Source organism: Sorangium sp. So ce124 (assembly GCF_051525235.1).
Classification (GTDB): Bacteria; Myxococcota_A; Polyangia; order Polyangiales; family Polyangiaceae; genus Sorangium; species Sorangium atrum.
The window spans coordinates 2,072,579-2,187,921 of the sequence record NZ_CP150312.1 but is presented as its reverse complement, the minus strand read 5'-3'; the positions used below and the strand labels follow the sequence as shown (position 1 = coordinate 2,187,921).

The following is a 115,343-nucleotide window of genomic DNA, read 5'->3' as shown; positions in this document are numbered from 1 at the left end:
GTCAGCACGATCTCCACCAGCGGCGCGCCGGGCGACGCGGACGCCGCCGGAGGCCCCTCCTCCATGGCCGTGGCGCGCGCCGCGGAGAGCGCGATCGCCGCGGTGAACCCGAGCCAGATCGGCGCTCGCCCCGTGATCACCCTCCGAGCTCGGCGAGGCGGCGGCGGGCGTGCTCGACGTACGGCGAGCCCGGGTGCTCCCGGAGCAGGCGCCGCCAGGTCTGCGCCTCGTCGCCGGTGCGCCCGAGCGCCCGCAGGGCGCGCCCGCGGCCGTAGAGCGCCTCGACCGCGAGCGGGCGCGGGCCGGCGACGCCGAGGTACCGATCGAACTGCGCGAGCGCCGCGGCAGCCGAGCCGGTGCTCAGGAGCAGGCCGCCCAGCGACACGAGGGAGAGCGTGGCCTCGGGCGACGACGCGAACCCCTTCTGGAGCGCGCGGTAGAGCTCGATGGCGCGCCGGGAGCGGCCGGCGCGCCGCGCGCCGTTGGCCTCCCGGAAGAGCTGCTCCGCCGTCGAGGCGCTCGGAGAAGCGCTCGGAGAGGACGCCGCCGCGCTCGACCCGCGGGCGGCCTCGCGCGGCTTCGGAGCGGCCGGCGCGAGCTCCGACGGCGCCGCTCCGGTGGGCGCCGGCGCGGCCTCGCCCTCGGACGGAGCGGCCGCGGAGGGCGCGACCGCGCGCGGACGGGCCACCGCCGCGCGCAGCGAGGGCTCGAGCGGGCGGGCGGCCGGCCCTACCTGCGCCGCCGGGCGCGGCTGGACGAGCGCCGAGGTCGCGAGCGACACCCCGGCGACGAGGACGGCCGCCGCGGCGTAGAGCCAGGCGCTCCGCGTCCTTCCGGCCCAGCGCCGCCCCGGGAGGAGGGTCCCCGGCCGAGCGTCGTCGTCTCCGCGCCGGACGTCGTTGTCGGGCCGCACGGGCGCGCTCGCGAGCCGCACGGGCGCTCCTTCGCGCCGCCGCCGGGCCGGCGCTCCCTCGCACGGCAGGTCGATCACGGCCCCGCCGATCGCGGCGTTCGCGATGCGCGCGAGGAGCTCTGCGTCCCCGGGCTCCGCCGCGCCCGCGGCGTCGAAGTCCAGCGCGAGCACCCAGCTGATCCGGCACGACGCGCAGGTGCCGAGGTGGGCGTCGAGGGCGAGCCGGTCCGGCTCGGTCGCGACGCCGCGGCGCACCCGCGTGAGGAGCTCGCTCCGACAGTCGGCGGTCATGGCTCCCTCCCCCGGAAGAGCTCGGCCAGCTTCGCGTTGTTGGCGAGCGCGCGCCGCAGCGCCTCCTTGCCGAGGCGGAGCCGGCTCCAGACCGTGTTCGGAGAGACGCGGGCGAGCGCCGCGATCTCGTCGACCGTGTAGCCGAGCACGAAATGGAGGGCCAGCGCCTCCGCGGTCGCCTCGGGCATCCTGTCGAGCACCTCGAGCACCATCTTACGCCGCCGGCTCGAGACCGCCTCGGCAAACGGGGACGCGCCGCTCTCGTCCGGCGCCACGTCGATCGGCGCGTCCGGCTCGTCGAAGCGCGCGCGCACGCTGAGGCGCCGGCGCGCGCCGAGCGCGGTCATCACCGCGATCCGGTTGGCGAAGTGGAGCACGGTGCACTCCGCGCGAAAGGACGGCAGCGCCTGGAGCAGCGCGAGCACGGCTTCCTGGGTCACGTCCTCGACGTCGGGGTGATGGGGGCCGAGCACCTTCCGCACGCTGCGCAGCATGGCGCCGCCGAGCTCGGTGATGAGCGTGCGGATCGCCGCCGGATCGCGCGCCGCCGCGGCGCGCGCGAGCCCGAGCAGCTCGTCCGCCCGCGGAGGCGCTCCCTCCGGCGGCGCGTGGAGGTCAGTCACGGGGTTTCGCATTCTGGCGACGAGGGTTGAGGCCATGAGTCCCGATCATCAGGGCGCGCAGCGCGGAGCCCGGCGGCGGAGGCGCGACTAGGGCCCTCCGGAGCGCGGCCAGCCGTCGGTGTCCCACGCCAGCTCGGAGATCCGCAGCGTGGGGGCGCCGTTCGATTGCGCGTCGTAGGCGTGATAGACGTTGTAGGAGCGATCGCCGGAGAACAGCACGGCGTTGTGCCCGGGCCCTCGCCAGCGGGAGCCTCCTTCCACGACGATGCTGCCGCCGCCGGACATCATCGGTGTCCCCTTCTTGTCGACGTACGGGCCGGTGATGCTCGTCGAACGACCGACGGCGATCTTGTACGTGCTGTCCGCCCCACGGCAGCAGGCGTCGAACGAGACGAACAGGTAATAGAAGCCGCAGCGCCGGACGATGAAGGGCGCCTCGAGCGCCCCGCGGGCGTCGGGGCGGGAGGCGAGGGCGTGGAGCTCCTCGTCGGCCCGCTCCCCCGACGGGGCGAGCTTCACCATCTTGATACCGCTCCAGAAGCTCCCGAACACGAGCCACGGCGTCCCCTCCTCGTCCATCGCGACGTTGGGATCGATCGCGTTCCAGTCGTCCCGCGCCGCGCCGTCGTTGGAGCAGATGGCGGCGCCGCGGTCCGTCCAGGGACCTGCCGAGTCGAGCGATGCCTTCGTCGCGTGCCCGATGCACGATCGGTTGCTGCCGAACGTGGAGGCGGAGTAGTAGAGATGGTAGGTGTCCCCGAAGCGTGAGATATCGGGCGCCCACAGGTCGCTCACGCCCGGGACCTTCTCTTCCAGCCAGGCGGGCTTCTTGTCGAACACCCGACCGGCGGCCTGCCACGCGGTGAGGTTCGACGAGCTCTTCATCGGGAGCCTGTCCCCCGTCTGGAACAGGTAGTAGCGGTCGCCGTCCTGGATGATGGCCGGGTCGTGGGTCCCCAGGTTCCCGGACAGGGGCAGCGCCTCGGGCGGGCTCGCCGGGTCGTAGAGGGCATCGGCGCACCTGTCCGCGGCCCCTCCCGCGCCGCCGCTCCCGCCAGCGCCGCCGCTGCCTCCCGCGCCGCCGCTGCCTCCCGCGGCCTCGGCGCCACCCACCCCGGCCGTCGCGCTCGGATGGCCTCCCGCGCCGCTGCTCGCCGTGGTGGCCGACGTGGTGGTCGTGGCGCCGGCGCCGGTGGCGCCGCTGCCCTGGCCGCCTGAACCGGAGCCCTGCACCGAGGTCTCCGTGCTGCACGCGACAACGCCGAGCAGGAGGCTCCACGCGAGCGCGCACACCCTTCGTCGCCGTGACCTGCAAAGCGTGAGACGCATCTTGGACTCCTGAGGCTCCATGGGCGGATCGTCCGTCGAGGTGCTGGCCATGGGGTCGGCCCGATGTCCTCCGGACCGAGTCTTCCCGCTCTCCCACGTGGGCCGGAGCGCCCACGATCAATCACGGGTTGCTCGAGCTTCTCGTGGAGCGCCAAAAACCGTCTTCGAAGAAATTTTACACCGAGACGGCGTTGCCTCGAATCATCGTGCGACGCGCCGAGCTTCGTAGATGTCAGCCACCCCGCTCCGCGTCGACGCGAAGAACAGGACGGCGCCGTCGGGCGAGAGGTGTGGATCGGTGTCGCGCTCCGCGGGAAGGTTGAGCGGCTCACCGAGCGACTCCGCCTCTTCGAAGGCCGCGTCGGTCGACGGCCGTCGCGCCCAGAACAGGTCTCCTCCGCCCTCGCGGCTCGATCGGAACAGGATCTGGCGGCCCTCGTCGAACAGGAACGGAGCGTGCTCGTCGCCCGCGCCGTCCAGCCCGGCGAGCGGGGCGAGCGCGCCCCAGGGGTCCTCCGGGCGTTCGCGCGACGCGATGGCGATGTACGTCTCGGCGGCCGGGGGCTCGACGCCGACCACGACGCGGAGCTCGGAGGGATCGACGTGGGGCGACATCACCTCGCCGTCGCCGGCGACGAGCGAGTCCACGTGGGCCGGCGCGCCCCACGGGTCGTCCCGGCTGGCGCGCTCGGCGCGCCAGATGCCCTTCGGAGCGCGCTCGCTGAAGAACCAGATCCTCAGCCCGTCCTCGGAGACGCAGGGAGTGTCCTCGACGCTATCGGCGCCGTTGAGCGCCTCCACGGCGCGCGGCGCCTCCCAGGGCGAGCCAGGCGCCGCCCGCCGCGACGCCCAGATATCGCGGCTGCCGCCGCGATCGGACATGAAGTAGATCTCGAGGAGATCGCCTGTCAGCGTGGGGTCCTCTTCCCTGGAATCGCTGTTCAGCTCCGTCACCGCCGACGGCGCGTCGAACCTCGGCCGCTCCGGCGCGCCCGCCGCCCCCCCTCCCCCGCCCTGCCCGGGCGCGAGCACGCCGATCACGAAGCGCTGGTCCTCGCACCCGGCCCCGCCGAGCGCGAGCCAGAGCCCGCACGCCACCGTGATCCCCCGGGACCGGCACCTCATCCACCCCCGTTCATACGCGCCCATGTGCGCTGGATCGAGCCCCGTCCCTGCCGGCGCGGGCGGGTCGCCTCACCCGATGCCGGCCTCGCTGGGCGGCCCGACGGCCGCGTCTCCCCCGGCAGCCTCGATCGGCACGCGGGGGAACCACAGCGCCGCGATGAAGCCGGTGATGCCCATGGCCGCGATGATCCAGAACACCGTCGTGAGGCCGGACGTGAGCGCCTCCCCGAGGTGCTGGACGATCGACGGATCGAGGCCGCGCGCCCCCTCCGCCGTCAGGAGCCGGCTCGCCGCGTCCGCCGGGATCGACGGGTCCTTCGCGAGCTGGGCCGTCAGGACGCCGCCCATGATGCCCACCGCCACGACGCCGCCGAGCAGCCGGGAGAACATCGTGCTCGCGGTGGCGATCCCGCGCTGCTCCCACGCCACGCTGCTCTGCACCGCGATGAGCAGCGCGACGTTGGACAGCCCCATGCCCACGCCGAAGACCAGCGTCGTCGCGCGGAGCATCAGCGGCGTGTCGTGCGTCCCGCCGAGCGCGAGCGCGAGCCCCGCCGCCGCCGTGACGCCGAGGCCGATCCAGATGAGCGGGCGGAACCCGACCCGGGGGATGAGCCGCCCGCCGATCGCGCTCGCGATCGGCCAGCCGATGAGCATCGGCGCGATGGCGCTGCCGGCGTCCGTGGGGCTGCCGCGGAGCACGCCCTGCACGAAGAGCGGCACGAACGTGATCGTGCCCATCATCGCGCCGCCGAGGATCGCGCCGGCCACGTTGGAGATGAACATCACAGGCCGCCGGAAGAGCGGCAGCGGGATCATCGGCTCGGGGGCCCGGCGCTCGACCGCGAAGAACACGGCGAACAGCGCCGCCGACGCGACCGCCGCGAGCAGCGTCGTCTCCCCGCCCAGCCTCCCGGTGGCGAGCAGCAGCGCGACCACGCCGGCGGTCAGGAGCGCCGCGCCGAGGAAATCGAGCTCGTGAGGCCGCCTGTCGATGCGCTCGTGGAACGAGGTCGCCACGAGCGCGACGGACGCGGCGCCGAACGGGATGTTGATGTAGAAGACCCAGCGCCAGGAGAAGTAGTGCACGATGAGCCCGCCCACCATCGGACCGATGATGCCGAACAGCCCCCAGGCGGCCCCGAAGACGCCCTGGATCCGTGCGCGCTCCTTGAGATCGAAGATGTCGCCCGAGATGGTCATCGCCATCGGCTGCATCGCCCCGGCGCCGGCCCCCTGGAGGGCGCGGAAGGCGATGAGCTGCGGCATCGATCGCGCCGCGCCGCTCGCGATCGAGCCGAGCAGGAAGACGGCGATGCCGAAGAGCATGATCGGCTTGCGGCCGTAGATGTCCGACAGCTTGCCGCAGATGGGCACCAGCACCGACGAGGTGAGCAGGTAGGCGGTGGTGACCCAGGCGTACTGGTGAATCCCGCCGAGATCGCCGATCACGGTGGGCATCGCGGTGGCGACGACGGTAGATTCGAGGGCGGCCATGGCGAGGGCCAGGATCAGCCCGGCGACGGTGAGGGCGCGGTGGGTCGTGCGTTCTGAGGCCATGCGGGTCGTGGGGATGTGGTGTGGATGAGCCGGCGCGGCAAGCGGGACGCCACGCCGCGCGTCGGGGCGGCATGCCGCGTAGCCATGCCCCTGCCAGGGCTCGTCTCGGCGGCGGGTACGCGCTCTGCGCGATCTCGCTCCTCGGAGCCGCCTGCGGGAGCACCACCTGCAACCAGCCGGCCGGCGGCCCCGGGGAGATCGCGTCCGCGCCTGACGCGACGCCGGCCACCACCGCCGCGGGAGGCTCGCTCCTCGCCTTCGTGAGCGGCAAGGAGGGGAAGATCCGCGTCTACTCGGTCGACGAGCGCAGCGGCGGGTTGGCGCTCCTCCAGGCCAACGCCACGGACGGGCTGCCGTCTTTCCTGGCCGTGGATCCGGCGCGGGCCCTGCTGTTCGCCGTGGACGAGGACAACGCCCTGATCCGCTCGTTCGAGCTGGACGCGGAGAGCGGCGTCCTCACCCCGATCAACACGGTCAGCGCGCAGGGCGACGGCCCAGCCCACCTGTCGCTCTCCACGGCCGGGAACTGGCTGCTGGTCGCCAATTACGAGGGCGGCAGCGTATCGGTGATCCCTGTCGCGCGGAACGGGGCTCTGGGCAACGCCACCGACACCGAGAGTCCAGGCGCGAGGGCCCACATGGCGATCACCGATCAGAGCGGCGCCTATGCCTTCGTGCCCTGCCTGGGCGCAGACATGATCGCCCAGTATGCGTTCGACAGCACCCGGGGTCTGCTCGAGCCCAACGCGGTCCCGAGCGCGGACCTTCCGGCAAACTCCGGTCCGCGGCACCTCGTGTTTCATCCGCAGGGCGCGGTTGCCTTTGGAATCAACGAGACAGCGAGCACGATCACGTCGTTTCGATTCGATCAAGCCTCGGGCCGGCTGACACCCATCGCGACGGCCTCGACCCTGCCCGAGGGGTACTCGGGACGAAACACCGGGGCCGAGATCGCGGTGCACCCGACCGGCAGGTTCGTCTATGGCTCCAATCGCGGGCGCGATAGCATCGCGGTCTTCTCGGTCGACGCTTCGTCCGGGAAGCTCTCGCCGCTCGCCGAGGTGCCGTCAGGACGCGGCGACGGTCCGCACAATCCGCGCAGCTTCGCGCTATCGCCTGACGGCCACCTCCTTTATGCCGCCAACCAGAGCTCCGGTCAGCTCGTGGCATTCCGTATCGGGGCCGACGGCAAGCCCGTGCCGCTCGGCGTCGAGGCGCAGGCGCCGCGCATCACCTATGTCGGTTTGTTCCGCTTCCCGGCCCACCGCCAGCCGGCGCCACGGTAGAAATCGACCTCGGGGAGGAGCTACCTCATGATCGCGCCCCATCCGAGGGTTCAATGGCCTCGCCGTCTGCAGTGCTCCCTGCTGTGGGCCGCCGTGGTCCTGGCCAGCGCTTGCCGGCCACCAGCGGCCGCCGACCGGACCTCGCCCATGGACCGAGCGCCAGACGCGCAGGCGCCGACGCAAGATGCCATCGCGCGGTGCCTCGCCCCGGCCGCGCCCAGGACGGTCTTTCCGAGCTCGGCGGGCTACGACCACGACCGGCGTGGCTTCAACCTCCGTATCCAGATCCTTCCGGGCGTGATCGTCCACCCCGTGAACGTCCCGCAGGTCCAAGCTGCGGTCAGGTGCGCCCGTCGCCTCGGCTTGAACATCGCGGTTCGCTCCGGCGGCCACAGCTACGAGGGCTACTCGCTTGGCAAGGACAGCGGCATGATCATCGATCTTGCCGGCATGACCGACCTCGCCGTCGACAAGGACCGAAAGACGGCGACGGTGGGCGCCGGGTGGCGCCTGGGCCCGCTCTATTACGCCGTGTGGCAGCAGGCGCGCCTGGCGTTCGTGGCAGGCAGTTACCCGAGCGTCGGCCTGGCTGGCCAGAGCCTCGGCGGCGGCTATAACTTGATCTCCCGCAAGTTCGGCCTGGTCGCGGACAACGTCCTGAGCATGACGGTCGTGGACGCGGAAGGAGAGGTCCTGACGGCCGACAGCGCCAACAACCCGGATCTCTACTGGGCCCTGCGCGGCGGCGGCGGCTCGTTCGGCATCGTCGTATCCCTCACCCTTCAGCTACACCGGCTCCCCGATACGATCGCGGTGTTCCGCTACAAGTGGCCCCGCGAGGCGGTCAAGGCCGTCATGACGGCCTATCAGCGCTGGTCGCCGGCTCTCCCGCCGGAGGCGAACGCCATGATGGTGGTGAGCCCCAGCGGCGTATCCGTCAAAGGTTTGTACATCGGCGCCTCGTCGGCAGCCGCCGCGGCTGCCGCGCCCCTGCTCGCGATGGTGCCTGGCCCGAAAACGCTCTTTCTCGAAGAGATGCCCTTCATCGAGTCGGTGCTCTTCTTCGCCGGCCTCCCGACGGCCGACCCGAAGGTGCTCTCGCCCGAGCGCCTCGTGATCGAACCGGTCTGGTTCAAGGCGAAGTCGGTGTACCTGGACGCCCCGCTCTCCTCGGAAGGGGTCGATATGATCGTCGAGTCGCTGGCCGGGACGGGGCTCGGCCCCGACCTCATCTTCAACACCTACGGCGGCGCGATCGGCGCCGTGGCCCCGGACGCGACGGCGTTCGTCCACAGGAAGACGATGTTCAGCATGCAAATCTACCTCGAGGCCGACGCGAGCACGAATCATGACGACGCCATGGCCTGGATGACGGCGTTCGGTGACAAACTGCGGCCGTACGCGTCCAGGTTCGCCGTGCCGAACTACATCGACGCCGACCAGAAGGACTGGCCGACCGCCTACTACGGGAGCAACTTGGCGCGGCTCGTCGCCGTGAAGCAGAAATACGACCCGCAGAACGTCTTCCGCTTCGCCCAGAGCATCCCGACACACTCTCCCTGAGGGCCAGTCCACCGCCCGAGGTGGAGACGATGCTCGACGTGGCGTCAGCGCGCAGTCTCGTCCAGCAAGGCGCGGACGCGCCCCTCGACTGCCGCGAACTCGGGGGTGGCGGGCTCCAGCGAGCCCCCGAGGTGCACGTGCCGCACGAGCCCCGCTCGATCGAGGAGGAAGCTGACGCTCGTGTATTGTCGCTTGGGATGGCCATCCATCCACCAGCGCTTCAACGTGCGCCAGTCCGGGTCGATCGCGACCGGGAAGGTGTATTTGAAGTGCGCCAGGTAGCCTCTGACCGCCTCGGGGTCGAGGGGCTCGGGATCCTTGTGGTGGTACATCCCGACGACGACGAGCCCTCGTTCCCGATAGCGCTCGTCCAGCGCTTTGAGCGCCGGGGCGGTGGCGCTGCAGAACGGGCAGCTCGGCGACGTGAACCACCGGACCAGCACGACCTTGCCTCGCAGCGCCGCCAGCGTGAGCGGCGGCGAGTTGTACCAGGGCCCCACGTCCCACGCAGGCGGCGGCGCCCCGATGACGCCCGACACATCGTGGTCGAAGCCCGGGTCACCGCTCGACAGGAGAGCGGCGCTCCCGGGAGGCGGCGCAGGCGCAGCGGGCCCCGCAGGCGAGGCCGCGGGCGCTGGCTCCGGGGAGGCGCACGCGAGGGCGAGCGCGGCGAGGGGCAGCGAAAGCAAGCGAGTGAGCATGGCGATGTCTCCGCGCGAGACGATCGCAGGCCCGTACGTGCGAGTCAATCGTGGCTGGCCGGCGTCCCGCCTCCGCGCTGGCACGCCGTGCCCGTGAGATACGCGGGTGCCACGACGCCGGCGAGCTCACCGCGTGCGCGCATCGGACCGCGCGCGTCGTTGCGTCCGACATGCCGCGCGCGTCGGCCCGAGCTCGTCCGTGTCGCCGGTCGCTCGCGTGGACCCGCGCCGGAGCAGGGGCCAGCGCCGCGCACATCTACCGATCGGGCGACAGCGTCGTCATAACGACCCAATCCACCGTCCACCGCCGGCTCGCGCTTCTGCTGCCGAGCGCACGGTGTCGAGCGGATCACGGAGCGAGAAAACAGCATGTCCGGAAAGGAAGCCTCCTCGAAGGAAGGCAGGCTGATATCGACGCTCGAGCGCTTGCTCGAGCTGCCGGCGGCCAACCTGAGGCAGTCGCTCAACCAGGCGAGTGACCTCCTTGTCGACGCTCTCGGCGCCGACAAGATCGACATCTTCCTCTTCGAGGCCAGCAGGAACACGCTGTGTGCCCTGGGGACGAGCAAGACGCCCATGGGCCGGCTCCAGCGATCGATCGGGCTCGACATCCAGCCGGTCGCCAACGGCGGCTCGATCGCCCGCGTCTTCACGACCGGCGATCCTTACATCACCGGGCATTCGGACCAGGAGCCCGGCGAGCTGCCCGGCCTGATCCACGAGCTCGGCGTGCGGTCGCACATCGCGGTCCGGCTCGTCGTCGAGGGCGAGCGGCGCGGGGTCGTCTCTGCTCACTCCGCCGCGCCGGAGTTCTTCTCCGACGACGATCTCCGCTTCCTCGGCGCGGTCGCGCACTGGATCGGCGCCCTGACGCACCGGGCGGAGCTCGTCGAGCAGGTCACCTCCGCCGCGCTCGCGCAAGGCCGGCGCCAGGCCGCGGAGGAGCTCATCACCGTGCTGGCGCACGATCTGCGGAACTACCTGAGCCCGCTCATGGGCCGCCTTGGTATGCTCCACCATCGCGCGGAGCTCGACGGCCGAGTCGACGACATGCGCGACGCCGACCGGGCGATCAGCTCTGTCGCGCGGCTCGGCCAGCTCATCTCGGATCTGCTTGACGTGGGGCGCATCGAGCAGGGGCTCTTCGAGATCGCCCCTGCGCCCATGAACCTCGCCGCGCTGGCGCGGGACATCGCCGCTGCGCTCGGTACACCCAGCGTCGAGATCCGCGTCGAGAGCCCGCCGGAGCTCGTCGTCGTGGCGGACAGGGATCGCCTCCGCCAGGCCCAGGAGAACCTCGTCAGCAACGCGATCAAGCACTCGCCCCCGGGGACGTGGGTCCTCATCAAGCTCACCAGCGAGCTGATAAAGGGGATGGAGTACGCCCACGTCGACATCGTCGACCGCGGATCCGGCGTGCCGCCGGAGATCCTTCCCCGCATCTTCGACCGCTTCGTCACGAACGGCCATGCGTCGGGGATCGGCCTCGGGCTGTACCTGGCGAGCAGGATCGCCGCCGCCCACGGGGGCACGCTGGCTGTGAGCTCCCCTCCTGGAAACGGCGCGACGTTCCGACTGAGCTTGCCCGCGAGCGGACCGCCCGTTCGTCGGGACGAGCTGTGATCGCGCTGCGGCAGCGGCGCAAACGCCCTCCGCGCCTGCAAGCGCGGCGCTCCTCTGGACGACCCCAGGCTCACGCGTAAGATGGCGCGCATGCCGCGCCCCCCCGCCACGCCCGACGACCCCGGCCCGCCGAGCCTCGCGGCCTCCACGGAGCCCCGCATGACGAAGGGCGAGGTGCTGGCGGTGCCCCGGATCGAGCTGTGCGTCGAGCGCGAGGGGGGCAAGCCCGCGAGCCGGGTCATGGTGCTCGACGGCGATTTCATCCGCATCGGCTCCCACCAGAGCAACGACCTCGTGCTCGCCGACCGCGCCGTCTCCCGCTTCCACTGCATCCTCGAGCGCGTGAAGTCCACGTTCCGGCTGACGGACGTCGGCTCGCTCAACGGGACGACCATCGCCGGCGTCCGCGTGCGGGACGCCGACGCCATCCTGCCGGAGTGCCGCATCGAGCTCGGCGAGTCGGTCGTGCGCATCCGCGACGCCGACGCCGTCGCCGAGACCGAGCTCGCGCGCGCGGTCAGCTTCGGGGCGCTCCAGGGCGTGTCGGTCCCCATGCGGCGCCTCTTCCCCGTCCTCGAGCGCGTGGCGAAGAGCGCGCCCGACGTGCTGATCGAGGGCGAGAACGGCACGGGCAAGGAGGTCATCGCCACCGAGCTCGTCCAGCGCGGCGCCCGCGCCGACAAGCCGCTCGTCATCGTCGACTGCGGCGCGATCTCGCCGAGCCTCATCGAGAGCGAGCTGTTCGGCCACGTGCGCGGCTCCTTCACGGGCGCCACGCGCGACCGCGCCGGCGCCTTCGAGGAGGCCGACGGCGGCACCGTCTTCCTCGACGAGATCGGCGAGCTGCCGCTGGAGATGCAGCCGAAGCTCCTCCGCGCCCTCGCCTCGCGCGAGGTGCGCAGGCTCGGCGAGAGCCGGGTGCGCAAGGTCGATATCCGGGTGATCGCCGCCACGAACCGGCGCCTGGAGCGCGAAGTGAACAGCGGCCGGTTCCGCGAGGACCTCTATTACCGCCTCTCGGTGCTCACCGTGCGCGTCCCGCCGCTCCGGGAGCGCAAGGAGGACATCGGCCTCCTCGTCCACTGCTTCCTGAACGAGCTCGGCGCCATCGACAAGGTGCACCTCTTCCCCCCCGAGGTCATCGAGGACATGAAGCGCTACGACTGGCCCGGCAACGTGCGAGAGCTGAGGAACTACGTCGAGCGCCGCGTCGTGCTCGGCGAGGGCGCCGCCATGGGAGCGACAGCGCCGTCCGAGCGCAGCTCCGCGCCGCCCCCGGGCGCCGCGCCGCAGGGCGCCGCGCCCGGCGAGCCCGCCGCCAACATCGAGATGCCCTTCAAGGAGGCGAAGGACGCGATCATCGACCAGTTCGAGCGGCGCTACCTCGCGGCCCTGCTCGAGTGGTCGAACGGCAACGTGAGCCGCGCCGCGCGCAAGGCAGGGCTCGACCGGATGTACCTCCACCGCCTCCTCCAGCGCCACGGGCTGCGCCGCGCCGCCGCCCTCGACTGAACCGCGCGCGGGCGGCCACCACCCGCGCCAGCTGTAGCGGGGCCAACCGGAGGCCGCCGCTCTTGCGATAGAACAGGGCGCAGCGGTGCTGCACATGTCACAGTCGCGTCGCAATGGCGCGATCCGTCCGTGTGCGCAACCTCGCAAAATCTCTGAATATTTCAGAAACCGATCTGCTCCTCTGGCTCGCGGAGCATGCGCCAACGACGGAGCTCCGCCACCCCGCGGACTTCCTCCCGGCGGAGCTCGCGGGGCAGGCTCAGCAGGCGCTCGGCCGCGCCCCACCGTCGGCGCCGGCGGAGGAGCCGATCGAGCGCCGCTGCGCCGAGTGCGTGAAGCTCCCGGCGAAGGCCGGGCTCCGCGTTGTCGAGGTCGGCGCCGATGCCGTCTGCGACCTGTGCGGCAGCTCGGCGAACAAGCGGGCGGCGCTCGCGATGATCGGGGCGTTCCGCGCGCGCGGGCTGCGGAGGCTGCTCGTGGTCGGCGGCGGGCCAGGCACGTCCGAGGACCTGCGGCAGCTGCTCGCGGGCGAGGTCGACATCCGCATCGTGGACGGAGAGGGTCACCGCAATGCGGCGAAGGCCGACGCCGATCTCCGCTGGGCCGACGTGGTCGCGGTCTGGAGCTCGACGATCCTCTCGCACAAGGTGTCGAAGCTCTACACCGATCAGCGCGCCAGCTTCCGCGAGAAGCTCGTGACCGTCCCGAGGCGCGGCGTGGCCGCGCTGTGCATGGCCGTCACCGAGAAGGTGAGCGCGCCCGCGGGATGACCGGCGCCCGGCCTCCCCGCCTGCCCTCCGCGGGGCGGCGCTTCACCCTCGCTCGGGGCGGTCGGTCAGCAAGCGCAAGCGCTCACGCAGGGCGGCTGCTCAGCCGCACCCGGCGGAAGGTGCGCCGCGCGTGGGGCACCCAGCCGTGGAAGTGCCAGCGCGCGGCCATGACCAGCCCGCGGACCCACTCGTCGGCGGCGTAGGCGACCCAGACGCCGGCGAGCCCCCAGCCGAGGTGGACCCCGAGCAGCCAGGACAGCCCGACGGCCACGGCGAACATCGAGAAGACGCCGAACCCGACCGGGAAGCGGGCGTCGCCGGTGGCGCGGAGCCCGTTGATGACGACCAGGTTGAGCGTGCGGCCCGGCTCGACGAGGAGGGTCAGCCAGAGCAGCCGGGAACCGGTGGCGATCACCTCGGGATCGCGCGAGAAGAGGCCGAGCAGGTGGGGGCCGAGGAGCGCGGTGGCGATCACCAGGCTCACGCACACGCAGAACCCGATCGCCAGGCCGCCGCGCACCAGGCGATCGGCGCCCTGCAGATCGCCGGCGCCGATGCGGTGCCCGACAACGATCTCGGTCCCGAAGCCGATCGCCATGCCGAACAGGAGCAGGAAGTGCACGATCTGCATCGTGTACGTATGCGTGGTGAGCGCCGTTTGCCCCATGTTGGCGACCATCGCCAGGATGATCATGAAGCTGATGCGATAGACCACGTTCTCGCCCGCCCCCGGCAGGCCGATGTGCAGCATCTCGCGGAGGCGATCGGGGCGAATGCGCCAGAAATCCTCGAAGGTCGGGCGGATCCCGAGGCGCGAGATCCACAGCTGCCGGTGCATCCAGAACGAGAGCGCGCGTCCGACCACCGCGGCGAGCGCGAGCCCCATCATGCCGAGCCCAGGAGCCCCGCCGACACCGAACATGAGCGGCAGGCTGAGCGCGAGCTGCACGATGTACATGACGACGATGAGGCGCAGCGTGTCGCGGGTGTAGGTGTGCGCGCGCAGCACCGAGCCCATCGAGAAATTCACCGCGTCGAACGCCAGCATCACGCCGACCGCGATCAGGTAAGGCTCCGCGATCGGGAACAGGGACGGCGGCAGGCGCATCAGCTCGAGCAGCGGCCTCGCGCCGATCGCGATGACGGCGAAGCTGAAGACGCCGAGCCAGAGGTTGGCCGCGAGCGACGCGCGCGCGACCTGCTCCGCGCCGGCCCGGTCCCGCGCGCCGAGATACTGGGTGACCACGACGCTCGCGCCGACGCTGACGAAGCGAAAGGTGATCATGAAGGTCAACATGATCTGGTTGGACAGCCCGTACGCGGCGGCGGCCTCGTCCGACAGGCGGCTGACAAGCCATACGCCGAACACGCCGACGAGCATGTGCAGCAGGTTCTCGCTGAAGATGGGCCAGGTGATCTCCAGCAAACGCGGGCGAGGAAGAGCGGGGGCAGGTAGGACCGATTGCAAAGCGCCGCATCCTACTCTGCCGAGGGGCATCTCGCCACGACGGAGCATGACCACGCGAGCGCCGTCGCGCGCAGCGCGGCCGTGGCCGTACGCGTCGTACGCGTCGTACGCGTCGTACGCGGAACGAAGGGTGGTGCCGCTGTCGCCTATCTCCTCACGGCCCGCGCGATCGCACGGCAATCTGGCGAGACCGACCGAGACCGACCGAGACCGGGCGAGACGGAGCGAAGGACACCCGACTGCCCCGCGCCGCCCCCAGCGGCGCAGACGGAGAGGAGGGCTTCCGGCAACGCATGCACAAGAGCGTGTTCTCGCTCGCACCGTTGCATGCTTGTCCCTTCCCGTATCCTTGCGTATCGATTACTCTGGGAATGGGCGGAACAGGGCACACTCGTCCTTCTGCGCCTGGAGGATCAAATGGGGATATTGCACGGCAGCGCCCGATGGCTCCTGGCCGCGGCGGCCACGGCGCCGGCTGTCGCTGGCGGATGCTCCTGCGGCGATGCCAGCGGGACGATCGGCGCCACGTCCGGCGGAGCCGACCTGGGCGCAGGGGGTCAGAGCGCGGGGGGCGGCGGCTCCGGGGGAATCCCCTTCCTGGCGGGGAGCGGCAGGTCAGGGGTCGGGGGCGGCGGGTGCGAGGGGCTCGAGTGCCAGCAGATCGCCTGTCCCGGCGGCGGCAAGACCACCGTGAGCGGCACCGTGTACGAGCCCGGGGGCAAACTCCCGCTGTACAACGTCACGGTGTACGTCCCGAACAGGGCGCTCGAGCCCATCACCGACGGCGCGAGCTGCGATCGGTGCGATGTCACGCTCTCCGGCGATCCGATCGCGACCGCGCTGACCGACACGAACGGGCGTTTCGTGCTGGAGAACGTGCCGGTCGGGGAGGACATCCCGCTGGTCGTCCAGCTCGGCAAATGGCGGCGCCAGATCACGCTGCCGAAGGTCGAGGGGTGCGTCGACAACCCGACCGTGGACAGGACGGTCCGCCTGCCGCGCAGCAAGGCCGAGGGCCACCTCCCGAAGATCGCCTTGACGACCGGCGGCTCGGACGTGCTGGAGTGCCTTCTGTACAAGATGGGAATCGACGCGTCGGAGTTCACGCCGGAGGCGGGCGACGGGCGGGTGAACCTGTTCGTCGGGCGCGCCATCGAGGGCGACAGCGCGACGAGCAGGTACCGAGACGGCCTGAACGACGGCGCGCCCTTCTCGCCGGCGCGAGGGTTCTGGAGCTCGCTCGACAACCTGAGGCAATACGACATGGTGATCCTGTCGTGTGAAGGCTCCGAGTTCGGGGACGACAAGCCGGAGGCCGCGCGGCGCGCCATGTTCGACTACGCCTCCGCGGGAGGCCGCGTGTTCGCGTCGCACTGGCACAACACCTGGCTCCGGCTCGGCCCGGAGCGGTTCCCGGAGACGGCGACATGGGACGAGGAGAGCGATCCCGACGACGGGCTCCCCGTGCTCGTCGACACCACGTTCCCGAAGGGCCTGGCGCTCCGGGACTGGCTCGCCAACGTGGGAGCGTCGACCGTGCCCGGGCAGATCGAGATCAACGATCCGCAGCACTGGGTCGACTCGGTGAACGAGGAGATCGCGACGCGGTGGCTCTACAACGACGCCAACGCGGATTTCGACGCGCCCGCGGGGGTCAAGTACTTCACGTTCAACACGCCGATCGGCGCGCCGGAAGAGGAGCAGTGCGGAAGGTTCGTGTACACGGACATCCACGTGGCGGCGAGCGACGTCGCCGGGGCGCCGTTCCCGAGCGGCTGTCAAGACCGCGGCGGGGCGACGCATGAGCTGACCGCCCAGGAGAAGGCGCTGCTCTTCATGCTGTTCGACCTGTCGGCCTGCATCGCGCCGGACGACGAGCCGCCGCCGGTGCCCGTGCCGAGGTGACGAGCGCCTCGACGGCGCGGCGAGCTCCCTCTCCGGGCCCTGCGGTGGTCATGGTGGCTGTCGACGAAGAGGCGCCGGACGCCAGGCGAGCCGGACCACAGCGGCGGGCGCCGAGACGAGCCGGGCGCGGCGCTGGAGGCTCGACATTCCGGGGCGCTCGCTCGCGATTTCCTGAGCGATATTGACGCCCTGCGCATGGATACGCGGTTGCCCAGGGTGGTCACCCGACCACCAAGGGGAGCACCGTAGCCTGCGTGGACCCGCGCGGGACAGCCCTCCACACAGGCCAGAGACGCAGCGCAGCAGCGCCCGCTCCACGAGCTCCGCCAACTGGCATATTTTTTGCGGATTTTTTGCTGCCTGCACACCACAGCTCACTCGAATCGGCGCCCGTGAAGGCCTCGCCTCACGCTCCCGCCGGAGACCACCGGCCGCAGTTGGGCCCTGCACGCACTGACACTGTATTCCATCACACAAACAGCACGGAGTTTGTCTCTTATTCAGGGGCACGCAGAGGGCTTGCCATGGCGCGGAACTGCCCTTTTAATGCCGCGCCATCCGGATACTTTCCTTGGAGGACATGATGAAAAGTGTTTTGCTTCGCGGTGTGCTTGGCAGGTCGAGGTGGTCATTCGGCCTTGCGGTGGTTGCGTTGCAGGCCACCGTGCTGATCGGCTGCGGTGACGCGGCGACGGACGACGGCGTGGGCGGCGCGGGCGGCGCGGGCGTCGGCGGGGCGGCCTCCGCCAGCTCGACGACGGCGAGCGCCTCGACGACCTCCGCCAGCTCGACGACGGCGAGCGCCTCGACGACCTCCGCCAGCTCGACGACATCGGCCTCGACGACCTCGGCGACGACATCGACCTCGTCCACGACGAGCGCGAGCACCGGGGGGGTGCCCACGGACGGCACGCCGGTCGAGCGTCATGGCCGGCTCCGGGTCATGAACGGCAACATCGTCGGCGAGCACGGGTCCCCGGTCCAGCTCAAGGGCATGAGCCTGTTCTGGAGCCAGTGGAGCAACTACTACAACGGCAATGTCGTCAACTCGATCGCGGACAACTGGGATGCGACCGTCGTCCGCGCCGCCATGGGCATCGAGGGCGAGGATGGATACCTCCAGGACGCGGGCGCCCAGAAGGCCAAGGCGAAGACCATCGCCGACGCGGCGATCGCCAAGGGCATCTACGTCATCCTCGACTGGCACGATCACAACGCGCACCAGCACCTCGACCAGTCGAGGAACTACTTCCGCGAGGTGGCGCAGGCCTACAAGAACGTGCCCAATGTCATCTTCGAGGTCTTCAACGAGCCCCTCAACACCAACACCTGGCCCGCGGTGAAGTCCTACGCCGAGGCGGTGATCTCCGAGATCCGCGGCCAGGGCGCCAACAACCTGATCATCGTCGGCTCGCCGAACTGGTCGCAGGACGTCGACATCGCCGCGGACAATCCCCTCAGCGATCAGAACGTGGCGTACACCCTCCACTTCTACGCCAACACGCACAAGGCGTCGCTCCGCGAGAAGGCCCAGAAAGCCATCAACAAGAAGCTGGCGCTCTTCGTGACCGAGTGGGGGACCTGCTCCGCCGACGGCAACGGCCAGCTCAACCTCGGCGAGTCGCAGACCTGGCTCGACTTCCTGGACGCGCACAACATCAGCTGGGCCAACTGGTCGCTGGGCGACAAGGCCGAGGCGTGCTCCGCGCTCAGGCCCAACGCAAACCCGATGGGCAACTGGAGCGACAACGACCTCACCGAGTCGGGCAAGTGGGTGAAGGGGAAGATCGCAGAGTGATCCGCGCGCGGGTCGCCGGCCGCTCGCGCCGGTGACCCGCCCCCCGACCGAGGGCGCCGCTCACCCGTGCGCTCGTTTGCCCTCCACGGACAGGGGCCGCCCGGCACAGAAGGGGCATTGATCGTCCGGGCTCCAGTCGTCGTCCTCGAGGCCGAGCGCCCGTAGCTGCTCCAGCTCCCACGCGCGCGCCTCGGGCGAAAGCGGGGCGGGACAGATGGACTTGTGGTCTCTCAGGCTGCTCAACATGGACGGTCCCGTTCGGTTGTGCTCCGGAGAGCGATTCCGGGATCTATCGCGCACAGCCCTGCAGCGCCCGCGAAATCGGCCCTGCCGCGCCGCGTCTGTCCATGGTTGAGACGAACGGAAAACACCTTTAAAGGACGGTCCACCGGAAGCGCGTTAACCAAGCTTCGCGCCGCGTCCTCCTACATCCGAACGTTTACGTGGTCGTAATCGTAGTCGTTTACGTGGTCGTGGTCGTGGTCGTGGTCGTCAACGATAGGCCGTGAACGACCACGACCACGACCACGACCACGTAAACGTTCACGTTCACGTAAACGTTGGTGGCGGATGGTGGGGTAGCGGGGCCGGCGCGCTCTTCAGCGAAGCCCCCCCGCGCGCAGCCGCTCAGCGACCTCCCTCCGCCGCAGCTTGCCGCTCGTCGTCTTGGGCAGCTCGCCCGGCGGAACCAAAACGACCTGGTCGATCGTAACGCCGTTCGCCCGCAGCGCCTCCCGCACGCGCTCCGCGAGGCCGGCGTGCTCGGACGCCTCGGCGCGCGTCTCGGCCACGACATAGACCGACTCGGTCTGGCGCTCCTCGACGAACAGCCCGACCGCGACCACACACCCGGCCCGGATCCCGTCGACCCGGGAGGCGATCTCCTCGATCACGGCGGGGATCATCGTGTGACCGCCCTTGATGATCACCTCCTTTTTCCGGCCCGTGACGAACAGCGTCCCGCGATCGATGAACCCGAGATCGCCCGTGCGCAGCCACCCGCCCACGAGCGCCTCGGCTGTCGCCTCGGGCTCGTTGAAATACCCCTCCATCACCGTCTCCGAGCGCACCTCGATCTCCCCCACCGTGCGCTCCGGGACCGGGCTGCGCTGGGCGTCCACGATCCGGATCTCCGTGTGCGGGATCGGCCTGCCGACGCCGGTGAGCTCCAGCGAGAGGGGGCCAGGCGCGGCCTCCTCGACGCGGCCCTCGCGCTCCAGCAGGCCGCGATCCACCGTGAGGGCGCGCGGCTCGGCGTCGAGGTCCGGGAAGGTCACGGCGACCGTCGCCTCGGCAAGCCCGTAGACGGGGAAGAACGCCTCGACGCGGAAGCCGCAGGGCGCGAACGCCTCGGCGAAGCGGCGGAGCAAGGCGGGGGAGATCGGCTCGGCGCCGATCATCGCGCACCGCCACGCGCCGAGATCGAGGCCCGCCTCGACGGCGCGGCGGGCGAGGCCGATGCAGATCGCATAAGCGCTCGGCGGCCCGAGCGAGATGGCGCCCCGGATGCTCGACATGTCCGCGAGCCACGAGAACGGCCGCGTCCGGAACTCGAGCGGCGAGAGCATGTGAACGGGGAAGTCGTTGAAGAGCGGGAAGAGCAGCCCGCCGACGAGGCCCATGTCGTGGTGGAGCGGCAGCCACGAGACGCCCCCCGCGCCCTCGCCGCGCACCGGGAGCCGCTGGCTCATCGCGTCGAGGTGCAGCATCAGCCGCTCGTGCGGGATCACCACGCCGCGCGGGTGCCCGGTGCTGCCGCTCGTGAGCTGGATGAGCGCCGGCCCGGGCGCGCGCTCCGGATCGGGCAGCGAGCCCGCGAGGGGCGCGTCGATCAGCGGCTCGGCGGCGAGCTGGAGGAGGCCGTCCGCCCCCTCCTCGCCCTGCGCGAAGCCGAGCAGCGCGGACGAGACAACGAGCGCGCGCGCGCCGACGCGGGCGGCCGTCCGCCGGAGCTCGCCGAGGAACGCCGGCACGTCCGTGAGCCGATAGGGCACCCCGACCTGGATCGGCACCGCGCCGAGCACCCAGACGCCGAAGAGGCACGGCACCGCCACCTCCACGTCCGTGACGAGCAGGAGCACGCGATCGCCGGGGCGCACCCCCGCCGCGAGCAGGCCCGACGCCGCCGCGCACGCGCGGCGCCAGTACCCCGCCCACGACCAGCCGACGAACTCGCCCTGCTGCTTGTGATAGAACCCGAAACGATCCGGCGTCGCCTCGGCGCGCGCCCTGAGCAGGCCCGCGACCGTCCGCGCAGCGAGCCCGCGGCTCACGGCGCCTGCCTCGGCTCGGGCGAGGGCGCGACGCCGAGGCGCTCGCGGCCGCCGCCCTTCGTCGCCACGATCATGTACTCGAGCGCGGTGCGGCGCGCGAAGGAGAGCCGGCCCACGGTCATGTACGTCTGGAGCAGCCGCGAGAAGCCGGGCGCGCGGGCGTCGATCCGGGCGCGGTTCGCGCGCACGTTGTCGATCCACCGGGCGACCGTGTGCACGTACGAGCTCGTGAGATCCTCGACGCGCCGGACATCGAGGCCGGCCTGCTCGATCAGCCCGAGCTCCTCGGCCAGCGAGATCAGACGGCAATAGCCGAGCGCCTCGACGAAGATGTACTGCGTCGCGGCGCTCTCCCGGTCTCCGCGGGCGCGCGCCGGGAAATAGCAGTCGGAGATGAGCAGCCTGCCGCCCGGGCGCAGCGCGGCGGCGATCTTCTGGTGGATCCGCTCGCGGTTGTGCATGTGCACGATGCTGCCCACGAAGAGCACGGCGTCGAGGGACTCGGGCGCGAGGTCGATGTCCTCGATATGCGCGAGATCGATGCGGACCCGCGAGGCGACCCCCGCCCGATCGGCGCGGCGGAGCGCCTCCTGCCGCTGCTTGTCGCTCAGCGTGACGCCCTGGAAGCTCCCGCCGGTGCGCTCGGCGAGATAGATGAGGTTCGAGCCCCAGCCGCACCCCACGTCGAGCACGCGCTCTCCGGGGTGGATGTCGAGCTCGCGGCGGACCCAATCGTACTTCCGCTCTTGCGCCGCCTCGAGGCTCTCGGCGGGATCGAGGAAGATGCCCGTCGCGTAGGCCAGCCGGCTGTCGAGGACCATGGAGAATATCTCCGGGTCGTTCTGGTAATGCGCGGCGACCTCGCGCCGCTCGTGCTCCCGCTGCTCCTCGGGCGTCCGGACGGCGGCCTCGCGCTCGGCGCGCGTGCGCGGGGCGATCAAGGCGCCCCTCCCCGGCCGCCCCGCGCCGCGATCTGCGCCTCGACGAAGGCGATGACGTCACCGACCGTGCTGATCTGCGCCTGATCGGGCGCCGCGAAATCGGGCGCCACGATCTGGAATCGCTCCTCGAGCGCGACGTTGACCTCGATGAGCGCCAGTGAATCCACGCCGAGGCCGCTCTCGAGCGACAGGTCGGGAGTCACGGCATCGACGCTCATCCCACATCGCTCTGCAATGATGGTGCGGACCTCTCTGGCGATCTCCGGATCTCCCCCGCCCGCCGCCTGCGGCTGCTTCCGAAGCGCCGCCTCGCTCTTGTTCATCGCGCTCTCCAGTCCAGGGTTCGGCGCGCGCGACCTTCAGCACGCCAGCGCGATAGATGCTCATGCCAGCGCCGGTCACGGCCGTAGCGCGACGTACCATGATCGCCAGTCGTCGTCCATGGCCGGACGAGCCCGCTCGATCGCGAGGTCAGCGCGTCGCGGGCGCGCTGGCGTGCTGCGCGCCGGAACCTGCGCGCAACAGACGCGCGACGGACGCGCGAGGCCCTGCCGCGGCGCCTCGCCGCGGCCCGGCGCGAGCGGCTCAATCGCCGAAATCGCCGTCGATCCCGCCGCCGTCATCGAACCCGCCGCCATCATCGAACCCGCCGCCGTCATCGCCCCACGGCTCGTCGTCATCCGCCCCGTCCCCTTCGTCGCCGGCCGAGACGTCGTCGCCGCCGCGATCCGCGTCGTTCAAGAGGTCAGGATTCTCGGCGGCCTCCTGCGCTGTGCCGAGCATCGTTCCCGCCGGGTTCACGAGGAGGACGTGTGGCGGCGTGAGCATGTGCATGAACGAGGTGATGAGCATCACGTCCAGCATCATCCCGAGCGGGCTGGGTGGGTAATAGACGACGAACGGGTCATAACCCGGGTGCGTGGGGCTGACGGGAGGCCGCTCGGCGCCCGCGCCGTCGCCCGCGCCGTCGCCCGCCGGAGAGTGCACGACGCGCGCGTCGGCGTGGTGATGCTCCACGCGCGCCTCCGGCATCGTGGCCTTGAGGGCGCCCTCGACCCGACCGACGAAGGACTCGAACTGCAGCCGCGCCGCCTCGAACAGCGCCGGATCCTTCGCCAGGGGCTCGACGCGGCGGCGGTAGTCCTCCCCGGACTCGCCGGCTCTCGGCTCGAGATCCCGCAGGCGCCCGCCGATGGAGACGAGCCCCGCCGGCTCGTCGTCGGCGTGCTCGGTGCGCGCCCGCGTCTCGATGACGAGGTGCAGCCCTGCTTCCTCGTGCTCGGCGGCGAACCGGAGCTCGCTGAAGCCGCGCCCGAACACGGCGGAATGCTCGGACAGCGCGAGCACGAGATCGGGAAGATCGTCCGGCTTCCCGTCGGTGTCCTGGAAGATGACGGTGTCATCGATGACGAGCGAGAGGGCGTTCGTGACCCCGAGCTGGACGAGCGCCCGCCGCACCTGATCGACGACGGCGGTGGCCTCGAGCTCGACGCGCACGCGATCGGTGTCGAGATCCACCGTGGCCCCGAAGCTGCGCTTCAGCTTCTCCCAGACGGTGGGGTTGCGCTGGATGATGCTGCCCTTGAGCGAAACGTGGATCTGTCCGATGAGCCGCATACGCGCTACTTAGCACCGCGGCGGCGCGCGATCGCCGACGGCGCTCGCGAGCGTGGAGGGCAGCAGGGGCACGAGCGCCGGCTGAGCGTTCGACGACGCGCCGCGCGCCTCACGGCGTACGGCGGCGCAGGAGCCCGGCCGCCCCTGGCCGACGGAGCTAGCCGAACGTGAACCGCTGCGCCACGCGCTTGTACGCCTGCTCGACGACGCGGCGGGCGTGGTGGATCGGGTTGGAGTGGGGGAACTGCAGCGAGGGCGGCGCGACCTCGTCGACGCCGTGCGTGGAAGACGCCGCGTCCGAGAGCCGGCGCGCGAGGGCGCCCACGGTGTCGACCTCGAAGTCCTTCGAGTTCTCGTCGAGGAAGCGGCAGAGCCCGCGGAGCCGCTCGACGTTCAGCCGGTTCGGGAAGCCGCGGCGCGCCTCCGCCGAGTCGAGGAAATAGAACTCGAACGAGTGCGTCACCAGCGTGACCTCCTTCACCCCGAGGGCGCGGTAGCGGAGGAGGCAGTGCTTGATCTCGTCGAGCGTCACCGCCGTGATCTGAAGGTGCCTGAAGCGCTTCGTGGGCTCGATGAAGTTCGTGACCGGCAGCTCGTACACCCCGGGCTCGGGCGTCTCGAAGAGGCCGAGCCGCGCGCCCGGATACTGCATCTTGCAGTTCTTGCTGAAGTAGCAGGGGTTGTAGTTGCTGCTGAGCACGAGCCCCGCCCGCTTCATCGCCTGCCAGGTGTCGTTGTTCGCGCCGAAATTGCCGGCGCGGTAGCCGAGCAGCTCGCTCGCCGGGACGCCCGCGCGCACGAGCAGGTCGCGCCCCTCCAGGAGGAGCCGCGTCTGCTCCTCGACCGGGTAGTCGGCGATGTCGTCGGAGACCCGGGGCTCGCCCCGGGTGTGCCAGTCCGCGCGCCGCTGCACGGGGTGCACGTGCAGCTGCACATCGTGGCCGCGGCTGTGGAGCGCCTGGCACACGCTCGTCAGCCCGTCCATCCCGAAGCTGTACGAGCCGATGGCCTCGACGAAGAACGTCCCGCGCTGGCCGTACGCCTCGAGCTCGCGCATGATGAGCTCGATCCCGAGGGGCTCCCGCTGGTTGACGAAGCGGCCCCAGATCCGGAGATCGTAGCCCATCGCGGGAGACTTGGTATCGCCCAGGATGCGCTCCTCGGCGCACTCCACGTCCACGGTGATGTATACCCGCGTCCTCCCGTCAGCCATCGCCAGCTCCTCCCTCGCCACGCTTCTGAAGAACCATCGTGATCGTCGGGGACACGAAGCCCACGTGCATCCCGAGCGGGCCGAGCAGCCGGTTCGCTGCCGAGAAGGCCATGCGCCGCGGCCCCGACAGCCCCATCTTGGCCTTCAGGTCGACGATCAGCCGGCCCCGATCCTGCTGCGAGATGTCGACATAATCGCCGAACCCGCGCCTGAGCTGCCAGGGAAATACGCTGTAGACCGACCTGCCCGGGAACAGCGGGCGCAGCAGCCGAGGCACATAATTGATCAGGGCGCGGCCGCTGTGGCACTCGACCGGCCACAGGCGGTTGCTCGTGCCCAGGATGACGATGAACCCCCACGGCGCGAGCACCCGATCGATCTCGCGCTGGACGATCGGCAGGCGCTCAGGCGGGACGTACTCGAGCACGCTGTTGCAGGAGACGAGCTCGAACTCGCCGTCGGCGAACGGCATCGCGGTCGTGTCGGGGACGTGATGAACGCGGATCCTGTCCGACAGCCCGTGGCGCTCGGCGTTCAGCTGCGCCAGCTCGACGTACATGGGGTCGACATCGAGCGCGGTCACGTCGGCGCCAAGGGTGGCGAGCACGATCGCCGTCCCACCGAAGTGGCAGCCGAACTCGAGCACCTTCTTGCCGCGGACCGACGTGAAGAGGTCGTCGTAGGCGTGGCGGCTGCGCCGCCACTCCCACGTGGCATACCCCCCGACCCACGGGTCGTCGGGATCCCAGCCGTGGCGCCGCGCGCACTCGCGGAAGCGGCGATCGGCGTCTGCGTCTCGGACAGCCGGCGGGGTGGCGACGCTCTGGCTCGGCTCGCTCATCGGGGAAAGGATCAAGCGTCGGCTGTCCCTGCGGGCACCAGGGGCGCCCGGTAGATGGCGAACAGGAAGGGCGAGAACCAGGGGTTCGTCTCGCCGGGGACCACCCGGCGCGCGATCGCCTTGAGGGGCCCGACGAGCTTCCATACGGCGCGCCGCGCCAGGAGCGGCGCCTCATCGTCCAGCCAGAAATCGAAGTGGCCGCCGGTGTATCGGGCCTGGACGATCTCGGCGCCATTGCGGCGGGCGGCGGCCTCCAGGAACGGCAGATTCATGATGCGGGTGTTGTGGCCTTTCAGGTTCTTGCGATCGAGCAGCCAGTGGAGCGCCCTCTGCCCGCCGGCGAAGTTCGGCATGCCAACGACCACGGTGCCTCCCGGCTTCACCAGCTCGAAGTGCCGATCCATCACCGCCGCCGCGTCATCGAAGTGCTCGATGAACCCGAAGGAAGCGACGATATCGAACTTTTGCTGGGGCTTCCAGCTGAAGAAGTCCCCCTTCTCGATCTTGCCGACCTTGATGCCCCGCTTCCGGATCTCCTGCTCGACGACCTCCGGATCGCAGGCGTAATCCAGGCCGTACGCCGTGAACCCCAGGCGCCCACAGAAGTCGACCAGGATACGGCCTGGCGCGCAGCCGATCTCGAAGAACGACAACCCCTCCCCGCGCGGCAGGAAGGGAGCGACGTCGTCGTAGATCTCGCAGCCGCCACCCAGATCGTCGGTGCCGATGTAGCCCTTCCAGTGGTTCTCCCAGTACTCCTGTGACGTGAGCTTCAACGTCGCCTCCTCGATGCCATCGCGAAAAGGGCGGCTCCACGAGGAGCCTCCCGGAGAACCGCAGTCGACCACGCGCGGCGCGGGCGATCGAATGCTGCCCGAGATTCGTCCAGTTTGGCGAATCCTAGAGGACCGGGCGGCTCACATGCAAGCCGGCCCTCCGCCTTCTTCCCGCGCCTCCGCTCTTCAACGTTCTTCAGCGTTCTTCAACGTTCTTCAACGCAGGCGCACCCACGCGGCGCGGGGTCGCCGCGCCTGCGCGGGGCGCCCGGGCCCGCTCCCCGGAGCTCCACCCCGCGCGCGGCGGTCGCGCGTCACCAGCGCTAGGAGGCGGCCCCCTTCTGGAGGCGCTCGCGGAGCAGGACCTCGAGCGAGGCGAGCGCCTTCGCGAAGCCGTCGATGCCCTCGCTCAGCTTGTCGCTCGCCATCCGGTCGGCGGTGTGCATGGCGCGGAACGCCGCCTCATCCATCGGGATCTTCGCGATCTGCATGGCGCGCGCCGCGCCGGGGTCGAGCTTCCTCGGCAGGTCGCCGCGCGCGGAGGAGAGCTCCGAGAGCAGCTTCGGCGAGATCGTCAGGAGGTCGCAGCCGGCGAGCTCCTTGATCTCGTCGATGTTGCGGAAGCTCGCGCCCATCACCTCGGTCTTGTAGCCGTGCTTCTTGTAGTAGTTGTAGATCTTCGTGACCGAGACGACGCCGGGATCCTCGGCCGGCGCGTAGCTCGTGCGGCCGGTGTCCTTCAGGTACCAGTCGAGGATGCGCCCGACGAACGGCGAGATGAGCGTCACGCCGGCCTCGGCGCACGCGATCGCCTGGTGCAGCCCGAAGAGCAGCGTGAGGTTGCAGTGGATGCCCTCCTTCTCGAGGACCTCCGCCGCGCGGATGCCCTCCCACGTCGAGGCGATCTTGATGAGGACGCGCTCGCGCGAGATGCCGGCCTCCTCGTAGAGGCGCACGATGCTCCGGCCCTTCTCGATGGTCGCCTGGGTGTCGAAGGAGAGGCGCGCGTCGACCTCGGTCGAGACGCGGCCGGGGATGATCTTCAGGATGCGCAGGCCGAAGTCGACGGCGAGCCGGTCGAACGCGAGGCTCACGACGTCGCCCGGCTCCTTGCCCCGGCCGGCCTCCTTCTGGCCCCAGGCGAGCGCGCCGCTCACGATGTCGGCGTACTCGGGCATCTGGGCCGCCGCGGTGATGAGCGACGGGTTCGTCGTCGCGTCCTGGGGGCGGAATTTCTCGATCGAGTTGATGTCGCCGGTGTCCGCGACGACGACGGTGTACGCCTTGAGGCGCTCCAGCAGGTTCTGGTCCATGGGCGCCATTGTACGAGCAGCCAGCCAGGACGCTTCAAAGCTTTCGTGGCCTTCGTGTGAGGACCCCCCTCCGGCTGGATGCACGGCCGGCGGTGGCCTATGGAGAGGGCCCCGTGGAGCCGCCCCCCAACGCCGCCGCGCAGCGCGTCCTGTCCGCCTACGATGACCGCCTCTCGGTCCTGCGCGCCGAGGCCAGCGCGCTCGATCGCCGATCGAAGACGTTCTCGCTGCTGCGCGGGATCTCGTTCATGGCGGCGGCGGTGGCCGGGGGGTACGCGCTCTTCGGCGACGTGCCGCGGTGGGTCGCGTACGCCGCCGGGGCGGTGACCGCGGTGTTCCTCGGGCTGCTCGTGGCGCACGCGCGCCTCGTCACCCGGATGACGGAGCTCGAGCAGCGCATCGGCCTCTACGTGCGCGGGAAGCGGCGGGTCGCCGGCGATTTCGCCGATTTCCCGGAGCGCGGCGATCGCTTCGCCGCGCCGGACCACGATTATGCGGGCGATCTCGACGTGTTCGGGCAGGCGTCGCTGTTCCAGCTGCTCGACGTGGCCCAGACGGGCGAGGGTGAGGCCACGCTCGCGGCCTTCCTCGCGGAGCCCGCCCCGGCGCCCGCCGTGGCGGCGCGGCAGGAGGCGGTGCGCGAGCTCGCCGGCCTCGGGGCGTTCCGGGAGGATCTCGCGGTGGTGGGCATGCAGGCGGGGGCACGCGGGCGCGAGGCCGGCCCGCTCATCGCGTGGGCCGAGGCGCCCCCGACGCTGCTCGGCCCGGAGGCGCGCTCCGGCGGCCTGCCGGTGAGCGCGCTCCTGACCGCGGCGAAGGTGCTCGTGCCGCTGACGCTGGCGCTGCTCGCGGCGCCGCGGTTCATCCCCGCGGAGCAGCTCGGGCTGCTCCGCCACGCGTTCCTCCTGCCGCTGGCCGCGCAGGTCCTCGTGCTGGTCCTGCTGCGGCCGGCGTTCGAGCCCATTCTCGCCGCGGCCTCGTCGCGCGAGGCGCCGTTCGCGCGGTACCGGCCGCTGCTCGCCCGCATCGAGGAGCAGGCGTTCTCGTCGGCGCTGCTCCGCGAGCTCAAGGCCGAGCTCGCCGGGCCCTCGGGCGTGCTCGCCTCGCGGGAGATGACGGCGCTCGAGACCCGGGTCGGCTACTCGGACCTGCGCCACAGCGGGCTCATCCACATCCTCGCCGACCTCTTCCTGCTCTGGGACGTGTGGTGCGCGCTCGCGCTGGAGCGGTGGAAGCTGCGCGCGGGCCGGCACGTGAAGGCGTGGATGCGGACGCTCGGGCACATGGAGGCGCTCGCGAGCCTCGCGACGTTCGCGCACGAGAACCCCGACTACGCGTACCCCGACGTGAAGGACGGCGCGCCGCGCTTCACGGCGGCGGGGCTCGGCCACCCGCTCCTCCCGCGCGACCGGCGGGTGACGAACGACGTCTCGCTGGAGGGCGCGGGCGCCGCGCTGCTCGTGACGGGGTCCAACATGTCGGGCAAGAGCACGCTGCTGCGCGCCGTCGGGGTGAACGCCGCCCTCGCCCTCGCGGGCGCGCCGGTCTGCGCGTCGTCGCTGTCGCTCTCGCCGGTCCGCGTGCGGACGAGCATGCGGATCAAGGACTCGCTCGAGCACGGCGTCTCGCACTTCTACGCCGAGCTGACCCGCCTGAAGCGCGTCGTCGACGGCGCGAACGGCGGCGAGCGGGTGCTGTTCCTGCTCGACGAGATCCTCCACGGGACGAACGCGCGGGAGCGCCAGATCGGGGCGAGGGCGGTCGTGCGGCACCTCGTCGCGCGGGGGGCCATCGGCGCTGTGTCGTCCCACGACATGGGGCTCGCCGTGCTGGAGCAGGAGACCGCGGGACGGGTGCGCAACATGCACTTCGAGGAGCTCGTGGTCGAGGACAGGATGACCTTCGATTACAAGCTGAAGCCCGGCGTGGTGACGAGCGCGAACGCGCTGCGGCTCATGAAGATCGTCGGGATCGACGTCGACTTCTCGGAGGGGGAGCGGACGGCGGCGGCAGCGACCGCGGCGCCGGGAGCGAGCGCTCCGGCCGCGGCGGCGGCGCGGGAATGAGCGCGGCCCCCGCCCGCGTTGAGGACGCCATGCTTTCTCCGCTCCCCGGATGCCTCTCGCGCCGCGCCCTCGTCTCGGCGCGTCCCTTGCTCTCCTGCGCGCTCCTCGCGATCATCGCGGCAGCGAGCGCCTGCGCCACGGCGCCGCCACCGCCGCCACCTCCCCCGCCGGCGAGCGGCGGAGCGGCCCCGCCGGCAGCGACGCCGGCAGCGAGCGCGCCGGCAGCGAGCGCGCCGGTCGCGACGCGGACCGAGATCGACGAGGGCGGGGCGGCGCTCCTCCGCGCGGAGGGCGTGGACGGCGCGTTCGTCCTGTTCGACGCCGCGAGGGGCGTCACCCGCGTCGTGAACCCCGACCGCGCGGCGGCGCGGTACGTGCCCGCCTCGACCTTCAAGATCCCGAACACGATCATCGGCCTGGAGACCGGGGTCATCCCGGACGAGCGCTTCACGCTGCGGTGGGACGGGGTGCAGCGCCGCGTGCCCGACTGGAACCGCGATCACGATCTCGCGTCGGCGATGAAGCACTCGGTCGTCTGGTTCTACCAGGAGGTCGCGCGCCGGATCGGGGCCGAGCGCATGCAGGCGCACCTCGACGCGCTCGGCTACGGCAACCGCGACATCTCGGGGGGCATCGACCAGTTCTGGCTGACCGGGGGGCTCCGCATCTCCCCGCACGAGCAGATCGATTTCCTGCGGCGGCTCCACGCCGGCGCGCTGCCCTGCTCCGCGCGGAGCCTGGACATCGTGAAGCGGATCCTCGTGCTGGAGCAGACGCCGGCCTACACGCTGCGCGGCAAGACGGGGATGGAGATGGATGAGCGATCGAGCACCGGCTGGCTGGTCGGCTACGTCGAGCGCGGGGCAGACACCTACTTCTTCGCGACCGTGCTCCTCGGCACAGGCAGCGACGGCGAGCGCATCATGCCGCTGCGCCGCAGCCTGACCCGCGCCCTGCTCAAGCGGCACGGCGCGCTCCCCGAAGACGCCTGACGCCGGCGCCTCTCCCGGCGCCGGCGCCGCCCCCTATGCCGCCAGCGCCTCTTCCGGCGCCGGCGCCGTCCCCTATGCCGCCGGCGCTGCGCTCGGGGGCAGCGGCGCGACGCCAGGTGACGCCGTGGAGCGCACCGCCCACGCGAACGCCGCGATCCGCTCGGCGAAGCGGCGCGGATCGTCGACCTGCGGGCAGTGCCCGATGCCTTCGGGCTCCTCGATCTCCGCGTGCGGAGGGAGGTGCCGCCGGTAGTATTCGAGGTTGGCGCTCGGCATCAGGCGGTCCGAGCGGCCCCAGATCAGCAGGATCGGCATCGAGAGGGCACCCAGCTGCTCGGGCGTGAACGCGTGGTCGCACCGGGCCGAGCGCCTGAAGGAGAGGATGGTCTCGCGCGAGAACGTCCGCACGACGTCGCCTGCGATGAGCGGGGTGAACCACGGGACGCGGTGGTAGAGGCGCGCGAAGAACGCGTGGGCGTCGGCCCGCGACCGCAGGTTGAACACCGCGAGCAGCTCGGCGAGCTCAGCCTGCTCCATGCCGGCGCCGGCGGGCGACGCGAGCACCAGCGCGCGCACGCGGCCCGGCGAGCTCAGCGCGTAGCTCACCGCGACCGCGCCGCCGAGGGAGTTGCCGACGACGATCGCCGGCTCGTCGAGCTCGCGGTCGAGCAGCTCGTGCATCGCGGTGGCGAGGCACTCCGGCGTGAACGCCGACGCCGGCGCCGCGCTCCACCCGTGCCCCGGCGACTCCGCGGCGATGACGCGGCGGGCGCGCCGCCGGAGTCGTTGCAGCACCGGCGCATACGGGAGCGCCGAGGAGCCGATGCCGTGGAGCAGGACCACCGTCGGGAGCGGGCCCGTGCCCGGAGCATCGTAGAGGTGCAGCCGGCAGACCGACGTGTCGACCCAGCGGCTCTGCACTCCGGACCTGTTCAGCGCCTTCTTGGCGAGGCGTTCGGCGAGCGGGAGGATGCCCATGCGCCGGGCATAGCAGATCGAAAGGGTTCCCGCGGGGGCGGATGCACGGGCGCACGCGCGGGCTGTCGAGCGCTCGGCGGGCTGCGGACGAGGTCCGGGGGCGCGCCCGATTTCCGTTGAGCTCCATGGAGATCCGCGCCACATCTCCCGCCGTGCGATCGCCCCTCCTCGCCGCCGCCGTCACCCTGATCGCGTGCTCGCGCCCCGAGCCGCCGACGCTCAAGCCCGAGCTCGCGGCGGTGACCGCCGTCACCGCCCAGGGCATCGATCTGCGGGTCCAGATCCAGGCGTACAACCCGAACAGCATCGATCTCTCGACGCGCTCGATGAAGGCGAGCGTGCTGCTCGACGGCAAGTACGACGTCGGCACCGTCACCGCGCTCACGCCGCTCGATCTGCCCGCGAAGAAGTGGACCCGTATCGAGGCGCCGCTCTCGGTGAAGTGGAAGGACCTCACGAGCATCGCCGCGCTGGCAGCGCAGAGCCGCGGTATCCCGTACCAGGTGAGCGGCACCGTCGCGATCGGCGGGGAGACGCTCAATGTGGATGTGCCGTTCCGCCTCGCGGGGACGATCACGCACGAGCAGCTCGTCACGGCGATCGGCAACTCGCTCCCGGGCCTGCCTCTCCCCGGCCTGCGCTGAGGAGGGCGGCAGCGGGCTGCGCTGAGCGAGGTCCCCCATCATCGCCGAAGCCGCCCGATCGGACCGACCTCGCGTGAGTGGACCTCACGTGAGCGGTCCGAAGCGCTTCTCGTAAGCTGCGAGCTTCTCCGCAAGCGCCTGAGACCGCTCCTCCGCCGCTCGGGCCTGCTCTTCCGCCGTCGGAAGCACGCGTCCCTCGGCGTCGAGCCAACGGAGCCATCTCCCTTTGCTGCCCAGGTACAAGCCATCCCGCACGCCGAGGCGCAGACCGAGCTGCTGGCTTGCCAGCTCACCCTCCGCGTTCAAGGCCATCGGCTCGTAGGCCCGAGAGGCGATGTCGAGCAGATATCCTTCCAGGGGGTTCTTTATCTGTTTGCTCGGTTTGCGCGAGACGACGCGCCGCCGTGCCGGGATCGTGACGAGGGCCCGGCCCGCCCTGCGGTCTCCAGCGTTGTCTCGAGCCCACAAAGCTTGCAGAATCACGGCGGAGTAGACGTCCGTGCCCGTCCACGAGGAGCCCCCCGTTCGCGCGCGCCCGCGGTCATCGACGCGCTCGTCTCCGCGGCCGGAAGGCGCAGCCCCATGTCCGGCGACCTGATCTTCCACGACGGCGGCGGCGGGGCCGTCGCGCGCTGCACGCGCTGCGGCGCCGAGGCGGCGGGGCCGTGCGCGCGCTGCAGCGCGCCCGTGTGCGGCGACTGCTGCGTGCTCACGGAGGGCGGCGCGCGCGTCTGGGCGATCTGCCTCGCGTGCGAGGATCGCGGCGGCCGCTCCCTCCGCCGCGGCTGGGCGACGGTCCTCGGGTGGATCGCGCTGCCCATCGCGGCGCTCGCGCTGATCGTCGGGCTGCTCGAGTGGCTGCAAAGCAACTGAAGAGACCGGAGGTGTCATGTTCAGCGTGAAGCAAATCGAAGGCGCGATCCCCACGGTGGAGCTCGTCGACGGCGGCTCGGCGAGCCGCGCCGTGCTGGCGCCGGCGCGCGGCGGCATCCTGACGGAGCTGGCCCTCGGCGGGCGCGAGCTGCTCTACCTCGATCGCGCCACCTTCGAGGATCGCAGCGCCAACGTGCGCGGCGGCAACCCCGTGCTCTTCCCCTCCCCCGGCAAGCTCGCCGGCGACGCCTGGTCCGCCGCCGGAGCAGCGGGCCAGATGCGCCAGCACGGCTTCGCCCGCACCCTGCCGTGGTCGCTCGACGACCATGGCACCCTCGAGTCGGGCGGCGCATACGCGCGCCTCGTCCTCCGGTCGAGCGAGGCGACGCGCGCCCAGTACCCCTGGGATTTCCGCGCCGAGTTCACCTACACGCTGCGCGGCAGGGCGCTCCGCATCGATCTGCGCATCACCAACGAGACCGGCGACGGTGCGCCGCCGATGCCGTTCGGCGCCGGGTTTCACCCCTACTTTGCCGTCTCCCAGGCGGACAAGGCCCGCGCCTCGATCGAGACGCGGGCGACGCGCGCGTTCGACAACACCACGAAGCGGGAAGCGCCCTTCTCCGGCTTCGACCTGACCCGGCCCGAGGTCGACCTCCACCTGCTCGACCACGGCTCCACCGAGAGCTCGCTGTCGATCGAGGGCGACCCGGGGGTGCGCATCGCCGTCCGCGGCTCGCCCGAGTTCACCCACTGGGTCGTGTGGACCTTGCAGGGCAAGGACTTCGTCTGCCTCGAGCCCTGGACCTGCCCCGGCGACGCCCTCAACACCGGAGAGCGCCTAATCCACCTCCGGTCGCGCGAGACTCGGGCGCTCTGGATCGAGCTCTCCGCCTGAAGCGATGACGGCCGCGCTCCCCCCGCAACGGGCTGGAGGACGCCCTGGAGAGACCGAGGAGCCGCGCCGCGTCGGCGGCGACGCGCGGCTTCTCGGTTGACTGCCGGCCGGAAAACGCGTCGAATCCCGCCATGACTTCTACCGATCTCCTTACCGCACATCGATCCCTGCTTGCCCGCTCCCGAGCGCTCCTCGGGCGGCGACCTCGCCGCTCGCTCTCCACCCTGGCGGCCGCCGCGCTGGCGACGACGCTCACCGCGGGCGCCTCCGCGGCGCCGGTCTGGACCGGAGACTTCGAGACGGGCAATCTGAACCAGTGGAACACGACCCTGAACGGCGAGCACATCTCCGTGGTGACGTCGCCTGTCCTTCAGGGCACGAGGGCCGGGAAGGTCCAGCTCACCAACGACGCGAGGTGGTCGAACGGCATCAAGCGCGTCGAGCTGAACCACAAGCCGGCCGGCGGGCGCACGGCCGAGGGCGCCCAGACCTACTTCGCCTGGAGCTTCTATCTCCCCGAGGCGCTCGCGGCGGACCCGCCGACGCAGATCGGATACTGGGAGTCCGAAAATAGCTACAACCAGATGATGTCGTTCGAGGTCGTCGGACAGCACATCAGCTTCGCCACCCGCAAGCCCAACAACAAGGTGCACTGGGAGGCGGACGGCGCGGTGACGCCCGGCGTGTGGCACCGCATCGCGCTGCACATCCGGTGGTCGACGAATTCGAGCCAGGGCTCCGTCGACGTGTGGTTCGACGGCAAGCAGGTCGTCACCGGCGGGAAGGCGCAGACGCTCGCCGACAACAACGCGCACTTCACGCAGATCGGCCTGCTGCGCAACCCGTCCGAGTTCACCGACAGCCCCGTCATCGTCCTCGATGACGCCGTGGAGGGGGACACCCTCGAGGACGTCCGCCCCGCGCTGCCCTCCTCCGGGGAAGGCGGCGCCGGCGGCGCCGGCGGCTCCGGCGGCGCGGACGGCTCCGGCGGCGAAGGCGGCTCCGGCGGGACCGGGAGCACCGTGGGCGCGGGCGGCGACGCTGCGGGCGGCAGCGACGGCGCGGGCGGCGACGTGGCCCCCGGCCCCAGCGCTTCGAGTTCCTCCTCCGCCTCTTCCGGCGCCGGCTCCACCAGCGCGGGGACCGGCGGCACGGACGAGGTGGAGGCCGACGAGGGCGACGACGGCGGCTGCAGCTGCCGCGCCGCCGGCTCGCCCGCGGCCCCCGCGCCCATGGCCCTCACCGGCCTCGGCCTCATCGCGGCGCTCGCGTTCGCGCGGCGGCGCGAGCGGCGCTGAGCCGTCGCGAGCGGCGCTGAGCCGTCGCGAGCGGCGCGAGCCGCAGCGCCCCGGGCGGGCCAGAGCCGCGCCGAACACATGACAAGGGCGGCTCTTAAACAAAATTGATTTTCGGATCAATTTTCATCATCTCAACATTGACAATATTGACCGCGGCGAGGATATTAAGCTCATCCCGTGGCAAGATTTGTCGTCAGATGCCCTAGCTGTGATGGGGAGCTGCGCGCGACGCGGCTCGGCTGCCAGAGCTGCGGAACCAACCTGGACGGCCAGTTCGAGATCCCCGCGCTGCTCCAGCTGTCGCCGGACGATCTCGCCTTCGTGACCGCGTTCGTGCGCTCGTCAGGCAGCCTGAAGGCGATGGCTCAGGTCCTTCAGATCAGCTATCCGACCGTGCGAAATCGGCTCGACGAGATCATCGGCCGGCTCGATGCGCTGGAGCAGGGCGTCGCGCGGCGCCGGCACGAGATCCTGGATGCGCTCGAGAAGGGGCGGCTCTCCGCGAAGGAGGCCGAGGAGGCTCTGCGCAAGGTGGGATTATGATGATGACCACGCCCGACGAGAGAGTGCGCGCGCTCGTGCGCGACAACGTCATCAACCCCGCGGAAGGCGAGCGGCTGCTGGCCACGATGTCGCCGCGGCCTCCCCAGCGCGGATGGCGGCTCGCGCTGAATCCGTTCGAGCGCTTCGGCGGGGGAGCCGCCGCCGCGGCGGGGCTCGCCGTCGCCGCGCTGAACGTCGCCCTCACGAGGCTCGGAGTTCGCTTTGACGGCTTCCTCGACCTGCACGCGGCGCCTGCCGTCATCTCGTACCGGACGGCGCTCCTCGAGCAGGTCGTCGCGTGGCCGTTGCCCGCCCTGCTCTTCTGGACGTATGCGCGGCTCCTGCGGCGCCGCGTGCGGCTCATCGATTTTCTCGGCGTGATCGGCCTGTCGCGCGCGCCGATCGCGCTCGCCGCCGTCGCGCTCGGCCTGCTCGCCCCGCGGCTGCCGGCGGGCGTGCCCGCATTCACGCCCGAGCTGGCCGTCATCGCCATCGTCGGAACGGTGTGTCTCGTGTGGTCCTTGGCGCTCCTCGTTCGGGGCTTCAGGAACGCCTCCGGCCTGCGCGGCGCGCCTCTGATCGCGGGGCTCATCGGCCTCGTGCTCCTGTCGGAGATCCTCTCGAAGGTCGCGCTCGCGCACCTCGGCTGAGTCATCGATCTCCCCGGTGCGCCGCCCGGCTCGCGCGGCGCGCTCTGCGGTGCTCGCGCGACAGCGAGGGCGCATCGGTGCGCCCCGGGCGGCGCTGCACCTCTCTCTCATGCTCGGAGGGCTCGTCATGTCATTTCGATCGTGTCTCGTGGTCCCGGCGCGCCGCGCAGCGCTCGCCGTCTCGTGTGTCGCCGCGCTCGCGTGGTCGCCCCTCGGCGCGGGCTGCAGCGCCGGAGAGCGCGCTTCGTCCGCCGGCGGGAGCGACGCGCACCCTGATGACACGGTGCCGGCGACGCCGGACGCGCCGGAGTGTCCGGAGGCGGCCAGCGCCAAGATCACTGTCGAGAACGCGCGCGGCACGCTGTCTGGCACGCTCGTGGTGCCAGCCGGGTGCGGGCCGTTCCCTGCTGTCGTGATCATCCCCGGGTCGGGGCCGACCGACCGGGACGGCAATCAGCTCGCCGTGGACATCGAGCCGGACACGTACAGGCTCCTTGCGGATGGACTCCGGGACAGGGGCATCGCGTCGATTCGCTACGACAAGGCCGGCATCGGCGCGAGCGTCTCCGCGGCCCCCTCGACGGAGCAGGAGCTGCTCTTCGAGATGGGCGCCGACGACGCCGGCCTGTGGGTGAAGAAGCTCCGCGAGGACGGGCGCTTCGCGACGATCACGGTGGTGGGGCACAGCGAGGGCTCGCTGCTCGGGATGCTGCTCGCCCGGGAGACCGCGATCGACGGCTTCGTCTCGATCGCCGGCGCCGGCAGGCCCATCGGCGACGTCCTGCGCGAGCAGCTCGAAGGCCTTCCGGACGAGGATCGCGAGAAGGCAGACGCGATCCTCGGCCAGCTCGAGGCCGGAGAGCTCGTCGCGGACATCCCGCAAACCCGGCTGTTCATGAGCCTGTTCCGGCCGAGCGTGCAGCCGTTCATCATCTCCTGGATGAAGCACGACCCCGCGGTGGAGCTCGCGGCCGTGACGGCGCCGATCCTCCTCCTGCAAGGGACGACCGATCTCCAGACCAAGGTCGAGGACGCGGAGCGGCTCGCGGAGGCGCGGCCAGACGCGACGCTCGTCATCGTCGAGGGAATGAGCCACACGCTCAAGGAGGCGACGCTGTCGAACGAGTCGCAGGCCGCGGCGTACACCGATCCGGACCTGCCCGTCGTGCCGCGCGTCTTCGAGGCGATCGAGGCGCTGATCCGGGAGGAGTGACGCAGCCCCTGAGGCAGCGCTAGGGAGCCGGCGCCGCCGCGGCGAGGATCGCCTTGACCTCCCGCAGCATCTCGGTCGTCTCGGCGCGCTGCGCCCCCTCGGCGAAATACGCCGAGAGCTTCTCGGAGCCCGCCCGGATCGGGTCGCTCTCCTCGCGCACCACGACGCGGAAGATCGGCCGCTCGGCGGTGCCCGCGAGGTCAACGCTGCCGTCGGCGGGCAGCGCGTCGCTCCGGTAGATCGCGAGCAGCTCGTCCCGGAACAGCCCTCGAAGACCCGAGATCTGCTCGGCGCTGAGCTGTCCGCGGAGCGCCGCCTTCCCCTGGTGCCCCTCGAACGTGCCGCTCAGCTCGATCCAGACGACGGTCTCCTCGCCCGCGCCGCGGTTCACCTCGAGCTGCGCCCAGGGCGCCGGCGGGATGTCCGAGCCGGGGTGCCCGGCGCACCCCGCGAGGCACAGCGCGCCCCACAGGAAGGCGCCGAGCGCCGCCCTCCTAACACGTGATGATCTTGCTGCCATTGCTCGTGATGTTGAAGCAGGGATTGACGTCGAACATCGTGTTCAGGATCCGGTTCGCCTCGTCCCTCGCGAAGGCCTTCATCGTCGACGAGCTGTGCTGCGCGTCGGCCTCGAAAGCGTACCACCACAGCCACAGGACCTGGTAGCCGTCCGCGCCCCGCCCGCTGGGCGATCCGATCCCGGAGCACCCATCCAGGTACTTCTCGTCGCACGACTCGCTCTTGGCAGGGCACTTGTTGCTGCCGTCGTTGCCGCTGTGGCCGCACCAGTCCGCGTGCCGCGACTCGTGGATCAACGTCCCGGCGCGCTCCACGACGTTCTCGTTGTAGAAGAACGGGATGTAGAGCTCCGTGTAGTCATCGAACCCGCCCCAGGTCGTGTACGCCCGCTTCGACCCGTCCCCGCACCGCGCGTCCAGCTCGTCGAACTCACGAATGGTGTAGTTGCCGCCCCAGCGCAGGATGTTGCCGTTGAAGTCGTTCGTCTTGAGCGGCTCGTTCGGCGACGCATAGTTGAGGAGCTGGATCGCCTGGAACGTGCGCGCCAGCGGCCGCCTCCGGTCGCACGCGGCCTCCCAGCCGAAGCCGTCGTCCCAGTCCCCCTTGTCGAAGTCGTACGCATCCCAGTAGAAGTCGATCCACGGCTGCGTGCACCAGAAGCTCGTCATCACCCCGGGATCGGTCCCACGCACGGTGTCGCAGGTGTCGGCGCGGGCCTCGGAGGCGACGCCGAGGAGCAAACAAGACGCAAGAATGGCGCTGATCGTGCTTTTCATGATCGATCCCTCAACGAGTGATGGCAGGCGTGTCGGTCCGGGGAGCCACCTTGAACGCCCGTGATCCGGGCTTCTCCGGCTGCGCCGGTCGACCGTTGTTCGGGTTGTAATCCTTGGCGTCGGCGACGTCCTCCGCGAGCGCCTTGCGCGCGTCGATCAGCTGGATCCCGCCGACGTCGATCCCGAGGGCGTAGAGGCTCGCCGCCGCCGGGTTGCGCAGGAGGTCGCCGGCGGAGTAGATGGCCTTCAGCTCCTCCGCGGCGCCGAGCGCCTCGAGCCCGGCGATCGCGCGCAGGCGAACGCGGTATTCATCCGCGAAGAGCTGCTCGTCGACCTCGGGGTCGGGGAGCTTCGTCGTGGCGATCTCGTTCAGCGGCTTGATGCCGTCGCGCGAGCCGAGCAGGCCAAGGAGGTGAGCCGCCCGCCAGCGCATCTCGCCGGGCCTCGCCGACTCGGCCTTGTCCGGCGGGACCGACACCGACCACGCCTTGTAGACCTCGGCGACCACGGGGACGACCGCCGGGCCGACGGCCACGAGCTCCCGGAGCGCACGGACGAACTCCTCCTCGTTCCCGAACTCGCCCATCAGCGAGAGCTGCCTGTTCACCATCGCCAGGATGCACTCCTTGCTGCACTCGACCGCCTGCGACTCGACCGCCGTCTCCTCCGGCGCGTCCTTCTCGGCGGGCACGGCGCAGCCCGCGGCTGCGCCGATGAGAATGAAGATCATCGTTGTTCTGATGGAGACCGACGACATGGTTCACCTCGGGTTCGGTTCGTGCTCGGGCGCTCTCGCCCTCTCGACGGCGCACACGGTCGCAGCGCCTCCGCGTCGGCAGGCCTGCGCGCTGGTCTAACGCGAGCGCGACATGGATGCTGGGCAGGCGCTCTTCCCACCCCTCGACGTCATGGTGGGAATCGCCTGACCGACCGTGCGAGCTACGGATTAACGGTTCGACAGTTCTACGGAATTGCAATCGTCAGGCCATGGGCTGAAGGCACGCCTGGGCGGCCCGGCGCGGCGCCGCCGGACGCCGCGCGCTGGGCGGCATATCCCCGAGTTCGCAGCGCTTGGTCGTGGAGCGAGCGCAGGATTCGCGTGATGCCGGGGCCCCTGTTGGAATGGTCCGGGCCCCGCTCGGAGGCCATGCCCTGGAGGCCGGGGCCTCCATCTGTGGAGGCTGGCCCCTCCAGCGCGACGCGCCAAGGCGCGCAATGGCCGGCGCTGGCGTGGCAGGCGCGGCCCGGCCATTTCGGTCCTCCCGCCGCCGAGGCGTGCTAGAAGGCGACGATCATGAGCAGGCTCTCCGAACGCGCGTTTGCCGAGATGGTCGAGGCGGGGTGTCCCGCGTGCGGGGGACGACAGCTCAACCTACGCTCGTATGTCGACGGGCTCGTGCCGCTCATGGAGGGCGAGCCCGTCGGGCCGGTCAAGTGGGTCTACAAAGGCGAGATGTTCGTCGACGGGCTGTACGAGATCACGTGCGGCGCGTGCCAGCACCTCCTGTTCACCGACGACCGCTGCCCCCGGTGCCACGCCGGAGGCGGCCTCGCGCGCGGGCTCACGACGACCAACACGTACGCCGTGCCGGAGCGGTGCTCGCGGTGCGAGCACATCGAGGTGCGCTATATCGCGTTCGTGCCGATGCGCGTGAAGTACGAAGGAAAGCGCGCGGACAGGGCGCAGACGAGCGTCGAGCTGCACGACCCCGGCTTCCACGGCTATCGCGTCGACTGCAAGGATTGCGGCAAGATCGCCGAGCGCGCGGACGCGTGCCCGATCTGCGAGAGCCCGGCGCCGATCCGGGCGCGCTTCAGCTGATCGTCAGGCGTGGCTCGCGATGAAGCTGGCCGTCGCCTCGGGCGACGAGAGGATCGCCCACTGGCGCTCCGGGTACGAGAAGTTCGTGGCGAACGCGTCGGCCACCGGCTGGCTGCGCGCGGCCGCGGCGAGGAGGGCCAGCGCGTGGTCCGGCGGCGGCAGGAGGAAGGCGTTCGTCCACTCCGTGGCCGGCCGGAGCGCGTTCCAGAGGCGATCCTCCAGGTCCGCGCAGAACGCCTCGTCGAACGCGGCGCCGGCGGCCGCCTGCCCGGCGATCTGCTCGGCGGCGAGCGACGCCGCGAGCGTGGCCATGTTCGCGCCCTGGCCCGTGATCGGATCGTAAGTGATGTGGAGATCGCCCAGCGCGAGCGCGAACCTCTCGCCGCCGAGGGGCGCGTACGCGCGCCGCACCACCGGAGTCACGGCGCCGGTCAGGTAGTCGCGCGGGCCGGCCAGGCCGAAGCTCGCCCGATCGACGCGCTCGGCCGTGAGCGGCGCGTGCGCGAGCACCGCGTCGAGCAGCGCCGCGTCGAAGCGCGCCGGATCGTCCTCGTAGCGCATGCGCGTGATCGGCTCGAGCGCGCCGCCGGGGATCGCCTCGATGAGCAGCGAGGGCGCGATCCCGCCGAGCGTGATGTACTGGTTCTCGAAGATCTCGCCGTGCCCCGGGGAGAGCTGGAACATGAACTCCATCGGCCCGGGCGGCATGCGGAGCCCTCGGACGATGCCCGCGAAGAGCCGCCGCATGGGCGCGGCGTGCGGGCTTCGCTCGGGGACCTTCGAGAAGAGCTCCGTGAGGCCCGCCCGGCCCGTGGCGACGACCACGAGGTCATGTCCGGCGGCCAGGCCGCGGACGCCGGCCGCGTCGAGCGAGGCCCTCACCACGCGGCCGCCCCGCGCGACGAAGTCCTCGAGCAGCTGGGGCAGATAGACGCGCATGTCGATGAAGAGCGCTTGATCCGCGAGGCGACCGACGAAGTCGAGCGCCGGCGCGGCCGCCACGCGGATCCGGATGGTCCTGGTGGCATGTTCGGGCCCCTCCCAGTGCGCGACGCCGAGCGCCCGCTGGCGCGCCCGGGTCGGCGGGGAGAGCCCGACGGTGCTGGGCAGGCGCCCCGTCCGGATCTCGTCCGGCGTGCGCTCCTCGTAGAGGCTCACGTCGAGGCCCTCCTTCTGGAGGTGCAGCGCGAGGTGCAGGCCGGCCACGCCGGCGCCGACGATTGCAATGGTGGGCATCCTTGTCCTCCTCGTTCCTTCTCCGCTGTGCGTGCGAGCTTCACGGCATGTGAGGTCCGCCGGGCTCTCGGCGCCCTCGACCACGGCGACGTCGCGAGAGCGGATCGCGGCGGCAGGGGCCCCTCGCGCGGCGGCTCCGTCCGGCGGATCCATTGTCGCAACCGCCACCCCTCCGTGGCTCTGACCAGGGTAGTCGAAATACGAGAACGAGTGGCGGCTTCGAACGCAGGCCCGTGACCAGCTTCACCGCGACATCGACCGACTTCATCCCATGTCCCCCGCCGCCGGCCGCCGGCAGGTGCGCAGCGCCGACCGTCACGCCCTGCGCCGCGCAGCCGTCCTCAGCAGCTGGACCGGTCCGCGAGCATCGCGGCGGCATCGGCGGAGAGCTCCACGCCGTCGAGGCCCCCGACAAACTCGCTCCACGCCGCGGCGTCGCCCTGCGTCAGCTCGTACCGCGCTCGGGCTGAGCACGGCCGCGAGACGAACCGCTCGTCAGTCGTCGCTCGTGGGCGAGAAAGGCGTGACGGGCGCGGATTCCTCGATCTCTCGCCTGGGCGGGTTCTTGACGGAAAGCGTGCTGTCGATGAGGACGGCTCGACGCGGGCGCGGCGCGCTGACCTGAGCTCTGCAAAGCTCCTCGACGACGCGGCCGCGCAGCGCATCGTTCACTTCCTTGTTCTTGCCGGGCGGCACGCGCGCGCTGATACGCAGGACGATCGATCCCTCGTTGAGCTCCTCCACGCCGACTTCCACCTGCCCCGGAGCGCCCGTCTGCAGCTCGACCTCCTTTTCGGCGACCCTCGCGAGGAGCTCACGCACCCGCTGCACGTCCTCCTCGTAAGGCACGTGCACGTCGACCACCGCGTTCACGTAAGTTCGCGAATGGTTCGCGACCTTGCGAACCTCGCCGTTCGGGATCGAATGGAGCACGCCGATCTCGTCGCGGATCTTCGTGATACGAACGCCGATCTCCTCCACGCGCCCCTGGATGCCGCCGATCTCCACGAGATCCCCGACGAGGAGCAGGTTCTCGAAGAGGATGAAGAAGCCTGCCACGATATCCCCCACGAACGTCTGCGCGCCGAAGCCGATGGCCACGCCGATGACGCCGGCGCCGGCGAGCAGCGGCGTGGGATCGACGGAAGCCTCGCGCAGCCCCAGCACGAGAGCCGAGAAGTAAATCGCGTACCGCACGAAGCCCATGGCCACGGGGACCAGGGTCTTTCGTTGCTGGAGCGTCTGGGGGTTCTCCTCCGCCACCTTCCCGAGGAAGAGGTCGTTGATGAGGAGCACGCAGATCTCGACGAGGACCCGGCTCGCATAAACGATCGCGATGATCCGGAGCCCGACCCGCCCCGCCTGCGAGAGCCACGTGTCGGGCGTGAGCGCGTCCGCGACCCACGTCGCGGCCGTGATGTACACGCAATAATCGACGACGCGCTTCGTGATCCCGAGCAGGTGCGACAGGTTCCCGAGGTACCTGAGCGGGCTCTCGAGACGGGCGAGCCTCGTGGAGTTGTCGAAGATGACGTCGAGGAGGAGGTATCCGATCCCCGTCGCGAGGCGGCTCACGTAAAACGCGCCCAGCGTGTAGCTGGCGAGCAATACGGCGCGCTGGGTCCCCGGCGCGAGCGCGAGCTTCTCGGTGAGGAGGACCGCGGCGGCGCCGAGGACGATCACGCGGAGCGCCTTGCGCAGGCGTATCGTGACCTCTGCGACCGGCTCGCGCCGCTTCGCCAGCCAGTCCGAGCGCGCGACCGCCTTCCCCAGCGCATCGGCGAGCCCCCGGGCGAGGGCGTCGACGAAGAGCGCTCCGACGGCGATGCCGAGCGCGGTGAGCAACCGCATCTTGGCGAGCGCGGGCTCGTCTCCAACGAGCCCGACGAGCGCGCGCTTCACCACGTCGAGGGCGCGAATCCCGCGAACCACGGCGAACGCCGCGCCGCCCACGAGCACGGCCCCGACGAGCGCGACCCAGACGAGCGCGCGGCGACGCACGCGGCGCCGGAACGACTTGCGCTCGTCGGCCGTGACGTGCTCCAGCGTCGGCGAGCGCAAGACGAAGGCGTAGCCCCGGTGGATCAGCCTGACCACGAGCTCCGAGAGGAGCAGGAGCGCCACGATCGCGATGCACAGCGCGACGAGGTTGTGGAGGAGCAGGTCGAGATGCAGAGTCATCGATGCAGTCGAGACTACCGCCCGATCTGGACGTTCTCAAGGACGCCGAGAGCGTCGGGCACCAGCACCGCGGCGGAGTAATAGGTGCTCACAAGGTACGAGGTAATGGCCTTTCCGTCGGTCTCCATCCTGCGGGCCGAGACACCGGGCTCGATCTCCTCGGGGAGGCCCGTGCGGTGGAGGCCGATGACGCCCTGATGCTCCTGCCCCGTGCGCATGACGAGGATGGAGCTCGTCTTGTCCTCGTTGATGGGGATCTTGTCGCAAGGCAGGATCGGGACGCCGCGCCACGCCGCGACCTGCATGCCGGAGAGCTCGACGGTGGTCGGGTAGACGCCGCGGCGACTGCACTCCCGGTGGAAGGCGGCGATCGTGCGCGGGTGCGCCAGGAAAAACTGCGACTTGCGGCGCCGGCAGAGGATCTCGTCCATGTCGTCGGGCGTCGGGCGGCCGCTCCGGGGATGGAGGCGCTGCTTCAGGTCGGCGTTGTGCAGGAGGCCGAAATCGCGGTTGTTGATGAGCTCGTACTCCTGCCGCTCGCGCAGGGCCTGGACGGTCAGGCGGAGCTGCTCCTGGAGCTGATCCATCGGATCATTGAAGAGATCCGAGACGCGCGTGTGGAGCCGGAGGATCGACTGCGCGACGCTGAGCTCGTATTCACGCGGCGCGGTCTCATAATCGACGAACGTCCCCGGGAGCGCGTGCTCGCCCTTGTGACCGGCGGTGAGCGCGATCGCCGCCTGTCCGAGCTTGTCCTGCGGCTTCTTCAGCCGCTCCTTGAGCGACTCGACGTGCGCGTGGAGCGCCGGGGATCGCGAGATCAACTCCTCGAAGACGCGCTGCGGGAGCTCGAGCACGATGCACGGCGTGACGGCCCGGACCGAATAGGTCCATACGTCATTCGATTCGATGACGGACTGATCCCCGAAATGGTCCCCATCCGCGAGGACGTCGAGGATCGTGTCGGCGCCGTACTTGCCTACGCCGAGCTTCTGGGCCTTTCCGTGCGCGAGCAGGAAGATCGTCTCCGCCGGTTTTCCGCGCTCGGCGATCAGCGCGCCGGGCTTGTACTCCCGCTGGATGAACCGGCTCGCCAGGGTGTCGAGCACGGCGTCATCGGCGAAACCTTGCAAGAGCGGCAATTCGCCGAGCTCCTGCGGGACCACCTGCACCTTCGCCCCGACGTTGCTGAAGCTCAACCGCCCGTCGCCGACGGCATAACTCAGGCGGCGGTTCACGCGATACGTGCCGCCCGTGACCTCGATCCAGGGCAGGACATGCAAGAGCCACCGGGGCGTGATCCCCTGCATCTGCGGGTGCGACTTGGTCGTCGTCGCGAGCTTCCGCGCCCCCAGCGTCCCGAGGCTCGAACGCTCACCATCGTTCCCGATCCCAGGTGTTTCGGCGTTTGCCATGATGTACCTTTCCTTCTGCGCGCTTCGGAGAGCAGAGCGCTCCGCGTATCCCCCGCGCTTGCAGGGGCACACGCGGAGCGCCTACCGCTCGAGGTTCACTCGTGGGCGCGTCCGATCTCGACGCTCTCCAGGACGCCGAGCGCGTCGGGGACCAGCACGGCCGCCGAGTAATAGAGGCTGACGAGGTACGACATGATGGCCTTCTCGTTGATCCCCATGAAGCGCACGTTGAGGCTCGGCTCGACCTCGTCCGGAATGCCGGCGTGGTGCAGGCCGATGACACCCTGGTTCTTCTCACCCGCGCGCACGAGCAGGATCGAGGTCGTCCGCGTCTCCGAGACCGGGATCTTGTTGCACGGGAAGATGGGCACGCCGCGCCACGCCGGGACGCGATGGCCGTTCACCTCGATGCTCTGCGGATAGACGCCGACGCGGCTGCACTCCTGGCCGAACGCCGCAATGGCCCGCGGGGGCGCGAGGAAGAACGACGGCTCCCTCCAGACCGTGGCGAGGAGCTCGTCCATGTCGTCCGGCGTCGGGGGGCCGCTGTGGGTGTGGATCCGCTGCTTCAGGTCGGCGTTGTGCAGGAGACCGAACTCGCGGTTGTTGATGAGCTCGTGCTCCTGGGTCTCCTTCAGGGCCTCGATGGTCAGGCGGAGCTGCTGCTCTGTCTGGTTCATCGGCTCGTTGAACAGATCCGCGACGCGCGTGTGGATCTGGAGCACGGTCTGCGCCACGCTGAGCTCGTACTCGCGGGGCGAGGTCTCGTAATCGACGAACGTGCCGGGGAGGACAGGCTCGCCCGAGTGGCCCGCCGCGATCTCGATCGCCGCCTCGCCCGTGTTGTCCTGCTTCTTCGTGGCGAGCGCCTTGAAGTTGTCGAGGTGCTTCTTCAGCGACGGGTGCTGGGCGACGAGCTCCTCGAAGACGTTCTGCTGGAGCGTCAGCACCGTGACCGTCGTGACGGCCTTGGCCGTGAACGTCCAGTAATCCTGCGTCTCCAGGAGCGCCTGGTAGCTGTAATGGTCGCCGTCGGCGAGGACCGCGAGCACCGTCTCATCGCCGTACTTGCCCGCGCCGATCTTGTTGACCTTGCCGTGCGCGATGAGGCAGATGTGATCGGCCTCCTTGCCGCGCTCGGTGATGACGTCGCCCGGCTTGTATTCACGCTGCACGAAGCGGTTCGCCAGCGCGGTGAGGACCTCGACGTCATCGTAACCGCGGAGGAGCGGCAGCTCGCCGAGCTCCTGCGGGATGACCTGGATCTTCGCGCCGGTGTTGGTGAACGTCACCCGCCCGTCGCCGACCGCATAGCTCAGGCGGCGGTTCACGCGGTACACGCCGTTGACGTGCACCCACGGCAGGAGCTTGACCAGCCACCGCGACGAGATGCCCTGCATCTGCGGCGCCGACTTGGTCGTCGTCGCGAGCTGCCTCGCGGCCGCCGTCGCGAGGCTGGTCTGGTGCTGATCGATCGAACCCAGATTACCTGTGATAGACATGAGTCCCTCTTTCCCGGACGGCTAGCGCCGCCCGTGCTTCACCGGCACGGACCGCGCCGTACCCATTGAAAGATCCGCCTTCGCAGCAGGAGCCGCGGCGCCGGCTTTTCCGGCGCCGAAGAGACTGCTGATACGCGCCGCAGAGGCGCCAAACCCACGCGCGCCCTCGATCGCCCGCTCGATCGGGTGGCGCTCGAGCTCCGCGTCCACGTACCGGCTCGTCACGACGTGCCAGTTGAGGACGCCAGCCATGTACGATCGCTGCTTCTCGACGTATCCGAGCACGGCCTCGCGCGCCGCCTTGTCGAGGTCGAATTCGTCGAGGATGCGGGGCAGCTCGGTCGCGACGATGTGCTCGAACTCCAGCACGCGCGCCGTGATCAGGTCATTGACGACCTCCTTGGCCCGCTGCGCGTCGCATTCGAGGAACCGCTCGGCGACCAGCACGAGGTTATTGAGCTCGCCCTCGAACTCGATCTCCTTGCGGTACGAGTAGAGATCGTTGATCCACCCGCCCACGTCGGCCGTGGTGTTGTCGAGCCCTCGCATCGTCCGCGTGCGGAAGAGCTCGGCCGGGACCACATCGCCCAGCGTGAGCTTGGACAGGCTCATCGTGAGATCGGCGCCGAACGTCTTGCGGCGCATCTCGACGTAATCGACCGGATCCGGGATCCGGTTCTGGGTCTGGTTCAGGAGCTCCCAGAGCCAGCTCCCGGTCATGGTCTCGATGCTGCGGCGGAGCGATCGCCGCGAGTTCATCGACATGGCGGAGGCTGTACGGATCCAGAGATCCAGCAGGCTGCTCTCCACCGGGTTCTCGGGCACCGGGGCGCCCGCGCAGTCGAGGGGCATGAACATCGAGAGCCGGGCGTTGAACCGCTTCGCGCCCGCCATGTCCCGCGTCGCGCCGAACACGCGCGGGAAATAATCGTCGCCGTACGTCCCCCACGTCAGCCAAGCGGAGCTCAGGTCGAGCTCGTGCGGGGACGCGTCCGGGTGAATGCCTGCAGCGCAGATGGGGAAATCGAAGCCGATGAAGCTGCGCTCGTCCCAGATCCCGGACCCGAAGACGCCCGGCAACACGTCGAGCATCCCGAACTTGCGGGCCCACTCGAGGGTGTTCCGGCGCGCCGCGGGCAGGTGCGGGCTCAAGCGGAGCTCGAACGGCATGGTGATCTTCGGGAGCGGCGTCCTGCCCACAGGCTGAAACGGGGCGTGGGTGAGGGTCTTGATCCGCTGCAAACCCAGGGCGCCGGGCGTGAGCCTGAGCCGGAACGCCGAGGTGCCGAGCCCCGTCGGCGCCCCGACGAGATCGGGGACGCTCGCGGATTTGTCCGCGTTTTCGTTCATGTAGCGGCTCGACCGCATGTGCCATTCGTGGCCGCCGGACTGCCAATCCTGCAGCCCCTTCACGTACTTGGCGACGTCGAGGGCCTGCGCCGGCGTCAGCCCGTACTCCGCGCAGAGCGCCGGCACCTCGACGAGCGCCGTGTTCTCGAATTGCTGGAGCCGCGACGTCAGGATCTCGTTCGTCAGATCGGCCGCCCTTTGCGTGGGGACGCCGAGGAAACGCTCGAGGACGAGCACGCAGTTGGCGTTCTCCCCTTCGTCCTCGACCTCCCGCTGGTACGAGAACACGTCATTTCGCAGGTGGACGCCGTCCGAGAACGTGTCGCGCAGGACCTCGAGGGGGCGCGTTGCGGCGACGGCGGCCGGGACCTCGGCGCCCACGGCGATCTCGACGAGGCCAGCGGACCAGGGCGCGCCGCCGACCTTGCGGCGCATCTCGATGTATTCGACCGGGTTCGCGACGCGGTTCTCCTGGATATTGGCGAGCTCCCACATGCATTCGAGCAGCAGGTTCTTCGTCGCCACGAGGAAGCGCTCGCGCCATTGGACCGAGGTGAGCGGGACGGTCCGCGCCCAGAGGTCCGCGAGGGCGCGCTCGACCACGTTCGTCGGCTCCTGCGGCGCGCCCGTGCCCGCGACGGGCATGAAGAGCGGCAGGCGGTCGAGGTACGCCTTCGCGCCGCGCATGTCCTTGGTGCGCTTGTAGATCTCGAGGAAATGGTCGTCGAAGAAGAACACCCAGACATACCAATCCGTGATCAGATTGAGCTCGGGCGCGGGCGCGTCGGGGTGGGTGTACGCGCAGAGCAGCGCGTAGTCGTGCGCGTCGAGGTCGCGCTCGGTCCAGATGGGTTTTCCCTGCGGGTTCTCCTCCAGGATACCCATCTCGTAGGACCAGGCCTTGGTATGCGCGCGCGCACCTTCGAGGTGCGGATTGAGGCGCGCCGGATGCGGCATGTAGAAGTCGGGCAGCGTGAAAGGTTGCATGTTCGCTGACTTCTCGCGCGCGACGTCGAGTTGGGCGACGCGGGCGACCTGAATGTCTCGGCGGTCCGTATTCCGGACGCACCTCGGCCGCTCGCACGCAGACGTGCGACGACGCGTTGGTGGGGCTCGTCCCTACAGACCGAGCGGGATCGTTCCGACGGGGCGGATCTAGTTCAGCCCAACGCTGCCACCAAATTAATTGATGAGGAGCGCCAGACCGCAGGAACTCCAAGACGGTTGCTTGGTGCGAAATCGCTCGGGCGCCGCGGCGACCGCTCGAGGCTCGCGGGCGGGCTCAGTCATGTGACGCTCACCCGCCGGGTCGGCTCGGCAGCCTGTGAGCCTCCGACAGCGACCACGTTTCATCCCGCTCGTTTGCGCTCACCGCGCGGTGGTGTGGCGTGGTGCTTACCCCAGCCTGCCAGGATGCTGAGACACCAAAACGCCACAAAACGCCGAGATTTTTGTGTTCTTCTTGACGTCTTGTAGCGTGTCGGCGATCCTCGGCCGGATCTCTGACACATGAAGCTGGGCTATACCCGCGCCGTCTCCTCGAGCTCCTTGCCGCGCGTCTCCGGGAGGAGCCACAGGATGAGCGCGAGCGCGACCAGCGGAAAGAGCGCGGTCGCGGACACCGCCGGTCCCCAGCCGATCTCCTCCGCGGCGAAGCCGACGGCGATCGGAGAGAGCATGTAGCCGATCCGGCCGAGCAGGTTGTTCGACCAGGCGATCGCGTCGCTCCTGAGGTGCGTGGGGAAGAGCTCGGTCATGTAGGCGTTCAGCACGGGGAGCACCCCGCTCGCGCCGAAGATGGCGAAGACCAGCGCGGCCGTGAGCCCGCCCCGCGAGCCCAGCGAGTAAGCGCCGAGCACGCCGGCCGCCGCGAGCACATAGATGATCACCGCGCCCTTGCGGCGGCCCACCACGTCGAGCAGCTTGCCCGAGGCGAAGATGAGCGGCATCGAGACGAGCGCGGCGAACGTGATGCTGCCGCCCACCTCGCCGTCGCTGAGCCCGCGCTCCCGGAGCGCGAACGTCTTCCAGAACGTCACCGCGTTCTGGGTGCAAACGTACGTGAGCCCCCAGATCAAGGCGAGCTGCAGCATCCGCCCGCGGTACGGCGTGCGCAGGATGCGCGTGAAGGGCGGCGTCCCCTCCCCCTTTCGCTCGGCCGCCGCCTGCTCGAACCGCGCCGTCTCGCGCAGGCCGCGCCGCGCGACCGCGATGAGCAAGAGCGGGACGCCGCCGACGAGGTACACGCTGCGCCACCCGTACGGCGTCGCGAGGAGCAGCGGCACGACGCCCGCGCACACGATGGATCCCAGGCTCGAGAACGCCTGGATGACGCCGATCACCATCCCGCGCCGATCGCTCGGGTACTCCTCGGCCGCAATCACCATGCTGACCGCCCACTCGCCGAGGAGGAAGATGCGCGCGAGGAGCTGCAAGACGGCGAAGACATAGACGTTCGGCGAGAACGCCGTCAGCACGGAGAAGATCGTGTACCCCGCGATGGTGACCGATAGCACCCGCCGCCGCCCCCACTGGTCGGCCTTGCGCACGAGGAGGTACGCGATCATCGTCCCCGAGTTGATGACCCCGACGAGGAGCCCCTCGTGGCGGGGCGCGAGGCCCATCTGCGCGCCGAAGTTGGGCAATATCTGCGTGAGCGCCAGGAAGTCGTAGCCCTCGAAGAACGAGGCCACGCTCAGGAACCAGAACAGCCGCCGCTGGTACGGCGTGAACGGCGTCTTCTGGTGCGGGGCAGCTGTCGTCATATCACCTGTTCCCTCCGAGCGGGCGCTCGTAGACGCGATAACGCCGGTAAGGCACGCACCCGGCCGACTCCACGATATGGCGCATCGCCGCGTTGTCCTCGTGGATCAAGGAGGCCTCGAGCCGCTCGTACCCCGCCGCGAAGAGGCCGTCGACCACGTGCCGCACGAGGAGCGCGTGGAGGCCCGTCGACCGGAACGCCGGCACGACGCCGATCAGCTTGAAGCTCGCCGTCCTGACGCGGCGGAGCGCCCCGAGGACGCGCGCCCAGCCGAGCGGCAGGAGCCGCCCGCGCGCCGCGGCGAACGCCTCGTTCAGCTCGGGGAAACACGCAGCGAACGCGGCGGGCTCGCCGCGCACCGTCGCGATCTGCAAGAGGCGCGGGCTCGCCAGGGCGACGAACGCGCGCCCCAGGTTCACGAACTCCGCGCGCGACATCGGGACGACCTCCGGTACGCCGCGGTATGCCTCGGTGAAGACGGCGTGGGCGATCTCCATGTCGCGCGAGAGGCGGCGAACCGCGACGCGGCGCACCTCGAGGCCGGGGAGGCTCACCGCGGCGGCCTTCCGGCGCAGGGCCTCGGGGAGCTCGCGGCGGCGCCCCGCCGCGTCGACGAGCGGGGTGTCGTAAGCGAGCATGTCGTAACGCTTCGAGAACCCCTCGGCCTCGACGAGCTCGCGGTAATACGGAGGGTGATGGCCCGCGAGCATCGGCGGCCGGGAGCCATACCCCTCGACAAGGAGCCCGATGTCCTCTACCCGCGTCACGTTGCGCGGGCCCCGCAGCGACGTGGCGCCGAGCGCCCGCGCCCGCTCGCTCACCGCGCCGAAGAGCGCCCGCGCCGCCTCCGGGTCGCGCTCGCACTCGAAGAAGCCGAAGAACGCCGCGCGCTCGCCGCTGTGGCGATCGTGGCGCCCGTCGAGGAGGAGCGAGATCGTCCCGACCGTCTCGCGCCCGCGCCGCGCCCGGAACAGGCGCAGCTGCGCGTCGCGGAAGAAGGGGTTTCGCGGGTCGAGCCGCCGCAGCACGAGCGGGCGGAGGGGCGCGACATAGCCAGGATCGGCCGCGTGGAGGCGCAGCGGCAGGTCGAGGATCTCGGTGAGATCCGCGCCGCTCTTCGCCTCCTCGATGGTGATCGACATCGAGGCGCTCAGTACCCCGCGAGCCGCTTCAGCCGGAAATAGAGCGGCGTGGGGCTGCCCTCGTGCTTCTCCTTGAGCGGCCCGCTCATGAGCGGCAGGTACATCACGCGCCGCTGGCTGGCGTCGCCCGTGGCCGTGGCCTGCGCGACCCGGTGCCAGATGCGGCCGTCGTGGATCGTGAGGTCCCCCGCCGCGGCCTCGAGCGCGTACTCGTCCGGGTCGGGCCGGTGGTCGAGGAAATAGGCCTTGCGGGTCATCATCTCGAAGAGGCCTTGTCGGTGAGAGGACGGGATCAGCCGCACGCCGCCCTTCGAGAGGGGCGAGTCGTCGAGATAGAAGCCGACGTTCAGGTACCGGCGCGGCTTCTCGAGATAGAAGACGTCGCGCAGGCTGTCGGTGTGCCAGCCGAGGCGCTGGTACGTCGACCCCTCCTCGTGGCGGTAATGGTTGATGACGAGCCCGTCGCGCTCCCGCTCGCCGATCCTGTAGCCAGGCCCGGCCACATCGAGGACGGCGCCGAAGCGAGGGTCGCGCACGAAGGCGCGGAGGCGCTCGCCGAAGAGCGACGCGAACACCATGCGCTGGATGTAGCGGGAGCCGTCCTTCCGCGTGCCGAAGAGGAGCGGGACGCCGTTGATGTGCGCCCTGCCCTCCCCGACGAGCCGGCGGTCCATGGCCTCGACCTCGTCGACGAGCGAGCGCACCGCGCCGCGATCAGCGAACCCGCGGAAGCGGATGAACCCGTGCTCGTCGAGGAAGTCCCGCTGCTCGGCCGTGAGCGCGCCGCCGAGCTCGAAATCCGGCAGCCGGATACGGTGGTTCGCCGGAGGCAGGCCGGCGCTCGCGGGCGTGGCGGCGGCTGGCTGCGTGTCGCGCGGGGCGTTCACGTGACGTCTCCTGCCAGGTCCCTAGCGCAGACGGGCCGCGGCGGGAACAGCGGCCGCAGGGAGCGCCCGCCAGCGCGGAATCTGCACCGATGCGCACGCCTTGCAGCCGAGCGCGCCGGCCCGCCGCGGCGTCCCGCGGTCGCTCCTCGAGCCGAGTCGGCTCCCCCCGCCGCCAGGCCGCCGGTCGCCGGTCGCCGGTCCAGCCGAGACGTGGCGGCACCTGCCTTGCAAAGCAGTCTATCGAGGATCGATGAGCCGGTGAACCGGTGCGGCGACGAATGACACAAGAGCAAGATCCCATGACGGAAGGGCAACGGCGGGATGAACCGCCGGAGCCGCCGGTGCGCGGGCGAGCGCGCGGCGGGCGCGGCTCCACGGGGGCCTTGCTCCTCGCGCTCTGCGTCGCGCTCGGCGTGGCCGCCGGGCTCGGCGGGTACACCTTCGTTTATGCGAAGGGCGCCTCGTACCTGGGGAGCGATCCGTCGGCGTGCGCCAACTGCCACATCATGAACGAGCAGTTCGCCGGGTGGCAGCGCTCCAGCCACCGGGCGGTGGCAGGGTGCAACGACTGTCACGCGCCGCACACGTTCCTCGGAAAATATGCAACGAAGGCGTCGAACGGGTTCTGGCACTCCTTCGCCTTCACCTCGGGCCGCTTCCCGGACCCGATCCGGATCAAGCCCAGCAATCTACGCATCACGGAGGAGGCCTGTCGCGGGTGTCACGGCGACGTCGTGGACGCGATCGACAGCGAGCACCACGGCGCCGCGGGGCTCTCGTGCGTGCGCTGCCATGAATCGGTGGGCCACCTGCACTGAGGGGCGCCCGCTGCACGAGGGATGGAACCGATGACGGAGCCGAAGGACGAAGGATCCACGCAGAAGAGCGCGCGCACCGGCAGGCCGCCGGCGCGCTGGCGCTACCTGCCGCTCGCGGCGGTCGCCGCCGCGGCGGCGACCGCCGGGATCGCCGCGCTGCTCGTGAACATCTTCGAGCACAAACAGGAGGCGAAGAGCCCGTTCTATCGCGTCGTCGAGCTTGACGATACGATAGACGACCCGGCCGTCTGGGGGAAGAACTTCCCCCTCCAGTACGACGGCTACCGGCGCACGGTCGACCAGAAGCGCACGCGCTTCGGCGGGAGCGAGGCGGTGCCGCGCACGCCGACGGAGGCCGATCCGCGCAGCGTGGTCGCGCAATCGAAGCTCGAGGAGGACGGGCGGCTGAAGACGATGTGGGCCGGCTACGCCTTCGCGCGACTTCCGGGAGGAGCGCGGGCACGCCCACATGCTCGAGGATCAGGTGTACACCGAGCGGCAGATCGCGACGAAGCAGCCGGGCACCTGCATTCACTGCCACGCGTCCGTGTACGTGCCGTACAAGAAGCTCGGCGGCGGCGATCTGATGCGCGGCTGGGAGGCGATGAACCAGATGCCCTTCCCCGAGGCGCGCAAGCTGGTGACGCACCCGGTCTCGTGCATCGACTGCCACGATCCGGAGTCGATGCAGCTCCGGGTGACGCGGCCCGGGTTCATCGAGGGGATCCGCGCGCTCAAGGCGTCGACGGGCGAGGCCAATTACGACGTCAACACGATGGCAACGCGCCAGGAGATGCGCTCGTACGTCTGCGGGCAGTGCCACGTGGAGTATTACTTCAAGGGCCCGGAGAAGCGCCTCGTGTACCCGTGGGCGAAGGGCATCAAGGTCGACGAGATCTACGCCTATTACGAGGAGAACGGCCACTCGGACTGGACGCACGCGGAGTCGGGCGCGAAGGTGCTGAAGGCGCAGCACCCGGAGTTCGAGATGTGGAATCAGGGCATCCACGCCCGCTCCGGCGTGGCCTGCGCCGACTGCCACATGCCGTACCAGCGGGTCGGCGCGACGAAGATCAGCGATCACCACGTGCAGAGCCCGCTCCTCAACGTGAACCGCGCGTGCCAGACGTGCCACAAGTGGCCCGAGGACGAGCTCCGGCAGCGCGTGGAGACGATCCAGTCGCGCCATTTCGAGGCGCGCAACCGGGCGATGGACGCGGTGGTCGCGCTCATCAGCGACATCCGCCGGGCGAAGGAGGCCGGGATGGCCGATGAGGCGCTCGCGGGCCCGCGCGCGGCGCAGCGGAAATGCCAGTTCTTCGTCGACTTCGCCGAGGCCGAGAACTCGTCCGGCTTCCACGCGCCTCAGGAGGCGATGCGCATCCTCGCGTCCGCCATCGATACCTGCCGTCGAGGCCAGCTGTCGCTGCGCGATGGCTCTCCGCCCGAGTGATGCCAGCGCACCGCCCGCCTGCCCGAACATGCCGAGCGGCCTCGTCATCGCTCGCTCACGGCCTGACGAGCTGGGCCATGACTCCAGAGCTCCGATATGGAGCGCTCATGTGTTCCTGATTGCATTTGACGCGATTCATCCGAAGCTCGACTCCTCGCGAGATAGTGCTTGGATAATCCGTTTGAGATCCGTACGGTGTCGCCGAAAGGGGAAGACGCCATGGCAACCTGCCGCAATCGTTCGAGCGCCGTCACCGCGCTTTGTGCCGCCTTTGCGCTCGTCTCGACGTCGTGCGCCTCCGGCGATCCGGGCGCGCCGGCGGCCGAAGAGATCCACGTCTCGCACGTGGGCAAGGATACGGTCAGCACGTTCCTGAACCGGCTCGCGACGGAGACTGGCCAGGTCGTCGTGACCCGCGCCGGCGTCGAGGACGCCTGGCAGAGCGTCACTCTGAAAAAAGAGCGCGGGACCTCGCTCTACCTCGTGGAGGGGCCGCTTCCCAGCGCGGCGCTCCCGGGCGAGCGCGCGCGCGTCGGCGGGATCGCCGCCGTCGCCGTCCCGACGGGCCGCGACCCCCATGACTGGCTCGGCTCGCCTCGCCTTCACGCAGAGCCGATCGGAGAGCACGACGTGGTCCTGTCGCGCGCTCCGGAACGACAGGGGACCCGCGCTCCGGCCGGGACGCGCGCGCCGCGCGACGGCGGCGCCGCCGAGCGCCCCGAGCTCCACATCGACGCCGCGTTCCTCGAGGCGCGGCTCAAGGAGCTCTCCGGCGCCGCGCCGGTGACCGTCGATGGCCGCACGGCGGTCATCCGCGAGCGCGGGTCCGAGGACGGGCGCGCGCTGGCCCGCCGCTGGATGCGCCAGCAATACGAGGCGATCGGGTTCACCGTCGAGGAGCACGCTTATCAAAGCGGCTGGAGCCAGGGCGTCAACCTGACGGCCGACAAACCCGGCGCCGACCGATCGCGCGTCCTCATCCTCTCGGCGCACTACGACTCCATGAGCAACGCCGGCGCCGACGACGACGGCTCCGGCATCGTGTCGTCGCTCGCCATCGCCCGCGCGCTGAAGGACGCGAAGCTGAGCATCGGGCTGCGCGTCGTCGCCTTCGATCAAGAGGAGGACGGCCTCCTCGGCTCAAAGGCCTACGCGAGCAAGCTCTACCGGGACGGGCAGATGGATCAGGTGGTCGGCGTCCTGGATCTGGAGATGACGGGCTACGACTCCGACGACGACGGGCACTATCATGTCATCCACTGCAACGAGAACACGTCGTCCGATCTGGCCGCGCTGGTCGAGGAGGCCGCGTCGCACGGCGAGCTCGGCCTGACCCGGGTGGACGCCTGCACGAACCGCAGCGATCACTCGGCGTTCTGGCGCTACGGGGCGCCGGCCGTGGCCATATCGCAGAACTTCTTCGGCGATGACGGCAATCCCTGCTACCACCAGCGCTGCGACCGGGTCGATCGGCTCAACTGGGACTACATGCGGCGGCTGACCGAGGCCGCGGGGCGCGCGGCGGCCAAGCTCCTGATGAAGTGATTCGGGCGATCTCGGCGCGCCCTGCGGCGCTACTCGGGCCGCCTCGCCTTCCTCTTCTTTTCTGGCCTTGTCAGGTCGCTGATGGCGGCGGCCAGCGACTGGAAGATGGATATGTCGCGCAGCTCGATCCCGAGGCCGACCATGCCCTGCGCCATCCCGGGCCCGACGCCGACGAGGCTCACGCGCGCGCCGAGCAGCCGGGTCGCCTGCGCCGTCTGCACCAGCGACGCCGCGGTCGCCTCGTCGACGAACGGCACGCCGGTCACGTCGAGCAGCACCCACCGGGCCCCCTCTCGCGCGACGCCAGAGAGCGCGGCTTCCATGATCTGCTGCGCCCTCGCGGCGTCGATCGCGCCTATCAGCGAGATGAGCAGCACCCCGGGCAGCAGCGGGATGACCGGACAGCCGAGCTCCCGCACCGTGCTCGCCAGCGCGCGCTCGCGCTCGTAGGCGGCGGCCAGCATGTCGCGCTCCGCCTGCAGCGTGGCCTCCATGTCGTGGTGCTCGAACGCGGCGATCAGGAGCGACACCCACATGGCCAGCGGATGGAGGTTGCCCACGAAGCTCTCCAGGTGCAGCCCTCCCAGCACCAGAGTCCCCCAGTCGCGCCTCGCGCTCACGAGCGGGACCAGCAGGAGATAGCCGCCCGGCTCGTCCGGCAAGGCCGCCGCGCGCAAAGCGGGCGGCGGAAAGTCGCCGGCCGGATACCGTTGACCCACGAGCGTGGTCAAGTCCGTGTCGTACGGGTGCACGGAGTGGACGACGAACTCCGGCTCGGACGACCCCGACGCATCCGCCCAGAGCGCGATGCACCCCACACCGATGGAGGTCTGCGCCAGCCACTCCAGGCGCTCCTGGGTCCATGCGTGCTTCGAGGCGAGGAGCCTGCTCATGTGCACCTTGGCGCGGACCAGCCGCTCGAGGCTCTTCACGTTCCGCCGCTCCCACGCGGCGAGGGCCCGCTGCTGCGAGAGGCGCACGCGGTCGAGGAACGTCTCCAGCCGGCGCGCGGCCTCCGGCTCCGGCGCGACGGCGAGCCGCCGCGCCGCGGTCTGCTCGACGAGCTTCACCACCGCGAGCAGGACCTCGATCTTGTCGTTTCGCGTGACCCCGGCGGCGAAAGCGCGCTGGAGCGTCCCCACGTCCAGCGGCTCCTCCCCGTCGAGCGCCGCGCCGAGGCCCTGCGCGATCACCTCCGCCTCCGGCCAGCCGAGCGGCGCGTCGTCGGACAGCGGGAGCTCCCACCCATCCATGAGGAGGCTCATCTGCCGGGACAGCACGCGCTGCCAGTCGCCCTCGGGCGCCTCGATCGCCGGCGCGACAGGCGCGGTGTTCCACGCCGCGCGGCCGCTTCCGCACGAGCGACGCACAACCAGCTCGGCCGGGCCGCGGGTCACGAGCTCACGAGGGGGGAGGCCGTCGAGCAAATCGATGAGCCGCTCGACGGCCATGCTCCCGAGGAGCGCCGGGTCCTGCCGTACCGTGGTGAGCGGCGGATCGCAGTGCTGGGCGGCGTTGATGTCGTCGAACCCCACCACGGCGATGTCCTCGGGCACGCGGTAGCCGTGCGCCCGGATCGCGTTGATGGCGCCAATCGCCATCTCGTCGTTGCCCGCCACGAGCGCCGTACAGAACTTGCCGTTGCGCTCGAGCAGCTGATGGAAGCGTTGCTCGGTATATAAGATCGTACACTCGTGAAACTCGGAGAGCAGGTTGAGGTCGGCCTCGATCCCGCGCGCGCGCAGCGCCTGATCGAATACCCTGCTCCGCTCGTGGAAATCGTCCGACCCGGTCCTGCCGATGTAAGCGATCCGGCGATGTCCGAGCCGGATGAGGTGATCGACGAGCAGGTGAATCGAATCGTGGTTCTCCGCGCGGACGACCGGGCAGCGCGTCCCGAGCGGGGGCGCGCAGAAGATGACGCCAGGCTTCCCGTCGGAGAGCAGCTCCTCCAGCCCGTCGGTGTTGTACATCGCGATCCAGCCGGCCACGTGGCGAAGCGCCACGCCGCGCTCCAAGACGCGCCGAGGCGTCGCGTAGATGAGGAGGAGCTCGTAGCCCCGCGCTCGCGCGGCGCGGTGCATGCCACGAAAAGCCGTTGTGTTGAAGGAATTGTCGAGGAAGACCGACGCGACGCCGATCACCTTCGATGTGCGCTGATCGACAGGCCCAGTCTTCATCCCGGTCGCGTTCGCCCCCGCATCCCCCAGGCGAGCCTATCACCGTCCTCGATGGATCGACTCAAGAACTTCTGTGTGTCGACCGCCGCGCTCGATCTCCCGTGACCCGGCGTGACGCGACAGGTGCGCGCATGTAAACAATCCGAAGCGGCCGCTTCGGCCGAGGTTTACGCGCGGCGCAGGCTGCGCAGGGCGGCCGTGCATCGATGTTCGTGAGGAGCCCCACGCAGGAGGCGACGTCGGTGATGGGAGCGCTTCAGGGCGCGGCGGGCTCTCCCCGCGGAGCGCGCAGGGCGACCGCGCGAGCACCTTTGTCAGGGCGGCAGATCGTGGGCGCGGTCACTTGCCTTGACGAGCGTGCCCGACAGGGAGGTCCGAGCCGACGCAGCCGCAGCCGCACTCGTCGGAGAAGAGCGCCTCTCCCGGCGCGCAGATGAAGTCGACGAGGTGGCAGTACTCCGGGTCATGAGAGATGTAGCGGACATCCGGATCCGCGGCGTCGGGGCAGGTCTCCGGCGCGGGGCCGACGCAGCCACAGCCGCACTCGCCGCCGAAGAGCCTCTCGGGCGGCGAGCAAGCGAAGTCGATGAGCGCGCACTCGTTCTGATCGTGAGAGACGTAACGGACGCCCGGAGCGCCCGGGTCCGGGCACGCGGGAGGCGGCTCCTCGTCGATGCAGCCGCAGCCGCACCCTGGTTGGGTCATCAGCCGCTGTCCCTCCGCGCAGACGAAGTCGATGAGCGCGCACTCGTCCGGATCTTGAGAGACGTAGTGGACGCCAGGATCGCTCGGATCCGGGCACGCGGGAGGCGGCTCCTCGTCGATGCAGCCGCAGCCGCACCCCGGCGCGTTCATCAGCGTCTGTCCCTCCGCGCAGACGAAGTCGATGAGCGCGCACTCGTCCGGATCTTGAGAGACGTAGTGGACGCCAGGATCGCTCGGATCCGGGCACGCCCCGCCGCCGCCGCCCGTGGGAGGTTTACAGCCGAACATTCCTACGATCGAAGAGGCCGCAAGAAGCAACAAGGCACAGGCTCGCATGTTGGTCTCCGTATCTTTCTCGTGTGGGTTGGGAGATGCGCTCCCCCTCGAGGCCCGTCTCGAGCCTCCCGGAGGAGCAGAGAGCTGGAATCGACTCAGGGAGCGCCGGCCACGAAGAGCGTCACCGCCCGCCGGAAGACCTCCGGTGAAGACACCTCGATCAGCGCCACTTCCTCGCCGCGCGCGGCGGCCTCGGTCGGCCGGTACACCACGCGGAGCTCTCCGGCGCTCCCCGCCTCGAGGACCACGGGCGCCGCCGTTCCCTCGAGGCTGTACTCGGGGGCCGGGGCGCGCAGCGCGATCCTGTCGATCGCGAGCGGCGCGCCGCAGGAGTGCGCGAGCGCGATGGCGCTGCTGGACATCGCGCCGACGGCCGCCTCGGGCAGGGCGAGCTCCCGCTCGACCTCGAAGCAGCCTGCGAGCGGGCGAGGCGACGGCTCGAGGGCGCCGCGCCCGGCGATGAGGTCCACCGGCTCGGAGCGCAGCGCGCCGCGCCGCGCCTGGAGGCGCAGCTCGTCCCCCCGGAGGCCGTCGATGTCGAGCGCGAAGCTGCCGTCGGCCGCGACCGGCGCGACGACCGGAGGCGCGGTCCCATCGAGGTTCACCGCCCAGACCACGTCGGCGTCGGTCACGCTCCCGGGCGCGCCGGTGAGCTTCAGCGGGGCGCCGTCGCACTCGTCGCACACAGCGCCGACGACGTCGCCGGCGAGCGCCGGCGGCCGCTCGAAGGGCGGCTCAGGGATGGGGTTCACCCCGCACCCGGCGACGCAAGCGACGAGAAGGACCGCAAGCCAGCGCATCACGCCGTCCCTCTGTTCAAGAGTCGCGCCAATGCGGTCCGCGGCGTTCCGCGGAAATCGTGGCCCCTTGTTGTACCATTCTGTACCATATTGTACCGATGGTACACCACGGCATTGCGCCAGGGGCCGTGGTCGATGGCCGCTACGAGGTCGTGCGCGCGCTCGGGCGCGGCGGGCTCGCCTCGGTCTACGAGGCGCGCGACCGGCTCTTCGATCGCGACGTGGCGATGAAATCGCTGAGCTTCGGCTCCGCGGGCGCGCTCGAGGCGTTCCGGCGGGAGTTCTCGCTGCTCTCGGCCTGCGCTCACCCGCGCCTCCCGCGCGCATACGACTTCGCCCGGACGACGTCCGGCGGCGCGCCGGGGCAGCAGCTCACGTACGCCACGACGGAGCTCATCCGGGGCCGGACGCTGGCCGAGCACGCGCGGGGGCGCGCCTTCCGCGCGGCCCTGCCCGTCCTGCTCGACGCGCTCGACGCGCTCGGGTGGCTCCACGGCGCCGGCATCGTCCACGGCGACTTCAAGCCCGAGAACGTCCTCGTGCGGGACGACGGCGCGGGCGTGCTCATCGATCTCAGCGCGGCGCGGAGGATGCGCGCGGACGCGGGGGACCTCTCGGGGACGGCGCGGTTCTTCGCGCCCGAGCTCCTCCGGGGGGCCCCGCCGAGCGCGCGCACCGATCTCTTCGCCGTGGGGCGGACGCTCGAGGCCCTGTTCCCGCTCCTCTCCGGGGCGCCGCCCGCCGCCGTTCGCCGCCTCGCCGGGCGGCTCACCGCGGACGATCCGGCCAGCCGCCCCTCGGGGGTCGAGGAGGTCCTCGAGGCCCTCTCCGCCGGCGGCCTGCCGCGGCGCGCGCCCGCCGTCGTGAGCGAGCCGGGCGAGATCGTGGGGCGGGAGCGCGAGGTCGAGGCGTTCGGCGCGGCGCTCGAGGCGCTGCTCCGCGGCGAGCGCGGGCCGCGCGCGGTGATCGTCACGGGCGAGGAAGGCGCGGGCAAATCGCGGCTGTTCCGCGAGCTCAAGTGGCGCGCGCAGCTCAGCGCGCAGGTCGTCGAGGGCGCGCCCCGCGGCGACGATCCGCTGCGCGCGCTGCTGGTCCGGGCGCTCGGCGGCGCGCCGCTCCCCGCCGGCGTCGACGCGCTGCTCGGGGCCCGCGGCGAGCTCGCGGGGGCGCGCGGCGAGCTCGCGGGGGCGCGCGGGCGCGAGGGCGAGGCGGCGCGCGCCCCGCGTGATTCGCGTGATTCGCGCGATGTGCACGCGTTGCCCGCGCCGCGCCGGCCGCGCGTGCTCGCGATCGACGACGCGCACAGGCTGGGCGCGCACGACCGGGCGCTGCTCGAGGCGCTCGTTCGATCGGCCGAGCCGACCGACGCCGTCCTCTGGCTGATCGCCTCCGCGGAGCGGCTCGACGTGGGCGGCGGCGCGGTCGTCGAGCTCCCGCTGGGGCCGCTCGGGGAAGACGCCGTCCGGGTCTGGACCGCGCCCCTCGCCACGGCGGCGCGCACGTCGGACCTCTTGCGCGCGAGCGGCGGGCGCCCGCGCGCGCTCAAGGAGCTCTGCGCCGCGCTGGCGCAGCGCAGCCTGAGCGAGGCGGAGCTCGACAGGTTCGTCCACACGACGGGCACCCCGGAGCTCTGGCGCCGGCGCGTGGCGGCGCTCGACCGCGGCGAGGCGCGCGCCCTCGCGGCGCTCGCGGTCGCCGATCCGCTCGGGCCCGAGGCGGCCGCCGCGCTCGGCGTGGGGCGCGCGGCGCTCGACGCGCTCGAGGCCGCGGGGCTCGCGCGGCTCGACGGCGAGGGGTTCCGCCTCGGTCAGGCCGGGCAAGCGAGGGCGCTCCTGCCCTGGCTCGACGCGGGCGTCGTGCGCGAGGTCGCGGCCGCGATGGCGGCCCACCTCGCCGGCGCCGACGAGGCGGCCCTCGCCCCGGCGCTCCGCAGCCAGCGCGCGGCGGACCGGGCGAGGGCGCTCGTGCTCGCGGGCGACCACGAGGCGGCGCGGCGGGCGCTCGCCGCGTCCGGGCCGATGCTCGAGTGGGCGCCGCGCGCCTGGGTGCGCGCGGCGGACGCCGCCTGCGAGGTCCTGCCGGCGCCGAGGACGCTCGTGGCCGCGGCGTCCGCGATCGAGGCCGCCGGCGACCCGCGGCGCGCGCTCTCGCTGCTCGCGCGGGCGAGGCGCGCGGGGCCGCCCGCCGACGTCGGCGCGGAGCTCTCGTACCGGGCGGCGCGCTGCTACGAGAAGCTGGGGAAGGTCGAGCGGGCGCTCTGGCAGCTCGGGCGCGCGCGGGCCCTCGCGCCCGGTCCCTGGGGCGGGCGGCTCGCGAGCCTCTCCGCGCGCTGCCTGCTGCGCCTCGGCCGCTACGACGAGGCCCGGCGCGAGGCGGAGGGGGCGCTCGCGGCGCTCGCGGCGCCCGGATCGCGCGACGTCGCCCGCGCGCTCGCGGGCGGCGAGGCGCGCGAGGTCGACGGCGCGCTCGCGAGCGGCGAGGAGCGCGAAGCCGCCGCGGAGCTCGCCGAGACGCTGGGCCTCGCGCTCGGGTACCTGAGCGACCAGGCCGGGGCGCTCCAGAGCCTGGCGCGCGCCGTCGCGCTTCGGCCGGCGTCGGGCTCGCCCCGCGCCCGCGCCCGCACGCTCAGCTACCACGCGCTCCACGCCTACCGCGCCGGCGACGCGGCCCTCGCGGCGCGCGGGTTCCAGGAGGCGCTCGACCTGGCCGAGGCCGAGGGCCTGGGTGACCTGCTCGCGACGGCCGCGCTCAACCTGGGGACGGCGAGGCACCAGCTCGGCGACTGGGGCGCGGCGCTGCGCTGCTACGAGCGCGGCCTCCGGGCGGCGATCGCCTTCGCCAAGGAGCGGACCGAGGCGACCCTGCGCTTCAACCTCGCCAAGATCCACGCGGACGTCGGCCTCCTGGAGCGCGCCGAGCTCGCCGTCGCGCGGATGCGAGCGCCCGAGGGCCCGAGGGCCCCCGAGGAGATCGCCGTGGCGGCGCTCGGGCTCGCCGCGGAGATCGCCGCCGCGCGCGGCGCGCTCGGCGAGGCGGCGCGGCTGCTCGAAGAGGCCCGCGCCGGCCACGCGGCGCGCGGCTCGAAGCGCGAGGCGTGCGAGGCGGTGATCCACGCCGCGGAGGTCGCGCTCGCGGCGCGGGACAGGGCCGCGGCGGGCGCGCGGCTGGCCGAGGCCGCGGCGCTGCTCCGGGAGGCCGACGCGGCGGATCTCGCGCTGCGCCACGCGACGGCGGGCGCGGAGCTCGCGCTGGCCCGCGGCGACACGGACGCCGCCCTCGCGGAGGTGCAGCGGGGCGCGAGCCTCGTGGCGAGGGTCTCGCAGCTCGAGCTCCACGCGAAGCACGAGGAGGCGTCCGCCGAGGTGCTCCGCCTCCGGTCGGCGACGGCGCTGGCGGAGCGGCACCGCACGGCCGCGCTCGAGTGCTGGGAGCGCATCGGGAGCACGCTCCCCGCCGAGCTCGCCGAGGTCTTCTGGCGGCACCCCCGGCGGGCCGCGCTCCGCGGCGGGCCCGCGCCGCCGGGGGCCCGCATGGAGCTCGTGCTGAAGCTGCTCGAGGTGAACCGGCGCCTGAGCTCGACGCTCGACGCGGAGGAGGTGCTGCGCCTCGCCATGGACGCGGCCATCGAGCTGACCGGCGCCGAGCGGGGGTTCGTGATCCTGACGTCGCCGTCGCTGGGACCGGAAGGCTGCGCGAAGGGCAAGCTCGAGGTCGCGGTCGCGCGGAACCTCGATCGCGAGCGCGTCGGCAAGAGCCAGCTCAAGTTCAGCCACGGGATCGCGAAGCGGGTGGTCGAGCGCGGGGAGGCGGTGCTCACGGTCGACGCGCTGGCCGACGAGCGGTTCCACGGGAACGCGTCCGTGCACGGCCTGCGGCTCCGGTCGATCGTGTGCGTGCCGATCCGCGCGCACGGCGCGGTGCTCGGCGCCGTCTACCTCGACAACCGGTTCCAGCGCGGCAAGTTCGCGGAGGGCGACGCGGATCTGCTCGGCGCGTTCGCGGACCAGATCGCGGTCGCGCTGCACAACGGCAGGCTGATGGCCGAGCTCAGGGACCGCACGCGGGCCCTGGAGGAGGAGCAGCGGCGCGTCGCGGAGCTCATGCGCTCGCAGGCCGACGAGATCGAGCGGCTCTCGCACGAGCTCGAGCGGACGCGGGCGGACGCGCGCCGCGACTTCCCGGAGATCGCGGGGAGGAGCGCGCCGATGCGCGCGGTGCTCGCGCTCTGCGAGCGCGTCGCGGAGAGCGACGTGACCGTGACGGTGACCGGCGAGAGCGGCACCGGCAAGGAGCTCGTCGCGCGCGCGATCCACGCGGGCGGGCCCCGGCGGGACGGGCCGTTCGTGGCGGTCAACTGCGCCGCGCTGCCCGAGGCGCTGCTCGAGTCGGAGCTCTTCGGCCACGTGAAGGGCGCGTTCACGGGCGCGGTCCGCGATCACGGCGGGCTGTTCGTCTCGGCGCGGGGCGGGACGCTGTTCCTCGACGAGCTCGGGGAGGTGCCGCTCGGCGTGCAGGCGAAGCTGCTCCGCGCGCTGCAGGAGCGCTCGATCCGCCCGGTGGGGTCGGACCGGAGCGTCTCGGTGGCCGACGTGCGGGTCGTCTGCGCGACGAACCGGGATCTGCGGGAGGAGGTCGCCCGGGGGCGCTTCCGCGAGGATCTCTACTACCGGATCAGCGTCATCGAGATCCGCTTGCCGCCGCTGCGCGACCGGCCGGACGACATCCCGGCGATCGCACAGGCGATCGTCGAGAAGCTCGCGGCGCGCCAGGGCCGCCCGGCGTTCCGGCTGTCCCGGGGCGCGCTCCGGCGGCTCTCGTCGTACGGCTGGCCCGGCAACGTGCGGCAGCTCGAGAACGTGCTCTCGCGCGCGTGCGTGCTCTCACCGGGCCCGGAGATCGGCGCCGCCGACATCCAGCTGCCGGCGGCGGCGCCCGCGCCGCGTGGCCGGTCGCGCGCCGAGCACCAGGGCGCCGAGGAGGAGCGGATCCGCGCCGCGCTCGAGCTCTCCCGCTGGAACGTGTGCGAGGTGTCGAGGAGCCTCGGGATCCCGAGGATGACGCTGTACCGGAAGCTCGCCCGCTATGGGCTCTTGCGGAAGGAGTGAGGGTCAGGCCAGCGTGAGCAGGGCGCCAGCGACCAGACGTCCCACGCCGAGCGAGAGGGCTAATCCCAGACGCGCACGACCATGAGCCCCAGGTTCGACCGCTTCCCCGCGGCCACGATGCGGCCGTCGCGCTGGACGGTGACGGCGTAGAGGTAGTTCTGGTCCGGATGGTCGTCCAGCACGACGGCGCCCGAGGCGCCGAACCCGGTGTCCCTGGAGCCGTCCGGCAGGAGCCGCAGGATCGAAGCCGTGATGCCCGAGTTCACGGTGCCGCCCGCGACCACGCCGAGGATCTTGCCGTCGGCCTGGAGGGCGACACCATAGCCCCGCACATAGGGCTTCTCCTCGCCGCTCGCGTTCACCATGCCAGTCCCGCCGAACGTCGTGTCCGCGGAGCCGTCCGGGTTGAAGCGCGCGAAGGCATAATGGTTCACGCCATCGAGCGCGTATCCCACGAGGACCGGCTTGCCGTCGCTCCCGAGGGCGAGGTCGGAATCGTTGTAGGGCGTCTGCGAGAGATAGGCGATGCCGCCCGTTCCGAAGCCAGGATCGAGAACCCCGTCGCGATCGAGCCGCGCCGCAAGGAAGGTGGGGCCCGCGTCCCGCTCCGTCCCCCCGGCGATGATGCGGTCGTCTCCATCGATCGCGACGGAGTGCAGCGGCCGCTCGTCCATCGAGAAGAGACCCGAGCCGCCGAAGGCGCGATCGAGGTCGCCCGCGGAGGAGAACCGCACGATGATGCCGCGGTTGCCCGGCTTTCCGACGCCGGTGGCGATGATCCCGCCGTCGCTCTGCACGGCGACGCCGAAGCCGTCCGAGCCGCTGATCAAGGCGGGCTCGAGTCTCGCGACCCCGCTGGCGCCAAAGGCCTGATCGATCCCGCCGTTCGAGTGGAATCGGACGACCGCGAGCTGCGCGTCGCGTGACCCCACGGCCAGGATGCGCCCGTCCGGCTGTAGCGCCAGCGACTCGACGTCTCCCTTCTGGCCGACGACCAGACCCCCCGTGCCGAACTCCGGATCGAGCACGCCGCTCGGCAGAAAGCGCACGAGCCCCCAGGTGTCCCCATCGACCCCTGCAACGAGGATCCTGCCGTCCTCCTGGACGACGACAGCGCGCGCCTCGTGGGGCGTGCCGCTGGTGGCGATGCCCTCACCGTCGAACGACGCATCGAGCGTCCCCGGCGGATCGGCGACGAGCAGCGAGACCGGCAGTTCCCGATCCTCCAGCCCGGGCGCGCTGGCCACGAGCGAGGGCGCGGCACCGCCGACCGTCGCGAGCGGCTCCGCGGTCAGCGTGAGCACGCCGGTGGCCTCGCCGTCCGGGACCACGATCGGGCTCGCCGTGACGCCGCTCGGCAGGCCCGACAGCGAGAGCGCGACGTCGCCCGCGAAGTCGTCCGAGCGAGTGACGGCGACGGTGAGCGACGTCGAGCCGCCGCGCACCACGCGCGCCGCCGCCGGATCGAGCGCGATCGAGAAGCCCGCCTGGGGCGCCCCGCCGCCGCTGCCGTGCGCGGATGCGTCACCCCCACCGCCTCCGCCCGACGCGGCGCCGCCGGCACCAGCGCCGCCGTCACCGCCGGCCCCGTCGCGCGAGACGTCGTGAATGCCGAGAATTCCCTGGCAGCCGAGCGCAAGACAGGCCGCGGCCGCCCCGGCGAGGAAGGCCACGCGCGCGAGCCGGATACCCCGGGCCGGCCGGGGCAGCGTGCTCCTCTGCGCGAGCGGCACGAGCGGGAGGATCATGACGGCAGGCTACCACGTCAGCTCCGGGCCGGACGCGGCGCCGCCACGGCGCCGGGGGTCATGCGTTCGGAGACGAGGCGCTCTCCTCCACCTGCTGCGCGAGCTCATTCCACTCCGAGTACGCAAACCGGTACGGCTCGACGGACAGGCCCTTCAGGAATCGGACGATCGATCGCGCCACAGCGTCGACCTCATCGCGCGGCGCCATCGGGTGAGAACGCCATGCACGGAACCGCTCGACCACGTCCCGAGGCTCGAAGGGCAGACACCGCGAGTTCGGGCTCGGGTCGGGATCCGGATAGGAGGTCAACACCTCGATCTCCTGCCGCAGGAGGTCGAGCGCCCCGCAAGGATCTGCCTCCTGCAGGAGGCGCGCATAATCCCGATAAGGGGTGTGGTGTGACGGGCTCAGCCGCAGGGCCTTCTCGTAATAGAACCGCGCCCGATCCGGATTGCCCAGCCGATCGCGGTGCAGGTTCCCGAGCCTGCCGTACGCCTCGACCGTCCCCGGATAGGACCGCTTGACGTCGTAGTAATCCGGGTGGGAGGAGTACGAGTTCCTCGGGGAGAAATCGGGCTCGAGCTCGGCGAAGCGCGCGTAGTGCCGCGCGGCCTGCTCATGAGCGCCCCGGCGCTCGTAGAGCTCTCCCAGGTAGAAATGATTGACCACGTAGAGGCGCGGGTCGTGGTAGGCCCGCGAGACGTTGTCCAGATATCGCTCCTTCAGAGGCGCGCGCGGCATGACCTGAGCCGCTCCGCCCCGCCCCCGCGTCATGAGCGTCTCTGCCAGGTCGAAGGAGCGGAGGAGATGGCGCTCCGCCTGGTCCGATTCGTGATAATGCCACAGAAACTGGCTGCTGATGATGTAGGCCCCGAGCGGGTGGATGCCGTCCTCGTCCATGAACGGATCCGCGTGTCGATAAGGGGCCTCGGACTGGAACGAAGGCGCGATCTCGTCCCACCAGCGCTCGAGCTGGCGAAGCGACGCGAGCGCGCGCTCCAGTGACATGTTCAGGCTTCGCTCGGAGTACCAATGGTAGATATCGTACGGCATGCGCAGGAAGTCGACGGCCTGCGTGAGCGCCGCGCGCTCCTCGCTGGACAGCGATCGTCGCCTGGTCACGTCGTACTCGATGCGAGCGAGCCCCGGGTGCGCCCACCGGATCTGCTCCTCTTCCTCCTCCCGGAGCTCGGTCTGCAGAAGGTCGATCACGGTATCGATGTTCTCCCGGTTCGGCTCGTCGTCCTCGGCCTCGCGGGCGGCCTGCAGGACGGGGATGAACCGCTCCCAGCAAGCTCTGGTGTCGTAGACGCACCAGGCCGCATGGAACCTGACCAGCGGAGATGGAGACCGCAGCGCGCGCTCGTAGAGCGACGCGATCCGGTCATCGAGCGCGGCTTCACTTCGCGACGCCTCCGCGAGGAACACGAGCGGTTCCGCCGTGCGAGCCAGCTCGCGGTCAGCCAGGTCGATCAGCTCATCGCGGGTGTACTGCGAGAGCGCCTCCCTGCCGAGCGGCGTGACCGCATCCTGAGCCATGAACCAGGGATTCAACCACAGAGGACACGGCGTACACAGGCGTTTCCTTGGTACGCCATGCCCGGGCGTCCGCCGCTCCCGGACGGCCCACCGCGCCGCGAACACCAGCTACACCTGTACATCCGTTCAATGATCTGCTAGCCGATCGGCATGCGCTCCCGCAAGGCCGCCGCCGCCGTCGTCGTCGAAGAGCTGCCGTCCGCCGAGGAACCCATTGACGCGATCCCGCCCGACGACACCGCGGCGGACGAGCCGATCTCCGCCGTCCGGGAGCCGCTCGCGCTCGATCTCATCTGCATCGACTGCGGCAGCAGCGGCGGCGCCTACGACAGCTGCGCGCACCGCGAGCGCGCCCGCTTCCACGCGCCGCCGCGGGCAGCGCTGGAGCTCGTCGCGCGCCTGCGCCGGGCCGCCGCCGAGCACCGCGCCGCCGCCCGCGCCCTCCGCGCCCTGGTCACCGCCGAGCACGCGCGCGGTCGCGCCGAGATCGAGCGGGCGGATCCGGTCGAACCGCCGCAGCCCGAGGCGGCGCCGGACCCCCCCTCGCCTCCCCGGCTCGAGATCGCGGCGCCGGAGCCGCCCGCTCCGCCGCCGGCCGTCTGCCCGCGCTGCGCCGAGCGGACCGAGGGCGAGCCGACGGAGGCCGGGGCGCCGCCGCGCCGGCCAAAGCGCAAGGGGCGGGTGGTCCTCGAACAGCAGGCGTTTCTCTTTTCGAGCGATTCCGAGCAAGGGTCGCCGCACTCCGAGCAAGAGTCGCCTCACGGGACCTGAGCCACGACCAAGGCGCTGCCGAAGGAATCGGAGACCCGGGATCGGCGTTAGGCTGCGCCGATGTCCCCGAGCCCATCCCGAGCTCCTCGCTTGCGCGCCGGAGGCGGCGTCCTGGCCGCCGCGCGGCTCTGGCAACTCGCCTGCACGGGAGGAGCTCCACCCGGAACTCTGTCCGTGACCGGAGCGCGCCGGCCACTCGCGCCGCCTCGGCAGGAAGACTCAACACCACCGCGCCCGCTGCCCACGGAGCGCCAGAGGACGCCGGCGCCCCCGCCAGGGCAAGCGGCGCTTCCCGCCCCGGGTGCGCTTCCCGCCCCGGGTGAAGCGCCGGTTCCACCCGATGTCGTGGCCACGATGCAGGCGCTCGCCGCGCTCGACACAAGCGCGGAAGGCATCGGGCTGAGCGCGCCCCCCGCGAGAGCTCCCGCGCTGCTCCGCGCCTTGAAGGCCGAGCTCCGAGGCGTCGTCGGGCGCGCGCTCGACGCGGCCGAGGGCGCGCCTGCCGCCGCACGCGAGCGCGCGATGGCGGAGCTGGAGCGGCTCGGCGTCCGCCCCGCCGGCGAGGAACGGCGGTGGGGCAGCCTGCTCGACGTCCGCATCGAGCAGCCCGCGGCGCACCCCGAGCTCCGGGTCGCGCTCGTCACGCTCGCGGTCCCGTGCGGCGAGGACTCGTCTCTCTACGTCTTCGAGCGGGGCCGGGCGGGCTTTCGCCTCGCGCTCGCCCACGAGTGCGATCCGTCGGAGTGGACGTCCGAGGGAAACCGGCTGTCTTATGGCTTCCTCACGGACGCTGGTGGGACGAAGCTACGCCCCGGCCGATGCGCGAGTTCCTCGCGGCGCGCGAGGAGTCCCTGAGAGCAGCCGTCTCGGCGCTGGAGAAGCGCTTCATCGACGACGCCATCGACTGGGAAGGCACGACCGCGCTCCACGTCGAGGACGAGACGGCCACGCACCTCCACGTGTCCGTGCTCTCGTCCGACGGCCGCAAACGGCTCGCGCGCTTCCGCGTCGACAGGCGCACGCACGAGCTCTCGTGGACGACAACGGCGAGCTCCGCGGCTACGGGGCGTTCAAGGCGAGCTGGTACCGGGACCATCACCCGGCGGTCATCGCGCTCGGCCAGCTGCTCGAATGGAAGTGGTCCGGCGTCGATTCGCTCACGCTGGAGGCATCCCACGGCCACGTCTTCGATCTCATCGCGCGAGCCGACGAGACCTGCTCCCCGGCGAGCACCCTGTGCACGACGGAGCGATTCCGCGTCGATATGCGGCGCGGCGCGGCGATGTGGCACGACGGCAAGGCCTACGTGCCCATCGAGCGATTTCTCCAGGACCTGGAGCGGAAGGGGCAAAGGGCCGTCCTCCTGGCCAGGGCCTGGGCGCTGAAGCGACGAGGGCCCGCCGGCGCCTCCTGCATCGCCTTCCGGCCCGAGAGCGTCGACAGGGCGAGCGCGCACGTCCGGATGCACCTCGCCCCGCCGTGCAACACCTCCCCGATGCTGATGACGCTGGCCTGGTACTTCGTGGATCTCCGCACAGGCAAGGTGTGCTCGTACGAGGACGAGAAGTGCGCGTCGGAGGCCGGACAGGAGAGGCCATGACATCGTCCAGCAGGGCTCCGGCGCCATGAGGTCGCCCGCCGAGGTGCCCTCGCCGCCGCCCTCACCACCCGCCGAACGGTGCTGACAAGCGCAGCCGTCCGTCCGATACTCTCGCTGCTTGCCGCACAGCGCCGCTAGCCATCAGCAGACGACCGGGAGCCGGACGTGACGACGCGGATGCGCTCCCGCCGCGGGCGCGCCGCAGAAGCGGCATGGCCACACGGGTGCCCCGTGCTACCCATTTCCGCTTGGGATCGCGTCACGACGGAGCGCCGGCGCTGAGGACCACCGAGGATCCTGCCACCATGTCGCCCGATAGAGCCATCGGCATCATGTGCCCCGACATCTGGGGCAGCTATGTTTGCGAGCTTCTCGGCGGTATCCAGTCGGCCGCCGCGCGCGCCGGATATCGGGTGCTCGCCATCAGGGCGTCCCCGCGAGACGTTCACAGGCTGCGGCTCGCGCGAGACCAGGTCGACGGGTGGATCGCGCTCATCGACGCGGCGGAACTCGAGCCCTTCCTCGACGACGGCCGGCCCGTCGTGACCCTCAGCGCGCGCGCAAACGAGGACGCGCGCTGTCCCTACGTCCTGCCCGACAACCACGGTGGCGCCCTCTCGGCCGTACGCCACCTGCTCGACCACGGGCACGAGCGGATCGTCTTCGCGGGCCACATGGCGCACGAGGACATCCGGCAGCGCTTCCAGGCCTACCGGGACGCGCTCGAGGAGCGCGGCATCTCGTTCGACCCCGACCTCGTCTTCGATCTCCCGAACAACGAGCGGGCGAGCGGTCGGCTCGCCGTGCAGCGCCTGCTGGAAGAGGGCGTCACCTGCACCGCGATGTTCATGTCGGCCGACAAGGAGGCGCTCGGGGTCCTCGACGCGTTCGCCGAGGCTGGCATCCGCGTCCCCGAGGACATCGCGCTCGTCGGGTTCGACGACATCGAGGCGGCCCGGTACGCCTCGCCGCCGCTGACGACGGTCCGCCAGCGGTTCGACCGGCTCGGCGGGACGGCCGCCGAGCTGCTCATCGACCTCCTCGCCGGGCGGGAGCTCCCCTGCGCGGGGCACATCGCGCCGACGACCCTTGTGCTGCGCCGCTCCTGCGGCTGCTCGCCCGCCCCGGCGCTGCGCGACGCGCCCCCGTCGTCCCGCAGCGCCGCTGCGCCGGCCAGCGGGCCCCCGTCGTCCCGCAGCGCCGCCGCGCCGTCCGGCGCGCTCGCGCGGGAGCTCGCCGCGCTCGCGAGCGCCTCGACATCCCTCGATCCGAGCTCGCCGGCGGAAGAGGCCTGGCCCGGGGCGACGGAGGTGGTCCTCGGGCTCGAGGCAGCCGTCTGGGGCAGGCCCGGCCCCGCCGCCGCGGAGCTGGAGAGGGCCTGGCGGGAGGCCGCGGAGCAGATGCCCGACATCGACCAGCTCCTCGAGATGGTCGACCGGCTGGAGCGGGCCGGCCAGAAGATGCTCCGCGGCGCGGGGGACGCCGCCGCAGAGCGGCGCGTCGCGGCGTACATCCGGGCGGCCCGGCGCGCCATGATGGAGGGCCGGGTGGCCATCGAGGCGGCCCGCGCCGACTACCTGAACGGCCTGCTCGACATCAACCTCGTCATCCGGGAGACGCTCCTGGCGGACGCGGGCGGCAGCGGGAGCAAGCTGAGCTGGCTCTCCGCGGTGCAGATGAGCTGGGGCTGCCTCGCCGTGTGGGAAGCGCCCGGGGACACGGGTCGCGCGCTGCGGATCGTCGAGAGCTGCTCCCCCGGGGCGACGGCCGCCGCGCCCGAAGCGGGCGCGCGCGTCGCGGCCGAGGCGTTCCCGCGCCGCGAGTGGCTGCCTACCGCCGCCCAGCGCGACGACCACGTCCTCCGGCTCATCCCGCTCCGCGGCGAGGGTGAGGGTGAGGATCGCGGCATCCTCGCCGTCTGCGCCCCGGTGAGCAGCCCGCTCGGGCTGGATCACCGGGACATGGAGATGTGGGTGGCGATGCTCACCGCGGCGCTCGAGCGCGCGTCGCTGATCGAGTCGCTGATCGAGCAGGAGCAGCAGGCGCGCGCCGCCTACGAGCGCGAGCGCGCCCTCGCGGACAACGTGCGCCAGCTCGGGTGCCCGGTCATCCCGCTCGACAAGGGCGTGCTGCTCGTGCCGCTCGTCGGCGCCATCGATCTGGAGCGCGCGCGCCACGTGCTCGAGGTGGTGCTCGCGGAGCTCAGCCGCCAGGAAGCCGAGGTGCTGCTGATGGATATCACCGGCGTGCCCTTCGCCGACATGCAGGTCGCGGCGTCGCTGATGAAGACGACCCGCGCCGCCCTCCTGCTCGGCGCCGAGGTCATCGTCGTGGGGATGCGGCCGCAGGTCGCGCAGGGGTTCATCCGCCTCGGCATCGACCTCCAGGGCATGACGCTCCACCAGACCCTCGGCAGCGCGCTCTCGGCGCTGCGCGGCAGGCGACAGCCGATCACGGCGCCACGGGCGCCCCGTGCCTGAGCCGCGGCCGGCGGAGCCCGGCGCGGACCAGGGCTCCCCGGGCTGGCCGCCTGTAGAGCGGGCCGGCGCGACGACAGGAGAGGCGCCGCAGATCGCCGTCCTCGACGTCCACTACGAGGGCGACGGCGCCCGGGCCGCGTGCGTGATCGCCGCGCGGTGGGCCGACGCGACGCCCAGCGAGGAGCAGGTCGCCGCGCTCCCTCGGTCAGGCCCTATCGCCCCGGCGCCTTCTTCGAGCGCGAGCTGCCCTGCCTGCTCGAGGTCCTCGGGCGCGTGCGCGCCCGCCCCGCAGCGCTCGTCATCGACGGTTACGTCGAGCTCGACCAGGCCGGCGCGCCCGGCCTCGGATGGACGAGCCGGAGCACGCGCTGCCCAGGCCGGCGAAGCGGCTGAGCACGCGCTCGAGGATGAACCGACGGTGTGGCGTCGGGAGCCAGGGCGACGGAGGTGCACCGGCACGGCGGCTCTCATGGATTGAACGTGGCCACGAAGACATCGCGATGCGCCGCATAGGGTATCGGGCCGGTCCCGAAGTCCACCGGATCCATCATGCTGCCGGTGATGGCAATCGTGCCATTTGGAGAGAACACGACATCCTCCACGGAGGCATCGAAGCTGACCCACCAGAGCTCGTTCCCGCTCGCGTCGAGCCTGGCGAGCCCCCCTCCGGCGACGACCATGCCCCCGGCGGAATCGAGGGCGATCTTGTCGCCGAAGCGCACCGAGCGGCTGAAGACATGCTGGCCTGCAGCGTCCAGCTTGACGAGCACGGGTCCGGCGGGGAGCACGCCGCCGCCGAAGTCGACGATGCCATCCGTGAAGCCCGCCACAAGGATCTCGTCCGCCGCGTTGACCGCCACCGAAGAGGCGGCCGCCGTTCCGTCGGACTCGAACAGGCGCTGCCAGAGCAGCGCGCCCGACGGGTCGAACTTGGAGACGGTGAAATAGAACGGCCCCGGATAGTAGAAAATTGGTGGGTCCTCGTTCGCCACGATCACGTTGCCGGCGCTGTCGACTGCGAGACTTACCGCTCCGAAGCTGACGGCGGATGCCGGCACGTCCTGCGTCCAGAGGACGCCGGTGCCTCCGGCACCCAGCCTCGTCAGATAGGCATAATCGTCGAGGTTGTAGATCATGTACACGTTGTCGGAGGCATCCACGGCGACCTCCGCTACTCTCCACATCATCGAGGGGACCAAGACCGGGTATCCGGCGCTCCAGACGTGATCGCCGTTGGCGTCGAACTTGGCCACGAAGGCTCCCGTGTCGTCGGCGCCCGAGATCGGACCCCCACCGAAATCTGGACCTGGGAGGAGCCCCATCAGGCCGCCGTACATGCCGGCGAGGAAGATGTTGCCATTCCCGTCAACGGTCATGGTGCCGCTCTGATCGTCGAACTCGGTCCCGTAGCGCCTGCTCCAGATCACCGAGCCCGAGGGATCGAGCTTGAGAAAGAAGACGTCGGATTGCCCTGCGCTGGTGAGGGGGCCGGCGCCGAAATCGACCGTTCCCTCGAAATCACCCGAGACGTAGTAGTTGCCCGAGGCGTCGCTCACGATGGACAGGCCGTTGTCCCAGCCGGAGCCGCCGTATCCGCGCGCCCACGGTGGCCGCTGAGGGCAACTGGCCACGCCGTCGCAGCTCTCGTCCACCGGGGTGGCGCAGAGCTCTGCGGCGGGCGTTACCTCACCCGTACAGGGGCCGTAGCCAAGGCCGTCCGAGCGACAGGTCTGCGTCCCGGGAGCGCAGCGCCCGACGCCCGCGGTCCCGGCCGGGCCAGTGTAGCAGGCGGCGACCGAGCCCGGCGCGCACGTGCCTGGCATGCCGCTGCCGGTCGAGTTGCTGCCGCTATCGCCGCCGGTGCCACCCGCGGGCTGGCCGTCGCCCGTACCGCCCTCACCGAGCGCCCCGCGCGCGCTGGCGGTATGGCCGCTGTCCGCTGCAGCGTCGTCGCTGCGGCCGTCACCTGCTCCGCCGCCGCGCGCCGCCGGCTCACACGCCGTCGCGGCGACGACAGCTGCGATGGCCAATGCGGTCGCGGCGCCCATGCTGGTCCCGGTTGCTGAATCGACACGCTCGGAAGCGCTGTTCATGGTCGCTTCGTTGCTCGGCGTCGGCGCGGTATTCATCAGCGCCGCGCGATAGCTCGCAACATCTCCATCCTTCGGAGGAGGTGTCGACTGCCGCGAGCGCGCGGGGACGAGGCGGAGGCGCCATCTCGAATTCGGCCTCCCGGCGCGCGCGCCGCTCCTCTACTCCTCCACTACTCCTCCACGTCCGGCCCCGCCGGCCCCGGCGCCGGGCCGGTGGGGCCGGGAGCGCGGCGCGCGCGGCTTGCCTTTGCTGACGCCGACCCGCCGCACGAACGACAGGAACTGCCGGAGCGTGGGCGAGGCGTCGTCGGCGCGCCACGCGACGAGCAGGTCGGTCGACGGCGCGCCGACGATCGGCCGCAGCGCGAGCCCCTTGCGCCCGACATTCTTGATGGATTCCGGCAGGATAGAGACGCCGAACCCCGCGGCCACCAGGCTCAGGATGTCGAGGTGCAGCGCCTCCTGCGCGATGCGCGGGGAGAAGCCCGCCTCGCGGCAGAGCCCCATCACCAGGTCGAAGAAGGCCGACCCGCGCTGGCGCGGGAACACGACGAACGGCTCGCGCGACAGGAGCTCGAGCGGGATGCGCTTCCGCGCGGCGAGCGGGTGGTCGGCCGGCAGGGCGACGAGGAGCGGCTCGCGCCGGACGCACTCGGACGCGAGCCGGGCGTCGTGGAGCGGCGCCCTCACGAAGCCGACGTCGATGCGCCCGTCCTTGAGCGCCTCGATCTGCTCCTGCGGCGGCATCTCGCGCAGCGCGAGCTCCACCGCGGGCAGCTCCCCGCGAAAGGTGCGGACCAGCTCGGTGATGCCGCTGTACGCGAGCGACGAGAGGTAGCCGACCACGAGGCGCCCGGTCTCGCCCACGCTCGCGCGCCGGGCCTCGTGCACCGCGAGATCGAGCGCGTCGAAGACCCGCCGGACATGGGCGAGGAACATCGCGCCCGCGGGCGTCAGCTCGACGCGCCGCCGCGAGCGATCGAAGAGCGAGAACCCGAGCTCGGACTCGAGATCCTGGATCTGCCGGCTCAGCGGCGGCTGGGCGATGCCGAGCCGCTGCGCCGCGCGGCCGAAGTGCCGCTCCTCGGCGACGGCCGTGAAGTACCGGAGGTGGCGCAGATCCATACCTTGAAGGTATCGTGTGATACGAAAGAATAGATTGGACGAACGTCACGGGCACCCTAAATGCGGAGCCTGCCCTCAGGCGCCACCCCCGGCCGGGGCGCTCCGGAGGGGGACGGGAATTGGCCCATGTGGCTCGTCCGGATCGCGCTTCAACGCACGTACACGTTCATCGTGATGTCGATGCTGATCGTCATCCTGGGCGTGTTCACCGTCGCCCGGATGCCGACGGACATCTTCCCGGACATCGACATCCCGGTCCTGTCTGTAATTTTCAACTACGGCGGCCTCCCCCCCGAGGAGATGGAGAAGCGCATCGTCAACAATTACGAGCGCTTCCTCACCACGACCGTCAACGACATCGATCACATCGAGAGCCAGTCGCTCACCGGCATCTCGATCATCAAGATCTTCCTCCAGCCCGGGGCCAGCATCGAGGCCGCCACGGCGCAGGTCACGGCGATCTCGCAGACCGCCATCCGCCAGATGCCGCCCGGGATCAGCCCGCCGCTCATCATCCGTTACAGCGCCTCCAACGTGCCGATCCTCCAGGCCGCGCTGGAGAGCGAGTCGCTGAGCGAGCAGCAGCTCTTCGATTACGCGGTCAACTTCATCCGCGCCGACATCGCGACGATCCGGGGCACGCAGATCCCGTACCCCTACGGCGGCAAGCAGCGGCAGATCATGGTCGACATCGACCCCCAGCGCCTCTTCGCCTGGGGGCTGTCGCCGCGCGACGTGAACGCGGCGCTCGGGCTGCAGAACGTCATCCTGCCCTCCGGCACGGCGAAGATGGGGGAGAACGAGTACCCCGTCATCCTGAACAGCAGCCCCGCGGCCTTCGAGGAGCTCGGCAAGCTGCCGCTCAGGACCGTGAACGGCAGGACCGTGTACCTCCGCGACGTCGCGAGCGTGCGCGACGGGAGCGCGCCGCAGACGAACATGGTGCACGTCGAGGGCAAGCGCAGCGTGCTCCTGAGCATCCTCAAGAACGGGAGCGCGAGCACGCTCGACGTCGCCTCGCGCATCCACGCGATGCTGCCCGCCACGCTGGAGAAGCTCCCGAAGGAGCTCAAGGTCTCGCTGCTCTTCGATCAGTCCGTGTTCGTCCGCGCCGCGGTCTCCGGGGTCGTGCACGAGGCGCTGATCGCCGCGGGGCTCACGGCGCTCATGATCGTGCTGTTCCTCGGGAGCTGGCGCAGCACGCTCATCGTCGTCATCAGCATCCCGCTCTCGATCCTCGTCTCGATCATCGCCCTGAACGCCCTCGGCCACACGCTCAACGTGATGACGCTCGGCGGGATGGCGCTCGCGGTCGGCATCCTGGTCGACGACGCGACCGTGGCCATCGAGAACATCCACAGGAACCTCGGGCAGCGGAAGCCGTTCCTGCGCGCCATCGTCGACGGGGCGCAGGAGATCGCCGTCCCGGCGCTCGTCTCCACGCTCTGCATCTGCATCGTCTTCGTGCCGGTCGCCTTCATCACCGGCGCCGCGCGATCGCTCTTCGTGCCGATGGCCATGGCGGTCGTCTTCGCCATGCTCACGTCGTACTTCCTGTCGCGGACGCTCGTCCCGACGCTCGTGCGCCTGCTGCTCGAGCGCGAGGCGGCGGAGCACGCGCACGGCCACGCCGCTCCCCAAGGCCTCTTCGGGCGCGTCTTCGCCGCGTTCAACCGCGCCTTCGACCGGCTGCGGGCGGCGTACGGCGGGTGGCTCGCGTGGGCGCTCGCGCACCGCGCCCTGTTTGTCGGGGCGTTCCTTGCGCTCGTCGCCGCCTCGGTCGCGCTGATCCCGCTCCTCGGCCGCGACTTCTTCCCGACCGTCGACGCGGGGCTCATCAAGCTCCACGTGCGCGGCCCGCCGGGCACCCGCCTCGAGGAGAGCGAGCGGCGCTTCGCCCGGATCGAGGAGACCATCCGCGGCGCGCTCCCGCCGGGCGAGATCCGCACGATGCTCGACAGCATCGGGATCCCGGCGAGCGGCATCAACCTGTCGCTCAGCGAGGGCGCGCAGATCTCGTCGGCCGACGGCCAGATCTTCATCGCGCTCGCGGAGCACCACCGGCCCACCGCCGACCACGTCCGGGCGCTCCGCGCGAGGCTCAACGCGGCGTACCCCGACACGACGTTCTTCTTCCTCGCCCCCGACATCTCGACGCAGGTGCTGAACTTCGGCCTCGCGGCGCCGATCAACGTCCAGGTCGTCGGCCCGATCGGCAAGGAGGACGAGACCTACGCCGTCGCGCTGAAGATCGCCGATCGCATGGAGAGGATCCCCGGCGCCGTCGACGTCCACCTCGCGCAGGTGCCGGCGAGGCCGCAGCTCCGCATCGACGTCGACCGCACCATGGCGGACCAGCTGGGTCTCAGCCAGCGGGACGTGGCGAGCGACGTGCTGGTCTCGCTCTCGTCGAGCGGGCAGACGTCGCCGACCTACTGGCTGGACAAGCGCGGCGTGCAGTACCTCGTCGCCGTCCAGACGCCCCAGTACGCGATGGGGTCCATCGACGACGTGAACACCACGCCGCTGTCGACCGGCGACGGCCGCCCCCAGCTCCTGTCCAACGTCGCGTCGATGTCGCGCACGACCGGGCCGGCGAACATCACCCACTACAACGTCGCGAGGACGTTCGACGTCCAGGCGAACGTCGACGGCACCGACCTCGGCTCGGTCGCGGGCGCCGTCGCGCGCGTCGTGGACGAGCTCAGGCCCGAGCTGCCGCGCGGGACGAAGGTGACCATCAAGGGGCAGGCCGAGAGCATGGACACCTCGTTCACGGGGCTCGGCTACGGGCTCCTCTTCGCTGTCGTGCTCGTCTACCTGCTCATGGTCGTGAACTTCCAGTCGTGGCTCGACCCGCTCATCATCCTGATGGCGCTCCCGGGCGCGGTGGCCGGCATCGCGTGGGTGCTCTTCGTGACGCACACGACGCTGAGCGTGCCCGCGCTCATGGGCTCGATCATGTGCGTCGGCGTCGCCACGGCGAACAGCATCCTCGTCGTGACGTTCGCGAACGACCAGCGCAAGCTGGGCCGCGACGCGGGCACCGCGGCCCTCGCCGCGGGCATGACGCGCCTCAGGCCGGTGCTCATGACGGCGCTCGCGATGATCTTCGGCATGCTGCCCATGTCGCTCGGCCTGGGCGAGGGCGGCGAGCAGAACGCCCCGCTGGGGCGCGCGGTCATCGGCGGTCTCCTCGTCGCGACGCTGAGCACGCTCTTCTTCGTGCCCGTGATGTACAGCCTCCTCCGGAACAAGGCCCCGGCCAGAGACCTGCTCGCAGAGGACCTATGAGCTCGACCGCCCGCCGCGCCCCTGTCCCCCCGACGTCTGCTCCCCCGTCTCCGGGCAGCCCTGCCGACGATCTCGGGTTCGATCTGCCGCCGCCCGCCGTGCTGACGAGGACGCGCGGCCTCGCCCTCGGGGTGGGCCTCGTCGTCGTGCTCGGCGCGGCCTTCGCCGCGGCCTACCTGCCCCGCCGGAACGCCCGCGCCGCGCTCGAGCAGGGCGCGCGGGCCGCCGAGGGCGCGGCCCCGCGCGTGGGGGTCGTCGCGCCGCAGTCGGTGTCGAGCGACAGGGCGCTCGTCCTGCCCGGGAGCATCCAGCCCCTCGCCGAGACGGTCGTCTACCCGCGCGTGAGCGGCTACGTGCGGAAGTGGACCGCGGACATCGGCGACAAGGTCGAGGAGGGGCAGATCCTCGCCGAGATCGACACGCCCGAGCTCGACCAGGAGCTCGCGCAGGCCCGCGCGCAGCTCGTGCAGGCGAGCGCCGGCCTCGTGCAGGCCGAGGCCAACCGCGACCTGTCGAGGTCGAGCGTGAAGCGCTACGAGCAGCTCGTCCCCGCGGGCGTGGCGCCCCAGGAGGAGCTCGAGCAGCGGCAGGGGCAGGCGCACGTCGCCGAGGCGAGCGTCACGGTGGCGCGCGCGGCGATCACCGCGCAGCAGGCGAACGTCCAGCGCATCCTCGACCAGAAGAAGTTCGCGAAGGTCGCCGCGCCGTTCGCGGGGACGGTCACATCGCGCACGATCGAGCGCGGGGCGCTGGTCACGGCGGGCAACGGGACGCCGCTCTTCACCATCGCGGCGACCGACCCCGTGCGCGTCTTCGTCGGCGTCCCGCAGGACGTGGCGCCCAGCGTGCGGGTCGACGCGCCGGCGAAGGTCACGGTGCGCGAGTTCGCGGGTCAGCCGTTCCAGGGCACGATCGCGCGCACGGCCGGCGCGCTCGACGCGGCGACCCGGACGATGAACACGGAGGTGCGGGTGCCGAACCCCGACGGCCGGCTGCTCGCGGGCATGTACGCGGAGGTCGCGCTGACCTTGCCCACGCCGCACCGCGTCCTCGAGATCCCGGCGACGGCGCTCTACAACGACGCCAAGGGGCTCCGCGTGGCCGTCATCGACCCCGGGAGCAAGATCCGCTTCGCGCCGATCGTCGTCGAGCGCGACACGGGCGCGACGATCCATGTGTCGACCGGGCTCGACGGGAGCGAGCGCATCGTGAAGCTCGCGAGCGCGGAGCTGAGCGAGGGGATGGCCGTCGAGATCCTCCCTGAAGGGCCGCCGCCCCCGCCTCCGGGCGGACCTGCCCGCTGAGGTCAACCTCGTTCGCGTCGAGCTCCTGCGTAAGCAGCGCCCTGGAGAACGCCGGGTGGTGGGGTAGTTACCCCATCCTGCCGGAATGATGGGGCCGCCAAGACGCCATAAGACGCCATAAGACGCCAAGATTCTGATGTCACGCTGTGACAGTGTCACGATGTCACGCCTGACGATGTCACGATGTCACGCCTCCGCGAGCGTGCCTTCGTGCGGCGCGGCAGCGCGCAGAGCCACTCCCCTCCTCCTCGCGAGCGGCGCGATGCCGGGCGGAGGCGGCGTCCGGCGCGGCGCTGCCGGAGGCGTCAGGAGCTCGCAAGTGGCTGATATGCGATGCATTTCCGTGGGCTCCACGCGGCGCAACGGCCGCTCCTGAGGGGCGCCCGGCCGTCGTCGCGGCCACCAAGGCGCGCGCTCCGCGCGGGGTGCGCAGCTCGCCGGAGCGCCGTGCGGCCCGCTGGCACGAAGGGTGGATAAGCCCCTGACGGGGCGCGGGCGAAGAGGCGCTCCGAGACCGCAGTCGATGACCCCGATAACCCTTCGCCCCGCCCCGCGGCGCGCCGCGGCTGCACCACCGTTCAAGGAAGGAATCGCGAACATGAGAGCCAGTAGCTTGATCTTCTGTGGAGCCGCGGCCGCCGCCTTCGGCATGGCGCCGTCGGCGCACGCCCAAGACACGTACCCTCTGCAGGCGCCGGTAATCTACTCCCTCGGCACGGGCACACCGGCATCGGTGGGTCTGTCCAGCGTCCTCCTCGACCAGGCGGTCAACGAGCTGGAGGACGCGGTCGACGACGGCGATATCAACGGCGCGGTCCTCCTGGTCGCCCGCCGGGGCCGGATCGTGCTCCACACCGCCGTGGGGACGAGAGACGGGCTGAACGAGGACGATCCGGGCATGCCATCGGTGCCGATGCCGCTCGATGGGATCTTCGATCTCGAGTCCATGACCAAGCCGTTCACCGTCTTCCTCGCGATGAGGATGCAGGAGTCCGGGAATTTCCCTGGGTTCAACATCAACAACACGGTCGCGACGTATTTCTCGGAGTTCGCCGTCTCCTCGGTCAACAACAAGAGCTCTGTCACGATCAAGGATCTGATGAGCTATGTTTCGGGGGAGGATGTCGACTACTTCGACGAAAGCAACCCGAACGGCCTCTTCGACGACGCAGACCCCTGGCACTCGATGCTCGAGGCGCCGCTGGCGCGCCCGCGGGGGACGAAGGTCGTCTACAGCGATCTCGGCTTTCGGATCCTGGGCCACGTGCTGGAGACGGTCGGCGGCGACTCGCTCCAGAACCTGATGCAGACGTACATCTTCACCCCGCTGAACATGACGGACACGGGCTTTCAGCCGTGGCTCAACATGCCGGAGAAGGAGGACCGCTTCGTCGGCACGGCGTGGTCCGCGGCGCGCGAGCGTTATCTCCGGGGCGAGGTGCAGGACGAGACCGACTACTTCCTCGAAGGGGACGGCCTGGACCCGGCCGAGCACCTCACCGGGTGCGACGGCCTGTTCTCGACCGCGAGCGATCTGGCGAAGTTCTCCCAGATGCTGTTGAACCGGGGCAAGCACGTCTACAGCTGCAACCGTTGGCCTTTCAACACCTGCAGCAGCACCCTGCTCTCTGCCCAGGCCGTGCTCGACATGACCACGAACCAGACGGGCTCGCTCCATCTCAACAGGTCGGCTTGGACCTACTCCGAGAACCTGCTCTACTCGCGCAAGGGGTACGGCTGGGAGATGTGGGACGCAGGCATGTGGCCCGGCGGGGAGTCGGCATCGACCGTCGCCTACAGCAAGACAGGCGCCGCAGGGACGCTCATGGTGCTCGATCCCGAGCCGAGCCGCGGGATGTTCGCGATCCTGCTCACGAACCACGGGCTGCCGAAGTTCGACCACTTCACCATCGACCCTGAGACGGGCAAGATCTCCTGGGAGGACTTCGACTGGATGCTCAATGACATCCGGGCCAACGAGGTCATGACCAAGGTCCACGGGTCCCTCACCTGGTGACCCGGCCCGCGGAGACGACGCGCGAGCCGAGCCGCACCCCGACGCGCATCACCTGGGCCGGCGCCCTCGCGCGGCGCCGCGCGAGGACGGGCGCCGTCACTGCGCCTGAGTCGCCGCGAACGGGTTCAGCTCGTTCGTGAACAGGTCCTCGGCCTTGATCTGCCCCGGCTTGAGGTCGCCGTCCTTCACAAGCCAGTCGATCCAGATCTGGTATTCCCCGGCCGACAGGAGCCCCCCTTTGCCGGCGACGCCCAGGCTCGTCCAGTACTTGGCCAGCGACGCGTCCTCGTTGCGGCCCCGCCGCTCGATGATGCGCTGCAGGCGGGCCACCACCTCCTCGCGCGGCGTGCTCCGGGCCCACTCGATGGTGCGCGCCGCGGCCTCCACGAACTTGCGGGCGCTGTTCGGGCTCTCCTTCAGGAATCGCTTGCTCATCACGTAGCTGCCGGCGGTGAGCTCGCCGAAGAGCTCGTGGTCCGAGAACAGGGCCCGGACGCCGCCGCGCTCCAGCGCCTTGTCGCGCAGGATGTCGCCGAGGACGGAAACGTCCACCTGCTTCTGCCGAAGCGCCTGCTCCGCGCTCACCGGCGGCAGCACGACCAGCGTGACCTGCGCGATCTCGGCGCTCGTCAGCCCCTGGCGCGACAGGTACTCTTTCAGCATCAGCTCGTAGTGCGCGCCCAGCGTGTTCATCGCGACCTTCTTGCCGATCAGGTCCCGCGCCGCCTTGATGGGGCTGTCCTCGGTCACGTAGAAGCCGGCCCACCGCTTCGCGTCGATCCCGTAGCCGCCCACCACCGCCCGGAGCGGCGCCCCGGCGGCGATCAGCTTGATCACCGCGCCATTGAACGCCTGCCCCAGATCGGTGTCTCCGGTGACCACGGTCTGGATGTCCTGCGGCCCGCTGATCGTGTTGCCGACGTAGCTCAGCCGGATCGGGGCGAGGTACCCCAGGTCCTCCGCCAGCTCGGGCACCGAGACCACGCCCGAGAACCCCTGATAACGCAGCTCCAGCACCTCGTAGTCGCCGGCGGCGCTGTCGCCGTTGCCGTGGTCGGCCTTCGAGCAGGCCGCGAGCGCGAGCGCGGCGCAGAGGGCCGCTGCGAGCCTACGGCGGGTCGTGGCGATCGAAGATGACTTGTCGAGCTCTCGCATGGTGAATGTCTCTTTTCGGCCGTTACTCGGCGGCCGCGGGCTCGGCGGGCGTGGGGCTCACGGCCGCCGCGCTGGGCGTCCTGCGCGCCACGGCGAGGAGCACGCCGAAGAACACGGACAGGAGCAGGAACATCGATTGGAGCCCCAGGCTCCGGCCCATCAGGCCGCCCACGGTGCTGCCGAACAGGCCACCTGACGGCCCCACGAGGGCCTGCAGGCCGGCCACCTTGCCCCGCCCCGCCCGGGCGCCGATCCGGGCGATGCGGGTGAGGTTCGCGATCTGGAGGACGCCGAGCCCGAGGCCGAGCAGCAGGCCGCCGGCCCGCAGCGGCGTCAGATCGCGCGAGAGGCCGAGCAAGAGGAGCGCGCTCGGGACGAGGACCAGGCTCGCGAGGTAGACGCGCTCGTGCCCCACCCGGCCCACGAGGCCGCCCAGCGAGAACAGCGCGAAGATGAACGTCACGCCCTGCCAGGCCAGGAGCCCCGACGCCTCGGCCGGCGTCAGGTCGGCGACGGCGACGCCGATGGGGATGATGAAGAACATGAAGAACGAGTTGATCGACTGGGCCGCGAACTCGATCAGGCACACGCTGCGCAGCTCGACGTCCTGCGCGAGCAGGGCGAGGTCGGACCGGATGCCGGAGAGGCGCAGCGCTCCACGAGGTGAAGACCGCGCCGTGTAGCGGCCGAAGACGATCGGCGACATGAGCACGGTGATCAGGAACGAGACGCCGATGAGCCGGTACGTGCCAGAGAAGCCCAGCGCCTTCGTGAGGCCGGCCGCGAGCATGGGGCCGAGCAGGAACATGCCGACCATATGGGTGCCGCGGTACCAGCCGGCCTTGGCCTCCCCCACCGTCTCGAGCTGCTGCATGAACACGGTGCTCAGGGAGACGAAGCGCATCGGCATGAAGAAGCTGATCGCCGTCGTGCAGGCCAGGAGGAACACCGGAGACGGGACCGCCGGCAAGGCCATGTAGAGCGACCCGGCGACGAGGCTCCCCAGCACGAACAGCCGCGAGGGCCCGAGGTGATCGACGAGGAGCCCGATGGGGATGCTCATCAGGAGCACGCCGACGCTCTGCGAGCCAGAGATCAGCCCGAGCAGCGCCTCGTCCGCCCCGAGCTCCAGCGCATACAGCGTCGTGCTCACCTTGGCCACGCCGACGCTGAGGCCCATGACCGAGGACAGCGCCGCGAACATCAGCAGAAAGCGGTTCTTGTCGATGAAGGAGCGCAGTTGGACCTCGGGGCACCGCGCGGATCAAGCCTGTTGATCCGCGCCGGCGAACACCCGCGGTCAGCAACCCCCATGCCGCGCCGGAGCGGGCCGGAACGCGGGACCGAGAGCTTCCGCGCTGCTGCCGTGGCAGCAGCGGGTGGTGATCCGGTGCCCCGGCGCGAGCAGGCGCGCGCGCTCGAGCGACCACGCAGCGGTGGAACGCTACGACGCTGCGAAGCTACGACGCTGCGACCAAACCACCACGCGCCCGCCCGCCGCCGGTAGCAGGTTTTGCACGAAGCCGCCCGCGCTTTGTTGTTGCCCGCGCCATTTCGAGGGTGGTACTGGTGCAAGGCATGAAATTCCCTGCGATTCATGCACTGATCGCCGCGTGCGCGCTCTGTTCCACGGCCGCGTGCTCGTGGCAGCCGTATGGCGAGGTTCGCGTCGTGAGGCGGACGAAGGTCGGCGGCGAGCTCGCGATCCTGGGTGATCGCGAGGTGGCCATGCAGAAGGCGAGCCAGACGATGGCCACGACCTGCGGTGGACCCGAGAGCTACGAGATCGTCGAAGAGGGCGAGACCGTGGTCGGGGAAGACACCGTGTCCGAGGCCAGCGAGCGCCGCGAGAAGGATTTCTTCGGGCCGAAGAAGCGGAAGCAGGAGAGCACGCACACGGTGCAGAAGACCGAGTGGCGCGTGAAGTACGAGTGCAAGAAGGACGAGCCGGCGGCCGCCGCGGAGGGGGCGCCCGCGGGCGACGCCGCGCCCGCCGAGCCCACCGAGGGCAAGACCGAGGGGCGCCGCGTCCACGAGGTGATCATCCGGTTCTGACGCGCGGCTCCGCGCGCGGCGGTGACCTGTCCGCCTTGGAGCAGCAGAGCCGGCCACAGGGTCGCTCCCGGTCGCGCCGGCTTTGCCATCGTGCTCTCGGCCTGCCCAGTGGTAGATCTGGTGCAGCATGGACGTTCTTCAATGGGTCGAGCGTGCGGCGGCCGCGCCGTCATTGCTGCTCGCGACGGACTTCGACGGGACAATCTCCGAGATCACCGCGGTCTCGGGCGGGGCGGTGGCGGCGCCGGGCGCCCTCGGGGCGCTGGGGGCGCTCTCGCGGGCGCCGGGCACGACCGTGGCGATCGTCACGGGGAGGACGATCCACGACATCGCGGCGCGCACGGCGGCGATCGGCGCGGTGTGGCGCGTGGGCGAGCACGGGGCGGAGATCGCGGCGCCGGGCGGGGAGCTCGTGTACCTGGCGGAGGCGCCGACCGAGGCGCTCGACGCCCTGGAGCGCGAGGCGGAGGAGGCGGTGCGGCGGATCCCTGCGCTCGGGATCGAGCGCAAGCGCTGCTCGATCGCGCTCCACTGGCGGCGCGTCCCGGCGGAGGCTCGGCCGGCGGCGTTCGACGCGCTCGGGGCGTGGGAGGACGCGGCGGCGCGGCGGGGGTTCGTGGTCATGAGGGGGCGCAGCATCCACGAGGCCCGGGAAGCCGCGCATGACAAGGGCCGCGCCCTCGCGTTCCTGCTGGCGCGGCTGCCGCAGGGGACGCTGGTGGTCTATGCGGGCGACGACACGACGGACGAGCCGGCGATCGCCCATGCCCGCGCGATCGGCGGCGTGGGCGTCTACATCGCCTCGTCCGAGCGGCCGCACACCGCGGTCGAGCCCGACCTGACGCTCGATGGGCCCGAGGCGTGGATCGCGTTCCTCGAGGCGCTCGCGGCGCGGCGCGGCGGCGTGATCGGCGAGGCGCCGCGCCTGGCCTGAGGGCCTTCATCAAGCTCTCCGTTCTCGTACGTCAGAGAGAAGATCAGGAGAAGCGGTGTTGCGCGCGGCGCGCGCGTGTACGGCGGGCAGATGCGGTGAGGTGGTGAGCCGGACGGCGGTGTCTCGCCTCGAACGGAGCGTGAGTCCACCTGGGGTATCCGCCGCCAGCAAACCGAGCGCGCCGTTCGTCCATGGCCGTTCGAAAGATGAAGTCTGATTAGCGGGTGAGCTGGACCGACAGTAGAGTTCGGCGCATGTGGACATTTCACATCTCAGCATTTCCGCTCCGCCGCACGAGCCGCGTGCAGGCGACCTCGGTGCCGCTGTGCCTCGTCGTCGCGCTGGCGGGCTGTTCGCCCAAGGCCCGCAGCTTCCAGGGCTCGGGCGGCGCGGGCGCCGGCGGCGACGGGGATCAGGGGGTCGGGGCGGGTGACCCCGGCGCTGGCTGGGACGGAGAGGCCCCTGCGTGCGCGGCCGAGACGCAGGCGGCCGACTGCGACGATGGCAATCCATGCACCGCGGACGCGTGCACCGCAGGCGCATGCGTCAACGTCCCGCTCGACGGCGTACCGGCGCTGCCGTCCGGGCAGATCGCGGGCGACTGCCAGATCCTCACCTGCGCTGCGGGCCAGCCGTATCCTTCGCCGGACGACGCTGACGCCGAGGACGACGGCGACCCATGCACGAGCGACGCGTGTCGACGCGGGGTCGCCACGCACGTCGTGGCTGCAGGTTCGCCGTGCGGCCAGGGCCTCGTCTGCGATGCAGCGGGCGCGTGCAAGGGCGCGAACGGTCGGGCGTGCGCCGGTCCGGGGGACTGCGCGAGCAGGAAATGCGTCGACGGCGTCTGCTGCGACACGGCCTGCGACGAGACCTGCATGGCCTGCAACGTCGCGCGGTCGGTCGGCACGTGCTCGCCCCTCGGCCCCGGAGTCGAGGACGAGCCGGACTGCGTGCTTCAGCACGAGGTCTGTGACGGCATGGGCGCTTGCAAGCTGGCGCCCGGCCGGCGGTGTCATCGAGACGAGAGCTGCGCGAGCGGCGTCTGCCGCGGGAGCGGCCGCTGCGGCGAGTTCACGACGGAATGAACCGCTTCCGGCGCGGCGTTCCACAGGATGGAAGCTGCCAGAGCGGCCCTTCCTTGCTGCGCGCGCCGCTCGATAGGGAACACCTTTGACACAGGCGAGAGTTCTGGCATGGACTGACGCCCGATTGTCGACGCAAAGAAAAGGAGAGCGCCAACTCATGGATCGTACACGCGCGGCTCACCGCCCATTGCACCGATGGCCGGGGGCCCTCGCGATCACCGTCGTGACGCTGGCGGGCTGCTCGGGCGCGCCGCCCGCGACAGCGCCTCCGCCGCCGTCGGCTGCATCCCAGGAGGCCCGGCCGCCGGCGGCCCCGGCGATCGCGCAGGCGCCCACCGCGGCGCCGGGCCCGTCCGCCGCCGCCCCGGAGGAGCCGCCGCGCGCAGCGGCGCACGTCGCCGCGCAGCTCACGATCGACAAAGCGATCACCATCGGCAAGTGGCCTGAAGGGGTCGCCGTGGTCGGCGACACGGCGTGGGTCGCCGAGAGCGGTAACCGGCGCGTCGCGCGCGTCGACCTGAAGCGCGGAGAGGTGGTGTCGCGCGTGGCGGTCGGCCGGCTCCCGGTGCAGGTCGTCGCCTCCCCCGAGGGGGCGATCTACACGCTGGCGCACACCGATCGGACGATCTGGGCCATCGACGGGCAGACGGCGCGCGCCCGCGCGCTGGCGCGCTTGCCCGATTCCCCCGAGGACATGGTGCTTGCGGACGGCGCGCTCTGGGTGCTGCTCTGGAGCAAGGGGAGCTCCGCAAACTCCTCGGTCGTGCGGATCGATCCGGCCACGGGAGGTCAACGCCGCTCGCCAGCGCTCGGCCGGGACGCGTTCGCGCTCGCCGTCGGGCACGGCCGGATCTGGGTGGCGCACGGCAATGGCAAGGTGAGCGTCGTGGACCAGACCTCGCTGGAGCCGCGCGACGAGCTCCACATCGGCGACCTCCACCGGCGCATCGCCGCCGGCCCGGACGCGATCTTCACGGACGTGCGCTCCGGCGTCGCCCGCCTGGATCCGATGAGCGGCAGAGCCACGCACGAGGTCGCGCTGGGCGAGGCCGTCTCTGTGCTGCGGCAGATGGGCGATGACGTCATCGCCGTGGGTGAATCGGGCCGCACGTGGCTGCTCGACCCGGAGAACCTGACCATCCGCGCGATCCTCTCTCCCCCCGATGGGGTGCGGTCGCCGCACGACGCCTGGCGCCATGGAGAGACGCTGCTCCTCACCGAGTTCGACGACGCTGGCGCAGGTGGGAAGGAAGACGGCCGCCTGCTCATCCTGCGATCTTCGCCTCGCTGACGCGGAGCCACGCCGCAGCTCGGTTGACGGGAAGGGCCCGGGAGCGAGCGCGCGGCGGCGCGCTGGGCCTGCCGGGGGTTGCCAGCGAGCATCCATTATATATAGGGCGGCGGCACGCGTGCGAGCCCATCAAAGCGACGCTTGACCTCCCGGAGCCGCTGAGACCACATGGCATGCCATGATCAACGCCCCGGTCCGGCCCGGCGACGTCGTGGCGGGCAAGTACCGCGTCGAGCGTCTGCTCGGCGCGGGGGCCGTGGGGGTCGTCGTCGCGGCGGTCCACGTCGAGCTCGGCCAGCGCGTCGCCGTCAAGTTCATGCGCTCGGCCCACCACGTCTCCGCCGACGCACGCGAGCGCTTCTTGCGCGAGGCGCGCGCGGCGGTACGGCTGCGCAGCCAGCACGTCGCCCGCGCGTTCGACGTCGGCACCCTCGAAGGCGGCGCGCCGTACATCGTCATGGAATTCCTCGAAGGGCGCGATCTCGCCGCGTTGCTCAAGGAGAGTGGGTGTCTCTCGCTCGACGACGCCGTGGAGTACGTTCTCCAGACGTGTGAAGCCGTCGGCGAGGCGCACGCCGCCGGCATTGTGCACCGCGACCTGAAGCCGGCGAATCTCTTCGTCACGCAGGACGTCAGCGGCGCGCCGTGCATCAAGGTCCTCGACTTCGGGATCTCGAAGATGAGCGGCGCGGAGCTCGCCCTCACGGACGACGACCAGCAGCTTGGCACCCCCTTCTACATGTCGCCCGAGCAGATGAGCTCGCCGAAGGACGTCGACGCGCGCAGCGACCTCTGGGCGCTCGGCGTCCTCTTGTATGAGCTCATCGCCGGGCAGACGCCGTTTCACGCGGAGACCTTGGCGGAGTTCTATGGGCGCATGCTCGCGGCGAAGCCGACGCCGCTCCACGAGCGCCGGAGCGACGTCCCCCGGGAGATCGACGCGGTGATCCAGCGGTGCATGATGCACGATCGCGAGCAGCGCTGGAATGACGTGGCGGCGTTCGCCGGCGCCCTCGCGCCTCACGCGCCCGCGCGAGCGCGGGGCTATCCGGAGCGGGTTTGGCGGGTGCTCAACATGTCGCGCACGTCTTCGCCGGGAGCCAGAGACTCGTCGGAGCCGCGCCGCGCGGCGGCCTCCTCGCCGCCGGCCAGCGCCGGGGCAGCAGGGTCGATCGCGCCGCGCCCGCCGGACGCCATGGCGGACACGGCGCCCACCGCGTCCTGGCCCCATGGATCCCTATCGTCCTTCGGAGTGCTGCTGTCGAAGCCCCGCTATCGGGCTCCCCTTCTCCTCGGCGGTGCCTTCGTCGCGGGCGCTGCGCTGGCGGTGATCGCCTGGGGGGGGCAGGAGGGGGCGCGATCCCCGGCACCGACAGGCCCGGCGGCCTCCTTCGGGGCGCCGAGCACGGCCCCGTCCGCGCCCGTCGAACCCCGAGCTCCCCCCTCCGCGCCCGCCCCTCCCGACGCGAGCGCGAAAGCGCAGGCGGAGCCCACCTCGCCTTCGCCGGCGGCGACGGACACGCTGAAGGCGACGAAGCCCTCCCTGCGGGCAAAGCCTCCGGCCAAAAGCCTTCTCCCCCCGAAGCCTGAGCCGGCGTTCTCGTACGACGAGCGTCGCTAATCCTGGGACAACGGCGAGGGGTGCCATAGAATGGGATCGGTGCGTGGCCCAGGACCGATGCGTGGGAAGCGCAGCGTCGCCGCTGCGGGTGCGCTGATCCTGTCGTTATCGGTCGCGCCGCGCGTCCTCGCGGACCCGACCGCCGAGGACCGGGCGGCCGCCGATGTGCTCTTCCGCGAGGGGCGCGCGCTCGTCAAGCAGGGCAGCTACGCCCTGGGGTGCTCGAAGCTCGTCGCCAGCCAGAAGCTGGACCCGATGGCCGGGACGCTGCTCGCCCTGGCGGATTGCTATGAGCTCGATGGCGCGACGGCGAGCGCCTGGGCGACCTTCAACGACGCCGAGGCAACGGCGCGCAAAGCGGGCGATGGGCGGCGCTCGAAGGAAGCAGGGCGGCGGGCGGGCCTGCTCGAGCCGCAGCTCTCGAGGCTCGTCATCGAGGTGGCGCCGGAGGCCCGGGTCGAGGGGATCGAGGTGCGGCGCAACGCGAAGCCGCTCGATGCGGCGATGTTCGGCTCGGCGATCCCGGTCGATCCGGGCGAGCACACGATCGAGGCGGTGGCGCCTGGCAAAAAGGCATGGAGCACGAAGGTGGTCGTCGAGCCGAAGCCAGGGCAGACGACGGTGCGCGTCCCTCTGCTCGAGGACGCGCCCGCGCCAGGGCGGGCAGCGCGCGCGCCTGCGGCGGCGAGCGCCGCGCCCCCGGCGAGCTCGTGGAGCGCGCAGCGGACCGTTGGGCTGGTGCTGGGCGGGGTGAGCTTGGCCGGGATCGCGGTAGGCGCTGTGTTCGGTGTCGAGACGCTCTCGAAGATGAGCGAGGCGCGCAACCAGCACGGGTGTACCAACGACGACCCTCCCCGTTGTGACGCCGAGGGGGTCAAGCTCCATCAGGACGCGAACACGACCGCCAACATCTCGAATATCGCGTTCGCGGCGGGAGGCGCGGCGCTCGTCACAGGCCTTGTCGTGTTCCTGACCGCGCCGTCGAGCGACGCCGTGCCGTCGACGGTGCTGGAGGTGCGCCTGGAGCCTCCGGCCCGGGCGGGAGCAGCGGGGCTGTCGTTGCGAGGTAGCTTTTGACATGCACCCGATGCGACCATGGAAGCTCGTCATCGCCGGTGGCGCATTGCTCGTCTCCGGCTGCCAGATCATCGCGGGTGTGCGCGCCGACGCGGAGCTGAACCAAGGAGGCAACGGCGGCCAAGCGTGCAGCGCTTCTTCCGAGTGCCGGAGCGGCGTCTGTCAGGACGGCATCTGCAAGCCGGCCGAGGCGAAGTGCGCGCTCGATCTCGAGCCGTTCGACATCCTCACATCCGGAGACCTCGGCGGCCATGAGGTCGACACCTCCTCGCTCGTGCTGGCAAGCGGACCCGATCGCGTATTCGTCTCGGTCATCGACAAGGCTGCCAGCCGGCTCGTGATAGGGACGGTGCACGAGATCGGGGAGCCGGCCGGGTCGAAGACGGAGTTCCCCTTCACCGACGGCGCGGCCTTCGTCACGGGCCGCGAATCGGGAGGGCAAGTCATCCTCCAGGGCAGGGTGGGGTACGAGATCGGGCAGCTCGTCTTCCCCACGACCGCCGACGGCGTCTCGTCCAGGGGGACGTTCCAGCGGTTCCCCGCGCTCGCACCGGAGTGCTCGAGCCCCAGCGTGGCAGCGTCGATGGCGTTCGTCCAGGCGGGCGACAGCACCCTTTATGCCGCGACCTGCGCGGCGCCCGGCGGCTCGACGCGAGCTCTCGTCATCGGTGGATCGGCCGAGCCTGCGCCGACCCTGGTGGCCCAGGGCCCACGTACCGATGCCTCGCTCAACGTTCACTACTACACCGTCACGAACGGCCAGCACCTCCTCTTGTTGGATGACAACGCGACCGGAGAAGCGTTCTTCAGAGCGGGCGCCTCGCGCGCCGATCTCGGCGCGGCGCACCGGATCCAGTTCAGCCCGTCTCCCGACGAGGTGGAGTCCTTCTTCGGGGCGTTCCCGCTGCCCGAGGGGGATGGCGTCACGCTCTTGATGGTGCACCTCGTCCCTCCGCCGAGGCTCGCCCTCTCGGCGGAGGTGGGCGTCGTAAGGGACTTTCTGTCGCTCGGACAGGTTCCCCCGCCCGGCTTCACCCCTGTCTTCAAGCTCCAGAATGTGAGCGAGTACAACCCCCCGGGCCCCGTCGCGAGCGACGGCGAAAACGTGTATTTGGCGCTGGTGCCGCCGCCTGGAAAGAGCGTGAACCTGGGCTGGTTCACGCGGACAGGTGAGAACGTGCTCCCCAACCAGCTCATCTTCTCCCTTCCGGACGGCAGCAGCGCGCAGATCCTCGGCTCGACCGTCGCGCAGCTCGGCGTCAAGCTGCTCGTCGCCTGGATCGAGCAACGCGAGGGCGCCTACTCCGTGCGCGGTCAGCGGCTCATCTGCACGCTGCAATGACGCGCCGACCGGCGCGGCCAGCTGGGGCGACCCAGGTGCCCAGGCCGAGGCTCAGAGCGTCCTTCCGAGCCTCTCCAGCAGCTTGGGCCACCCGGGCTTCATGCCTTCGAAAGCGGTCTTGCCCATCGGCGAGTCGAGGTTGAAGCCCTCGTGCGTGAGCGTGAGGAGAGTCCCCGCCCCTTCGGGCGTGAGGCGCCAGGTGATGATGGTGTCGAGCTGGCCGATCGCGAAGCGGTACGAGAAGAGCCGCTCCGCTTCGACGGCGAGCACCTCGCAAGCCTGCTTGCCCCAGGGCCCCATGTCGAGCTCGAAGCGGTGTCCAACGACGGCTTTGACGTCACCCGGAGCCCACCAGCGCGCGTGCAGCTCCGGATCCGTGAGCGCCCGCCATACGGCGGACGGAGGCGCTGTGTAACGATGTTCGAGGTGGATGACTGCAGGGGCGTTCATTTTTTTCCTTCTTCGTTGAGGAGATCTTCGAGGGCGGTGAGCCGCGTCTTCCAGTACTGAGTGAACGTGTCGAGCCATTCGTCGACCTCGCTCAGCGGGCGCGGATCGAGGTGGTAATAGCGCTCGCGTCCGCGCGGCTCCTCGCGCACGAGGCGCGCTTTGCGGAGCACCTGCAGGTGCTCGGACACCGCGGGTCGGCCCAGGTCGAAGCCACGCGCGAGGTCGTTCACGGCGCGAGGTCCCATGCGGAGCTGCATCAGGATCTCGCGCCGAACCGGGTTGGCGAGCGCCGAGAACACGTCGACTTCAGCCATGTCCTTAATATGTCGGAAACCTCCGACGCGTCAACAAAATCCGACGCGTCGGCCGCGCGGCTCGGTTCCCGCGCAGCGCGGATCCAGCCCGCCGCAGGCGCCCGCGCGGCGGGGCGACGCGCCTGCGGGCGCGGGGCGGCCTGCTGTCACGTCCGCTTCAGCGCGTGCGCGATGCCGCTCCGCAGCGTCCCCGCCGTGACCAGGCCCCGCAGGTCGACGTCGAGCTCGATGAGCGTCTGCGCGATCGCCGGCTGGATGCCGGTGAGCACCACCTGCGCGCCGAGCAGCCCGACGGCGCGCGCGGCGTGCACGAGCATCTCGGCCACCTGGACGTCCACCGCCTTGACCCCGGTGATATCGATGATCGCGATGCGGGCCGAGTGCCTCGCCACGCCCTGCAGCAGCGTCTCGATGATCCGGCTCGCCCGCGCGCTGTCGAAGAAGCCGATGAGCGGCATCACCAGCACCCCGTCGGCGATCGGCAGCAGCGGCGTCACCAGCTCACGTATCGTGTCCTGCTGCGCCGCGATCAGCTCGTCCCGCGCCGCCTCCCGCTCGCGCTCCGCCGCCTTGACCCGCGTGATGTCGACCGAGATGCCGGCGACCGACCCCTCCGGGATGCCCTCGCCGTGGAGGGGGAACTTGATCGAGTAGAACGTCTTCTCGCCTCGGGCGTGAGGGACGGGATCCTCGGCCTCGAACGGGGCGCCGTTCTTGCGCACCAGGTCATCGACGTCATTGTAAATAGACGCAACTTCCGATGGAAAGAAGTCGCTGTCGGTCTTTCCGAGCATGCTGCCCGGGGTCGCCCCGACGAGCTCCTCCACCGAGCGGCTCACGAGGAGAAAGGCTCCTTCCCGGTCCTTTGCATACAGGAGGACCGGCGCGTGATCGCAGAACGTCGCGAGCAGCGCTTCGCTCCTGTGGAGGCGCTGCTCGCGGCGCTTTCGCTCCGTCACGTCCTCGGCTGACAGGAAGATCTCGCGCGCGGATCCATCCTCGCCTCGCGCGAAGACCTCCGCGCGCACCGCGAAGATGCGCTCGTCTCCCTCGCGACCTCGCGCCCGGAGCTCGCCCTCGATCACCTCGCCGTCCCGCGCCCCCTTCAGCCGCTCCGCGCTCGCGGTGAGGCCGGCCATGTCGCCCGGGTGGATGCGATCCGAGAGCGCCTCGACGCCGCGTGTCGAGAGCTCTTCGTCCGTACAGCCGAGCGCGCGGGCGAGGGCGGCGTTGTGTGCGATGAGCCGCCGCTCGTCGAGGCCCACGACACACAGGATCGTCGGCGCCGCGTCAAGCATCCTCCGGGCTCGCGCGCCGAGCGCGTCTTGCTGCTCCTTGGCCCTGGTCTCCTTCATCGCGGCAGGCCTCTCCTCCTGGCGGCTCCTTCCAGGCCCGGGCGGCGGACGCGCGGGCCAGAGCTCGATCCATGATACATACCCACGGCGCGCGCGCGGCGAAATCGAAGACGCGGCGTCGCCTCCCTGTCGCGGCCGCCCGGCGCTGCGCCGTGGTCTGGCCTACCCGCACAAGCGACGATCGCAGCGCGCGTCACGCAATGCGGCCTGCCAGGCTGAGCAACCCGGGCTCAGGGGAGCAAGCTGCACTTCGACAGAGGCGTCCGGTAGTCCATCGCCTGGGTGTTGCGCTCGAACTCCTCCAGGTTGTTCGGACAGACGACGTACCAGCCAGCGTCGGTGAAGGCGCTCACTTGCCGGTCGGTGGTGGCCAGATCGTACGCGAGCATGACGGTATCGTAGCCCCAGCCGAACAGCTTCTGACCGAGGAGCACGTCCACGTACCCCGCGCGCATGCGATCCATGTACTCCGGCAGCGTGTCGAACGCCACCGAGTGGATGGTCTTCTCCTTCGCTCTCGCGGTGAGCGTCGGCGCGTTGGCCGCGAGGTCGGGCTCGCCGAGGAGCTTGCTGTAGGAGAAGAAGAAGCCCGTGATCTCCGGGTCGTTCGCCAGGGCCTCCTCCGCGGTCTGCGCGCAGAAAGGGTTCTCGTAGTCGCAGCACACGCAAGGGAGGCTCACGGCGTTCGTCATGTCCGGGTACTTCTTCAGCGCCTCGGAGAAACCGGCGAGCCGGTCGATGAAGGTCCCCGCGGGGGTGGGGGTGTAGCCTCCGTTACCGTCCTCATCCATCATCGTCTGCAAGGCGATCTTGCCGGTCTTGCCGTTGATGGTCGCGAGCGCATCCATGAGGAAGGCGGCAGCGGCCTTGTTGTCCATGCCGTAGTAGGTGTGGCGCTTGCTGGCCGGAGCGTCGCCGCCGTACGTGACGACCTTGATGCCGGCGTCCACCGCCTTGTTGATGAGGTCGTTCTCGCAGTCCCCGCTGAAGACATCGACGGAGATCGCGTCCACCTTCATGTCGATGACCTCTTGCAGCACATCCATCTGCGGCCGGGCAAGGTAGCAGGCGTCGTCGGGGTCCAGGGGCTTGCCGTCTTCCGTGAGCTCCGGACATTCAGGGTCCAGGATCATCACGTTGACCGGCCGCGTGCTCGTCGTCGACAGCTCGCTCTGCGCCTGCGCGGCGCCCGCGCGACCCAGATCGTGGAACCGATTGCACTTGTTGTGCGTGATGTAAGCGATGGTCAGCGGCGCTTCCGTCGTGCTCTCGCTGGAGCTGCAGGCAAGCACGCTGGTCGCCAGAAGGATGCCCCCCAAGATGGCGCGATGGACCATGAATCCCCTCCTCTTCTCGAACTAGCTCGATCCGTTTCACCGTCCCCTGACGGTTCAGCGCGCCTGTGCGCGCGCCGACATCCGGGACCACCCTGCGATGGCGCGCGCTCGGCGCGCCTCGCCCTCATTCACGGCGCACGTGGCGCGGCTCCTGTCCACCGCGCGCTTGCCCGACCGGATACGCATACGCGATGCCGCTCCGCAGCGTCCCCGCCGTGACCAGGCCCCGCAGGTCGACGTCGAGCTCGATGAGCGTCTGCGCGATCGCCGGCTGGATGCCGGTGAGCACCACCTGCGCGCCGAGCAGCCCGACGGCGCGCGCGGCGTGCACGAGCATCTCGGCCACCTGGACGTCCACCGCCTTGACCCCGGTGATATCGATGATCGCGATGCGGGCCGCGTGCCTCTCCACGCCCTGCAGCAGCGTCTCGATGATCCGGCTCGCCCGCGCGCTGTCGAAGAAGCCGATGAGCGGCATCACCAGCACCCCCTCGGCGATCGGCAACAGCGGCGTCACCAGCTCACGTATCGTGTCCTGCTGCGCCGCGAGCAGCTCGTCCCGCGCCGCCTCCCGCTCGCGCTCCGCCGCCTTGACCCGCGTGATGTCGACCGAGATGCCGGCGACCGCGCCCTCCGGGACGCCCTCGCCGCGGAGGGGGAACTTGATCGTGTACAGGGTCCGATCGCCCTGGGCCTGCGGGACGATCTCCTCGGCCTCGAACGGGGCCCCGGTCCTGCGCACCAGGTGTTCGACATCTTTGTAAATAGAAGCAACCTCCGGCGGACAGAAGTCGCCATCGGTCTTTCCGAGCATGCTGCCCGGGGTCGCCCCGACGAGATCCTCCATCGAGCGGCTCGCCAGGAGGAAGGCGCCGTCACGGTCCTTCGCGAACATGATGACAGGGGCGCGGTCGCAGAGCGCCGCGAGCACCGCATCTCTCCTGGGACCGCCCTGCTCGCGGCGCTTTCGCGCTGTCACGTCCTCGGCGAAGACGACGACCTCGCGCACGGCGCCGTCGTCCCCTCGCGTGAAGACCTCCGCGCGCACGGCGAAGAGTCGCTCCTCTCGCCCTCCCTCGACGGTCCGCGCCCGCAGCTCGCCTTCGACGACCCCGCCGTCGCGCGCCGCGGCGAGCTCGGCCGCGCGCGCGGCGAGGCCGGCGAGATCGTCGGGGTGAATGCGCGCCGAGAGCGCCTCGACGCCCCGCGAGAGGAGCTCTTCACCCGTGCAGCCGAGCGCCCGGACGAGCGCGGCGTTGTGCCCGGTGAGCCGCGGTCCCGCGAGGTCCAGGACACACACCATCGCCGGCAAAGCGTCGAGTATCCGCTGGGCTCGCGAGATCGTCGCGCTCTGCGTCCGGCTGGCCTCGGTATCCTTCATCACGGGCTTCACAGGAACTTCCATCGAGCGCTTTCTGCCCGGTCAGGGCAAGAGGTCGCACTTCGTCAGAGGCGTCCGGTCGTCCTGAATGCCATCAGACGAATCTCGATAGAGCACGATCCCCCTCCATGATGGCGCTACAACGGTCTAGAGCGACAAACGGGTTGAAACCGCATGCAAAACGGCAAGAAATTGAACCGCCGAGGCGCCAAAAGACGCCAAGAAAAACATAAAATCTTGGCGTCTGTTGACGTCTTCTGGCGTCTTTTGGCGCCTTGGCACTTCTCTGGTTTCAGCCTGATCGGCGCTCCAGCTCGGCTTCATTATTACGACTAAGTGAAACAAAATGGGCTGTCAATGCCTTTTCCGTCCTCGTTCATGACGATGCCGACCGTGGCAGTTCCCGCAGGAGAGCATGCCAGTCACCAGTAGGATACCGTCGGAGATGACTCCACGGTGGACCATTCGGCCCCTCATCTGGCGGACGGGCTGACGCGATCGAGCGTCATGGAGCGAGAGAACGCCCGCGATCACAGCCCTGCGCCGCCCGCGCCGCCAGCGCCGCCTGAGCCCGCGGAGCCGCCGTCACCGCCTGCGCCGCCTCCGCCATCGGCGCTCGCGCCTGCGCCGCCTCCGGCATCGGCGCTCACGCCGCCTCCGCCGGTCGAGGAGGCTCCGCTCGCCTGCGAAGAGCTCGCGGAGACGCCCGTGTCGAAGCAGTTCGGGTTGTCGGCCTCGACGAAGCAGCCCACCTCGATCGGGTGGCCGACCTCGACGCAGCCCCCCGCCAGGACGCCTGTCGTGGCCGACAAGCGGAGGAGGAGCGCAGGGAAACGTGTGCTCTTCACGGTGAAGCTCCGTGGCTCGCGCGCCCGACGGTCGCGATGGAGGAGGACCTGGCCGCAGCGGCCGGGCTGCCCGCGGCGTCGTCGTCGTCGAGGTGGAGCTCGATCCCGGCGAAGAGCGTGAGGCGGTTTTTCAGCGCGAAATCCGCGGTCGGGCCGCTCTCGACGAGGTAGCGCGGCTGCCCCTGGTTGGGCCCGACGACGTAGGGCTCATGGCCCGAGAACGCGTATTGCCCGCCGAGCGTGTACCCGGCGCCCTTCACCCCGGGTATCGCGCCCGTCACCGCCGCGCGGAGCTCGAGCTGCGGCGGCACCTCGGGGCGAGGGGCGATGTTCGACGGATCGCCGCCATAGTACGCCTGGTCGGCGATCCGCCGGCCCATGTAAGCGGCCGCCAGGGACACGGCCCCTGAGCCGACCTCGTACGATACACGGGCGTTGCCGTACACCTGCGGCGCGACCGTGATGGGGACGTCGTCGCCGGTGCCGAACCGCGCGTTCCGGGTGATCTGCTGCTCGGACATGCGGCGTCGCGTCGCGGCGAACGTGGAGTTCACGCCGACGCGCAGCTTCCGCTCGAGGAAGCTCGTCTCGAAGCCGAGGTTCGCGCCGTAGTTCTCGATGCCTGGCACGTTGTTGTACCTCGAGACGCTGGGCGCCTTGGCCCTCAGGAGCTGGAGCTCGATGACGTCCCGCCAGTCCGAGTAGAAGCCGCCGGCCGTGAAGGAGTACGCGCCGCTCCTGAACGACGAGACCGCCTCCAGGGAGGAGACCTTCTCCGGCTTGAGGCCGTCCGGGTTCGGCAGGAGCCTGCCGCTCACGGTGTAGAGCTCGACGAAGCTGGGGGCGCGGAACGCGCTCGAGTAGATGAGCTTGAGCGACACGCGCTCATCCGGCGTGAGGATCAGCGCGGCGCGCGGCGAGATCGCGTTCGCCACGTACTCGAGCGGGATACGCGAGTCGAGGTCGACCCGGATCCCGGCGTTGAGCGAGAGGGGCCGGAACAGGCGGAGCGTCTGCTGCACGTAGGCCCCGAGGGCGGCCTCGTCCTCGAGGCGGTATCCGCCGCCGTGCCAGCGCGTGCGCGCCGGGTCGGAGCCATAACTCTTCCCCGTGAGCTCGTCGAACGCGACGAACTCGAAGGCCGAGGTGCGGAGGCGCCCATCGACGCCCGCCATGGTCGTGGAGGCGCCGTCGCCCGCCCAGTCGTACCGCGCCTGGAGCTCCAGCCCGACCCAGCGGGAGAGGAACAGCGCGTCCTTCCGGCAGGGCCCGGACGGGCCGCGCGGGCACTGCTCGGGATCGAGCACGTCGATCGGGACGTGCGGCACGAGCGGGTCGTGGCCCACCACGTAGCGCGAGCGCTCGATCCGGCTGAAGCCGAAGTACCCGCGCGCCACGCCCTCGAGCCGCTCGCTCAGGCGGGCGCGATAACGCACGCTGGTCAGGACGATCGTCTGCGTGTTGTCGTTGCGCGCGTCGTCGAAGGCCCCGACGCGGTTCTCGTGGAGATCCATGAAGGGCGCGGCCCACGACGAGCGCGTCGCCTGCGCGACGGCGCTCAGGTCGCCGGCGTCGAGGCGCACGAAGGCGCCCGCCTTGCGGCGGAACCACTGCTCTTCCACCGTGCCGCCCCAGAAGCCGGGCTCGGCGTGCGAGCCGAGATCCATGACGGACACGCCGTCCGCCAGGACCGGGAGCCGCTGCTTCGGGAAGCTCACCTCGGGCCCCTCGAAGCGGTGCATGTCGACAGCCGCCACCACGCCCGCGGGCTGTCCGAGCAGCGTGAAGCGGCGCCCGAAGCCGAGCGCCGCCGTGCCCTCGCCCCCGATGCCCTCGACGTCCGGCGCCCTGATGTTGCCCGATTCGTCGAGCGGCGGCGACGCCCCGAGCGTCAGGGAGGCGCGGAGGCCCTGGTGATCGGCGGCCTTCTTCGTGACGACGTTGATGACCCCCAGCATGGCCTGCGCGCCGTAGAGCACGGAGCCAGGGCCCAGGACCACCTCGATGTGGTCGACGATCTCGATCGGGATATCGTGCAGGAAGACGGCGCCGCCGCCCTGCTCGTTCACGACCATGCCGTCGAGCACGATCAGCACGTGGCTGTTCGAGTCCCGGGTCAGGGCGACGCCGCGCGCGCCGACCTCCGGGACCGACATGCGGTCGTGCGCGAAGACGCCGCTCGCGAGGAAGGTGAGCGCGTCGGCGAGGCGCCGTATGCCGAAGAGCTTGAGCTGCGCGCCCGTGATCACCGACGACATGGCGGGCGCGTCGCTCTCGCGCTCCGCGGAGCGCGAGGCGCCGGACACGACGTTCTCTTCGAGGATCTCGAGGAGCGAGCTGACGTCCTCGGCCCGCGCCTCCCGCGAGGAGGTGGTCGACCACGCGATCGACGCGGCGCAGAGCAGTGCGAGACGGGTCGAGCTCACGTCAATAGATCCTTGCCAGTTTGAGGATGGGAGCGGGGAAGTCGATGTGCTGGGCCCGCGCCTGCGCGAGGTTGATGCTCATGCGCGGCTTGCCGTCCGCGACGTCGACGCCGAGCACGGCCCCCTGCGAGACGTAGGGCTCCACGGCCGCGAAGCTCAGGATGCCAGTGTCCGTGAGCGCGCCGCGTATCGCGGCGACCTCCCTGCCGAGCCCCGAGGAGATGTACACGACGTTGATGTCGTGCGCGCGGCACGCCGCGGCGAGCTCGGACGCGCTCGAGTACTCGGCGCTCTCCACGCGGATCGGTTTGTCACGGACCTTGCCGATGTCGTTCAGCGCCCTCCTCATCTGGAGCGCGGCGCTCGCCGAGTCCGCGTCGCCCGCCCGGGAGAGCAAAAGGAAAGAGACCTGTCCTTTCACCCGCTCGGAAAAGCCCCTGTCGTACGGCAGGATGCGCGTGACGATCTCCGCTTGCACGGCGAAGGGCGCCGTCGCCGGCTCCGCCATGACATGGAATGGGACGAGGGCGGCGGCGACGAAGAGGCCGAGCACGAGGGCGCGCCGGCGAGGCGTCATGTCCTGCGTTCCTTGCCGCGCGACAGGCCGGCGAGCTTGCGGATGCGGAGCGCGGCTTGCACCTGCGGGGTGAGGGCGAGGAGATCGCCTTTCCTGCTGAAGACGCCGTCGAAGCCGAGCTCCGCGTACCGCGATCCGGCCTCGGCGTCCGTTGTGTAGAGGTAGAAGAGCGGCGGCTTCTCGCCCTCGGGCACCGCGGCCTTGAGCGAGCGGAGGACGGCGGCGCCGTCGAGGCCCGGCATGAAGAAGTCGACGATGACGAGATCGCAGCCGCGCAGGTGGCGGGCCGTGCCCACGAGCTGCGTCGTCGTGACCACCTCGTAGCCGGCGCTCGCCAGCTCGACGCGGATCCGCATCAGCACGATCTCGCTGTCATCGATCACCAGGATGCGTCCGCCTTGAGACATCGAGTCATTCTCCGTTGCTGAGAGGGGCAGCCTGGGGGCGGATCACGAACGCCGCGCCGGTCCGGCGCGACGCGTCCACCTCGATGAGCCAGCCGACCGAGAGGAGATCGGCGCGGACCGCGGAGAGGCCGACGCCGCGGCCCGCGAGGTCGCTCACGTCGCCCTTCGTGCTCACGCCGGGGGTAAACAGGAGCTCGCGAGTCCGGCGCAGATCCTTCGGATCGACGCCGGCGCGCGTGGCGAGGGCGTCGAAGTCGATGCCCTGGCCGTCGTCCTCGACGAGGAGGGTGGGCAGCGGCCGATCCTCGATGCAGCTGGCGCGGATCACGCCGACCTCGGGCTTGCCCACCCGGACGCGCGCGTCGGGGGTCTCGATGCCGTGGGCGATCGCGTTCCGCACGAGGTGGAGGAGCACGCCCGGCAGCAGGCGGGCGAGATCCGAGGGAATGGAGGCCTCGCGGCCGTCGATCTCGAGGCAGGCGCGCTTGCCCTCCCGCTCGGCCCAGCGGGGGACGCGCTCGACGAGCGGCGCGAGCACCTCGCCGAACGGCCGGGCCGCGAGGCGGCGGACGATCTCGGCGGCCTCGCCGCCCTGCGGGCCCACGAGCTCGCCGAGCCGGGCGACGTCGGTGCGGCGGACCGTGATCTGATCGAGGATCGCGCTGCCCACGGGCGAGGCGTCGACGAACGTCTCCTGCGCGCGCGTGAGCTCGTCCGCGACGCGGGTGAGCCGCGACCGCCACGACGCCGAGCGCCCCTCGACCGAGGGCCTGTCCTCCGAGCGCGCCCGCACCTGGACCATGGAGAGCTCGTCCTCGAGCGCCATGATCTCGTCCGCGAGGCGCTCCAGGTCGAACGACCGGGCCTCGCCCTTCATGGTGTGCAGCTGCTGCAGGAGCTCGTCGACGTCCGCGGGGCAGAGCTCCCCGCCGGGCTTCAGGATCTCGCTGCACCGGGCCACGCGCTCGCGCGAGATCTCGATGAAGCGGACGAAGACCTGGCCGCCGCCGGCGATGAGGCGGCGCATGGCGGCGATCTGGCGCGCGTGCTCCTCGTCCTTGGTCTTGACGCTCTCCGCGAGGCGCCTGAGCTCGGTCTGGTCGGTCGCGAGCAGCATGATGCGCGCGATCTTCTGGCCGGAGACGATGGGGCAGAGCTCGATCCGCAGGAACCTGCGGTCGCCCGGCGCGCGCTCGAACCACACCTCGCGCGGGGCGAGCTCGGCGATCTCCGGGAAGGCGTCGACCTCCGCGTCGAACGCCGCGTCGACCCACTGCCGGAGCGCCTGGCTCTCGACGCAGAGCGGGCCGCCGCGGTAGAGGAGCTCCGCGACGTGGTTGCCCTCCGCGGCGCGGTCGCCGAAGAGCTGCCTGGCCTCCTTCGAGGCCTCGCTGCCCAGGCGCCCGTCGGGGCCGAAGGCCACGATGGCCTCGCGCATGTTGTCGAAGAGCTCGCGGAGGCTCTTCGTGGCCATCTCGAGCTTGGCCTCGCGCTCGAGGATGGCCGAGCTCATCGCGTTGAAGACGTCGGCGAGCCGGCCGAGCTCGTCGTTCCTGCGGACGTTCACGCGGACGGCGCGATCCCCCTCCCCGACGCGCCGCGCGGCGTCGACGAGCCGCGACAGCGGATGCACGATCTGCCACCTCGCGAACGCGAGGAGCAGGAAGGCCGTCATCGCGCCGACGATCCCCGCGAACGCGAGGATGTTGCGGCGCGCCGCGGCGAACGCGGCGTTCTCGGGCTCGAGGGAGAAGACGAGGACGAGCGTCCCGAGGCGCCGCCCGTCGTCGCGCAAGATCGGGCGGGCGACGCGTATCTCGCGCTCCAGGACCTGGTTCTCGGCGCCCCGCGCGGTGAACGCCGACAGGCCGCCTTCCGGCTGACCGATCTTGGCGACGGGCTCGGCGTCGCTGCCCCACGCGACCGCGGCGATGAGCGCGCGGTTCGACCGGAGCTGGTCGAGGTCGCCTTGCGCCGTGTCGCGATCGCCGAAGTCGAGCGGCGCGGTCAGGGACCCTGAGAGCAGATCCGCCATCATCGATGCGACGCTCGCCTTCGCTGACACGAGGTCATCCCGTGTCTTCTGGATCACCTGATTGGCGACCAGCACGGTAACGCTGGTGAGGACGACCACGGTCGCTGCAGCGAGCTTGACGCCGATGCCGAGGTGAACGCCAGAGCGCGGCCGGTGAGCCGCTCGGGGCCGGGGACCAGGGGCAGAGACCAGCATCACGCGCTCGGCGCGGCAGGCCGTATCCGAGCCAAGAAATGGTCGAATCCAAGAGCGTGCGTCATCCGCGCCCCCTCCACGGCAGAAGCTTCGCCAGGCGCACCATCGGAGGCACCCGAGGGGGCGAGGACAGGCGCACGGCGATGCCCTTCCGACCTCGACGGTACGTAGTTCATTTCATTTCTGCAACAGGATTCTCCTCGCCCACCGCCGATGTGGCTGTCTGCTTGTTGTCGCGTCAACGGCAACGGGTCCATGCGTCAACAGGGCCACGCGTCAACGGGTGCACGCGTCGACGGGTCCACGCGCCGCGGCGCCATGACGTCGCGCGTCACTCCGGGGAGGGCGGCGCTGCGGGATCGTGTAGGCTCGCGGGCATGCCCATCACGCGACTCACGAAGCCTGATTCGAAGTTTCGCCTCGATGACGTCTCGACCGATCCGCCTCGGGACGCGACGAAGCAGGAGGCTGCGGAGCGGCTCAAGGAGCTCGGCGGCGAGCTGCTCGAGCTGCAGGAGCTCATGTGGGGAGCGAGGACGCACAGCGTCCTCATCGTCCTTCAGGGCCGCGACGCGGCCGGCAAGGACGGGGCGATCAAGAACGTCGTCGGCGCGCTGAACCCGCGCGGCGTCGCGGTGAGCTCGTTCGGCGTGCCGACGAAGGAGGAGCGGGAGCACGACTTCTTGTGGCGTATCCACCGGCAGGCGCCGCGCGCGGGGGAGTTTGCCATCTTCAACCGCTCTCACTACGAGGATGTGCTCGTCGTGCGCGTGCACGACCTCGCGCCCAAGTCGCTGTGGGGGGAGCGCTACGACCACATCAACGACTTCGAGGAGCTGCTCGCCGAGCACGGGACCATCGTGATCAAGTTCTTCCTGCACATCAGCAAGAAGGAGCAGGAGGAGCGGCTGCTGGAGCGCGAGGAGAACCCGTCGACCGCGTGGAAGCTCAACGTGAACGACTGGAAAGAGCGAGAGCGCTGGGACGAGTACACCGAGGCTTACGACGAGGTCTTCCGGCGCTGCTCGTCCAAGCACGCGCCCTGGTACATCGTGCCAGCCGACGCGAAGTGGTACCGCAACCTCGTCGTCGCCGAGACCGTGGCGGAGACGATGCGGGAATACCGCGACGGCTGGCTGAAGACGCTCGAGCGGAACGGGAAGGCGGGCCGCGAGGAGCTCGACGAGTACCGGAGGTCGCGGGGTGGGCGGAGCAAGGGGTGAGCGCGCCCGACCAATATCCGCCCTGGCAGGCGCAGAACGCAAGTCGCACGCAGCGACCCGCGTGGCGCTCCCGCTGCCGTGGCACGGAGTTCCACGCGAAGGACTCCGTGGTTGCATGAACCATTGAGTCTCCCCAGCCGGCGGGGCCGATCGACGCCTTCTGTACTCGTCGACGATCTCAGCACGTGATCCCACGCGGTGGAGTCAGCAGGTCGTGCACGGCAACCGCCGGAGGGACGGCCCTGGGCTCGCCGACGGTGCTCGTCTTTCAGGGAGGCCGTGGCCAGGCGCCGCCGCGCGTGCGCCGCGTGGGGCCGAGCGGCTCGGCCAATTGACGCGCTGTCGCCCGGGTGATGCAATTCCGGCGAGGAGCAGGGGGCATGCAGCTCGACGATCCCAGGCACGAGTACAACCCGTACGCTGCACCGACGACCGACGGCGCGCGCCCCCATGGCGAGGACGAGCCGGACGAGCACATCCTCGCCGAGCGCGTCAGCGATGACCGCCGCTGCCTGCACGATCGCATCGCCGGCACCAAGGTCGTCCTCGCCCCGCCCAAGGCGGGCTCCTGATCGCCCTCTCGCCGCATGATCCGCCGCGAGACGCTCCGCGAGCCGCTCGACACGAGCGCCGAGATCGAGACGCCGGAGCACGTGCGGTTCCGCCACCAGATCGCGGGCCCCGCGCGGCGCGCGCTCGCGTACCTCATCGATCTGGTGGTGCGCGGCATCATCGTCTTCGCGGTCGGGATGCTCGCCGCGATCGGCGGCATCGCCGTGGGGCCAGCGCTGCGCGGCGCGTCGACGGGCTTCGTGCTGCTGGTCCTCTTCGCGATCGAGTGGGGGTACTACGTCTTCTTCGAGACCCTCTGGAGCGGCCGCACGCCCGGCAAGCGCGCTCTCTCGCTGCGCGTCGTCACCGACGGCGGCCAGCCGCTCCGCTTCGGGGACAGCCTGCTGCGCAACCTGCTGCGCGCCGCGGATCTGCTCCCCCCGTTCATCGAGCCGCTCTCGTTCCTCGGCACGTACGCGGTCGGCCTCGCCGTCATGGGCCGTGACCCGCGCTTCCGCCGCCTCGGCGATCTCGTGGGCGGCACGCTCGTGATCGTCGAGGAGCGCCACACCGTCGCCGGCCGGTTCGCCCTCCGACCTGCGCCGAGCCCCGCGGAGCTCGCGAGCCTGCCCGCGCGCCTCCCGCTCTCCGGCGAGGAGCTCGACGCCATCGAGCTCTTCCTCCGCCGCCTCGATCGCCTCTCGCCCGCGCGCGCCAACGAGCTCGCCGAGATGACCGCGCCCGTGTTCGCGCGGCGCATGGGCGTTCGCTACAAGGACGCGACGCGCTTCCTCGGCGTCCTCCACTACCGCGCGCACGCGCACCGCGGTCAGGAGGGGGCCGCGAGCGGCCCCAGGCCCCGCCGCGAGAAGGAGGTGAGCGCGTGATCGGCGCCCGCTCCCAGGACGAGTTCGTCGCGGCCCGCAGGCAGGACTGGCAGGAGCTCGATCACATCCTCCTCGACGGCGGCGACTCGCTCGCGAAGAAGGACGGCGCCGCCATCTCGCGCCTGGCCGCGCTCTACCGCTCGCTCTGCACCGATCTGATGCGCGCGCGCGCGGCGCGCTACACGCCCGATCTCACCGCGTACCTCGACGCGCTCGCCGCGCGCGCGCACGCGACGCTCTACGGCGCGGAGCCCTTCCGCCTGCCGGACGTGGTCTCCTTCTTCACCCGCGATTTCCCGCGCGCGTTGCGCCAGAACGCCCGCTTCTTCGCGATCGCCTGCGCCCTCTTCTTCCTCCCCTCGCTCGTCGGCATCGCGGGCGCGCTCGCCTCCGACGAGTTCGCCGCCCACGTGCTCCCGAGCTCGGTGCTCCAGGGCATGGCCCAGATGTACAGCGAGGGCCCGAGCGGGCGCGACGCGGGCACCGACACGGGCATGGCTGGGTTCTATGTCTTCAACAACGTCGGCATCGCCTTCCGCTGCTTCGCCACCGGCGTGCTCTTCGGCGCGGGCAGCATCTTCTTCCTCATCTACAACGGCCTCTTCACCGGCACCGTCGTCGGCCACGTGATGAGCGTGGGCCACGGCGGCAACATCTGGACGTTCATGTGCAGCCACGCGCCCTTCGAGCTCACCGCGATCGTGATCGCCGGCGGCGCGGGGCTCGAGATGGGCTACGCGCTCGTCGAGACGCGCGGCCGCACGCGCGTCGGCTCGCTGCGCCGCGCGGCGCCTTCCATCGTGCGCCAGGTCCTCGGCGCGGCGGCGATGCTGCTGATCGCCGCGGGGATCGAGGGCTTCTGGTCCCCCTCGGGGCTCCCCCCGCCGGTGAAGTGGGCGGCCTCGGGCGTCTTCTCGCTGCTCATCGTCCTCTACCTCGCGCTCGCGGGTCGCTCCGCGGAGGAGGCGCCGCGATGAACCTCGACGCCTCCGCGATCGTGCTGCGCCCGCGCCCGCTCTCCGAGATCCTCGATCTCGCCTGCCGCCTCTGCATGTCGATCGCGTTCGGCCTCTACGCGCGGCTCTCGGCGATCCTCTTCCTCCCGATGCTCGCCGGCTGCCTCGCGCTGCGGTACGCGGCGGGCTGGTCGTGGCCCGAGGTGTGGGGCGCCGCGATCGCGCTCGGCGGCGTCGCGCAGGGCGTGTTCACCGTGGCGGTGGGGCGCCTCCTCTTCTCGGAGGAGCTCGGCGCGGGCCAGGTGCTCCGCCTTTTCGGAAAGCGCCTGGCGTCGTACCTGTGGATGCTCTTCTTGAGCCGCCTCCTGCTCATCGCGGCCGCGCTCCCGCTGCTCCTCGGCCTCCCCCTCGCCTGGCCGCGCCTCGTCTTCGTCCACGAGGCCAGCTTGCTCGAAGCCGCGCGCGCCGGCGACGCCATCCAGCGCAGCAGCCGCTTCGTCGCCGGCCGCGTCGCCGCGGTCCTCGGCGCGCTGATCGCGCTTCTCCTCGCGCAGGCCGGCATCGCGCTCGTGCTGGAGCTGCTCGGCCAGTCGATCGTCGACGCGATCCTCCAGCTCGGCCAGCCGTTCGGCGCGCTCCTCGACGACGGTGGCTCGCCCTTCGCGCTCGCGGGCTTCTTCGCCGGCATCCCGTACGTCGCGACCGCGCGCTTCCTCCACTACATCGACGCGCGCACGCGCGCCGACGGCTGGGACATCCAGCTCCGCTTCCTCGCGATCGCCGCGCGCGAAGGCGAGAGGAGGGCTGCCGCGTGAGCCGCCGCAGGCGCCTCTTCCTCGCCCTCTTCGCGCTCTCCGCGGGCGCGCCGCTCGCGCGGGACGCCCGGGCGGAGGACGCGCAAAAAAACGTCCACTGGAGCGTGCGCGAGGTCCTCGAGGACGATCGCTACCGCTTCTGCCACGAGGACGACTACCCGCTCACCCCCGAGGAGCACGCGTGGTGCCCGATCATCGCTGGATCGAGCGACGTGTGCCCGCAGCTCCCCGCCGCGTGCAAGCTGCCCGCCGTCGAGCTCTCGCGATCGGTCGTGTCCCGCCGCGGCGGCCGCGGCGGTCGCGACGCGTCCGGCAACCATCCCGCCAGCGGCAAGCCGTCCGATCGCGGCCCGAGCGAGGACGAGCGCCGCCGCCCCGGACCCGAAAGGCGCGTCGATCTCTCGGGGATGAGCGTCGTCGCGTCGGTGCTCTTCATCGGCCTGCTCGTGGTCTTCTTCGGAGGGGTGATCCACGCGCTGCTGAAGAACCTGCTCCGCGATCGCGCCCCCGCCGACGAGGCCAAGGAGGAGAAGGCGCCCGCGCGCGGCCCCACGCCCGAGGAGGCGGCGAAGCGCGAGGTCGAGACCGACGTGCAGCGCCTGCTCGCGCGCGCGCGCGGCCACGCGGCGCGCGGCGACCACGCTCGCGCGATCGACGACGCGTACGCCGCGCTCCTGCGTCGCCTCGACGGGGATGGTCTCATCGAGATCCACCCCTCTCGCACCAACGGCGATTACGTGCGCAGCCTGCGCGAACGGCCCGATCTCAAGGGCGCGATGCGGTCGATCGTGCGCGACGTGGAGGGCGTGCAGTTCGGCGTCACGCCGCCCTCCGAGCCGCTCTTCCGCGCGGTGATGGACCGCGTCGTCCCGCTCGTGAGCCGCGCGCTCGCGCTCGCGCTCGCCGCCTTCGGCCTCTCCGCCGCGCTCTCCTGCACGCCGCACGCGGGCGGCGACGAGGGCGGCGGCGACCGCTCGCCCTCGGGCACCCAGGCGGTGCTCGAGGTGCTCAAGGAGCAGGGCTTCAAGGCGCGGCGCCGGGGCGAGGCGCTCGCGGCGCCCGATCGCGCGCTCGCGCTGGTGGTCCTGCCGGGCGCGACGATCGACGACGCAACGTGGAAGGACCTCTTCGCGTGGGTGGACGACAAGGGCGGCACGCTCTTCCTCGCCGGGCTCCCGCGCCTGCCCGACGAGGTCGGGCTCGGCCTGCGCGTGGCCCAGGACGCCGAGACGTCGACGGCGCTCGCCGCGGACTGGTCGCGCGGGCTCCGCGCCTCGCTCCCGCCCGGCAAGCGCCTCGTCGACTTATACGGCGACGAGCCCGACGAATCCTTCATGATCCTCCGAGGCGAATCGTCCTCGACCGCGGGCATCGTCCGCCGCCTCGGCCAGGGCAAGGTCGTCGTCGTCGCGGACGATCGGCTCGTGTCGAACGTCTCGCTCGCGGCCCCCGACAACGCGCAGCTCTTCCTCGATCTGCTCCGGTTCACGCCCCCCGCGACCGAGGTCGAGATCGTCGACGAGTGGACCGGCGTCGGCGCCGAGACGCCCTTCGCGGCCGTGCGCGAGGCGTACCTCTGGCCCGTGATCGCGCAGCTCTTCCTGCTCCTCGCGCTGCTCTACCTCTGGAAGGGCAGCGCCTTCGCGCGCCTCCGCGATCCGCCCGCCGCGGGCCGCCGCGCCTTCGCCGATCACGCGCGCGCTCTCGGCCTCGCCTACCGGCGCGCGCGCGCCTCGCGCCACGCCGCGGGCCTCTACGCGAGCTGGGCGCTCGATCGCCTGCGCGAGCGCGTGCACCGGTCCGGCCGGCGGGGCCTCATCCCGCTCGCCGAGGCGATCGCCGCGCGCACCGGCCGCCCCGAGCCCGAGGTGATGCGCGTGCTGGTCGAGGCCTCCGGCGCCCGCGACGAGGCCGCGCCCGCCTCCTCGCTCCGCGCGCCGCAGAGCTCGCGCGGCGCGCGGCCCTCGCCTGGCCCGCGCGACGGCGCCGCCGCCGATCTCGAGCTCGTGCGCGAGCTCCAGGGCTTCCTCGACGCGACCGGTCAGCGAACCTCCGATCGAAAGACGACATGAACCCGATTGAATTCCGCGATCGCTTCGATCTCCTCCGCCGCGAGGCCGGCAAGGTGCTCCTCGGCCAGGACGATCTCATCCTGCACACGCTCGTCGCCGTCCTCGCCGGCGGTCACGTGCTCATCGAGGGCGTGCCCGGCCTCGGCAAGACGCTGCTCGTGCGCACCCTCGCGCACGTGCTCGGCGCCACCTTCAAGCGCATCCAGTTCACGCCCGATCTGATGCCGAGCGACGTCACCGGGGGCAACGTCTTCAACCAGAAGGAAGACCGCTTCGTCTTCCACGAGGGGCCGATCTTCACGCAGCTCCTCCTCGCCGACGAGATCAACCGCGCGCCCGCCAAGACGCAGAGCGCGCTGCTCGAGGCGATGCAGGATCTCGCGGTCACCTCCGACGGCATCACGCGCGCGCTGCCGGATCCGTTCTTCGTCATCGCCACGCAGAACCCCATCGAGTCGCAGGGGACCTACCCGCTCCCCGAGGCGCAGCTCGACCGCTTCTTGATCCAGGTCAACGTCAAGCACCCCTCGCAGGCGGTCGAGAGGCTCATCCTCAAGAACCACGTCAACGGCTTCCACGCGGCGCGCCTCGATCGCTTCGAGATCCAGCGCGTCGCCACCGCCGCCGAGCTCGTGGAGATGCGCGAGGGGCTCGCGCGGATCCGCGTGGACGACGGCATCATCGAGTACATCGCGGACATCGTCGGCCGGAGCCGCGTGCACCGCTCGGTGTACCTCGGCGCCTCGCCGCGCGCGTCGATCGGCCTGCTCGCGGTCGCGCGCGCCCTGGCCGCGAGCGAGGGCCGCGAGTACGTCATCCCCGACGACGTGAAGGCGCTCGCGCCCGCGGTCCTGCGCCACCGGCTCATCCTGCACCCCGACGCCGAGATCGAGGGCGTGAGCGCCGACGACTGCGTCGACGACATCCTCCGCGAGGCCAAGGTGCCGAAGACGGCGGCCTGAGCGCGATGATCCCCTCGCGCGCCCTCGTCCTGCTCGCGATCGTGCCCCTCGGGCTCGCGGTGGCGACGCTCGTCGATCGCACGCTGCTCCTGCCCATGCTCGCCGCGGACGCGGGCATCGCGCTCTGGGCCGCGATCGACGCGCTCCTCGCGCGGAGGCCGCTGGTCACGGTGAAGCGCCACGCGCCCGCGGTGCTCTCCATCGGGCGCCCCAACCTGATCACGCTCGAGATCCGGTCGCTCTCCCGCCGCAAGCTCTCGATCGAGGTCGCCGACGACCTCTTCGATCACGCCGAGAGCGACGACCTGCCGGTGAAGCTCGAGGTCCCGCCCAGGGAGCGCGCGACCGCCCGCTACCACGTGCGCCCCACCCGCCGCGGCGCGCACGCGATCGGCGATCACCACGTGCGCTACCTCTCCCCGTTCGGCCTCTGGATCCGGCAGGTCACGGTGCCGGCGGAGACGCCGGTCAAGGTGTACCCCGACGTGCAGGCGGTGCGCACCTTCGAGCTCATGGCGCGCCAGGATCGCGATCCGGCGGCGCTGCGCGCCTCGCGCAAGCGCGGCGGCGAGAGCGAGTTCGAGCGCCTGCGCGAGTACCGCCGCGGCGACGAGTTCCGCTCCATCGACTGGAGGGCGACCGCGCGGCAGAAGAAGATCATCAGCCGCGAGTACCAGCTCGAGAGCAACCAGAACCTCCTCTTCCTCCTCGACGCGGGCCGCCTGATGACCGCGCAGACGCAGGGGCTCTCGCTCTTCGATCACGCGCTCAACGCCAGCTTGATGCTCTCTCACGTCGCCGCGCGCGGCGGCGACCGCGTTGGCCTGCTCGCCTTCGCCGACGGCATCAAGAGCTACGCGCCCCCGGTGAGCGGCGCGGGCGCGGCCAAGCACGTGCTCTCCGCGGGGTATGACCTCTACCCCGAGCTCGTGGAGACCAACTACGGCTCGGCGTTCCAGCACGTGGGCCTGCGCGTGCGCAAGCGGAGCCTGATCGTGCTCTTCACGCAGGTCGTCGACGACGTCGCCGCGAGCGAGCTGCTCCGCCTGATGCGCGGGGTGATGCCGCGCCACCTGCCGCTCATGGTGCTGCTGCGGGACGTGGAGATCGACGCGCTTGTCGAGGGCGGCGACGTCGACCCCTACACGCGCGGCGCCGCCGCCGAGCTCTCGAGCTTCCGCGACCGGCTCGTGCGCGACCTCAAGAACCACGGCGCGCTGGTGCTCGACGTCGCGCCCGGCCAGCTCACCGGGCAGCTCATCAACCGGTATCTCGAGATCAAAGCGCGCCATTTGCTCTGATTGCGCTCCTGCGCGGGCCCCGACCTCCGCGGGGCGACGTGGAGCTGCTCCCGCCGCGCGCGCGGCCGGGCCGCGCCCATGCCGCCGGGCTGCGCTGGGCGCGACGCCAAGCGCGCCCTCGCAGCGGGCGCGCTCGGCGCTCGCGCGGCCGGGTCCGGCTGACGCATGCGCGCGCGCGGCCGCGTGATCACCCCGACGACGACGCTCAGCCGGCCTTGCAGAGCAACACGTTACCTTCCACCAGCGGGGTTTTGCCTTCCGGAGCAAGTCGTTGCGCTTCTCACGGGGCCCCAACGGGCGAGCGGGCCACAGCGACATTCGTCACCTCCGTCCCGCCGCCCGAGCGTCGCTCGTGCGCGCTCAGCCAGTGAAACCCGGCCGATCCAGCGGTTTCCCGGCCATTTCACCGCCGCCCCGCCGTGCGTGAGCCGCCGAGCAGGGCGGCGTCTTCGCGGCTCCGCGCGCACGCCTGGTATGCCGATCGCGTGAGCGGCACAGCCCTTGATTAGGCCTGTGCGCAGAGGACGGAACGGTGGGCGCGACGCGGCGGACATCACGCCGCATGAGACGCCCGCCGATCCGC

General features: G+C 71.1%; 92 protein-coding genes and 1 pseudogene (1 of these 93 cut by a window edge). 44 read left to right on the top strand and 49 right to left on the bottom strand.

Annotation, left to right across the window (positions count from 1 at the left end; genetic code table 11):
- From WMF19_RS08280 to WMF19_RS08255, 6 genes are all read right to left on the bottom strand, one after another.
- Positions 1–140, bottom strand: the beginning of a protein-coding gene (locus WMF19_RS08280; protein ID WP_437898588.1) for a hypothetical protein. Its footprint begins 1,039 nt before the window's first position; 140 of the gene's 1,179 nt are visible here — the first part of the coding sequence; its start codon is at positions 138–140; its stop codon lies off the left edge, out of view.
- The gene (locus WMF19_RS08275; protein WP_437898587.1) at positions 137–1,204 is read right to left on the bottom strand and encodes a tetratricopeptide repeat protein; all 1,068 of its coding nucleotides are present in this window, start codon (positions 1,202–1,204) and stop codon (positions 137–139) included. The genes WMF19_RS08280 and WMF19_RS08275 overlap by 4 nt, the downstream gene beginning before the upstream one ends.
- On the bottom strand, positions 1,201–1,827 hold the full coding sequence (locus WMF19_RS08270; RefSeq protein ID WP_437799853.1) for an RNA polymerase sigma factor: 627 nt from the start codon (positions 1,825–1,827) through the stop codon (positions 1,201–1,203). Before WMF19_RS08270 ends, WMF19_RS08275 begins: the two co-directional genes overlap by 4 nt.
- Before the next feature lie 87 nt (positions 1,828–1,914).
- Complete coding sequence (locus WMF19_RS08265; protein ID WP_437898586.1) at positions 1,915–3,156, bottom strand: arabinan endo-1,5-alpha-L-arabinosidase; 1,242 nt, start codon at positions 3,154–3,156, stop codon at positions 1,915–1,917.
- Between the two features lie 201 nt (positions 3,157–3,357).
- On the bottom strand, positions 3,358–4,281 hold the full coding sequence (locus tag WMF19_RS08260) for a hypothetical protein (RefSeq protein WP_437898585.1): 924 nt from the start codon (positions 4,279–4,281) through the stop codon (positions 3,358–3,360).
- A 69-nt stretch (positions 4,282–4,350) separates the two neighbouring features.
- Positions 4,351–5,841 (bottom strand): MDR family MFS transporter, encoded by a 1,491-nt coding sequence (locus WMF19_RS08255; RefSeq protein WP_272101153.1) that lies wholly within the window; start codon positions 5,839–5,841, stop codon positions 4,351–4,353.
- Positions 5,842–5,912: 71 nt separating this feature from the next.
- Here WMF19_RS08255 and WMF19_RS08250 point away from each other — a divergent pair, with 71 nt between their 5' ends.
- Both WMF19_RS08250 and WMF19_RS08245 read left to right on the top strand, forming a co-directional pair.
- Positions 5,913–7,127, top strand: a complete 1,215-nt coding sequence (locus WMF19_RS08250) for a lactonase family protein (RefSeq protein WP_437898584.1) — start codon at positions 5,913–5,915, stop codon at positions 7,125–7,127.
- A 147-nt stretch (positions 7,128–7,274) separates the two neighbouring features.
- Entirely contained in the window at positions 7,275–8,690 is a 1,416-nt protein-coding gene (locus WMF19_RS08245; RefSeq protein WP_437898582.1) for an FAD-binding oxidoreductase, read from the top strand.
- Between the two features lie 44 nt (positions 8,691–8,734).
- Here WMF19_RS08245 and WMF19_RS08240 read toward each other — a convergent pair whose 3' ends face one another.
- Positions 8,735–9,391: a redoxin family protein gene (locus WMF19_RS08240; RefSeq protein ID WP_437898580.1), complete on the bottom strand. Its 657-nt coding sequence runs from the start codon at positions 9,389–9,391 to the stop codon at positions 8,735–8,737.
- A 369-nt stretch (positions 9,392–9,760) separates the two neighbouring features.
- On the opposite strand from WMF19_RS08240, the gene WMF19_RS08235 reads away from it, so the two are divergent.
- From WMF19_RS08235 to WMF19_RS08225, 3 genes are all read left to right on the top strand, one after another.
- On the top strand, positions 9,761–11,014 hold the full coding sequence (locus WMF19_RS08235) for an ATP-binding protein (protein ID WP_437898579.1): 1,254 nt from the start codon (positions 9,761–9,763) through the stop codon (positions 11,012–11,014).
- Between the two features lie 90 nt (positions 11,015–11,104).
- Positions 11,105–12,526, top strand: a complete 1,422-nt coding sequence (locus WMF19_RS08230) for a sigma 54-interacting transcriptional regulator (RefSeq protein WP_437898578.1) — start codon at positions 11,105–11,107, stop codon at positions 12,524–12,526.
- A 131-nt stretch (positions 12,527–12,657) separates the two neighbouring features.
- Positions 12,658–13,296, top strand: a complete 639-nt coding sequence (locus WMF19_RS08225) for a hypothetical protein (protein WP_437328223.1) — start codon at positions 12,658–12,660, stop codon at positions 13,294–13,296.
- 82 nt (positions 13,297–13,378) lie between these two features.
- On the opposite strand, the gene WMF19_RS08220 is transcribed toward WMF19_RS08225, so the two are convergent.
- A complete protein-coding gene (locus WMF19_RS08220; RefSeq protein ID WP_437898577.1) occupies positions 13,379–14,764 on the bottom strand; it encodes an MATE family efflux transporter in 1,386 nt (461 codons plus the stop codon).
- Positions 14,765–15,181: 417 nt separating this feature from the next.
- On the opposite strand from WMF19_RS08220, the gene WMF19_RS08215 reads away from it, so the two are divergent.
- Positions 15,182–16,669 carry a carboxypeptidase regulatory-like domain-containing protein gene (locus WMF19_RS08215; protein WP_437898576.1) on the top strand — a complete coding sequence of 496 codons (1,488 nt, stop codon included), beginning with the start codon at positions 15,182–15,184 and terminating at the stop codon, positions 16,667–16,669.
- A 543-nt stretch (positions 16,670–17,212) separates the two neighbouring features.
- Here WMF19_RS08215 and WMF19_RS08210 read toward each other — a convergent pair.
- Positions 17,213–17,557 (bottom strand): hypothetical protein, encoded by a 345-nt coding sequence (locus tag WMF19_RS08210; protein WP_437898575.1) that lies wholly within the window; start codon positions 17,555–17,557, stop codon positions 17,213–17,215.
- A 7-nt stretch (positions 17,558–17,564) separates the two neighbouring features.
- Between WMF19_RS08210 and WMF19_RS08205 the strand changes: the two genes are divergently transcribed.
- Positions 17,565–18,467, top strand: a complete 903-nt coding sequence (locus tag WMF19_RS08205) for a glycoside hydrolase family 5 protein (protein WP_437799835.1) — start codon at positions 17,565–17,567, stop codon at positions 18,465–18,467.
- 60 nt (positions 18,468–18,527) lie between these two features.
- On the opposite strand, the gene WMF19_RS08200 is transcribed toward WMF19_RS08205, so the two are convergent.
- The 9 genes from WMF19_RS08200 to WMF19_RS08160 form a co-directional block, all read right to left on the bottom strand.
- Entirely contained in the window at positions 18,528–18,713 is a 186-nt protein-coding gene (locus WMF19_RS08200) for a hypothetical protein (protein ID WP_437799833.1), read from the bottom strand.
- A gap of 353 nt (positions 18,714–19,066) precedes the next feature.
- Positions 19,067–20,740: an AMP-binding protein gene (locus tag WMF19_RS08195; RefSeq protein WP_437898574.1), complete on the bottom strand. Its 1,674-nt coding sequence runs from the start codon at positions 20,738–20,740 to the stop codon at positions 19,067–19,069.
- Positions 20,737–21,681, bottom strand: a complete 945-nt coding sequence (locus WMF19_RS08190) for an SAM-dependent methyltransferase (RefSeq protein WP_272101139.1) — start codon at positions 21,679–21,681, stop codon at positions 20,737–20,739. Before WMF19_RS08190 ends, WMF19_RS08195 begins: the two co-directional genes overlap by 4 nt.
- Positions 21,678–22,004: an acyl carrier protein gene (locus WMF19_RS08185; protein WP_272101138.1), complete on the bottom strand. Its 327-nt coding sequence runs from the start codon at positions 22,002–22,004 to the stop codon at positions 21,678–21,680. The genes WMF19_RS08190 and WMF19_RS08185 overlap by 4 nt, the downstream gene beginning before the upstream one ends.
- A gap of 262 nt (positions 22,005–22,266) precedes the next feature.
- On the bottom strand, positions 22,267–23,298 hold the full coding sequence (locus WMF19_RS08180; RefSeq protein WP_437898573.1) for a hypothetical protein: 1,032 nt from the start codon (positions 23,296–23,298) through the stop codon (positions 22,267–22,269).
- A 157-nt stretch (positions 23,299–23,455) separates the two neighbouring features.
- Entirely contained in the window at positions 23,456–24,511 is a 1,056-nt protein-coding gene (locus WMF19_RS08175) for a polysaccharide deacetylase family protein (RefSeq protein WP_437328215.1), read from the bottom strand.
- Positions 24,504–25,352, bottom strand: a complete 849-nt coding sequence (locus tag WMF19_RS08170; RefSeq protein ID WP_437898572.1) for a class I SAM-dependent methyltransferase — start codon at positions 25,350–25,352, stop codon at positions 24,504–24,506. The genes WMF19_RS08175 and WMF19_RS08170 overlap by 8 nt, the downstream gene beginning before the upstream one ends.
- Before the next feature lie 11 nt (positions 25,353–25,363).
- Complete coding sequence (locus WMF19_RS08165; protein WP_437328213.1) at positions 25,364–26,128, bottom strand: class I SAM-dependent methyltransferase; 765 nt, start codon at positions 26,126–26,128, stop codon at positions 25,364–25,366.
- A 323-nt stretch (positions 26,129–26,451) separates the two neighbouring features.
- Positions 26,452–27,441, bottom strand: a complete 990-nt coding sequence (locus tag WMF19_RS08160; RefSeq protein ID WP_437898570.1) for a transaldolase — start codon at positions 27,439–27,441, stop codon at positions 26,452–26,454.
- Between the two features lie 113 nt (positions 27,442–27,554).
- Here WMF19_RS08160 and WMF19_RS08155 point away from each other — a divergent pair, with 113 nt between their 5' ends.
- Together WMF19_RS08155 and blaOXA are read left to right on the top strand one after the other, a co-directional pair.
- Positions 27,555–29,507 (top strand): MutS family DNA mismatch repair protein, encoded by a 1,953-nt coding sequence (locus WMF19_RS08155; RefSeq protein ID WP_437898569.1) that lies wholly within the window; start codon positions 27,555–27,557, stop codon positions 29,505–29,507.
- A gap of 29 nt (positions 29,508–29,536) precedes the next feature.
- Positions 29,537–30,499: a class D beta-lactamase gene (gene blaOXA / locus WMF19_RS08150; protein ID WP_437898568.1), complete on the top strand. Its 963-nt coding sequence runs from the start codon at positions 29,537–29,539 to the stop codon at positions 30,497–30,499.
- A 72-nt stretch (positions 30,500–30,571) separates the two neighbouring features.
- Here the strand turns inward: blaOXA and WMF19_RS08145 are convergent, their stop codons facing one another.
- Positions 30,572–31,477, bottom strand: coding sequence for an alpha/beta fold hydrolase (locus WMF19_RS08145; RefSeq protein WP_437898566.1), 906 nt, complete (start codon positions 31,475–31,477; stop codon positions 30,572–30,574).
- A 125-nt stretch (positions 31,478–31,602) separates the two neighbouring features.
- On the opposite strand from WMF19_RS08145, the gene WMF19_RS08140 reads away from it, so the two are divergent.
- The 7 genes from WMF19_RS08140 (at position 31,603) to WMF19_RS08110 (ending at position 37,596) form a co-directional block, all read left to right on the top strand.
- Complete coding sequence (locus WMF19_RS08140) at positions 31,603–32,121, top strand: LEA type 2 family protein (RefSeq protein ID WP_437898565.1); 519 nt, start codon at positions 31,603–31,605, stop codon at positions 32,119–32,121.
- Positions 32,122–32,703: 582 nt separating this feature from the next.
- Positions 32,704–32,994 (top strand): hypothetical protein, encoded by a 291-nt coding sequence (locus WMF19_RS08135; protein ID WP_437898564.1) that lies wholly within the window; start codon positions 32,704–32,706, stop codon positions 32,992–32,994.
- 16 nt (positions 32,995–33,010) lie between these two features.
- The gene (locus WMF19_RS08130; protein WP_437898563.1) at positions 33,011–33,892 is read left to right on the top strand and encodes a galactose mutarotase; all 882 of its coding nucleotides are present in this window, start codon (positions 33,011–33,013) and stop codon (positions 33,890–33,892) included.
- Positions 33,893–34,023: 131 nt separating this feature from the next.
- Entirely contained in the window at positions 34,024–35,190 is a 1,167-nt protein-coding gene (locus WMF19_RS08125; protein WP_437898562.1) for a polysaccharide lyase, read from the top strand.
- Between the two features lie 177 nt (positions 35,191–35,367).
- The gene (locus WMF19_RS08120; protein ID WP_272101125.1) at positions 35,368–35,733 is read left to right on the top strand and encodes a DUF2089 domain-containing protein; all 366 of its coding nucleotides are present in this window, start codon (positions 35,368–35,370) and stop codon (positions 35,731–35,733) included.
- Positions 35,730–36,383 carry a YIP1 family protein gene (locus WMF19_RS08115; RefSeq protein WP_437898560.1) on the top strand — a complete coding sequence of 218 codons (654 nt, stop codon included), beginning with the start codon at positions 35,730–35,732 and terminating at the stop codon, positions 36,381–36,383. The genes WMF19_RS08120 and WMF19_RS08115 overlap by 4 nt, the downstream gene beginning before the upstream one ends.
- Before the next feature lie 127 nt (positions 36,384–36,510).
- The gene (locus WMF19_RS08110) at positions 36,511–37,596 is read left to right on the top strand and encodes an alpha/beta hydrolase (RefSeq protein WP_437898559.1); all 1,086 of its coding nucleotides are present in this window, start codon (positions 36,511–36,513) and stop codon (positions 37,594–37,596) included.
- A 19-nt stretch (positions 37,597–37,615) separates the two neighbouring features.
- Here WMF19_RS08110 and WMF19_RS08105 read toward each other — a convergent pair whose 3' ends face one another.
- From WMF19_RS08105 to WMF19_RS08095, 3 genes are read right to left on the bottom strand one after another with little or no spacing between them, the layout of a single operon-like run.
- Complete coding sequence (locus WMF19_RS08105) at positions 37,616–38,116, bottom strand: hypothetical protein (RefSeq protein WP_437898558.1); 501 nt, start codon at positions 38,114–38,116, stop codon at positions 37,616–37,618.
- Positions 38,091–38,891: a hypothetical protein gene (locus WMF19_RS08100; protein ID WP_437328200.1), complete on the bottom strand. Its 801-nt coding sequence runs from the start codon at positions 38,889–38,891 to the stop codon at positions 38,091–38,093. The genes WMF19_RS08105 and WMF19_RS08100 overlap by 26 nt, the downstream gene beginning before the upstream one ends.
- A 10-nt stretch (positions 38,892–38,901) precedes the next feature.
- On the bottom strand, positions 38,902–39,621 hold the full coding sequence (locus tag WMF19_RS08095) for a hypothetical protein (protein WP_437898557.1): 720 nt from the start codon (positions 39,619–39,621) through the stop codon (positions 38,902–38,904).
- A 564-nt stretch (positions 39,622–40,185) separates the two neighbouring features.
- Between WMF19_RS08095 and WMF19_RS08090 the strand changes: the two genes are divergently transcribed.
- Complete coding sequence (locus tag WMF19_RS08090; RefSeq protein WP_437328198.1) at positions 40,186–40,713, top strand: hypothetical protein; 528 nt, start codon at positions 40,186–40,188, stop codon at positions 40,711–40,713.
- A 3-nt stretch (positions 40,714–40,716) separates the two neighbouring features.
- On the opposite strand, the gene WMF19_RS08085 is transcribed toward WMF19_RS08090, so the two are convergent.
- From WMF19_RS08085 to WMF19_RS08050, 8 genes are all read right to left on the bottom strand, one after another.
- Positions 40,717–41,949: a styrene monooxygenase/indole monooxygenase family protein gene (locus tag WMF19_RS08085; RefSeq protein WP_437898556.1), complete on the bottom strand. Its 1,233-nt coding sequence runs from the start codon at positions 41,947–41,949 to the stop codon at positions 40,717–40,719.
- A gap of 495 nt (positions 41,950–42,444) precedes the next feature.
- Positions 42,445–44,130 carry a mechanosensitive ion channel family protein gene (locus tag WMF19_RS08080; protein ID WP_437898555.1) on the bottom strand — a complete coding sequence of 562 codons (1,686 nt, stop codon included), beginning with the start codon at positions 44,128–44,130 and terminating at the stop codon, positions 42,445–42,447.
- Between the two features lie 14 nt (positions 44,131–44,144).
- Positions 44,145–45,545: a family 2B encapsulin nanocompartment shell protein gene (locus WMF19_RS08075; protein ID WP_437898553.1), complete on the bottom strand. Its 1,401-nt coding sequence runs from the start codon at positions 45,543–45,545 to the stop codon at positions 44,145–44,147.
- A gap of 95 nt (positions 45,546–45,640) precedes the next feature.
- On the bottom strand, positions 45,641–47,047 hold the full coding sequence (locus tag WMF19_RS08070) for a family 2B encapsulin nanocompartment shell protein (protein ID WP_437898552.1): 1,407 nt from the start codon (positions 47,045–47,047) through the stop codon (positions 45,641–45,643).
- Positions 47,048–47,068: 21 nt separating this feature from the next.
- On the bottom strand, positions 47,069–49,384 hold the full coding sequence (locus tag WMF19_RS08065) for a family 2 encapsulin nanocompartment cargo protein terpene cyclase (RefSeq protein ID WP_437898551.1): 2,316 nt from the start codon (positions 49,382–49,384) through the stop codon (positions 47,069–47,071).
- 533 nt (positions 49,385–49,917) lie between these two features.
- A complete protein-coding gene (locus WMF19_RS08060; RefSeq protein WP_437898550.1) occupies positions 49,918–51,162 on the bottom strand; it encodes an MFS transporter in 1,245 nt (414 codons plus the stop codon).
- Position 51,163: 1 nt separating this feature from the next.
- On the bottom strand, positions 51,164–52,303 hold the full coding sequence (locus WMF19_RS08055; protein WP_437898549.1) for a hypothetical protein: 1,140 nt from the start codon (positions 52,301–52,303) through the stop codon (positions 51,164–51,166).
- Between the two features lie 8 nt (positions 52,304–52,311).
- The gene (locus tag WMF19_RS08050) at positions 52,312–53,190 is read right to left on the bottom strand and encodes a phytanoyl-CoA dioxygenase family protein (RefSeq protein ID WP_437898548.1); all 879 of its coding nucleotides are present in this window, start codon (positions 53,188–53,190) and stop codon (positions 52,312–52,314) included.
- 299 nt (positions 53,191–53,489) lie between these two features.
- On the opposite strand from WMF19_RS08050, the gene nrfH reads away from it, so the two are divergent.
- The 3 genes and pseudogenes from nrfH (at position 53,490) to WMF19_RS08035 (ending at position 57,006) form a co-directional block, all read left to right on the top strand.
- Complete coding sequence (nrfH, locus tag WMF19_RS08045) at positions 53,490–54,008, top strand: cytochrome c nitrite reductase small subunit (protein ID WP_272101110.1); 519 nt, start codon at positions 53,490–53,492, stop codon at positions 54,006–54,008.
- Positions 54,009–54,038: 30 nt separating this feature from the next.
- Positions 54,039–55,461 (top strand): annotated as a pseudogene (locus WMF19_RS08040) (ammonia-forming cytochrome c nitrite reductase subunit c552).
- A 219-nt stretch (positions 55,462–55,680) separates the two neighbouring features.
- On the top strand, positions 55,681–57,006 hold the full coding sequence (locus WMF19_RS08035; RefSeq protein WP_437898547.1) for a M28 family metallopeptidase: 1,326 nt from the start codon (positions 55,681–55,683) through the stop codon (positions 57,004–57,006).
- A gap of 29 nt (positions 57,007–57,035) precedes the next feature.
- Here WMF19_RS08035 and WMF19_RS08030 read toward each other — a convergent pair whose 3' ends face one another.
- The 3 genes from WMF19_RS08030 to WMF19_RS08020 form a co-directional block, all read right to left on the bottom strand.
- Positions 57,036–59,186, bottom strand: coding sequence for a substrate-binding domain-containing protein (locus WMF19_RS08030; RefSeq protein WP_437898546.1), 2,151 nt, complete (start codon positions 59,184–59,186; stop codon positions 57,036–57,038).
- 339 nt (positions 59,187–59,525) lie between these two features.
- Entirely contained in the window at positions 59,526–60,179 is a 654-nt protein-coding gene (locus tag WMF19_RS08025; protein ID WP_437328186.1) for a hypothetical protein, read from the bottom strand.
- 143 nt (positions 60,180–60,322) lie between these two features.
- Positions 60,323–61,027 carry a hypothetical protein gene (locus WMF19_RS08020; RefSeq protein WP_437901605.1) on the bottom strand — a complete coding sequence of 235 codons (705 nt, stop codon included), beginning with the start codon at positions 61,025–61,027 and terminating at the stop codon, positions 60,323–60,325.
- 98 nt (positions 61,028–61,125) lie between these two features.
- Between WMF19_RS08020 and WMF19_RS08015 the strand changes: the two genes are divergently transcribed.
- The gene (locus tag WMF19_RS08015; RefSeq protein WP_437898545.1) at positions 61,126–66,132 is read left to right on the top strand and encodes a sigma 54-interacting transcriptional regulator; all 5,007 of its coding nucleotides are present in this window, start codon (positions 61,126–61,128) and stop codon (positions 66,130–66,132) included.
- 59 nt (positions 66,133–66,191) lie between these two features.
- Here WMF19_RS08015 and WMF19_RS08010 read toward each other — a convergent pair whose 3' ends face one another.
- Together WMF19_RS08010 and WMF19_RS08005 are read right to left on the bottom strand one after the other, a co-directional pair.
- Entirely contained in the window at positions 66,192–67,880 is a 1,689-nt protein-coding gene (locus WMF19_RS08010) for a hypothetical protein (protein ID WP_437898544.1), read from the bottom strand.
- A 58-nt stretch (positions 67,881–67,938) separates the two neighbouring features.
- A complete protein-coding gene (locus WMF19_RS08005; RefSeq protein ID WP_437898543.1) occupies positions 67,939–69,420 on the bottom strand; it encodes a hypothetical protein in 1,482 nt (493 codons plus the stop codon).
- 150 nt (positions 69,421–69,570) lie between these two features.
- Here WMF19_RS08005 and WMF19_RS08000 point away from each other — a divergent pair, with 150 nt between their 5' ends.
- The 5 genes from WMF19_RS08000 (at position 69,571) to WMF19_RS07980 (ending at position 74,664) form a co-directional block, all read left to right on the top strand.
- Positions 69,571–70,191 (top strand): hypothetical protein, encoded by a 621-nt coding sequence (locus tag WMF19_RS08000; protein ID WP_437898542.1) that lies wholly within the window; start codon positions 69,571–69,573, stop codon positions 70,189–70,191.
- Between the two features lie 345 nt (positions 70,192–70,536).
- Entirely contained in the window at positions 70,537–71,046 is a 510-nt protein-coding gene (locus WMF19_RS07995) for a hypothetical protein (protein WP_437898541.1), read from the top strand.
- A gap of 178 nt (positions 71,047–71,224) precedes the next feature.
- Positions 71,225–71,791, top strand: coding sequence for a hypothetical protein (locus WMF19_RS07990; RefSeq protein WP_437898540.1), 567 nt, complete (start codon positions 71,225–71,227; stop codon positions 71,789–71,791).
- A gap of 305 nt (positions 71,792–72,096) precedes the next feature.
- Positions 72,097–74,271 carry a substrate-binding domain-containing protein gene (locus WMF19_RS07985; protein WP_437898539.1) on the top strand — a complete coding sequence of 725 codons (2,175 nt, stop codon included), beginning with the start codon at positions 72,097–72,099 and terminating at the stop codon, positions 74,269–74,271.
- Between the two features lie 156 nt (positions 74,272–74,427).
- Positions 74,428–74,664, top strand: a complete 237-nt coding sequence (locus WMF19_RS07980; protein ID WP_437898538.1) for a hypothetical protein — start codon at positions 74,428–74,430, stop codon at positions 74,662–74,664.
- Between the two features lie 74 nt (positions 74,665–74,738).
- On the opposite strand, the gene WMF19_RS07975 is transcribed toward WMF19_RS07980, so the two are convergent.
- Positions 74,739–76,364: an outer membrane protein assembly factor BamB family protein gene (locus WMF19_RS07975; protein WP_437898536.1), complete on the bottom strand. Its 1,626-nt coding sequence runs from the start codon at positions 76,362–76,364 to the stop codon at positions 74,739–74,741.
- A 159-nt stretch (positions 76,365–76,523) separates the two neighbouring features.
- Positions 76,524–77,489 (bottom strand): LysR substrate-binding domain-containing protein, encoded by a 966-nt coding sequence (locus WMF19_RS07970; protein WP_437898534.1) that lies wholly within the window; start codon positions 77,487–77,489, stop codon positions 76,524–76,526.
- Between the two features lie 126 nt (positions 77,490–77,615).
- Between WMF19_RS07970 and WMF19_RS07965 the strand changes: the two genes are divergently transcribed.
- The 3 genes from WMF19_RS07965 (at position 77,616) to WMF19_RS07955 (ending at position 84,104) form a co-directional block, all read left to right on the top strand.
- On the top strand, positions 77,616–80,783 hold the full coding sequence (locus tag WMF19_RS07965; RefSeq protein WP_272101093.1) for an efflux RND transporter permease subunit: 3,168 nt from the start codon (positions 77,616–77,618) through the stop codon (positions 80,781–80,783).
- Positions 80,780–82,087, top strand: a complete 1,308-nt coding sequence (locus tag WMF19_RS07960) for an efflux RND transporter periplasmic adaptor subunit (protein WP_437898533.1) — start codon at positions 80,780–80,782, stop codon at positions 82,085–82,087. Before WMF19_RS07965 ends, WMF19_RS07960 begins: the two co-directional genes overlap by 4 nt.
- Before the next feature lie 598 nt (positions 82,088–82,685).
- Complete coding sequence (locus WMF19_RS07955) at positions 82,686–84,104, top strand: serine hydrolase domain-containing protein (protein ID WP_437898532.1); 1,419 nt, start codon at positions 82,686–82,688, stop codon at positions 84,102–84,104.
- A 96-nt stretch (positions 84,105–84,200) separates the two neighbouring features.
- On the opposite strand, the gene WMF19_RS07950 is transcribed toward WMF19_RS07955, so the two are convergent.
- Positions 84,201–85,259 (bottom strand): ABC transporter substrate-binding protein, encoded by a 1,059-nt coding sequence (locus tag WMF19_RS07950; RefSeq protein WP_437898531.1) that lies wholly within the window; start codon positions 85,257–85,259, stop codon positions 84,201–84,203.
- 22 nt (positions 85,260–85,281) lie between these two features.
- Positions 85,282–86,463: an MFS transporter gene (locus tag WMF19_RS07945; RefSeq protein WP_437898530.1), complete on the bottom strand. Its 1,182-nt coding sequence runs from the start codon at positions 86,461–86,463 to the stop codon at positions 85,282–85,284.
- Between the two features lie 467 nt (positions 86,464–86,930).
- Here WMF19_RS07945 and WMF19_RS07940 point away from each other — a divergent pair, with 467 nt between their 5' ends.
- The 7 genes from WMF19_RS07940 (at position 86,931) to WMF19_RS07910 (ending at position 94,667) form a co-directional block, all read left to right on the top strand.
- Positions 86,931–87,314: a hypothetical protein gene (locus WMF19_RS07940; RefSeq protein ID WP_437898529.1), complete on the top strand. Its 384-nt coding sequence runs from the start codon at positions 86,931–86,933 to the stop codon at positions 87,312–87,314.
- A gap of 127 nt (positions 87,315–87,441) precedes the next feature.
- On the top strand, positions 87,442–88,248 hold the full coding sequence (gene otsB, locus WMF19_RS07935) for a trehalose-phosphatase (RefSeq protein ID WP_437898528.1): 807 nt from the start codon (positions 87,442–87,444) through the stop codon (positions 88,246–88,248).
- Between the two features lie 254 nt (positions 88,249–88,502).
- Entirely contained in the window at positions 88,503–89,336 is an 834-nt protein-coding gene (locus WMF19_RS07930; protein ID WP_437898527.1) for a hypothetical protein, read from the top strand.
- 157 nt (positions 89,337–89,493) lie between these two features.
- Positions 89,494–90,627, top strand: a complete 1,134-nt coding sequence (locus WMF19_RS07925; RefSeq protein ID WP_437898526.1) for a hypothetical protein — start codon at positions 89,494–89,496, stop codon at positions 90,625–90,627.
- A gap of 178 nt (positions 90,628–90,805) precedes the next feature.
- On the top strand, positions 90,806–92,248 hold the full coding sequence (locus WMF19_RS07920; protein WP_437898525.1) for a protein kinase domain-containing protein: 1,443 nt from the start codon (positions 90,806–90,808) through the stop codon (positions 92,246–92,248).
- A 57-nt stretch (positions 92,249–92,305) separates the two neighbouring features.
- Positions 92,306–93,325 (top strand): hypothetical protein, encoded by a 1,020-nt coding sequence (locus WMF19_RS07915; RefSeq protein ID WP_437898524.1) that lies wholly within the window; start codon positions 92,306–92,308, stop codon positions 93,323–93,325.
- 1 nt (position 93,326) lies between these two features.
- Positions 93,327–94,667 (top strand): hypothetical protein, encoded by a 1,341-nt coding sequence (locus tag WMF19_RS07910; protein WP_437898523.1) that lies wholly within the window; start codon positions 93,327–93,329, stop codon positions 94,665–94,667.
- 51 nt (positions 94,668–94,718) lie between these two features.
- Here the strand turns inward: WMF19_RS07910 and WMF19_RS07905 are convergent, their stop codons facing one another.
- The 10 genes from WMF19_RS07905 to WMF19_RS07860 all read right to left on the bottom strand — a co-directional run bounded on the left by WMF19_RS07905 (position 94,719) and on the right by WMF19_RS07860 (position 105,992).
- A complete protein-coding gene (locus WMF19_RS07905) occupies positions 94,719–95,117 on the bottom strand; it encodes an SRPBCC family protein (protein ID WP_272101077.1) in 399 nt (132 codons plus the stop codon).
- Complete coding sequence (locus WMF19_RS07900) at positions 95,114–95,431, bottom strand: ArsR/SmtB family transcription factor (RefSeq protein WP_437898522.1); 318 nt, start codon at positions 95,429–95,431, stop codon at positions 95,114–95,116. The genes WMF19_RS07905 and WMF19_RS07900 overlap by 4 nt, the downstream gene beginning before the upstream one ends.
- Positions 95,432–95,577: 146 nt before the next feature.
- Positions 95,578–96,786: a PAS domain-containing protein gene (locus tag WMF19_RS07895; RefSeq protein ID WP_437898521.1), complete on the bottom strand. Its 1,209-nt coding sequence runs from the start codon at positions 96,784–96,786 to the stop codon at positions 95,578–95,580.
- 230 nt (positions 96,787–97,016) lie between these two features.
- Complete coding sequence (locus tag WMF19_RS07890; RefSeq protein ID WP_437898520.1) at positions 97,017–98,123, bottom strand: substrate-binding domain-containing protein; 1,107 nt, start codon at positions 98,121–98,123, stop codon at positions 97,017–97,019.
- A gap of 124 nt (positions 98,124–98,247) precedes the next feature.
- Complete coding sequence (locus tag WMF19_RS07885) at positions 98,248–99,528, bottom strand: PAS domain-containing protein (protein ID WP_437898519.1); 1,281 nt, start codon at positions 99,526–99,528, stop codon at positions 98,248–98,250.
- Positions 99,529–100,034: 506 nt separating this feature from the next.
- A complete protein-coding gene (locus tag WMF19_RS07880) occupies positions 100,035–100,352 on the bottom strand; it encodes a hypothetical protein (RefSeq protein ID WP_437898518.1) in 318 nt (105 codons plus the stop codon).
- Positions 100,349–102,778, bottom strand: coding sequence for a TonB-dependent receptor plug domain-containing protein (locus WMF19_RS07875; RefSeq protein WP_437898517.1), 2,430 nt, complete (start codon positions 102,776–102,778; stop codon positions 100,349–100,351). Before WMF19_RS07875 ends, WMF19_RS07880 begins: the two co-directional genes overlap by 4 nt.
- 1 nt (position 102,779) lies before the next feature.
- The gene (locus WMF19_RS07870) at positions 102,780–103,355 is read right to left on the bottom strand and encodes a YfiR family protein (protein WP_437898516.1); all 576 of its coding nucleotides are present in this window, start codon (positions 103,353–103,355) and stop codon (positions 102,780–102,782) included.
- Complete coding sequence (locus WMF19_RS07865) at positions 103,352–103,762, bottom strand: response regulator (protein ID WP_437898515.1); 411 nt, start codon at positions 103,760–103,762, stop codon at positions 103,352–103,354. Before WMF19_RS07865 ends, WMF19_RS07870 begins: the two co-directional genes overlap by 4 nt.
- Before the next feature lie 4 nt (positions 103,763–103,766).
- Positions 103,767–105,992, bottom strand: coding sequence for a HAMP domain-containing protein (locus tag WMF19_RS07860; RefSeq protein WP_437898514.1), 2,226 nt, complete (start codon positions 105,990–105,992; stop codon positions 103,767–103,769).
- 377 nt (positions 105,993–106,369) lie between these two features.
- Between WMF19_RS07860 and WMF19_RS07855 the strand changes: the two genes are divergently transcribed.
- The 8 genes from WMF19_RS07855 to WMF19_RS07820 all read left to right on the top strand — a co-directional run bounded on the left by WMF19_RS07855 (position 106,370) and on the right by WMF19_RS07820 (position 114,760).
- Complete coding sequence (locus WMF19_RS07855; RefSeq protein WP_437898512.1) at positions 106,370–107,215, top strand: PPK2 family polyphosphate kinase; 846 nt, start codon at positions 106,370–106,372, stop codon at positions 107,213–107,215.
- 380 nt (positions 107,216–107,595) lie between these two features.
- Positions 107,596–107,787, top strand: a complete 192-nt coding sequence (locus WMF19_RS07850) for a hypothetical protein (protein ID WP_437898511.1) — start codon at positions 107,596–107,598, stop codon at positions 107,785–107,787.
- 15 nt (positions 107,788–107,802) lie between these two features.
- A complete protein-coding gene (locus tag WMF19_RS07845) occupies positions 107,803–108,654 on the top strand; it encodes an RDD family protein (protein ID WP_437898510.1) in 852 nt (283 codons plus the stop codon).
- Positions 108,651–109,631: a stage II sporulation protein M gene (locus WMF19_RS07840; RefSeq protein WP_437898509.1), complete on the top strand. Its 981-nt coding sequence runs from the start codon at positions 108,651–108,653 to the stop codon at positions 109,629–109,631. Before WMF19_RS07845 ends, WMF19_RS07840 begins: the two co-directional genes overlap by 4 nt.
- A complete protein-coding gene (locus tag WMF19_RS07835; RefSeq protein ID WP_437898508.1) occupies positions 109,628–110,425 on the top strand; it encodes a hypothetical protein in 798 nt (265 codons plus the stop codon). Before WMF19_RS07840 ends, WMF19_RS07835 begins: the two co-directional genes overlap by 4 nt.
- Positions 110,422–112,497, top strand: coding sequence for a DUF4350 domain-containing protein (locus WMF19_RS07830; protein ID WP_437898507.1), 2,076 nt, complete (start codon positions 110,422–110,424; stop codon positions 112,495–112,497). Before WMF19_RS07835 ends, WMF19_RS07830 begins: the two co-directional genes overlap by 4 nt.
- Positions 112,494–113,459, top strand: a complete 966-nt coding sequence (locus WMF19_RS07825; protein WP_437328149.1) for an AAA family ATPase — start codon at positions 112,494–112,496, stop codon at positions 113,457–113,459. The genes WMF19_RS07830 and WMF19_RS07825 overlap by 4 nt, the downstream gene beginning before the upstream one ends.
- A 5-nt stretch (positions 113,460–113,464) precedes the next feature.
- Positions 113,465–114,760: a DUF58 domain-containing protein gene (locus WMF19_RS07820; protein ID WP_437898506.1), complete on the top strand. Its 1,296-nt coding sequence runs from the start codon at positions 113,465–113,467 to the stop codon at positions 114,758–114,760.
- Positions 114,761–115,343 lie beyond the last annotated feature (583 nt).

Excerpts from the sequence above, each read along its gene's own strand:
- WMF19_RS08275 (WP_437898587.1), bottom strand. The coding sequence starts at position 1,204 with ATGACCGCCGACTGTCGGAGCGAGCTCCTCACGCGGGTGCGCCGCGGC.
- WMF19_RS08265 (WP_437898586.1), bottom strand. The coding sequence starts at position 3,156 with ATGCGTCTCACGCTTTGCAGGTCACGGCGACGAAGGGTGTGCGCGCTC.
- WMF19_RS08260 (WP_437898585.1), bottom strand. The coding sequence starts at position 4,281 with ATGAGGTGCCGGTCCCGGGGGATCACGGTGGCGTGCGGGCTCTGGCTC.
- WMF19_RS08255 (WP_272101153.1), bottom strand. The coding sequence starts at position 5,841 with ATGGCCTCAGAACGCACGACCCACCGCGCCCTCACCGTCGCCGGGCTG.
- WMF19_RS08250 (WP_437898584.1), top strand. The coding sequence starts at position 5,913 with ATGCCGCGTAGCCATGCCCCTGCCAGGGCTCGTCTCGGCGGCGGGTAC.
- WMF19_RS08245 (WP_437898582.1), top strand. The coding sequence starts at position 7,275 with ATGGACCGAGCGCCAGACGCGCAGGCGCCGACGCAAGATGCCATCGCG.
- WMF19_RS08240 (WP_437898580.1), bottom strand. The coding sequence starts at position 9,391 with ATGCTCACTCGCTTGCTTTCGCTGCCCCTCGCCGCGCTCGCCCTCGCG.
- WMF19_RS08235 (WP_437898579.1), top strand. The coding sequence starts at position 9,761 with ATGTCCGGAAAGGAAGCCTCCTCGAAGGAAGGCAGGCTGATATCGACG.
- WMF19_RS08230 (WP_437898578.1), top strand. The coding sequence starts at position 11,105 with ATGCCGCGCCCCCCCGCCACGCCCGACGACCCCGGCCCGCCGAGCCTC.
- WMF19_RS08215 (WP_437898576.1), top strand. The coding sequence starts at position 15,182 with ATGGGGATATTGCACGGCAGCGCCCGATGGCTCCTGGCCGCGGCGGCC.
- WMF19_RS08200 (WP_437799833.1), bottom strand. The coding sequence starts at position 18,713 with ATGTTGAGCAGCCTGAGAGACCACAAGTCCATCTGTCCCGCCCCGCTT.
- WMF19_RS08185 (WP_272101138.1), bottom strand. The coding sequence starts at position 22,004 with ATGAACAAGAGCGAGGCGGCGCTTCGGAAGCAGCCGCAGGCGGCGGGC.
- WMF19_RS08180 (WP_437898573.1), bottom strand. The coding sequence starts at position 23,298 with ATGCGGCTCATCGGACAGATCCACGTTTCGCTCAAGGGCAGCATCATC.
- WMF19_RS08175 (WP_437328215.1), bottom strand. The coding sequence starts at position 24,511 with ATGGCTGACGGGAGGACGCGGGTATACATCACCGTGGACGTGGAGTGC.
- WMF19_RS08170 (WP_437898572.1), bottom strand. The coding sequence starts at position 25,352 with ATGAGCGAGCCGAGCCAGAGCGTCGCCACCCCGCCGGCTGTCCGAGAC.
- WMF19_RS08160 (WP_437898570.1), bottom strand. The coding sequence starts at position 27,441 with ATGGACCAGAACCTGCTGGAGCGCCTCAAGGCGTACACCGTCGTCGTC.
- blaOXA (WP_437898568.1), top strand. The coding sequence starts at position 29,537 with ATGCTTTCTCCGCTCCCCGGATGCCTCTCGCGCCGCGCCCTCGTCTCG.
- WMF19_RS08145 (WP_437898566.1), bottom strand. The coding sequence starts at position 31,477 with ATGGGCATCCTCCCGCTCGCCGAACGCCTCGCCAAGAAGGCGCTGAAC.
- WMF19_RS08140 (WP_437898565.1), top strand. The coding sequence starts at position 31,603 with ATGGAGATCCGCGCCACATCTCCCGCCGTGCGATCGCCCCTCCTCGCC.
- WMF19_RS08135 (WP_437898564.1), top strand. The coding sequence starts at position 32,704 with ATGTCCGGCGACCTGATCTTCCACGACGGCGGCGGCGGGGCCGTCGCG.
- WMF19_RS08130 (WP_437898563.1), top strand. The coding sequence starts at position 33,011 with ATGTTCAGCGTGAAGCAAATCGAAGGCGCGATCCCCACGGTGGAGCTC.
- WMF19_RS08125 (WP_437898562.1), top strand. The coding sequence starts at position 34,024 with ATGACTTCTACCGATCTCCTTACCGCACATCGATCCCTGCTTGCCCGC.
- WMF19_RS08115 (WP_437898560.1), top strand. The coding sequence starts at position 35,730 with ATGATGATGACCACGCCCGACGAGAGAGTGCGCGCGCTCGTGCGCGAC.
- WMF19_RS08110 (WP_437898559.1), top strand. The coding sequence starts at position 36,511 with ATGTCATTTCGATCGTGTCTCGTGGTCCCGGCGCGCCGCGCAGCGCTC.
- WMF19_RS08105 (WP_437898558.1), bottom strand. The coding sequence starts at position 38,116 with ATGGCAGCAAGATCATCACGTGTTAGGAGGGCGGCGCTCGGCGCCTTC.
- WMF19_RS08100 (WP_437328200.1), bottom strand. The coding sequence starts at position 38,891 with ATGAAAAGCACGATCAGCGCCATTCTTGCGTCTTGTTTGCTCCTCGGC.
- WMF19_RS08095 (WP_437898557.1), bottom strand. The coding sequence starts at position 39,621 with ATGATCTTCATTCTCATCGGCGCAGCCGCGGGCTGCGCCGTGCCCGCC.
- WMF19_RS08090 (WP_437328198.1), top strand. The coding sequence starts at position 40,186 with ATGAGCAGGCTCTCCGAACGCGCGTTTGCCGAGATGGTCGAGGCGGGG.
- WMF19_RS08085 (WP_437898556.1), bottom strand. The coding sequence starts at position 41,949 with ATGCCCACCATTGCAATCGTCGGCGCCGGCGTGGCCGGCCTGCACCTC.
- WMF19_RS08080 (WP_437898555.1), bottom strand. The coding sequence starts at position 44,130 with ATGACTCTGCATCTCGACCTGCTCCTCCACAACCTCGTCGCGCTGTGC.
- WMF19_RS08075 (WP_437898553.1), bottom strand. The coding sequence starts at position 45,545 with ATGGCAAACGCCGAAACACCTGGGATCGGGAACGATGGTGAGCGTTCG.
- WMF19_RS08070 (WP_437898552.1), bottom strand. The coding sequence starts at position 47,047 with ATGTCTATCACAGGTAATCTGGGTTCGATCGATCAGCACCAGACCAGC.
- WMF19_RS08065 (WP_437898551.1), bottom strand. The coding sequence starts at position 49,384 with ATGCAACCTTTCACGCTGCCCGACTTCTACATGCCGCATCCGGCGCGC.
- WMF19_RS08060 (WP_437898550.1), bottom strand. The coding sequence starts at position 51,162 with ATGACGACAGCTGCCCCGCACCAGAAGACGCCGTTCACGCCGTACCAG.
- WMF19_RS08055 (WP_437898549.1), bottom strand. The coding sequence starts at position 52,303 with ATGTCGATCACCATCGAGGAGGCGAAGAGCGGCGCGGATCTCACCGAG.
- nrfH (WP_272101110.1), top strand. The coding sequence starts at position 53,490 with ATGACGGAAGGGCAACGGCGGGATGAACCGCCGGAGCCGCCGGTGCGC.
- WMF19_RS08035 (WP_437898547.1), top strand. The coding sequence starts at position 55,681 with ATGGCAACCTGCCGCAATCGTTCGAGCGCCGTCACCGCGCTTTGTGCC.
- WMF19_RS08030 (WP_437898546.1), bottom strand. The coding sequence starts at position 59,186 with ATGAAGACTGGGCCTGTCGATCAGCGCACATCGAAGGTGATCGGCGTC.
- WMF19_RS08025 (WP_437328186.1), bottom strand. The coding sequence starts at position 60,179 with ATGTTCGGCTGTAAACCTCCCACGGGCGGCGGCGGCGGGGCGTGCCCG.
- WMF19_RS08020 (WP_437901605.1), bottom strand. The coding sequence starts at position 61,027 with ATGCGCTGGCTTGCGGTCCTTCTCGTCGCTTGCGTCGCCGGGTGCGGG.
- WMF19_RS08015 (WP_437898545.1), top strand. The coding sequence starts at position 61,126 with ATGGTACACCACGGCATTGCGCCAGGGGCCGTGGTCGATGGCCGCTAC.
- WMF19_RS08010 (WP_437898544.1), bottom strand. The coding sequence starts at position 67,880 with ATGATCCTCCCGCTCGTGCCGCTCGCGCAGAGGAGCACGCTGCCCCGG.
- WMF19_RS08005 (WP_437898543.1), bottom strand. The coding sequence starts at position 69,420 with ATGGCTCAGGATGCGGTCACGCCGCTCGGCAGGGAGGCGCTCTCGCAG.
- WMF19_RS08000 (WP_437898542.1), top strand. The coding sequence starts at position 69,571 with ATGCGCTCCCGCAAGGCCGCCGCCGCCGTCGTCGTCGAAGAGCTGCCG.
- WMF19_RS07985 (WP_437898539.1), top strand. The coding sequence starts at position 72,097 with ATGTCGCCCGATAGAGCCATCGGCATCATGTGCCCCGACATCTGGGGC.
- WMF19_RS07975 (WP_437898536.1), bottom strand. The coding sequence starts at position 76,364 with ATGAACAGCGCTTCCGAGCGTGTCGATTCAGCAACCGGGACCAGCATG.
- WMF19_RS07970 (WP_437898534.1), bottom strand. The coding sequence starts at position 77,489 with ATGGATCTGCGCCACCTCCGGTACTTCACGGCCGTCGCCGAGGAGCGG.
- WMF19_RS07965 (WP_272101093.1), top strand. The coding sequence starts at position 77,616 with ATGTGGCTCGTCCGGATCGCGCTTCAACGCACGTACACGTTCATCGTG.
- WMF19_RS07960 (WP_437898533.1), top strand. The coding sequence starts at position 80,780 with ATGAGCTCGACCGCCCGCCGCGCCCCTGTCCCCCCGACGTCTGCTCCC.
- WMF19_RS07955 (WP_437898532.1), top strand. The coding sequence starts at position 82,686 with ATGAGAGCCAGTAGCTTGATCTTCTGTGGAGCCGCGGCCGCCGCCTTC.
- WMF19_RS07950 (WP_437898531.1), bottom strand. The coding sequence starts at position 85,259 with ATGCGAGAGCTCGACAAGTCATCTTCGATCGCCACGACCCGCCGTAGG.
- WMF19_RS07945 (WP_437898530.1), bottom strand. The coding sequence starts at position 86,463 with ATGTTCGCGGCGCTGTCCTCGGTCATGGGCCTCAGCGTCGGCGTGGCC.
- otsB (WP_437898528.1), top strand. The coding sequence starts at position 87,442 with ATGGACGTTCTTCAATGGGTCGAGCGTGCGGCGGCCGCGCCGTCATTG.
- WMF19_RS07930 (WP_437898527.1), top strand. The coding sequence starts at position 88,503 with ATGTGGACATTTCACATCTCAGCATTTCCGCTCCGCCGCACGAGCCGC.
- WMF19_RS07925 (WP_437898526.1), top strand. The coding sequence starts at position 89,494 with ATGGATCGTACACGCGCGGCTCACCGCCCATTGCACCGATGGCCGGGG.
- WMF19_RS07920 (WP_437898525.1), top strand. The coding sequence starts at position 90,806 with ATGATCAACGCCCCGGTCCGGCCCGGCGACGTCGTGGCGGGCAAGTAC.
- WMF19_RS07915 (WP_437898524.1), top strand. The coding sequence starts at position 92,306 with ATGCGTGGGAAGCGCAGCGTCGCCGCTGCGGGTGCGCTGATCCTGTCG.
- WMF19_RS07910 (WP_437898523.1), top strand. The coding sequence starts at position 93,327 with ATGCACCCGATGCGACCATGGAAGCTCGTCATCGCCGGTGGCGCATTG.
- WMF19_RS07905 (WP_272101077.1), bottom strand. The coding sequence starts at position 95,117 with ATGAACGCCCCTGCAGTCATCCACCTCGAACATCGTTACACAGCGCCT.
- WMF19_RS07900 (WP_437898522.1), bottom strand. The coding sequence starts at position 95,431 with ATGGCTGAAGTCGACGTGTTCTCGGCGCTCGCCAACCCGGTTCGGCGC.
- WMF19_RS07895 (WP_437898521.1), bottom strand. The coding sequence starts at position 96,786 with ATGAAGGAGACCAGGGCCAAGGAGCAGCAAGACGCGCTCGGCGCGCGA.
- WMF19_RS07890 (WP_437898520.1), bottom strand. The coding sequence starts at position 98,123 with ATGGTCCATCGCGCCATCTTGGGGGGCATCCTTCTGGCGACCAGCGTG.
- WMF19_RS07885 (WP_437898519.1), bottom strand. The coding sequence starts at position 99,528 with ATGGAAGTTCCTGTGAAGCCCGTGATGAAGGATACCGAGGCCAGCCGG.
- WMF19_RS07870 (WP_437898516.1), bottom strand. The coding sequence starts at position 103,355 with ATGACGCCTCGCCGGCGCGCCCTCGTGCTCGGCCTCTTCGTCGCCGCC.
- WMF19_RS07865 (WP_437898515.1), bottom strand. The coding sequence starts at position 103,762 with ATGTCTCAAGGCGGACGCATCCTGGTGATCGATGACAGCGAGATCGTG.
- WMF19_RS07860 (WP_437898514.1), bottom strand. The coding sequence starts at position 105,992 with ATGCTGGTCTCTGCCCCTGGTCCCCGGCCCCGAGCGGCTCACCGGCCG.
- WMF19_RS07855 (WP_437898512.1), top strand. The coding sequence starts at position 106,370 with ATGCCCATCACGCGACTCACGAAGCCTGATTCGAAGTTTCGCCTCGAT.
- WMF19_RS07850 (WP_437898511.1), top strand. The coding sequence starts at position 107,596 with ATGCAGCTCGACGATCCCAGGCACGAGTACAACCCGTACGCTGCACCG.
- WMF19_RS07845 (WP_437898510.1), top strand. The coding sequence starts at position 107,803 with ATGATCCGCCGCGAGACGCTCCGCGAGCCGCTCGACACGAGCGCCGAG.
- WMF19_RS07835 (WP_437898508.1), top strand. The coding sequence starts at position 109,628 with ATGAACCTCGACGCCTCCGCGATCGTGCTGCGCCCGCGCCCGCTCTCC.
- WMF19_RS07825 (WP_437328149.1), top strand. The coding sequence starts at position 112,494 with ATGAACCCGATTGAATTCCGCGATCGCTTCGATCTCCTCCGCCGCGAG.
- WMF19_RS07820 (WP_437898506.1), top strand. The coding sequence starts at position 113,465 with ATGATCCCCTCGCGCGCCCTCGTCCTGCTCGCGATCGTGCCCCTCGGG.